Here is a 115343-nt window from a genome sequence, read left to right on the forward strand (position 1 = left end):
AATTAACCTTCTATTGTAATGTAACTACTGTTTCGTCATTTACTTCTTCTATCGACGCTTCCGTTATTCCATCTTCAGATACTGCTTCTTCTTCTGCTGCTGCCTTAGCGGCCTTCATTTTAATTCGTTCCTGTTCGATATATGCGTCATTAGCAACCTTATTTGTTTTCAAAATGATTTTGCCTACAATTAATCCAATCACGTAAAAAACAATGAGTACACACAATACAATTCCCAGTGTTGAAATCAAATTATATCGATTCACAATACAGGTAATGCTTGCGATGACTCCTGCACATAACGTAACAATCGCAGGTATGTTCTTATTCTTCATAACAACTCCCATCTGTGTGCTCTAGCACGCATAATTGATAGCTTTATAAAAATTAGATTTTTTTTTGAGGCTTCCCAACAGACTTAATTAGTAATTCACTGGATTCTGGATTAAATTCAATGGTTCTACCGTAATTTAGACCGGTATCTTGAGCAAGAATTGGAATCCTTAATGAATTTAATTTTTCTTTTGTAGCTTCTACATTGCGCTCACCAACTCGAAGCATATCATTGTTACTACTAAAAGCAAACATCTGTGCTCCGCCGGCAATTTTCGCAACCAATGAAGAACGAGTAGCTCCAAGTACTAACAGACGTCGTACTAATTCATCAATACCGGTATCTGCAAATTTTGCTATGTTCTCATTGTTTTTTATTTTGGTACTATCAGGCAACATAACATGTACCATACCAGATACTTTTTTCCCTGGATCATATAATACAATTCCAACACAAGATCCAAGACCTAACGTCGTTATACTATCTGGAGGTTTACAAACATTCATGTCTGCCATACCAACTTTTATCATTTCCCCCATATTACACCTACATTCCTAATGAAGTTAAGATTGCGTTATAGGAATCCAGTGTTGGTATTAAAACAAAATATCCGTTAACTTCTAGATCCTTATCACCAAACTCAGTTTCAATTAATAGTGCCTTATCACTTATCTTTCCAAACTCGATTGCCGGTACACTAAGAATTGCTCCTGCCATATCGATTGCTAAATATGGTATGCTAGAGGTTATGGTCATGTTCGTTAAGGTAGATAGCGAAGATAGATATGCTCCAGCAATGATATTTCCAATCTCTTGTAATGCTGATAACTCTAGCTCTGTAAATTCATCTGAAACTTCACACATTCCTTGCATTAACAAGCGTACAATTGCTCTTGCTGGCTCTTGCTCAAGAATGAACATTATCATTCCATCAATATCACCGTCTAGCGTTAGGAGGATACCAACTACTACGTTCTCCGCACCTCCTATGACATCCGATAAATCCTTAAACTCTAGAAGCTCTATCTTTGGAACTTTCATATCTACCTTCGCATTTAGCAGTTTGGATAATGCCGTTGTTGCATTACCAGCACCGATATTACCAATCTCTTTTAATACGTCAAACTGCATAGAATTTATAGTGTTAAAATCTTTATCAGACATAGGTACCTCAATTCCGGCGCATAACGCCTTTCTATAACGTGAGCAGTTTGTGCTAACGCACAAATTGCTCAACTTTTGTTATTTCACATCTGTTTCTCTTTCAATAATAACTGATGATAGATTTAATAATGAAATTAATCCATCTCCATGTTTCCCTACTCCTGCGAGATAAGACGCTTTTTCATCATTTGCACTGCTTGCAATCTTATCCACATTTTCATCATCAATGGTCACTACTTCTTTTACTTCATCAATAATAATTCCAATTGCTGACTGAGGTTCTAACTTGATGATCAAAATACGAGTAGCATTGGTTATTTCATCTGGTTCTAAGCCAAATTTTAATCGAAGGCTCATCACTGGGATAATTTCGCCTCGAATATTGATAACACCTTTAAAATACGGCTGCGCCTTTGGTACTCTCGTAATACGCTGCATTCTTACGATATTATCTACATATTGTATATTAATACCAAACTGTTCATTTCCTAGGGTAACAACAATGTATTGTTTTGAATCATTCCCTGTCACTTTGTTCGTTTCCATACTGCGTCCCCCCTATACCAAAGAATTTACATCAAGAATTAATGCGATTTCACCATCACCTAAGATGGTTGCACCACTTATCATCTTGCTGTTATTGATATATTTTCCGATTGATTTGATTACAATCTCAAGCTGCCCAATTAAGTTATCTACGACAAGTCCTGCAAGTTTGTCACCCTTCTTAACGATAACAACTGTTAAATCCTCAGTTTCCTTAAGGTTTTCTGTCACATCAAGAATCTTATTTAGACGTATTAATGGAATTACATTACCACGTAGGTGAATTACTTCTTTGGACTGTACGTACTTGATTTCCTTCGTTGCTACATTTTCAATTGTTTCAATGCTACCAAGTGGAATCGCATATTTCTCTGTTCCTAGTTCTACCATCAATGCCTGAATGATTGCAAGAGTTAGAGGTAGGCGAATAATGAAGTTACTTCCTTTCGAAAGAGTTGTCTTGGTTTCAATATTTCCACCTAACGTCTCAATCTTTGTTTTTACAACATCAAGACCTACACCTCGACCAGATACATCAGAGATAACTTCAGCAGTTGAAAAACTTGGACGGAATAACAAATCAATAATTTCTTTGTCTGTCATCGCAGCTGCTTGTTCTTCGGTTATCGTACCCTTATCGATGGCTTTATTTTTAATCTTTTCTACATTAATTCCAGAACCGTCATCCCTGACTTCTATTACAACATTATTACCTTCCTGATAAGCATCTAAGAAGATGGAACCAATCTCAGGTTTCCCAAGACTCATTCTCTCTTCATTACTTTCAAGTCCATGATCTGCTGCATTACGGAGAAGATGCATTAATGGATCACCGATTTCATCAATTACTGTACGATCTAATTCTGTATCTTCACCTGTCATGTATAATTCCATTTTCTTATCAAGTTTTTTGGATAAGTCACGGATCATACGTGGGAATCGATTCACTACACTTTCAATCGGTACCATTCGAACCTTCATTACGGATTGATGTAGATTCGTTGTAATTCTTTCTAAGTACTCAATCTGCTCATTAAAACCGCCCATTGCATCTGACTTCGTTTCCGTGCCATTCATAGAAACCAAACCATTTTTCGCAATAATAAGCTCACTCACAAGGTTCATTAAATCATCTAACTTTTCAATATCAACACGAACAGAACGGTTCACAACTGGTTTTGCAGCTTCTTTTTGTTTTGCAGTAGCTGCTGCACTCTTAGCATTATAGGAATTCTTTGATAAGGATTTTTGCTCTTGCTTTGACTCTAATTCATGTAATGTTTCCTCTTTGTGTTCACTCTTTGGAACTATAATTTCTGAGATATCAACACCATTGATTTCAGAAACATTAGAAACAACTTTCTCTACCTTACTCATAGATTCTTTTGTTAATAAGACAACAGAAAAATCTAGATCAAAGCGTTCATCTTCAATATCTTGAACTTCTGGCTTACTCTTAATGATGTCACCTAGTTCTTCTAATGCTTTGAATACTAAAAACGCTCTTGCTGCTTTTAAGATACAGGACTCTTGTATGTATATTGTTAAAGAATACGCATGTCCACCCTCTTCTAACATCTTTTCAACAGCACGTAATTCATGATCTGCAAGAGCAATATCAGCTTGTACTGATTCTTTTAAGTTTGAAACTTCAGCTGCACTTACTACTGATTTATGAGTCTCTTCTTTACTCTCAGTAGCATCTTGTGCAAAAGCTTTTACACCTTCCTCAAGAATACGATTTAAGCTTTTAATGATGTCCTCATTGTCTTCGGTACCTTCATCAGCAGAAGTAATAATACGGTCTAGATAAGATTCTAGTGCATCCAAACCTTTGAATAATACATCCACCAGTTCAGCCTTTACTTTCATTTTACCTGTACGAATTTCAGAAAATACATTTTCCATATCATGAGTAAGTCTTTGCATTCTCTTATAGCCCATTGTTCCAGCCATTCCTTTTAAGGAATGTGCAGAACGGAATATCTCATTTATCGTATCTTCATTCTCAGGTTCTTTTTCAAGAATCAACAATTGTTCATTTAAACTTTGAAGATGTTCCTTTGTTTCATCGATGAAAATCTCTAAATATTGACTTACATCCATCTCATTGCACCCCCACATTCTTCGTTATAGCATCTGCAACCATTTCCAGTGGTACAACTTCATCCACAAGTCCTGACTCGTAGATAACTTTTGGCATACCATAAACAGTACTAGTCGCTTCGTCTTGTGCTATTACGTAAATATTATTTTTCTCAGTCAGTTTCTTAATCCCCTGCGTTCCATCTCCACCCATACCGGTGAGAATTACACAAGTAATATCTTCATAATCTGTATCTACCAAGGATTCATACATGATATCTGCACATGGTTTTAAACCGTTCCGTGCTGCTTCCGTGGTTACAGACAAGGTATAGCCATCTCTTGACTTTACTATCCTTAACTGTGATCCACCTTTTGCTACATATACATATCCTTTTTGGATTAATTCACCATGTTCTGCTTCTTTTACTGTAAGAGCACATAGCTCATTCAATCGAGAAGCCAAGGAATTGGTAAATCCTTCAGGCATATGTTGTACAATAACAATCGGCGCATCTAAATTTGCCGGAAGTTTTGGGATTACTTGATGGAGCGCTTTCGGTCCACCGGTAGAACAAGCCAAAGCAACTATTTTCTTTGCGCTATTTAAAACCCTGACATGGCTTTTTCGTTCTATGAAAGCCTTTGGCTTAGTTATCCGATCATGAGTTTGCGTATTTAATGTCGTTAATACAGTTCTCGTCTTATCCGCTACTTTAAATTCAGTTGGCGGTACCAGCTCTGTTGCAAAGGTAAGGGCTGTTAGTATTTTTTCTTTAAACGCACCATCTTTTGCCTCTATGTAACTTTCTGGTTTTGTTACGAAATCAAATGCTCCAAGCTCAAGGCAACGAATAGTCTCTTTAGCTCCCTCTTTTGCTAGTGTACTAACCATTATGATTTTTAACTTTAACCGCATTTTATTTAGCTGTTCCAACAATTGAATACCATTCATCTTAGGCATATTAATGTCAAGTAGAATTGCATCGTATTTCGTCGGATTTAAAGTAATGAGGTCAAAGCCTTCCAAACCATTTGTTGCAACATCACTTATGCTGAATCTCTTGTCACTTCTAATTATATCAGATATGAGCCTTCTCATAAGTGCAGAGTCATCAATCACCAAAATATTTTTTATCATATCGTACTCCATTCTATTGATAGGCTAGTTTGCACTATAATTTTCCCTGTTCCATTGTAAATGAACTATCAAGTATATCGTCTATAAATTAACTTAAATCTAATTGACGATACACTAGTTTAACCTATTTTCTTTGTTTCGGCGTTTACGTTCTTCTTCGAAGATATAACGTACGATAGCCTCTCTCTCGTCATTCTTAATATTTAAGAAAACAATACGTTTTGCATATATATTTGGAAGATTTTTTGCTTCTGAACAACTAATGACTTTAGCAAAGATAAGAAATTTCTTAGGACCACTTTCCAATGTAAATTTTACTTGTATTATATCATCCTTATTACAAACCTCTTTGGAGTTAAATTTCAAACCACCACCGCTTAAGTCCACCATAAAACCATCTTGCCAAATTTGTGTCTTATTTGTCTGAAGCTTTTCCATGATTTCTTGTATATTTGATTTATTAATGAAGCTGTTTTGCAGCTTTTTTATTTCATCCCATTCATCTTCCGCTAAAACGCGAAAAGACATATCTTGCACTATATCAAGGCGAAAAAATTGCCTTCTTTGCTGCTTTTCTAAATCTGATATAATCTGAATCTGTGCAGCATAAGCGCTCTGAATACGAAATCTTTTTATTACTTTCGCCTTACATTGGTAAAAGCCATTCTTATTATATATGTAAATAAGATAGTATTCTCCGATTTCCAAAGGGATTAACCTACTATTTTCGATTGGGATAGCAATAGATGCATAATCAGCCTCATTTAACTCATATACCACACTTACATGGCGTTTTGATTCATTTATTATATTACCTTGATTGTTGATTTTAACTAATTCTATCTTATCACCAACTGAAGCTATATCTTTAAACATTCTCTCCCTCCCTTTATTATTTATCTTTAGGTTGACATTCCTCTACGTATTAAGCTCGCAAAGATTCGTTTTATTCCCCTAGTTTCATTCGGTATCTTTATGTCACCTTGGTGAATACGTTCTGCCAAGGTATTTATTGCTTTTGCAGCTACTGAATTTGGAAATGCCATTATTATAGGTTTTTGCTGCATAATAGCTTGAGAAACAGCTCTATCCTGTGGTATACCTCCAAGATACTCCATCTCAATATCAAGGAACTTCTTCCCCACTGAATTTAACTTATTATAAATCTCTTTCCCTTCTTCTTCGGTATAAATTCGATTGGAAATTAATTTAATTACAGTTTCCTCTTTATTAAAATTTTCCCTACGATACAGTGCTTTTAAAACAGCATAAGCGTCTGTGATCGAGGTTGGTTCAGGAGTAGTAACTAAAAGGACCTCAGAACTAACAGAAACAAATTCCATTACAAGGTCAGATATTCCTGCCCCAGTATCCACAATGATGATATCTGCCAAATCGTCCAGATAGTCCATCTTCTCAATAAGATACATTATTTGTTCTTTCGTTAATCTTGTTAGTTCTGCAATTCCTGAACCTCCTGAGATAAAACCAACGTTTTGTGGGCCCTGTGTTATAATGTCTTTTAACTCTTTCCCTTGAAACATTAAATCTGCAAGATTATATTTCGGCCTTATACCTAACATTACTTCAATATTTGCAAGGCCAAAATCAGCATCAAGAATTAATACACGATTTCCTAATCGGCTAAGAGCAATTGCTAGATTTAGTGATGTACTCGATTTACCAACGCCGCCTTTTCCACTCGTAATCGTGATAACTCTTGCAGTTCCTCTTGGACGCGTCTGCTGATTCACTAATCTCCTTAACTGTTCTGCTTGATCCATTTATTCATTGCCTCCCAATAATTGCCGTGCAATACTTTGAGCGTCAAGTTTTTCGATATCATCTGGTACGTTTTGTCCAAATGTTGCATAAGACAATGGTGCATTGGTATACATACGAATATTAAAGATATTACCGATACCTATTGTCTCATCAAGCTTGGTAAAAATCAGTCGATAATTTACAATATCGGAATATGTGTCAGCAATGCGAATTAAATCTTTATATTTTGTTGTGGCACTTAATACTAGATATACTTCTCTATCTTCTTCAGGAACAATGTGAACTAATTTATCTATATCGTCTCTTTGTTCCTTACTCTTGTGAGATCTTCCAGCTGTATCAATCAATACAAGATCATAATCCTTAAACTCATCCATTGCTTCCTTCATCTCCGTCTCAGAATAAATAACACGAAGCGGAACATCTAAAATATCTGCATAGGTTTTTAATTGTTCAACAGCAGCAATACGATAGGTATCCGAAGTCATTAACGCTATCTTTGCTTGTTTTTCAACTTTATATGAAGATGCTATTTTAGCAATTGTAGTTGTTTTACCTACACCGGTTGGACCAATAAAATAAATAAACTTCGTTTTACCCCCCGAATATTCTATTGTTTTTGGTTGACCTAATTTTAAGATGATTTTTTGATAAAAGTTTCCAAGGATATAATCAATCGTCGTATCCTTCTTTAACATTGGATCAATCTCAGCTATAACCTGATTTGCATATTTTTCATCTACATCATGCGATATCAGTTGATTGTATACTAACTGAACACAAGAAAAATTCGGGTTTAATTCCTCAACCTTTTTCTTTTCTTTTACTTCTACCTTTTCTTCATGTTTAACCGTTTTGATTAACTGTTCTTCTAACATATTTTGTAGATTATTCAGCTTCTCTTCAATTGCAGATGGTTCTTTTACCAAACCTACTTCTTCTTTCGATTGATTTACATGAAACCCTCGATTAAACGAGCTATTTAATTGAGGGTTGATTCTTATGTTATCGTTCGAAGGAATTTCACCATCATTATGTGCCTGCGTTTCATCAATAGCAGCAGTCACTTCTACAAGAGGCTTGCGAAAAAGTTTAAATATTCCCTTAGGTGATATTGTTTTTATATTCATTACAATTGCATCTTTCCCTAGTTCTTCTTTCGCTAACAGTATAGCCTCTTTTTCCGAAGTAGCCTGGAACTTTTTAATATTCATTATGCAGTCACCATCCCAACTGATTGTAATTCAACATTGGATTCAATTTCATTATACGAAATGACAATTAAATCATTAAAATATTCCTTCGTAAGCTTTTTAAAATACATACGAACGATAGGTGAAGTAATAATAATAGGGTTTTTCCCTAAATTCTCTAATTTCTCAACCTCATCTTTTACTGATTTCATTATACTTTGAGTTTTTTCAGGGTCTATTGCAAGGAAAGCTCCCTGTTCCGTCTGCTTCACACTATTCATAATTTCTTGTTCTACCTTAGGATCAAGTGTTACCACGGAAGTCATCTCATTTGGCCCAAAGTACTTATTAGAAATCGCACGTTTCAGACTTTGACGCACATATTCTGTTAATACATCGGTATCTCTGGTTGTTGGTGCATAATCCGCTAAAGTTTCAAATATTGTTACTAAATCACGAATTGAAATTCCTTCTTTTAATAAGTTCTGTAATACCTTTTGTATCTCACCAACGCCAAGCAATTTTGGAACAAGTTCAGATACTAACGTATGATTTGCTTCGGTTATGTTGGTGATAAGATTTTGAACATCCTGTCTTGTAAGCAGCTCATCCAAATGACCCCTGATAACTTCTGTTAAATGAGTCGCAATAATGGATGGCGGATCGACAACAGTATAACCAAAGGATTCCGCACGCTCTCTCTGACTTTCAGTAATCCATAGTGCTGGTAAGTGGAACGATGGTTCGAAGGTAGGGATACCTGTAATTTCTTCTTCAACATAACCAGGGTTCATCGCCATATAGTGGTCGAATAATATTTCACCTTCACTTAACGGGATTCCTTTAATCTTAATCACATATTGATTTGGATTTAGCTGTATGTTATCTCTAAGACGTATGGTAGGAACAACACAGCCTAATTCTAATGCGATCTGACGTCTGATCAAAACAACTCGATCTAAAAGGTCACCACCTTGATTTACGTCAGCAAGTGGTATAATACCATAACCAAATTCTAATTCAATTTGATCAACCTGAAGTAAGGAAACCACATTCTCTGGTCTACGAATTTCTTCCCCAGATTGTTCTTCCGTGGAGGCTTCTTCTTCAATACTAGCAATTTTAACCCTCTTATCAATCACTCTTCCACAGAATATGAACATTGCGCCATAACCTGCAAATACTATGAATGGTAATGGAGTGACGATACCTAAAAATGTTAATGCTCCACCTACCATATATAATACTTTTGGTATTGAAAAGAGCTGTTTCATTAAAAGATCGCCAATATCAGCCTCTTTACTAACCTTTGTAACAACAATACCTGTTGCTAATGATATCATTAAGGAAGGTATCTGGCTAACTAAGCCATCACCTATGGTTAGAATTGCATACTTACTAAATGCCTCTCCCGCAGGTAATCCTGCTTTCATCATTCCCATGACAGTACCACCTATCATGTTAACTACGGTTATAATTAAACCTGCAACAGCATCTCCTTTTACGTACTTTGTCGCACCGTCCATAGCTCCAAAGAAATTAGATTCTTCTTGTATCTTTTCTCTTCTCTCTCTCGCTTGAGCATCTGTAATAGCTCCCGTGTTTAAGTCCGCGTCAATCGCCATCTGCTTACCAGGCATAGCGTCAAGAGTAAAACGAGCAGTTACTTCGGATACACGTTCAGAACCTTTATTGATAACTATAAACTGAATTATAATTAAAATTATAAAAACGATTACACCGATGATAACATCGTCCTGTCCTACGAATCTACCAAATTGGGTAACAACGGCTCCTGGATTTCCACTCGATAAAATTAACTTTGTTGAGGAAACATTTAATGAAATACGAAAGACCGTTGTAAAAAGCAGAATTGTTGGGAAGGTCGACATATTCAGCACTTCCTGCGAAAAAAGTGCATTGAATAATATAATCATCGAAATCGAAATATTCAATGCTAAAAGAAAATCGAGCAGTGTGGCAGGCATTGGAACGATTAAGAATATAATAGATGAGATAATAAATAAGCCAATACCTAAATCTGTTTTTTTCATCTTTACTGCCCCCCCCTTCCTTTCTATGTTTTTAATGAATATACATAAGCCAATACTTCAGCTACCATCTGATAAAGTTCTCCCGGAATCTCAGACTCAATATCAACATTATAGTAGAGCATTCTCGCCAGTGGCTTATTTTCAACTATCGGTATCTCATTCTCCTTCGCTATTTCTTTAATTTTCGCAGCAAGTAAATCTGCGCCTTTTGCAATTAGAATTGGAGCTTCGGATACTTCTTTATCATATTTTAACGCACATGCAAAGTGTGTAGGATTCGTAATTACAACGTCTGCTTCCGGTAATCTCTGCATCATACGTCTTTGAGAAGCTTGTCTCATTTTTTGTTTGATTTTACTCTTAATCTGAGGATCTCCTTCAGATTGTTTGAATTCATCTTTAATCTCTTGTTTTGTCATTCGCATATCTTTCTTAAACTTAATCTTTTGATAAATAAAGTCTGCTAAACCTACAACAATAAACAAGACACTAATTTTAATACCTAAGTCAAGTACGATGCTACCAATGTAGGCAATAACTACTTCCAGGTTTCCCATCTCATAAAGTAAGTATAACTTGCCTAATTCATCTTTTAATGCGTTATATACAATATAGATGATGATACCAACTTTTATAATTGACTTCACTAACTCCATGATTTTATCCATGGAAAGCATCTTTTTAAAACCACTCAGTGGATTTATTTTATTGAATTTAGGTTGTAGCGGTTTTCCTGTTAATTTCCACTTTACCTGAAATATATTAACGACGAAAGCTACTACAACACCTGTTATAAAAACTGGAAGACAAATTAATAGGATATTGATTCCCATCTGATTCATAAGTTTTGAACCAATTTGATAGGTCATTTCTTCTTTCGCAAGTGTTTCAATCTCCTTATACGATTTAGAAAAAGCATCCAGAAATCCACCCGCAATGTAACCAGAAAACAACTTTATAACCATAAAAAGTGCTAATAATCCTGAGGCTGTAATTAAATCTTGACTTCTGGCAACCTGACCTTCTTTACGTGCGTCTTCCAGCTTTTTGGTCGTTGCTTCTTCTGTTTTTTCGCCACCGGGTCCTTCTTTTGCGAAGAACTGAAGACGGTAAGCAACATAAAATTTGTTATTCTCTGGAATCACCAACGCATTCCCTTACCTTTCATCATTTTAAAAAGGAGATTGCACTCTTTAACATTCCCATCATCTCTGTAAAAATAAAATCTGCAACTGACGGTATCATCAAAGTCATAAACAGTAAGACGATAAACCCGATCAATACTTTTAACTGTAAACCAATAACAAACATATTCATCTGCGGCGCCACCTTAGCTAATATAGCTAATACCACATTAACGATTAACATAGACGCAAAAATCGGTAATATGATTCGAAAAGCAATGACAAAAAAGTCAACGACAAATTGTACCATTACAGTGTAAATTAACGGGTTTAGTTTTGCTCCACCAACCGGAATTACCTGATAGGAGTCAACAAGTGCTTTTATAATATAATGATGCATATTCGTTATTAATAAGAATAGCATTACTGCATAATGATAGAAATTTGCAGTAATTGTAACCTGGGCATTTGAAATCGGATCAAATTCATTCACCATCGAAAATCCAATTTCCATATCCATCAATTGTCCTGCAAGAGAGAGAATCTGAAAACATATATTAGAAAAGAAGCCCATGATAGCTCCAGCTAATGCCTCTCCTACAATAACAATTGCAAAACCAATCACACCTTCGTAAACTAATTCCGAATAGGGTATTGTTTGATTTAATATAATGGCTAACGTTAGGGATAGCCCAATCTTAACTTTCTGCGGTACATTCTTTAAACTAAAAAATGGTCCTGTATAAATGAACGCAGATATCCTCACCAGTATCACAAAAAAGAAAACTAACTGTTCTACAGGTATTACCATACCATCACCTGTCACTGTATAAAGTAACGGAAGTTATCCGCTAAATATAGAAAATATTCCGTTATATTTTTCATAATCCAATTACCACATAACATAAGTACTAGAAATACTCCAATTAATTTTGGAACAAAAGTGAGGGTTTGTTCTTGAACAGAAGTAACAGTCTGCAAGACGCTTACCACAAGTCCAATTACAAGTGAAGTAATCAACATCGGAGAAGATACTTTGATAATTAAGAATAATGTTTGACGAAGTAGTTCCACCAATAAATTTTCATCCATACACTATCCCTCCTTTCAGTAAAAGCTTTTGATTACTGAACCAATAATTAAATTCCAACCATCTGCCATAATAAATAATAAAATTTTAAATGGCATGGAAATCGTCGTAGGTGGAAGCATCATCATACCCATGGACATCAAAGTGGATGCCACTACCATATCAATGATTAAGAATGGTATGTAAATCAAGAAACCAATAATAAATGCTGCTCTTAGTTCACTTATGATAAATGCTGGAATTAACGCTGTGGAAGGAACATCTGCTCTGTCGTTAACTTCTGTGACCCCAGCGATATCAAGAAACAGTTGCATATCTTTCTCGTTGGTCTGATCAAACATAAAATCTCTGAGTGGCTCCATACCTTGCGTAAATGCTTGCTCTTGTGTAATTTCTCCCTTTGACAAAGGCTGGACTGCATTGGTATTAATGTTAGTAATTATTGGTGACATTATAAACAACGTCAAAAACAACGCCAGTCCAATTAAAACTTGATTCGGAGGAGTTGTCTGTGTTCCTAAGGCAGAACGAACAAAGTGAAGCACTACGATAATTCTAATGAATGAGGTTAACATAATTAGTATTGATGGTGCTAACGTAATCAATGTTAAGATTAGGAGCATCTTTAGCGTTGCTGAAAGTGACCCAGTCCCATCACCAGAGTTGAAAGAAAATGAAATATCGTTATTATTTTCTCCCTTATTAGAATTTGTGGTAGCTGTAGATTCCTTTGTTGTTCCATTCACCTCGGAGGCGTATACTTTTTTTGGAGCAACACAAAAAAAGGTTAATACTAACGCCATAATGACGAAAAGCCCAGTAAGGAAAATCTTCTTATCGTTAAGATTACATTTAGACGTCATAGGATATCAACCTTTTCCATTTGTTTTATTTTTTCCTGTCAATTCTGACAAGATCTGCTTAAAGTTTATCTCTTTCTTCACCTCAGTATCTTCCTTAAACTTTAGTTCGTCTTCGGAAAGTTCAGCGATGAAGGTGATATTTTCTTTTGTAATCGATATCACAACATAGCGTGTGCCAATCTGAACTAGTTGCAAAAACTTATTTTGCGTAATTCGGTATGTATCAATCACTTTAAAATTACTATGTTTTACTTGTTTCAGTTGCTTATTTGCAACAAATTTAGTTGTCAAATAGCAACCGATTACAATAAAGCTAAACAACAGAAGCAATCCAATCAACTCTAACCAACTCTTGTTAGAATTATATCCTGATCCTGGTAGAGACGAATATGCCCCTGTTGCAAGTATTATCTGAAAAATGGAATACATTATCCTATCGCCTTCTTAACCGCCTCAAGTACACGATCCGCTTGGAAAGGTTTTACTATAAAATCTTTTGCTCCTGATTGAATGGATTCTATCACCATTGCTTGTTGTCCCATCGCAGAACACATAATCACTGTTGCATTTGGATCTACTGACTTAATCTTCTTTAATGCTTGAATACCATCCATCTCTGGCATTGTGATATCCATCATAACCAAATCAGGCTTTGTCTCATTGTACCTCTCAACAGCTTTTAATCCATTCTCTGCTTCTCCCGCTACGGAATAACCATTCTTTGTAAGAATATCTTTAATCATCATTCTCATGAAAGCTGCATCATCACAAATTAAAATACTTTTTGCCATAACTTTGTTTCTCCTATTCTTTGATCTGTAATAGCCGTATACAATTATATAGCAAGCCGTATTCCGGCGCTATATAATTGTATTACTTATTTAATAATATCTGTAACTCGAATACCAAATGCTTCTTCGATTACAACTACTTCACCCTTGGCGACATACTTTCCATTTACTAAAACGTCAATTGGTTCACCGGCTAGTCGATTTAATTCTACAATAGTTCCGGGTGCAAAATCAAGTATTTCCCGAATAGATTTACTTGTTCGACCAAGTTCTACTGTAACCTCCAAAGGTACATCCAATAACAAATCAATATTCTCTGTCTGTAACAGAGGACTACCTGTATTAACAAAAGGTTGAAATTGTGCAGGTGCGATATTCACATTTTGCACCATACCTTGAGGTACTTGTTGCATACTCATCCCAGGCATAGCCATTCCTTGAAGTGACATTCCTTGCATCTGCGCCATCTGTGGCTGCATTTGTGGTGTTTGCATATTCATATTCTTTCCTATATCTTGAGTAAATGAGTTGTTGTTAGAAGTTTCTACTGGATCAGGTGTTACTGTCTTTTCTTTTTTTGGTTTAGAATATCCATCCGCTGCATTCGTTTCCGTCTCGGTATATTTCATGAATTGTTCATATAATTCTCTTGCAAAATCAAATGGATATAATTGCATTAATTCACTATCCACTAAATCACCAATCACCATACGGAAGGATACTTTCACAAAACGACTCTTTAAAAACTCTGCGATATCTCCCCCATCAATAACCTCAGGGATATCTACTATACTTGCTACTGGAGGAGTGATGTCTACTTTTTTCTCTAACATAGAAGAAAGAGAAGTTGAAGCTGAACCCATCATCTGATTCATTGCTTCACTAATTGCACTTAGGTGCAGTTCTGTTAAATCACCCTCACTATTTAGTCCATCTCCACCCATCATTAAGTCGGTGATGATTTTTACATCCTTTTCTTTTAAGACTAAGATGTTGTTTCCATCTAAGCCATCCTTATAGTAAATCTGAATAAAAACACATGGGCGATCATACGCTGACAATAAATCCTCCCACTCAGCATAGCATACTTTAGGAGTTGTAATTGTTACTTTTTGGTTTACCAGGGAAGAAAGTGTTGTTGCAGCTGTCCCCATACTGATATTAGACATTTCTCCTAATGCATCTATTTCAGAATCCGTGAGTGATTCGAGATCAGCAGCGGTTTCTACATTTTCGGTACCCATGCCATTTAATAGAGCGTTGATCTCTTCTTGAGATAACATACCATCCATCGATCTGCTACTCCTCTCTTATTATAGTTGAAATTTTTACTGCATAAGAATCCGATGACGCGCCAGGCAAGGCTGTAAATTTTTTGATATTCCCTACATAAACACTAAGTTCATCGTCAATCTTTCGATCCAGTTTAATAATGTCACCTTTTTGCATGTTAATTAACTCATTCAACGATATACTACTTTTACCTAGTACTGCTTTTACTGGTATTCTAGCTCTTGAAATTGCAGTTTCTATGAATTCTTGATAATTAGAATCGCCTTTCTCCTGCATTGTAGAGTACCAGTATTTCGTATTTAACTTGTCAATTATAACTTCCAAGCAAGCATATGGAAGGCAAACATTCATCATACCCTCAATATTTCCAATCTTTATGTTCAATGTTACAATTGAGGCCATGTCACTTGGTGATATTATCTGCGCAAATTGTGAGTTTGTCTCGATACGAATCAATCTAGGGTTTAGTTTCACAACATTCGCCCAAGGTTCTGCCAAAATATTTGTCATTACTGTAAAGATTCTCTCGATTATTACCAACTCAATTTCAGAAAAATCTCTAGATTTTTCAAGTGGATTACCACTACCTCCAAGCATACGGTCGACTATTGCATAGCCAACATTCTCTGCTAATTCAATTATTATATTTCCCTCCAGCGGAGCGAAATCTATGATACCAAGCAAAACAGGGTTGGACAGCGCATTGGTAAATTCTTGATACACAACAGCTTCCGAGTTAATAACCTCAACTTGTACATTTTTTCTAAGATACGCTGGCAAATGTGTTGACAATAATCTGCCATAATGTTCGAATATAATATCAAGTGTTCTAAGGTGTTCCTTCGAAAACTTTGAGGGACGGTGGAAATCATAATTCTTTACTGCTTTTTCACCCGAATCCCTAAATTCATCTGCATCAAGTTCACCACTGCTAAGTGCAGCCAACAGATTGTCTATTTCGCTTTGGGATAATACATCACCCATCGTTTAGCCTCCCAACCTCAAGAAATCTGTTTTATTCACTAACAAAGTCACTAAATGATACACTAATAATGAAATCAGAGCCAAAAACATCATTTTGAAGTACTTTTAATACATCTGCTTTAATATTCTCTTTATTCTCTTGCACTTCATTAATTGTGTACTTTTCAACTTCGGTGCGAATCACTTCTTTGATTCTACCCTCATTTGCCTCCACTAATGGGTTCATCTTACTGTAATCCTTATGACTCTTATTTAACACAAGAGACCACTTAACAACGGCAAAGTGTGATTTATTGTCACCTGGCACCTTCTTAAGATTGATAGTTAAACCAGTAGTTTCGGTAGGCTTATAAGTATCGATATCACCGATTGAAACTTTATCTTCCTTCACTACTACATTTTCAAGTTCCAGATCAACTGTTTGTGCCACCTTTGTGATTAAATGGTTTGTTTGTTTTACATTCGGTAGAAATACAAACAGCATAACTATCATTAAAGTCATATTAATTAATGTAGTAGCAAGTATAATTATCGTTAAGATATTCTTTTTCATAGGAAATACCTTGCCTTTCATATTTCTTTAGTCTGCCTAGATGATTTAAGGCTATCTTAGTTTGTATTTAGAGAATTATAAATTCTAATCTCGATACGTCTGTTTTTGGATCTTCCTGCTTCACTACTATTGTCAGCGATTGGATCATATTCTCCTCGACCAATCCATTCGATATTGGATGGATCAATTCCTTTCACATCGATTAAGTACTCTGCAGCATTGATTGCTCTCGCTGAAGATAATTCTTTATTGCTGCGATATATTCCAGAAGTTACTGGTACATTGTCGGTGTGTCCAATTACCGAGATTCGATATCCTTTATATGTTTTTAAGATGTCACCAACTTTTGAGAAGATAGGAAGCGCCTCACTTTTAAGCTGTGCTTTACCAGAATCGTAAAGTAAGGAACCGCTAATATTGATTAAAACGTATTGACCGCCTGTTTTGTCTGTCTCAATATCCAAATATTTATCTAGGTTATATTGACCACTCATCTCAGTAATATTCTCATACATTTTTTCAGTTTCAGCTTTATTCGCTTCTGTTAGGAGCTGCTTTAGCTCATCAATTTTTTCTCCGTCAACACTATCTATGGTTTGTCCCATATTAGTGAAGTACTGATTAAAATCATTCAATTGTGAAACTCCCATATTGATTAATTGACCATCTCCAATAGAGGAATGCCCTCCACTAAAGATACTAAAGCTACTGGATAAGGAAGCTGCAACCTGGTCAAATTTTTCTTGATCTACATTAGAAAAAGCAAATAATAACACGAAAAAGCATAACAGAAGGTTCATCAAATCTGCGAACGTATTCATCCACAATGGTGCTCCTGCTGAAGCCTCTTCCGTTTTCTTCTTTCTAGCCAATCGCTTCACCACCTTCTTGTCCTACTAACTCACTACGTTTTGCAGGGGACAGGAAGGATTTCAATTTTTCTTCAATTACTCGAGGGTTCTCACCTGCCTGAATTGACAGTAAGCCTTCCACCATAACTTCCTTCATCATAATTTCACTTGCATTGTTTGATTTTAATTTATTTGACACTGGAAGACAAATCCAGTTCGCCAACATGGAACCATAGAATGTAGTAACTAATGCTACCGCCATATTAGGACCAACGGAAGCAACATCCTCCATTTTACCAAGCATGTTAATCAAACCGATCAAGGTACCGATCATACCCCAAGCAGGACCCATAGCACCAAGATTATCCCAAAAACCAATAACTGACTTATGACGTTCTTCAATACAACCAAGTTCAGTTTCCAGGATACTTCTTACCAATTCCGGATCTGTTCCGTCAACGATGAGAAGAACTCCCTTTTTCATAAATTCATCTTCAATACTGTTTGCTGCTTCTTCAAGTGCTAACAATCCTTCTTTTCTAGCAACATTAGATAAAGTGATGATGCTTTCAATTGTTTCCTTCTCATTGGAAGGAAGCGGCTTTAATATTAAAGCAAAACTCTTTAAACCATTGAAAAATTCAGCAAAACTAGGACTCATAGCTAAAACTGTAAAGAACGCACCACCAAAAGTAATTAAGACTGAGTCTCTATCTACGAAAGCCATAATCGCTGAGAAACCATCCCCTATTGTGATACCAAAGATAACAAGGATCATTGCTAACACTAAACCAACTACGGATGCTAAATCCAAAAAAACCACCCACCTATCGTAAAATATTCAACTTCTATTGCTTATAGAAACTTTAAAACTTTGAAATCTTTATAAAATTTTTATATCTTCAGCACTTATAGTGCTTTTTTTCAAAATTACTTTTTTAGAAATTATTCGTCATTACCCGATATTGTCTGACAGAAAACTTCTTTTTTATACAATTTTACTAAAGTTACAACATTTTGTCTACTTTCTTTTACGAATATTTTCTTCCCATTCACTAAGGTAATTACCGTATCCGGAACCTCCTCTATGATTTCTATTAACTCACAATTTAGCGTAAATGGTATATCATTTAACCTAGTCAGATTAATCATGATATCCTCCCTTCCCCATTAGAACTTCCTGCATCCAAAGCCGTTACATCAGACACAGGAAGTTAAATAAATCTTACACTGAATACATGCTTACTCAGTAGGCTGGAAGTTTGTGCCGAGGATTACGCAGGCACAAACTTTCGTGTAAAGCTTTAGAATTTCTTAGGCGGCGTCTTTTGGTGCCTTAGAAATTCTCTTTACACTTATCTCTTCAAATTAATTAACTCCTCTAGAAGGGTATCTGAGGTTGTTATTATTCTTGAATTTGCCTGGAAACCTCTTTGTGTTGTTATCATTTCTGTAAATTGCTGTGAAAGGTCAACGTTCGACATTTCAAGTACACCTGTTATGAACTTACCACCGGATGATGTGATGTCCTCACCAACACCGTTAAATTCTCCAGAGTTTGGTGTTGCAGAGAACATATTATTTCCTATCGCTTCTAATCCAGCTGGATTAGAGAATGTTGCAACAACAACTTGTCCTAGTAATTTACGGTCTCCATTGTCATAAGTACCAAAAATCATACCCTGTTGGTCAATAGAAATACCTGACATATTACCAGCTGCCTTACCTGCACCAGTTCCATCAGCTTTTGCTCCCTTAGTGGACTCTACTGTTGTTGTACCACTGTTGTTGTACATAGTAATGGAAGAGAAATCAATATTAACATCCTTAAATGGGTCAGGATCAGCATTTACCTTAAACTTAATGCTGGTAGCATTGTCTGCATCATCACCTACGCTAACGAAGTTACCATTTGCACCATTGAATTTAAGGTCGATTTCATCACAATCTACTTCTATCGTTCCATCATCATTAACTGTGACAGAACCAGTACCATTACCAAAATTAAAGTCTGTAATGTTTGAAGCCTCGTATGTAATATCACCAGTGTCTGGATCAACTACTTTCTTAGCGAAGATAGAATCACCTTTTTTATCATAGATATTTTGAATGGTCACCTTATAATCACTCTTAGAATCTTCACTTTGCTTGATCTTAACTTCTGCAGTGTAGCTATTACCTAAATTATCAAAGAAAGACATGTTCACAATACGTCCTGTCGATGATGTTAGGTTTGTATCCATACTATCGATGTTTCCGTGAAGATAGATATCAGTGGTAGCTTCTGGTGCAGAATAAAGATTCTCCGGCGACATAATACGAAGCGGTGAAACTGAACCTGGTACCGTCTTTCTTGGATCCTCTCTACTTGGCTGCCATCCCATTACGGTTGCACCAGTTGGTGTACATAAAGTACCTGCTGCATCTACGTTAAAAGAACCTGCTTTGGTAAAAAAGTTACCTACACCGTTATTTACTACAAAGAAACCATCTCCCTCAATCATCAAATCGAAAGGATTGTCTGTTCTTTGAGAACCACCGGTTTTTGTAATGCTTGCTGTAATGGATGCAAGATTTGCACCAAGTCCAATCTGCATTGCGTTTGTACCAGCTGTTCCAGTATTTGGGTTAGGACCAGAAGCACTTTTGGTTGTCTGATATAAAATATCAGAAAATGTTGCAGAACTTGCTTTAAAGCCTACTGTGTTAACGTTTGATATATTATTACCAATAACGTCCATCTTGGTCTGGTGAACTCTAAGTCCTGATACACCAGAATATAATGATCTCATCATAAGAAAAAACCTCCTACTAGGTGAATGTGATTAGTTTCTGTCAATCCACTAATATCGCTTCCCGAAGGTCCAGCGATTCATTCACATCTTTACATTATTACTGCACCGTCAATGTTAGTAAATACTCTATCATCTCCATCATTCACTGCAGTTACTACGGTATTATTTTTAATGTTTACAATAAATGCGAGATTGTCCACCATGACTAACGACTCTTTGATTCCTTTTTCACTTGCCATTTTCGCTCCTGATTGTAACCGTTCTAATTGAGAACTTGTTAAATCAATATTTCTACTTAATAGGCGCTCATTCGCATGTTTTGAGAATTTAAGTTCCTCATCCTTTGTGGTAGATTGTTGCTCCAATAAGATTTCTTCAAAGCTCTTACCACTCGGCAATATGGAGGATGTCGTTTGCTTATTACTTCTTGGCAGATACCTACTTGCTGCCTGCTCGATGGAGGTAAAGTTTTTATTTATTTGATTCATACTTTTCCTCTTTTCTGCGCTGCTGAAAAGATAATAAATATTATCAAGTTCGTGTGCGCAGCGTAGACACAAACTTACTGAGTGAAAATAATTTACTTTTCTGGTGAAAATGTTTTTCTTTCGGTGAAAATTATTTACTTTTAGTGAAAATGTTTTACTTTCAGTGAAAAAGCTTTACTTTCACTACTGTCGGCGACAAAAATAAGCTGCTTGTTCCACTTATACTAACGTATCTTCTATCTCACCATTTTCATCATTTCCAGTATTCTCGGATTCCTTATTCTCTTCTCCTGATGGCATACTTGTCACTCCAGAATTTACAACCTTAATATGAACCTGATCGGATACTGTAGTATATAAAGCATCATTAAATACAATTGCAGGTTTATATTCTCCGTTTGGTAACGCAGATAAGATATCTTTACTAATTGTAAGTTTATTACCATTCAGTGATACATGTTTTGAATCAAGAATAAGATTGTTAATGATAACAGCAACTTGATTTGCTACTGTTTCGCCTTCTCCAAGGTTAACTTCAAATGTAAGATCACTTGGCTTGTTAGCATCAAATTCAAAGTTTACCTTATCAGGAACCTTTGGTCTACCCTGTTCAATAATATAGTTCTTATCAACAACGGTATACAGCTGACTCATATCATATAATTCGCCATTTACAGAAAGCTGCACTTTTGATTTTGACATATTGATAAAATCAACGGTTCCACTGATATAAGTTGTTCTTCCATTACTGTCTGTAGCATTCAAGATAACATCTTTTCCAACCAACGAAAATGCTTGTGATTTATCAGTTGAAGCTGTTAAGTTTTGCAATTCTTCTAGTTGTGAAAATGTTGCTAACTGAGAAACAAATTCGGTATCAGTACTTGGATTTAAAGGATCTTGGTTCTGCATCTGACATACTAATAATTGTAAGAATGCGTCTTTACCAAGCTCGGAAGATCCCAGTTTCGTTTTGTTTGTTGTTGTAATGGCGGTATTCGTTTGTTCTAAAATACCTTCTTTAACACTACCGATAATTTCTGCCATATTACCCTTTCTGCAAGTTAAGCTGAGGTATCAAAGTTTGAACCAGATAAAACATTCAAATTCTCATTTTCCTCTTCTTCCACTGGAATATCTTCTAAACTATCCAATCGAAGAGCTTTATTTGTTTTTGCTTTTCCTTGCTCACTGTTTTTATTTTCTCCATTCATTTGGCTACTTTGTTGAAATGAAAAGTTAGCTATAGTAACTTCAATTTCTTCAACTTTTAACCCTTGTGCCTCAAGATTTTCTTTTAGCACTTGAATCTGGCTTTCGATTGCTTCTTTCGCAACCTGATTTTGAGTTATGAATGAAGCAGTTAAAACGCCTTCTTTGGAACTTATGTTAAGTTGCACTCTTCCAAGATGTTCTGGATTTAACATCATATCCATAGATGTTTGCGATGGTTTAATTACTACTTTTATTTGTTCGACAATCTGATTTGTTATATCACGCAGCTCCTGAACTGTAGTTAATTCATCAGAAAAATCTGTTCTTGTTGTAACTGTCTGAGTTAACTGATTTAAAAACTGTTCCCCTGATGTTATTTGCTTCTCTGGTGTTTGATCCTTCTTCTGACTATCTGTGGATTGCTTCGTAATACCTTCATCTGAGTGTTTTACCGCAGTAAACTCAAAGTTAACAGAAGTTTCTTCCTTCGAATCTACATCATCCCTTTGTTCCTGTACTTTGACATTGTTATTACTAATACCCTCTACAGGTTTCTCAGTATTCATATCATCCTCGGATTGTCCTAGAATAGTTGCAAATTCTTTCTCCATGTTTTGTAGTGCTAAAACATCCTCTTGCTTAATTCCACATTGATCCATAATTTGATCAAGTGAGTCCAATAACTGATTTAATGACTGATTTAAATTTTCATCGGTCAAAAGAATAGTGATATCTTCAGTACCAGCACTAGCAAGGGTTAATTGCTTTAAACTCTCAGGATTTAATAAATCCAGCATGGAAATCCCCAGAATACTCATAAATTCGGTTAATTCTTCTTCGGTAATGGAAAGAGTCTTAAGAATTGTTTCCTTTACTTCCTCCACAGCTTTCGTAATACTATCTGTTTGATTCGTTAAATCTTGCTTCTCTGTTTGACTAGTCACCGAATTTGTATCGGAAGTATTACTCTCTTTAGCCACAGGTACCTTCGTAGCTTCATTATTAACTACTGTTGTATTATCCTTCGGTGCTATTTTAGTATTATCCTTTGATACTTTCGTAGAAGAGCCTTTATTCTTATCTTGAAAAGTAGTTTTAACTGGTTCTGCCTTTGACTTCGCCTCAGTGCTTCCCTGTAACATCTTATCAAAAGACATCGTCTTTGGGCTATTCGTAGTCTTACCTTCAAAAGCTATAGAGCTTAGTAAACTTGCAGTATCTACTCCACCTATTGATTGCATCTGCATCGTGTTCCTCCTTTCTTACATTTTTATTTATGTTAAGCTTATTAAGCTTTAGCTCAACAAGCCGTTGCTTGTTTTGCTTTCACCATGTCTTGCATTCGCGTATCAAACTATTGCTTGTATGCTTTCGCTAGTCATGCTTTCGCGTATCAAACTATTGCTTGTCTTGCTTTTGCTTTTGCTTATTAAGCTTTTCATACCGTATAAAATACCTTAGATTTTTACGCTAATATCTTAATTTGTTAAACTTGCCTTTATACTATTTAGCTTATCTTCATCCATGTCAGCCATTTTTTTGAATATTTTCGCTGAATAGAGCTTATTCATCTTATCAAAGATAGCTGCACTTTCATCTGCTTTCATGCTAAGTAATACTTTTGCGGTCCATTCAATATCTGCTGTCATCTCCTCAATTACTTGAGCAGCTTGAGTAGGTTTCATCGTTTTGATAATTTTTGCTTTCTCTATAATGCTAGCATCATATTGCAATTGTTCTAATACCAAACGGTAAATTTCTTCTGCTGTTGATGGGTTGATTTCTTCGTAGTATTTTTTATATTCTTCAATACTCGGAGCCTTGTTATTAAAAACAACGTTTTTATCAAATGCCTTTACTCGATTCTCAAAAGCAAGAACATTATCTTCAAATACTTTTAATCTTGCAACTTCAGCTTCTAATTGTGCATTCCTATCCGTGTATGTTTTACTCGATTGTAATGCAGTATCTAACTCAACTTCTAGTTCTTTAATTCGGTTAACCGCATCTGTAATACTTTCATAAGGATAATTTTCTTCCCATATCAGCTGTTCTTCCGTAACCGGAGGCAATAACATTTTCAATATCGGAACATTCTTGAATGACGGACGCAATGAAGTACCGATGCCACCAACATCTAAGCGTAACAATACTCCTAAGAGAAGAAGCCAGATCAACATAATACCAACAACCACAAGAATCGTTGCCAGCGTACCATTTGATTTTTTCTTCTTATCCGACTCATCACGTTTCTTTCTTGCCATTATACGTTCTCCTTTACTTTCTTGCCGTATTGGAAGCTGACTAGTTCATCAATTTCCTTCATTTCTTCCCCCACATATTCTTTGATATAACCTTCAAAGGCGTTTTCTCTAAGTTTATCATGGGTTTTTCGTTCAATCATTGCATCCTTAAGTCTTTGCATCGCTAACTCTACCGCTTGCTCTGCTTTTACAACAGCCTTACTTTGCTGCTTTATAAACTGCTTCATTGACTCTATCGCATCTTCTAATCTTCGAATATTTGCAATGTTAAGTGTCGAAGACATAGCTTCCTTTATCTGAAATTCATAGGAATCTTTTCTCTCTACTAACTCCATTAACTTATGCTCTTCTTCCATTAATTTAGCTTTTGCAATACCATAATTATTTTTTTCTTGCTCTTCTAGCTTATTTTTTATGTTTAATATACTTTGCATCGGATAGACGAACTTCTTCATAACTGTCCTCATTCCTGCTCACACATTCATGCGTGTGCTTTTCTGCGTATCCTTCGTTTGTATTTTTTAGCAAACACAAAATTATTCAATTTTATCTGATTAATCTTCGAATATACTTTCTAATTTATGAATGGTATCCTCAAAATCCGCTTTATCATCAACTTGTTGGCATAAAAACTCATTAACCTGTTCAATCTTTCTCATGGAATAGTCAATATTTTTGTTTGTACCAGGTTTGTAGGCTCCGATATTTATCAAATCCTCTGCATCCTGATATGTTGCCAATACCATTTTTAACTTACCTGCAAGTTTTTTATGTTCCGAAGTTGCAATTGCACTCATAACACGAGAGATACTTGCCAATACATCGATTGCTGGATAATGATTCTTTTGCGCCATTTTTCTAGAAAGCACAATATGTCCATCTAAGATACCTCTTGCTGTATCAGTAATTGGCTCATTAAAATCATCACCATCTACTAAAACAGTATAAAGCCCTGTAATAGAACCTTTGTCACTATTACCTGCTCTTTCTAGAAGCTTTGGCATCTCAGAGTAAACACTTGGAGGATATCCTCTCGAAACAGGTGGTTCTCCACTGGCTAATCCAATTTCTCTTTGGGCCATTGAAAATCTTGTTAACGAGTCCATCATTAACAAAACATCTTTTCCTTTGTCTCTAAAATACTCTGCTATCGCTGTAGCAGTTTTCGCTGCCTTTTTTCGTATAAGAGCTGGCTTATCCGAGGTTGCAATTACTAAGACAGAACGCTTCACGCCTTCCGGTCCTAGATCCCTCTCGATAAATTCTTTTACTTCCCTACCACGCTCTCCGATTAATGCAATTACGTTGATATCAGCTTTCGTATTCCTTGCAAACATACCAAGTAATGTACTTTTTCCAACACCACTACCTGCAAAGATACCAATACGCTGCCCTTTTCCTATCGTTAACAAGCCATCAACAGCTCTAACCCCGAGTGATAATACCTCTCCTATCAATTCCCTGTCCATAGGATCTGGAGCTTTTGCATCAACAGGATAACTTTCACTTAACGAAAGAGTGCTCATATCCATGGGATTTCCTAAACCATCTAGCGTTTGACCAAGCAATTCATCACCGACTTTTACAAGCAATGGTTCTTTTTTGTTTAATACCATACTACCAACACCAATACCTGTGATGTCATCGTATGGCATAAGCAAAAGTTTATCGTCTCGAAAGCCAATTACTTCTGCCTTCACTACTATGCTTTTGTCTTGTGAAATAATTTCGCAAAGGTCATTAACACTGGCGTCAGGCCCGATAGATTCCACCGTTAGTCCAACTACCTTTGTTACCTTACCCAAACGGTTTGCATATGATTTCATTAGAAGTTCTTCATACTTGTTAAAATCTATCATTATAAACTCCATTCTGTCACAATTCTGCACACTTGAAATCATGTCTGTTTAGTAGATATATGTGCCGAAGAAGAAGCAGGCACAAGCAATGCATGAAATTCTATTCACACTTCCAAACATGCCCGCTTAGTAGGCCGGATATATGTACCGAGGATTATGCAGGAACATATATCCGTGTGAAGTTTTAGAATTTCTTAGGCGGCGTCACTTGGCGCCTTAGAAATTCTCTTCACACTTACCTGCCAGTAATTTCATGTCAGTCATTAAATTCTTTAATTGGACATCCAAACTACAATCAATGACACGACTATCTGTCTCTATTAGACACTGACCTTTGTTAAGAAGACGATCCTCCACAATTTCAAGTTCCGTATTCTCTTTCAGTTTCGAGGCAATTTCGTCTTTCTTAGAATGAACTGTTTCAAAATCATCACGAGAAACTCGAATTAGGTAGGAGTTACTGTTTTCTATCGTAAGAAACTCCCGTTCAATCAAATGATAGATGATTTCCTTTTTATTCTCTATTAAAACTCCAGTAAAATGCTTCATAAAATTAAGAAATAAATCGATAAAGGAAGGTTCTAAATCTCTTACCTTTTGTTCATATTCTTCTTTCAAACGATTCTTTTCTGCATTTAATTCGTCAATTTTTTTCTGTTGCTCCACCAAAGCCTCTTGTAAGCCTTGTTCATATCCTTCTTGCTTTGCCTTTTGCACGATTTCAATTTTTATCTTATCTGCATCAAGCTTTGCTTGATTTATCATATGAGCAACTTCAGATTTTGCCTGTTCAATAATCTGCTGTGATTGTTCCACCAGCTTACGATTATTTTCAAGCATCTGCTCTTCTGATTGTCTAATCAAATCTTCTTCGTTTGGCTCATCTTCCTCTGATATTGCCTCAACTTTTATTGCTGACAACCCTTCGACAAATCCTTCCTTACCACACGCAATCTCGCTTGTGACTTCGGTTCTGTTTATTATACTGTCTAAAAACTTCTTAATATGTTCTTCCGATAGGGAATTTGTATCAATTACCTTTTTTTCTTCTTCATACCGAATCGAATATGCCTTTATCACATTAGACAACGATCTCGTCACCCCCACCTCTGGAAATGATGATTTCAGCAGAGTCTTCCAGCTTTCTTATAATATTAACAATCTTCTGTTGAGCTTCTTCAACATCTTTAAGACGTACAGGTCCCATAAATTCCATATCTTCTCTAATCATTGCAGCAAGACGCTTACTTAAGTTATTGAAGATAATGCTCTGTACTTCTTCTGTTGTACTCTTAAGGGCAACTGCAAGCTCGTTGTTATCCACTTCACGAAGCACACGCTGTATGGATTTGTCATCAAGCGTAATAATATCTTCGAATACGAACATCTTCTTTCGAATTTCGTCTGCAAGTTCTGGTTCTTCGAGTTCCAAATTCTCCAGAATATGGCGCTCTGTACCACGGTCAACTGTATTTAAGATATCAACGATAGCATCGACACCACCTGCAATTGTGTAATCCTGATTTACCAAGGAGGATAACTTTCTCTCTAATACTCGCTCTACTTCTTTAATTACATCAGGTGACGTACGATCCATCTGAGCAATACGTTTTGCAACATCTGCCTGCTTATCAGGCGTTAACGATGAAATAATCGTTGCTGCCTGTCCTGAAGAAAGATAAGATAAAATAAGTGCTATAGTTTGTGGATGCTCGTCTTGAATAAAGTTTAATAATTGATTAGCATCTGTTTTTCTAACAAACTCGAACGGACGCACTTGTAAGGATGCAGTAAGTTTTCCAAGTACTTCTTTTGCTTTCTCTGCTCCCAAGGCTTTTTCAAGTAAGTCTTTCGCATAAGTAATACCACCCTCAGCAATATACTGCTGAGCAAGGCATACCTGATAGAATTCATCAAGAATCGCCTCCTTAGTAGAAGGAGCGATACTTCTTGTATTAGCTATCTCCAAGGTAAGTTGTTCAATTTCATCTTCTTTTAAATGCTTAAATATATTTGCTGAGCGTTCCGGTCCTAATGCAATCAGAAGGATTGCAGATTTTTGAACACCTGTAAATTCTGATGATACCTGCTTTAAAGCCATATCTTTCCTCCTTAATCAACCCCAACCGTCTGTTAACCAATTACGAAGCAAATTAGCAACTGCTTCTGGATTTTCATCCACGAATTTTTCAATCATACGTCTGGTCTCTGATTTTTCACTAAATTCAATATCATCTAAGGATTGATTTTCTTTTGTAGTAGCTAATAGCTGCTCTACTGATAATTCCGGTTCAATTTCGGTTACCTCTACCGGTGCCATACCACGGAATACCACAAAGATCAATAGACCTAAAATTAATGCTGCAAGTATAATCTCAAGTATTAACTGCCAGTTTACATCAGACTTTGGTGTTGGGATAAAGTTCGGAACTTCCCACATAATCAGAGAAATATTATTCTCATTAAGTCCAGTTGCATTTGCAAACAAAGTATAATATTCTTTGCTTACATCTAGTTGTTTTGGTTCACTGTTATTAAGTACATATTCCTCAAAGGTCGTTCCATTTAAAAGACCCAAGAGTTTTAAATCTTCTTCTTTGATATCCTTCACACGTTTTAACGCGATTGCAACCTTTGACGTATCGACATTTACAATACCCCAGCCCTTTAGCGTCTTGGTAAGTTTCTCACTAGGAAGATAAGAAATATTTAATTCATCATAACTGCTTTTACCGGATTTCTCAGTCTGTATGTAGTAATCGGTATCTGTATTTGAGTCAGTTCCTGGAATATCTCCGTTAGAACCTTGATTTTCTGACGATATTTTTTGATAAGATTGATATAACCCTTGCTCTAAACCTTCTCCTGCAAAATACTCACGAATTTCTTCTGTAGTCTTATCAAAATTTATATCAAGTGCGAAACTTGGCTCTACATAATCAAAACCGTTCATTAATCCAAAGCGCACTACTCTTTCAGTGTAATCACCTAATACCGCCTGACGAAACTCTAAGTTTTTATTTGTGTATTCACTCTCTTCATCTTCTGGTCCATTGTATAGTAAATTACCATACTGATCGATTACTTTAACCTTATTCGTAGTTTCATTTCCTAAACTATTTGCAACAGTAATTGCAATAGCCTCCGCAGAGGATTTTTTAAATTTACTATTAATTGTAAGAAAGATACTACAACTAATTTCTTTTTCTTGTTCTAGAATACTAGATCTTTTATCGGAAGGTAAATAACTGATTCTTGCATCATCTATTCCTTCCTGTTTCTTTAATAACTCTTCTAAATCACCTTGGTAATATAGATGAAGCTTTGTTTGCTTGTCATAGTTCGTGGTAGACATATCGTTGTTTAGTAATTGTTCTAAGCTTAACTTTGCTTTCGAAGCAATTTCACTATCCGCAATTAATAACTTTGCCTCTGTCTTTTTCGAATTATCTACTAAGACTGTTACACCATCGTCTTTCAATTGATAAGCGATGCCGTTCTCCTTAAGAATATCAATTGCTTGTGACGCCGTTTTGGTATCCTCAAGTTTTATGAGCTCTACATATTCCGTTCTGCCAAGTAGAAAGATAAGAAGTAATAAAGCGCAGATAACGGAACTAACTACGCTAATAATAATTATTTTTTGCTTCTTACTATATTTCTTCCATATTTCTAATAAGCGAACAGGTATCTGTTTTATTCGTTCCTGCATTATTTAACCCTCGTATGCTAAAATTGTAGTTGCATAATCTCCTTGTATGCATCCAAAACCGCGTTGCGAACTGCTACGGTATATTGCAAAGAAATACTTGCTTTGGTCTGCGCTATCTGCAAGTCATGAGTACTATTTGTTACCCCCATCGCATAATCCATTGCTGCCTGTTCTGCTTGATCTGTATACGCTTGTGTTTCTTTTACCATATCAAGTGCAGACTGAAACATCGTCTCAAATGTTTGATTACGATTTTTAATTGCACTCTCAGAACCATTTACGATTCCATTTTTAAGAGAGCCAAGTCCCTGAACAGATGAAATACTAGTGATATCCATTGTTATCCCCTTTCCCTATTTTACTTGCCTACTTCAAGACCTTTTAAAAGCATATTTTTTGTAGCGTTAAAAGCTGTAACATTCGCTTCATAAGAACGTGTTGCACTGATTAAGTTTGTCATTTCAGTCACCGTATTTACATTCGGCATGGTTACATATCCGTCTTGATCTGCATCCGGGTGGGATGGATTGTACACTCTTTTCATTGCTGTTACATGATCTTCTACAATTGCGGTAACCTTAACGCCATTCCCCTGCGTGTCAGAAGCTTTACTAGCAGCTTTTTGTGCTAATACAGTACCAAAGCTACCAGATTCTCTTTCTGAAAATACAACTGTTTTTCTGCGATACGGATTACCATTTTCATCTCTCGTAGTTTCTACGTTTGCAATATTCTGAGAGATAATATCCATTCTAAGTCGTTGAGCCGACATACCACTCGCACTAATATTCATGCCATTAAAAATAGACATTACATTACCCCCCTAATTATCTTGATAACACCATTCTAAGGCGTTGAAATTCCTCAGTCATAGTTTGTAATAATGTGTAATAACGAATTTGATTTTCTGCCACATATCCTTCTTCTACATCAACATCTACGTTATTACCATCGTATCGATAACTTAAATTTGCTCTGTCTGTGTATATTGAACCATCCAGTTTTGATAGATTGGCTTTTGCAACTCGTTTATCCAAATCCTCGTCCCCTTTTAATTCCTTTTTCAAATACGATTCAAAGTTTAAATCTTTACGTTTGTAGTTCGGCGTATCATTGTTGGCTAAATTATTAGATAACAGCTCCTGACGTATCACACTGGCATCTGCAGCTTTATTCAGCATGTTTATATAACCGAATGCGTTCGAACCAATCATTTTTTCTCCCTCTTTCTATCTAGGCACTACGGCCCTAGTAATTTTTTTACAATTTTAAAATACATTCCATAAGCTTTCGCATAGATGTTTTTCCAATATTATGATTGTCTGACATTTTATTCAATAATCTTTTACTATTATAAATAAACGCCCAAAAAAACACAAGGTATATTTAAAATAAATGAAGAATAACACTAGATTTTGTATTTTTTAGTAAATTAATGAATCTTTTTGTCGTATAAACGAATTATAATATTTCTGACAACTTTTAAAAATAAGTAATATGGACTATTAAAACTTCCTTACGATATTATTACGGAAAAAGATCAGCAAAACCTACTGTTTCATAAATTGATTAAAATTACAATAACTACTTTTTTCCTATATAATTTTCGTATATTATTTCAAACAATTTGGCTAATAAATGATTTTTTATTCAATTTTATCAATCAAATGAAATAATTCTGATAAATGAAACTAATTGTATTTCTACAAATACCTGATGTAAAGTAATTGCACTTCTACAATTACCTGATTATGTAAAGTAATACTCAAAAAAACAGACTCATAAGTTGCCTTATAAGTCTGTTATGATTTATTGCATCTGTCATGATTTATTGCATCTTTTTTAATTCATCAAAAACTACATCATTGAGAACTTTAATATAAGTTCCCTTCATACCAGAAGATCTGGATTCAATAACGCCTGCACTCTCAAATTTTCTAAGTGCATTCACAATAACAGATCTTGTAATACCTACACGGTCTGCAATCTTGCTGGCAACTAAGATACCTTCATTTCCTTCTAGTTCATCAAATATATGAGTGATCGCTTCCAATTCAGAGAAAGAAAGTGTGCTAATCGCAGATCGTACAATATGTACCTTTCTGTTTTCTTCCGCATTTTCTTCATTCACGGAACGCATCATCTCAAGCCCTACTACAGTAGTACCATACTCACTTAAAATTATGTCGTCAATTGAATATTGGTCTTTGTTCTTATATAAGAACAAGGTTCCAAGTCTCTCACCGGCGATGTCGATTGGTGTAATAATTGCCTGATAATCATTCACACCGTCAAATTCAAAACCTAAGGTTGCTAAATTTACATTTTCTTTTGTTGATAAAATGTTGAGTAGACGTTCATTCAACATACCGTCGATGTAGCCACCTACTGAATCTTTGATCAATTCACTGATTGGAGTAATATCCGTTCTGTTTTTAATTCCTAGTACTTTTCCCTTCTTGCTAATCACAAGAATATTGGACTCTAAAATGTCACTAAGTACGGAACAAATATCATTAAATACTACCTTGTGTGAGTTATTATTGTGCAATAACTTATTAATTTTTCTGGTTTTATCCAACAATTGTACGCTCATGTAAGAACCCCCGTGACCTTATTTTGGCCTAATTCATAACATACATTTCACATGTGGTATAATATACCTTTAGTCTTGTTACATTCTATCACATTCTTTTTTAAAAAACAATAGTAAATTTCTTATTTTGACACACATTTCATAATTTTGTTTCTGTTATTTTTTAAAAGTTGAGACTTTTTGAAAAAAAATGAGATTGTAGCTAATTCTCTTACAATCTCATTATAAACCATTTTGCAAGTGAAAGTTTTCTAAAAAGTCCGAAGTTATCTCTCATTTACTAATGATTTTGTATCATTCTTACTATTGCTCTTTCTTTTCAGACTTTTAGTTTTGTTCTTTATTCTCTACATGTCCGCAGCCTTCATTGACACAAACTAGTTTTTGTCCTTTTTCTACCATAATTCCATTGCAGATTGGACATAACTTACCGGATGGTTTTTGCCAAGACATGAATTCACATTCTGGATTATTCTCACAGCCATAAAATCTACGGCCTTTTTTCGTTTTCTTTATAATAATATCACTACCGCATAATGGACATGCAACACCGATTTTTTCAAAGTAAGGTTTTGTATTTCTGCAATCCGGAAATCCAGGACAAGCTAAGAATTTTCCGTGTGGACCATATTTAATAACCATATTTCTTCCACATTCAGAACAGATAACGTCAGTCTTTTCATCTTCAATAGTTATTTGCTCCAATTGCTTTTCGGCATCTTGTACTGCACTTTCTAAGTCAGGATAGAAATTACTTACTACTGTCTTCCAGTTTACAACTCCATCTTCAACACCATCTAATAAAGCTTCTAAATTTACTGTGAAATTTACATCAACGATGGTAGGAAAAGCTTGTTTCATTATTCGATTAACAGCTTCTCCAAGCTCTGTTACATAAAGGTTTTTATTTTCTTTGATCACGTAACGTCTTGCAATGATGGTGGTTATCGTCGGTGCATAAGTACTTGGTCTACCAATGCCTAACTCCTCTAGTGTCTTTACTAATGCAGCCTCTGTATAATGTGGTGGTGCTTGCGTAAAGTGTTGACTAGAGTTGAATTCTTCAAATGTTAATTGTGTCTCCTCAGACAAGGACATCATATTAGAAGTTGTGTTTTCTTCCTCTTCATCCTCACTCGCGTAAACAGCCATGAACCCATCAAATATAAGCTTAGAGGATGCAACTGTAAAACGATATCCATTTCCATCGATTTTCGCTGTTGAAGTCTCATACTTCGCTGGTTGCATACGACTTGCAATAAATCTCTTCCATATTAACTGGTACAAACGAAATTGCTCTCTGCTTAGTGACTCTTTTACAATTACCGGCGTTAAATCTACATAAGTTGGTCTTATTGCTTCATGAGCATCTTGTATCTTTTTCCCGGTTGTTTTATTAACGTCCTGGCTGTTTACATATTCTGGTTTGTACTGAGTTTTTATAAATTCTCTTGCCGCTGTATCTGCTTCTTCCGAAACTCTGATAGAGTCTGTACGTAAGTAAGAGATCAAACCAATCGTTCCATGCCCTTTTACATCTACACCTTCATATAACTGTTGAGCGATACGCATTGTTTTTTGAGTGGAAAAGTTTAATAATTTTGCAGCCTCTTGTTGTAAGGTACTTGTAGTAAAAGGTAGCGGAGACTTCTTCTGACGTTCTCCACGCTTTACTTCCGTAATTTTAAACTGAGCACCTTTTAAATCTGCTAATATTTTATCCATCTCTTCTTTGGATTCTATAGAAATCTTCTTTTTTGTATCTCCATAGAATTTAGCAACCAATGACTTTTTTTCACCTTTTACTTTAAAAGAAGCATCTAGGTTCCAATATTCCTTAGGAACAAAATCGTTAATTTCCTCTTCACGGTCACAGATGATTCGAAGTGCTACTGACTGTACTCTACCAGCACTTAATCCTCTCTTTACCTTTGCCCAAAGGAGCGGACTAATTTTATAACCAACCATTCGATCTAACATTCTTCTTGCTTGCTGGGAATCCACGAGATTCATATCAATATCGCGAGCTTCTTTAATCGAATTTTTAATTGCGTTCTTTGTGATTTCATTGAAGGTAATTCGACTTGCGCTCTTATCATCTAACTTTAACGTTTGTGATAAATGCCAAGAAATCGCTTCTCCTTCACGGTCAGGGTCAGTTGCGAGATAAACTTTATCTGCCTTTTTTACTTCCTTACGGAGTTTTGCTAGCAAATCTCCTTTTCCACGAATCGTAATGTATTTAGGTTCAAATCCATTCTCAACATCGATTCCCATTTGACTTTTTGGTAAATCCCTTACATGACCGTTTGATGCAAGAACCTCATAATTATTTCCTAAAAATTTTTTTATTGTTTTTGCCTTTGCAGGTGATTCCACAATTACTAAATATTTTGGCATTGATAAACTCCCCTCATATATATCAGTAGACTTTAATCTCCGTCGAAACAATTTACAAAGATTATTATCTAACCTTATTCTCTATTCTATAGACATTTTCATATTTTCCCATTTTTTTAGCTCTAAACTCAAATAATCATATACTATTTCTAATTGGCTTTCAAGTAAAATTTTAATAAATAAATGAATGATAGTATAACAAATTCCGATAATATACCCTATATCTCATAATATACCAACAATTCTTCAAGAGAATCTTGGCCTTTTTTCGTTACAAGTATATGAATTATCTTATTTATTTATTAATAAATTTTAAAATATTCTTTCGATATGTTTTATTTATTCCTTATTATATAAGAAGAATTTATGGTGAAGGCATGTGTCATATACCTGTAGATGCTATCATAAAGCATTTTACTCTTGTTTTCAACACATATGATATATGATAAAGCAAAAAAGGATAAAGAGAAAGGTATAATTTCTTTTCCCCACTCTTTACCCCGAACAATCTTAATACGTTGATAATGAATACTTCTATATATATCTTATTGCAATATGTAAATGTTGTAACCCCTCCCCAATGGAATTTTAGATGAACCTACATACAATTTTTTCCTCATTGTTGATAGTCATTATTAACAAATATGATTTAATTCTAATTTGAAATATCTATTTAATCTAGTAGTGGTCTTGAAATCTTTCCAATATATTGTTTGATTTGTCCGCTAGGTTAGATATTTTATACGTTTAGGCAAAAAAGGGTAAAGAGAAAGATTCAATTTCTTTTACCCCTTGGTTACATTATATTCAATTGAATATAATACGTAAAAATTCATCTCCTTATTTTTATGCTATTCATATGTTTTATACCTATTATAACACGAATTTAATAACTATTAACAACACTTAATGTTATAGAAATGCAATCCTAACTGCTCTTTGTAATATGCGCAAAACATAAGGCAAGTCCTTAACAAGAACAAAAACTCCCCTTCATTACATTGTCCTTACATACTGCTGCCCAGATATCATTCTCACATACTGTTTGCTTTCCAATTCAAACAAAACTTCTAATAACTGTCCTTGATTTAAATTTGTTTTCATTAATAACTCTTCAACATGAATTGCCTCATGAGATAAGAAAGAGTAAACTAGTTGTTCTACTTCAGTTAATCCTTCCTTCGTTGAGTTAATCTCTCTTGTAGTAACGCCTAACAGAGAAGAATACTGATTTCTAAGCTCCACTAGAATGTCCTCTGGACTTAACACTAATTTAGCTCCGCTTTGAATTAATAAGTTGCAGCCTTTGGATAACACATCGGTTAGCTTTCCGGGCAACGCAAATATGTCCTTTCCTTGCTCTAACCCACTGTCTACCGTAATCAATGTACCACTTTTTTCTCTAGCTTCCACTACTAATATTCCATCAGAAAGTGCAGCTATAATTCGATTTCTTAAAGGAAAATGATACGGTAACGCTTTAGATCCTATCGGATACTCCGAAAGAATTCCACCATGTAAATTGACCTCTTGATACAGTCCATAATTTTCTCTAGGATAGCACAAATCAAGTCCATTACCGATTACACCATAGGTTTTACCACCGCAACTTAATGCACCGCTATGAGCCATGCCATCCACACCCCTTGCAAGTCCGCTGATGATTTGTATTCCAAACAGACTTAATTCTTTTGAAAAATAATAAGCAGCGTCACTGCCATAGGCACTACAGTTTCTAGCTCCAATGACAGCGATGGAGGGAAGGTCATCTTTTGGTAACTCTCCACGATAATATAGAAACCAAGGTGCATCATAAAGTTTTTTTAATTTTTCTGGATATTCTTTATCTTCTATACAAATAAAATGAATCCCACGCTTTTTCGTATAATTATATTCATTTTCTAATTCTTCCATCGAATATTTTTTATTTAGATAAGATATTACTTCTTCTTTTAAGCCAAGCTTCAATAACTCCTCTTGTTTGGCTTGATAAACGCCCTCAATGGAATGAAATGCGTATAATAACATAACAATCGTCTTATGTCCTATCACTTCGTTTTTCGATATCCAATACCACAGTAATCGATTCCTTTTTATACAATCCATCTAAACTTCCCCCCAATACTTTCTATCTACGCCCCGATATCCGATTGCTTCTATTAAATGATGCTTTTCGATAGAATCCTTCCCCTCTAAATCCGCTATGGTACGAGCAACTTTTAAAATACGATGATATGCTCTTGCACTTAAGTTCATTGAAGTAAACGCCTGTTCTAAAATCTTTTGTTCTTTATCTCCAAGTGAACAGTACTTTTTTACTTCTGAGGGTGAAAGTTGAGAGTTGAAATACTTACCACTTTTTTGGTAGCGGAATAACTGTCGTTCTCGTGCTTCTTTAATACGTTCTCTAATTATGGAGGAAGACTCGTTACTCTTTCCATAAGTTAATTCCTTATACGCGATTGGAATCGTTTCAACACAAATATCAATTCGATCTAGTAGTGGTCTTGAAATCTTTCCAATATATTGTTTGATTTGCTGCAGGGAACATTTACACTTACTTCGGTCAGGATAATAACCGCATTTACATGGGTTAAGAGCCGCAACAAGCATAAAATTAGCTGGATATGTATAGGTAGCATGAAGCCTTGATATCGTTACTACCTTCTCTTCTAGAGGCTGTCTAAGCACTTCTAAGGTCCGATTATCAAACTCTGTTAGTTCATCTAAAAATAATACTCCATGGGCTGCTAAACTGATTTCTCCAGGTCTTGGACATCGTCCTCCACCAATGAGTGCTGTTTGAGTAATCGTGTGATGCGGGGACCGAAATGGCCTTTCTAAGATCAAAACACGATTATTATCAAGTTGTCCAGATACACTATAAATTTTAGATATATCAAGACTCTCTTCAAAGCTTAATTCAGGCATAATAGAGGGAATTCTTTTTGCTAGCATCGTCTTACCAGAACCAGGTGTCCCAATCATCATGATATTATGTTGACCAGCAACAGAAACCTCAATAGCCCTTTTTGCTGTTACCTGACCAACAATATCAGAAAAATCCAGAGTATTTCTTTCCTCTTGCTCCATAAACAATGAGGTAACATCTAAAAACTCAGGAAGTATTGTCATCATGCCAGATACCAACTCCACAGTTAGGCTAAGGTTTTCGACTCCAATCACCTCAATTCCGCTCACTACTGCACCCTCTTTTGCATTATCCTTCGGTACAATACAGCGTTTAAAACCTTGTTTTTGTGCAGTACAAATAAGTGGAAGGATTCCATTTACACGATGAATCTTTCCATCTAAACTAAGTTCTCCAATAAATAAAGTTTGTTCCAAATAATCGTTGGGAATATAACCGGAAGCGGTTAGAATTGCTATGGCGATTGCCAAATCGAAGGCAGTTCCCTCTTTTTTTACATCAGCTGGTGATAAATTGATAGTGATATGCTTTGGTGGCAATGAATAACCAGAATTTCGTATTGCCGTTTTTACCCGTTCTTTCGCTTCTTTCACTTCAGAGCCTAAAAATCCAACTAAATCAAAGCTAGGAAGTCCATCACTTACATCTGCCTCTACATTCACGATAAAGGCATCAATCCCATCAATCGCAGCACAAAATGACTTACTAAACATCCAATATCCTTTCCTCTCTCCAAGGAAAGCAAATACCTAAAAATATTATAACAGACAAGTATCTTAGTGACAACGAGTTTTTATTAACAAAGAATAAGCTTATGAGTTTTTATTACCAAAGAATAAGCTAGCTTTTATAAACAAAGAATAAGCACACTTCAGGAATTTTACTTTGTCATTAACATAAAGCATGCTTTATTTATATATCCTTATCATAAGAAAGAGCTTATATCCAATCTCTGGTCTATACCTAAAAAAACCTCCAAATGTTTCTATCCACTTGGAGGTTCTAGTCATTATTACTTTTTAAACATGTTCATGATCGAGTATCTTCTTTAGTTCGTTCATAAAGGTATTGACATCCTTAAATTCACGATAAACGGAAGCAAATCGAACATAAGCAACAGCATCTAAGCTCTTTAGCTTATCCATCACAATTTCACCGATTTTATTACTTGGAACTTCTTTTTCTTCCAAATTAAAAATAGTGTTTTCCACTTCATCAACGAGTGCGTTAATCTGATCTACGGAAATCGGGCGCTTATGGCAGGAACGAAACACACCTGCTTCAATTTTGGAACGATCGTAAGGTTCACGATTATTATCCTTCTTAATTACCACCAAAGGTATCGTTTCTACTTTTTCATAAGTAGTAAAACGTTTAGAACATTCATCACACTGTCTTCTGCGTCGTATTGAACTGCAATCATCTGCTGGCCTTGAGTCAATTACTCTTGTATTTTCTTTTCCACAAAATGGACACTTCATACGGTACCTCCCATTATTATATTAACCCGCACATGCTAACCGTAATCTCCACTTTTATTATATTGAATAAATTCCCATAGGTCAAGCATATAGTCAATCATGTTTTTATATTTTCTTCATATGATAGTAAAAAACGGGAGGATCTATCCAATGCGATTATTTGAAATGCGTAATAAAGAAGTCATAAATTGTAGAGATTGCCTACGATTAGGCTTTGTTTGCGACATTATTTTTGATGCTGTCACTGGATGCATTGAAGCTATCATCGTTCCAGGACCACCAAAAATATGGGGGCTTTTAGGAAGAGATCATGAATATATCATACCTTGGTCATGCATTTGCCAAGTGGGTCCTGACGTCATTCTAGTTGATATTGATGCCACTGAGTGCTTTAAGAAGTGCGGGGCTTAGATACTGAATCATAAATCCCTCTTTACAATCGAACCTTTGTTTCCTATAATAATTATTATGGAGTATACAGCATATTTTAAATCAGATCGATGGCGCTAGAATAGTATATGATCTGAATTTAAGATCTCGAATTACAAATTACAAATTACCATCGGGATTAGCTATATAGTTTATTAGTATCAACTCCCATATTCAATTTATAAATATAAGGAAACGAGAAATATGAGTAAAAATGAACGACTAATTTTTCATGTGGATGTGAATAGTGCCTTCTTAAGCTGGGAATCTGTACATCGTTTAGCAGCGGATCCCGAGTCGATTGACTTACGTACCATCCCTTCTGCTGTTGGTGGTGACAAACAAAGCAGGCACGGTATCGTTTTAGCAAAATCCACCCAGGCAAAATCTTTTGGCATTGTTACTGGGGAACCACTAACTCATGCACTTCAAAAGTGTCCCTCTTTGGTAGTAGTACCCCCTAATTTTGAAGTATATACAAGATATTCAGAACGATTAATGAATCTATTATCAGAATATACACCTACTTTGAACCAATTTAGTATTGATGAAGCGTTCCTTGATATGACTGATACTTATCATCTCTTTGGTGCTCCTATGGATATCGCGAATCAAATTAGAGATCGAGTATTGAAGGAATTAGGTTTTACTGTAAACATTGGAATTTCTACCAATAAACTACTTGCTAAGATGGCTTCCGACTTTAAAAAACCGAATCTTTGCCACTCCTTATTTCCATCTGAAATACCAGAAAAGATGTGGCCTCTTCCTGTTGAGGAATTGTTTTTTGTCGGAAAATCCGCGAAAGCCAAATTTGGTATCTTAGGAATTCGCAGTATTTACGATTTAGCACATACGAATGTAAATATCCTAAAAACACATCTAGGAAACAAATATAGTGCTCTAATCCATGAATACGCGAATGGTATCGATGAAGAACCAGTTGAAGTTACTGATCCTAAGGCAAAAGGTTGTGGAAACAGTATCACATTAAGTCAAGATGTCATTGATAACGCAATTGCAAAACAAGTCTTACTAGCATTAAGTGAAACCGTTGGTGCAAGGCTACGCTCCTCTAATGTTTCATGTAGCTGCATTACTGTTGAAATTAAATATACTAATTTCCAAACCTATACCCATCAAACAGTCTTACCACATCAAACGAACACGACAGCAACTATTTATGAGGCTGCTTGTCGTTTATTTGATGAATTTTGGGACAACTCACCGATCCGTTTACTAGGTATTCGAACTACCAAACTAGACGATACAGACTTTTCACAGATCAGTCTTTTTGATAACAACCAATCGGATAAGTTTAAGAAACTTGATTCTGCTATTGATTCTATCCGTAATAAATATGGTATTGATTCCGTAAAAAGAGCTAGTTTTTTAAAGAAGGGTTGAATGAAAAGTTAAATTCCAGTGTAAAGTTAAATTCCAGTATGCAGGCTAAATTCCATTTTATCTAGGTTTGAGCTATATTATAAATAAAAAAAATATAGTATAATAGGCTAACAGGAATGATCGGAATAAAAAAACTGCATGGCAAACAGACGACTGGAGAGTTTTGTGCAAGACTAAATTCCACCCGTCAGGGATAGGATATTGACGATTCTTCATCCGCAGATTGGCTAAAAGTTATGGGTTACTTTTTCAGCAGTTCGGGGGTCAGTATGATATCATTGGGTGGTATCTCCCTTAGTCCGAATGCATATACTGCATTATTATCAAGCAGCATTTGGGCCAGTTTAATGGGGGCTAGACCATTTAAGCTGGCTCTTGCTGTACTATTGATATGACTTGCAAGTTTTGTAACATCCCATTGGGTGAGGGTGTCAAATGTAGAACCTTTCGGAAGGACATAACGTATAAATTCATGGTTCTTTTCGATACCAGGTTTCTGCCATGATGCCATGGGGTCACAATAATAAATAGATGTTCGAATGACATTATCGATTCCAGTTTCAAGTTCATCAGGCTTTAAAAATTCGCCCCCCCTGTCAGTTAAGATAACAGGAAAGGTTTTGCAAAACCCAAGTGTTGAAATTTTTTCTTCAAGACGGTCAAATACTTTTTTAACAGATGTAGTTGTTTTATCCGGAAGAAGGTAGATCAACATCAGTTTACAGTTTCGGAAAAACAGGGTAAGAAATACCTTGTGACTACCTTCGCAACCAACTACGGTATCCATTTCCACAACATTTGAATCAGGATAGGCTTGTATATAGCTAAGAAAATCTTTGTAGGAGCGACCTTCAAAAATACCTTTATCATTGATTTCTGATGGATGAAGTTTACGGAGTTTGTACTTTACTTTCCGGGGGAGATCGAGATTTTTTACGGAAAGAGCACCAGAGGCTATGTAATTATAGATTGTTTTTTCAGTGCATTTAATTTCAGGATGGCTTTGAACAATCTGATAAGGGCTCTGTCCCTGTAGGATTAAAGGTGAAACTATACTATCCATAAGCTTAAGGTCTACCTCCGATATATTGATTCCGTTTCTGGATTCAACCAAAATAGTCTTATATTCCTTATTTGAGGTAACAGCTTTGTAGAAGTATTTATCAAGCCTACATTGAACCTTTTTCGGGCAACCATTACAGACATAGGGGTATTTCAAAATCGTCGAACATACCTCTACGACAAATTTAATGCAATGAGCATTACATTCGATACAGGAACTACACTGCTTCTTGCATGGGATTGAGCGATTGCAGACATTTCTGAGCTTGCAATCACGACGATCAGTACAGTGGTTGAAGTTAATGAAATCATTTCTGGGATTTAATATGCGGTGCTTCCTAACCTCTTTGGAAATGGTAGATGGATCCTTGCAAATATACTTAGCGATTTCACTAAAGGGCATGTTGTTATCCAAGGATTTTTCAATGTAAACTCTGTTATCTAATGTAAGATGTTTTTGATTCCCGGGTATTAATTTACACATAAATAAACTCCTTTCACTGCGGATTGGGAATACAATCTTATAGTAAAGGAGTACTGGAGTTTAAGAAAGAGTAAATTCCATATTTAATATTTAAAAATGGAATCTAGTTTTTCAATCAACATTTTTTAAAGAAGGACACGATTTGTAATCATAAATTAGGTAAATAAAAAAACATCTTTGAACGTTTTTTCATTCTAAGATGTTTTTTTATCTTCATGATAAGGCAAAGTTAGCAAATCGTACTTCCCCTTTTTATAGGTAATGGCGCAAAATTTACTATAGACTTAAAAAACCTATGCTTCTTCATAACATTTCTTAATATAATCCCTGGATGCAAGTGCATTCTCTGGAACAGAATCCTCCAATAGCATATGAATCATAGGTTTCTTTTCTTTTGCAAGCTTCATAATTAGTGGCAGATTTAATAAACCTTCTCCAACAGCAAGTGGTCTAGACACAATATTTCCATCCTCTACTATAAAATCTTTAATATGGAGAACATCTATTTCTTCACCGATTAATTCAAATGCTTCTTCGATAATTTCATCCTGATTCTTGTAATTGTCAATTGACATCACATTTACAGCATCGAAGATGACCCGTAAATTTGGTGAATTAATGGCATCTAACACTTTTCTCGTTCTTGTAATATCACACATAATATGTTTGTAAACAGGCTCTATTCCAACGATAACACCCATTTTTTCCGCGTATTCTACTACAGGGCGTAAATTATTAATAAAGATATCTAACGCCTCCTCTGAGTGATTTGCGGGCTCATAGGCGTATTCTTCATTTACCGCTCCAGTCTCTGTTCCAACCATTCCACAACCTAGTAAAGAAGCAAATCGAATGTGAGCCTCGTAATTTTTCTGAATTTCGCGTAGTTGTAATTTATCTGGATGACCAAGATTTAAATAACATCCTAATACTGCTACTTGTACCTGATTCTTTGCAAAAACTTCTTTCATGTATAAGGCCATACCTGAAGTCATTGCTTCTCTGTTAACGTTAAAAGCGTCAATAGCCTTTTTTAGTGCAAGCTGCGTACAGCAAAATCCTTTGTCCGCAATATTCTCTACTAAATTATCAAATGGAGCTTTTTCCATATCATGACCACGTATACCAAGTCTCAACATATTAACCTCTATTCTGGCGCTTTAGCGCCTTTTATTTAAATTATTTACTCAGTAGGCCAGATAATTGCGCCGAGGACGACGCTGGCACAAATATCCGTGTGAATTTTTAGAATTTCTTAGGCGGCGTCTTTTGGCGCCTTAGAAATTCTCTTCCCACTCTTCCCACAATCTTACTGTTTGACCGGCCTTTATTTCTACAGCTGTGGCATCATTTACAGATAACCATACAGATGTTGCGGATGGATTATATACAAGATTACCTTTTGCTGTAAATTGGAGTCTTTCTGCTGCTTCTAAATAATCTACGATCTCTATATTAGTAGCATACCAGATATCATCACGATGTCCAACTAGCTTACAAAACTCCTCTATTACCTCCCAGTTATTATGATTGGTAAATTCATAGCTATGTCCCCATACATACATCATATACAGGTACTGTTTCTTCGATAGGCTAACAAATTCTTCCCCAAGCTTTAGTAGATCATGATTATGGTGGCAAGTTGCTTTCCATTCATAAAAATCGGTTGGTAAATTAAAGTCATCACTATTTCCTACGATTCTTGAATACCTAATTCCAAGTCCAGGTAATATCTCTTTAATACGTTTATCATAAGATCCGTTGGGATAGGATAACCCTCTTACTGGATATTCCACCAAACTTTCAAGTCCCTTACGATCTTCGTATATTTGTTCAATAATCATGGTGGAAGGACATCTAGAGATCGTTGGGTGAGTAAATGTATGCGCAGCTACTTCATGACCTTGATAAATTTTATTAATTTCTTCTTTCTTAATACGTTCTGGCTGATCCATTAGTCCAAAATTTAGATGAAAAGTACCTTTAATCCCAAATTCATTAAAGATAGTTAATAATCTCCTATCCTCTTGTTTCCCATCATCATAACTCATGGTCAAAACTTTATGTTTTCCTCCCTGAAAACAGGTATATACTTTATTCATTATCAGCCCTCCTCTGTAGTTCGTATGTAATTTATCTTATCATTATCTAATTTATTATACAATAACATAGTATCTAATAAAGTAAAAAGCCGCCACCAAAGAACCTAGGAAGGAACCCTACCCAAATGGTTAGGTTCCTCGTCGCTTGATTCTTTCAGCAACAGCTTTCATGTTTCCTATCAAATGTACAAATATCATTACTCTTTAATCGCACCGATATTAACACCTTTTACGAAGTACTTCTGACAGAAAGGATAGATAATCATGAAAGGTAAAATTGCTACCATAACGGCTGCACTAAACATTGTATTCTGAGAAATATGCTCGGAAGTGTTTGGTGTATCACCATCCATAATTAAGTTACGTAATTTCTGCTGGAAGTTATATAAACTACTCTTTTGGATGTAAATCTTAAAGTTTGTATAGTCATTCCAGAAAGTTACGGAGAACATCAAACCAATTGATGCAAGCGCTGCTTTGGAAAGAGGAAGTACAATCTTAAAGAATGTGCCCATTGGGGAACATCCGTCAATGGATGCAGCTTCAAACAATCCTTTTGGAATACCCTCAAAGAAGTTACGCATCAATACAAGGTTATAAACATTGATACCAAGTGGTAAGATAACCGCAAATAATGTATCTGTTAACCCTAACTTAGACATAACTAAGAAAGAAGGAACCATACCACCCTCAAAGATCATGGTGAATAGTAAAAGGAAAGAGAATATATTTCTACCTGGCATTTCGTACTGAATTAATACATAAGCACCTAAAGTAGATAGTGTTAAACCAAGGAAAGTACCAGCAATTGTTGTAATACAGGAGATTAAGAATGGTTTATATAAGGATTCATAAGTTAAAATTACCTTATATCCAACCAAACCAAATTCCTTTGGCCATAATCTCATACCATAGCTAGTCTGTAAATCAATAGAGTCAACAAACACTTTCCATAATGGTACTATAATAAATAAACAAATCATGAAAAATAATAAACCATTAAAAATAGGAAAGAGTTTGATTTTTTTTGCTTTTTTCTTAGAATTCATCGTCTACCCCTCCTATACGATACCGCGTCCGCGGACTTTTTTACTTGCGTAATTACAAACTAATACGAGAATACAACCTACAACAGATTTCATTAAACCTACTGCTGTTGTAAAGCCATAGTTTGGTATACCGCCACCGAAGGTCTGACGATAAACAAAAGTCTGTATAACGTCGGATGTTTTATAAACTGCTGAGTTGTACATAACGAATACGGATTCAAATAGATTCATAATCTTTGCTAAATTAAGTATTAACACTACAATAATAGTATTAGCTAAGCTTGGTAACGTAATGAAAAGCATCTGATTCCATCGATTTGCACCATCGATTTGCGCTGCTTCGTATAGATCAGGGCTAATACCTGATAATGTTGCAAGATAAATGATAGTACCCCAACCAGTATCTTTCCATATATTAACTATATAATAAACTGGCCTCCACCATTTTTCTTCCGCCAGGAAGTATATCATTTGATCTTTGTTAATAACTCCAAGGTTAACTAAGAAAGAGTTAACAAGACCTTCGTTGGAAGGAGAAAGAATTAAGCGGAATACAGATGCAGTAACTACCCATGACATAAAGTGTGGTAAGTAGATAAGCGTCTGAACAGCCTTCTTTGCTTGCAAATTTTTAATTTCATTTAATAACAGCGAAATAATAACTGCCATAAATGTATTTAATAACAACTTAACGATACTTAACTCAAATGTATTAACAAATGCACGGATAAAATCTTGCTTCTTTAATAACTTTTCAAAATGCTTTAATCCAACAAACACAGGTTCCTGTGCCATCTTATAATCATAGAATGCATACTTTATAAAGTACATCGGTAAATAGTTGAATAATGCAATGAATACTAATACTGGAGCAAACATTACATAAAACCATCTATGGTTGTAAATTCTTAAACTTAATGGTGCTTTGCTACCTGGTACTTTCTGTCCTCGTTTAATGCTCATCGAAGCACTTCCTTTCACAAATTAGAATTTCCTCTCACGAGCATCTCTCGTGATAAGGAGGGGCCGAACTTTATCATTTGTTCAAACCCCTCTTTATTAACAACAACTATTTATAGCTGTTTCAACTAAGTTAAGCTATTTAAACCTTAGATTAGTTGTTTAAAGAATCTAAAATTTCCTGTACCATATCAGCAGACTGGCTTGTATATTCATTCATACCATCCTCAACGCTCATACTGCCAGTTACAACCTTAGTTACAATCTGAGTACGAAGATCAACAAGATCTGCATTATACTCATTAATAGTATCATTACTTACTACTACATTAGCTGGAACTGCCCATGAATTGAACTTTTCAGCTGCATCTTTAGCAACTGGATTAACAGCTGCAATACCAGGATCAGCATTATCAGCGAATGTTGCAAAGCTTAACATTGGATCGATGTGATTCTTAGTTAATAATGTGTCTGGCTTTTCTAAAGAAGGTAACATGTGGAATTGACCTTCTGTATAAGTAAGTTGTTTTTCCTCTGTTAACTTAACTGTCTCAGCTTTGTCATCCCAGTGAACGCCCTTAACGCCATATGTCCAAAGTGTCTGAACAGCACCGCCATCTAACATTGGCTCAAGGAAATACTTGAAGATACCAGCAGGATTTGCAGCTTTAGTTGTAATACACCAAGCTGGAGCCTGTCTCTCAAGATAGTTACCTAACTCAGCAATTGGAGGAAGAACTACTAATTCGCCATCCTTACCATTACTTTCAAGACTGCTCTTTAAGTTAGCTGCCCATGTACCAGCCCAGTATGTGAATACACCAAACTTATCATCAAAGTACTTATTACGACAGTCTTTTGTACCATTTGTAATGGATTCTTTATCAATATAACCTGCAGAGTAAGCATCCTTTAATCTCTGAAGAGCTGATTTCATAGCATCTGTAGAGAAACCATCAATCCACTTACCGCTATTATCCTTCATGAAATCTGGATAAGCATCTTGATAGAACTCTGGTAAATAGTTTGTATATGGAGCTTCATTTCCGATAAGACCAGCTGCAGAAACTGCATAAGTATTAGTTGGATCACCACTATCGTTCATATCAGACTCTGTAAATACCTTTAACATGTTAAGGTACTCATCATAGTTTGTAGGAACTGATAAGCCAGCTTTATCTAACCAAGCTTTTTTAACGTAAGTAACACATCCGTTACCTCTTGCTGGAGTAAAGCCGTATAGCTTTCCATCAATCTTAATTGATTCCATTGCATCAATATTAGTAATTCTTCCAGAAGCTTTTAATTCAGAATTATCCCAGTACTCTGTGATGTCTGCTAAAAGACCTGCACTTGCATAGTTAGTATAGTAAGAGCCACCTAAAAGAACAACATCTGGCCAGTTACTTCCTGCAAATGTAAGACCTACAGCATCATAGTAACCAGAGTGATCTGGCTGTGTAAACTGAATATCAAGACCAAGTTCAGCCTCAAGAGCTGCTTCGAACTGATCACGTCCGTTAGGCTCTGTAAATACAGTACCATCCATCATTACTGTGATTACAGATGGCTTCTCAACTTCAGAAACTGGAGCTTCTGGAGTAGTTGTTGCGCCACCATTGTTTTCAGCACCCTTTGTTGGAGCTGTTGTTGGTTCTGTCTTTGGTCCATCGTTCTTGCTTCCACAAGCTGTTAAGCTAAATACAAGCGCAAGACTTAAACCAAGTGATAAGAATTTCTGTGTAGACTTTCTCATCGAAATACCCTCCTTTATTGGTTCAATTATAATATTGTAGAAAGTATTAAAAATTTGTAGTTTTCATTCTCATTATGTAACTTTGCCACAAATCTTTATACTTTATGTCAATCTAAGAAAACTAATGTTAGGTTTTAAAAACCAATTTAATTTTTAAGACCAGTTGTTTAGTTTTGTTCGATTTGACTTCTACATACTAACATGCTTTGTACTTTTTTAACAAGAAGCAATATTTATTATCACTGTGCAATTTTTAAGCTAGCTCTCAAAGCCTTGATTTCACTGGGTTTCTTAAGGTATGCATCCATTCTTTTTGTGCTTGTATGCGCTTTCAATTTTTACCAAACTAAAAATATGAGCACATAGCTTGCAAATAATGCACCACTTTGATATAATTTTTACACAATGTTTTGTTTGCTTTTACTAAATAATAGAGGGAATATCAAATGAAAATAAAGTTGACTAAAAACAATACAAATAAAAATACAAGGTTTTTGATACGATTTGTAACCTCTTACAGCATATTGCTGATAATTGTTCTTATTATGGGCATGTTTTTGTATCAATACGGAATAACAGATGCAACTAATAATCTTCATAAACAGAACAAAGCGGTTTTAGACAATTCCGTATCAGATATGGATAATTCCTTAAAGCTTATGCAGGCGCTTTCTACCCAGATTGCGAATGATCCTAATATAAGGAAGGTTCTTCAATATGATTCCAGATCTATGGATTTTTACCACGATGCGAAAGAAGCAATGAATTTTTTAACTGACTTTATTCCATTAGGGAAAACACTCCCTCTAGATGAGTATTACATTTATCTGCCTAAATTAGACTATTTAATGTCATCTAGTATGTTAACGGATACCTGGTATTACTATAAACATTACAAAGCCTATAAAGAAGCTAGCTACGATGATTGGAAGACAATGCTTTCCTCTTATAATAATGTTTTTCAATTTTTGCCGAATGAAAACTATATAGAAAATGACATTACTCCTTATATTTATAAGACACCAGTACAAACAGCTTTATCAATAAATAAACCACTTGGTATTGTGTGTTTTGAGATAAATCGTAATAAATTGAATGGTTTATTCTCAAATCTTGATTTCTTTCGAAGTGGATTTTTATACGTAACAGATACTGATAATAATGAAGTTTTTCATATCACTTCAGATCATAGTCCAGAATTAACCGAGGATTTACTTAACAATATCATCACCTCCATGGATGAAAATCCGAATCAAGAGTACAAGGAGTTAACATTAGGAAAAGATTCTGTTGTTGTTACAACTTCTATCTCACATGAGAATCAATGGAGATATTATTTGGTACAACCTGCTGATCTAGTTTTTCATGATTTAGGGACCTATCAGAATACGTATGTCTTCATTATTATATTAACCTTACTTTTCTGCTTAATTATGATTTTTATCTTATCAAAAAGAAATGTGAAACCTATCATTGCTATCAATTCAGAATTACAAGATTCCTTGAATGAGAAAAGTAATCTTAAGCAAGAATTAGAAGAGCAAAGACCTATCATTTACAACTCTTATATGGCAAGAATTATGAAAGGTCTTATCTCAAATCAAGAAGAATATGATAAAATTTCCGAATTCTTAGATTTAAAAATAGGGGATTATCGTTATAGTGTTCTCTATGCTTGTCTCTATCAAGATCAATTAGAGGTTTATGTTGAGGAACAAACGAATAATACTGATGCAGGGTGGAATCAAAAATTATATAAAGATTTGATACGAAAATATTTCTATCAATACTTTGGAGATGATATACTCATCTATGAATCAGAGGTAAATGCTTTTGCCATCATGCTTCCTTCTCCTATGGATCAGCCTATTGAAGAGAGTATTGCGGATGTTGAAAGTACCTTTTTGGAACTACACAATAGCTTAATGGAAGACCACTCCATTTGGATTTATGGTGGATTAGGAAATCGTAACAGTTATGCTCCATATCTATGGAAATCATACCAACAAGCAATACAAGCTGCCTCTTATGTTCGTGAAGGCAATGTATTCCAAAGTTATCGTGATATCAAACGAGATAAAACATCATATTACTATCCTTTCGAAATGGCTCAGCAGTTATTAAACTTTATTACTTCCGGAAATACAAAGCAAGTTCAAGAAATATTCCATCTCATTCGTTGGGAAAACTTTGAATGTAGATCGCTACCTATTACGGTTGTAAAGTGGCTACTTTCTGATATAAGGAATACCTTATTAAAGGTACGTTTTCAAATCAGCGTCTCCGATACGAATCACGATGCGATTGAATCTATCGACTTATCTTTACAGGAAAATAAATCAATTTCTATTTTGGAGGATATTGCTTTAAACTTATGTAGCTTATTTGAACCAAAAGCGGATGGAAATAAGCTAATTCATACAATAAAAGAGTATATCAAGGAAAATTACAAAGACTCTTCCTTAAGTCTTAAGAAAATTTCAGATGAGTTTAACATATCGGAAAGCTACTTCTCCTATTTATTTAAGGCAGAAACCAAACAAAATTTTTCAGAGTATTTGGAATTGATTCGTATGACACAAGCAATGAACTTATTAAAAACAACAGATATCAATGTCAGCGACTTATACTTAGAGACTGGTTATAATAATGCAAACTCCTTCCGAAGAGCATTTAAAAAAGTACATGGAGTTGCACCTAAAACAATTCGAGATACTATGTCAAGTCATAATGACGAGTAGGGATGTAAAATTTCTTACCATAACTATAAAAGAATTAAATCAAGCTTGGTTTAATTCTTTTTTATAAATAAGAACAAAGGAGAATGAATATGAAACAAACGATATTCTGGGCCGGTGACTCCACCGTAAAACAAAATGATTTTACTAGTTTCCCTCAGACTGGAATTGGCCAAGGACTATCCCTTTACCTTAAAAAAGGAGTACAAATTAAAAACTATGCTCAAAATGGGCGCAGTACCAGAAGTTTCATTGCGGAAGGCCGCTTACAAGCTGTCGAAAAAAACATAAAAGAAGATGATTTTTTATTGATACAATTTGGACATAACGATGAAAAGCCTGACGAGGAACGTCATACTGAGCCATTCACTACTTTTCAGGAAAACTTAAAACAATATATTAAAGTAGCAATTGACCATAAAGCACATCCAGTCCTTATTACTCCACTCTATCGACGTCTCTTTAAAGAAGATGGTCAGTTGGTAGATGATACGCATCTTGATTATCCGGACGCTATGATTGCACTTGGAAAAGAACTGAAAGTTCCTGTGATTGACCTATGTTCGATTAGTAAAGATTTGATACAAAAGACTGGCGATGAGAAATCAAGAAAATGGTTTATGCACTTAGAACCAACGGAGTACCCAAATTACCCTGAGGGAAAAATCGATAATACCCATCTTAGATACGATGGTGCCGTAGCTTTTGCAGGAATTATCGCAAAAGAATTACGAAAACTTGGCGGAAGATATGCTGATCTATTACTTCCTATTGATGGGGAAAAAGAGGACTCTTCGTTTTTAATCGATTAGTTTATATATGAAAACAGACCGATTTCGATTACAATATGAAAATAAAACGATTAATAACATAGTTACCAAACATGGATTCTCCACTTTAGGTTAAATATCACAATTTTCTATAAACAAGAGATGTACACTTCACGAACTTTTCCTTTTTAAAATTAAAAAGCTTTTTGTTACTCTATCCTATTTAAACGAATAGGACGAATGACAAAAAGCTTTTTATGCATATAGATAGTTGATTCAACTTAATTTCAATAACTACTCTTCTATCAGGTTATCAATATTACTTAATAAGAATTTCTCACCTTCATAACCTTCTATCTTCACATTCTTTAATTCTAATGTTTTTAAATTATTAGCAAATAACCCAAGCAAACTTGTTTCATCTGCACCATCCATCATTGCCGGTACTGATTTTATAGGATTTTCAGCAAATGATATATTAACATTCTCAAAGGTTATCTTCTCTATTTTTTGTTCTGGTAATCCATACATATAAGAAGCTGCTGCATGACAATTAGTACAATCCAAATTACGGAAAGTTAACTCACCAATATGAGGTGTTCTATCATCTACCTCATAAGGATTTTTACTTTGAACATATTCAGAATGACCATCCGGATCACAGAAATAAAAACAATTAATTACTACAGGAGTCATTACATGATCCATGCGAATATTTTCAAATAATACACCATCAATAATTGCATCCTTACCGCGGCCACGTCTCGTCTTTATACGAAGACCTCTGTCTGTATGGATAAAGAGACATTCGCGAACAGTTAGATTCTTAACTCCTCCTGCCATCTCGCTTCCTATTGTAATAGAACCATGTCCATCTCGCATACAACACTGACGAATTTCTAGATTTTCAGATGGACGCTTATGCTTCGCACCCATATATATCTTTCCCGATTTAATCGCAATACAGTCATCTCCTAAGGAAAAATACACTCCAACAATTAAGACATTCTTGCAGGACTCTGGATCAAGACCATCGGTGTTTGGAGAATCTTTTGGATTCAGTATGGTAAGATCAACAAACTTAAGATCATCTGAAAAATAAGGATGGATATTCCAACAAGGACTATTCTTAACTGTAATACCCTGTACTGTAATATTGTTGCAATGATTTAAGAAAATAAGTCTTGGTCTCCAAGCGATATTTCTAACTTTCGGATTATTCCACCAATTAGTTTCATCAGCGCATCCATCGATTGTTCCCTCACCAGTAATCTCAACATTAGATACATTGATACCAGTTATGATACCAGCGAAAGAATCTAGCGGATTGCCTTCCCAACTTCCTAAATTATACTCCTCTGTCTCATCGAAGCTTTCGATTCTACCTGGAAGGATTGGGAATTTGGAGCGATCTGTGAAGGCAGATAACACTGCGCCCCTGCCTAATTCAAGGCGTAAGTCACTCTTTAAAAATAACGTCGAGATCTTATAACAACCTTCAGGAATTAACACCCTTCCGTTCTTAGGACAAGAATTAATAGCACACTGTATCATTGTGGTGTCGTCATGAACACCATCTCCTTTGGCGCCAAACTCTTTTACATTGAGTGTTACAAATTCATAATCAGTCTTTATAACTACTAATTCAGAAGTTTCAGAATCATTTTTTACATAAATACTGTACTCCGTATCTGGTTTTAAATTATGAATAGATTGTACCACTTTATTGCTTTTTGCATATAATGTATTGTCTACATAGATTTCATACTCTTCATTGGTATAATATAATCCTTGATCTATTAATTCAATCACTGCTGTTCTAGCAGTTTTTAGTATCACATGAAACTTCATTTTAACTCCCATCTGCGTACTTTAGCACACATGTAAATCATGAGGTTGAAATATAGTTTTTATTTTTCAACCTAACCTTGGTTCCGACATTAGCGTATTTCCAAAAGAAAAGAATACGCCATCATAAAGATACCCATCATTTTGATCTTGTCCATGAATCCTTGTCCTGATTTCATTACAGTCTGTTTTTGATGAGAAACAAATTGCTCCATTGCAGCATGAAAAAGATTAGCTCCTACTGTTTCATATTTTTCTGCTAACAATATCTTATAGTGACATGCTTTTAATACAGCATAGGAAGTAAAGATAGTATTTTCTACAGCTTCACTACTCTCTACTTCGTTATCACCAAGTAATAATTTTTGTTCCTTAGCATGGGCTAGTATCTCTTTTATCGTTGTTTTAGTTAGATTTAATAATGTAAAATAATGTTCATAAATCTCTTCCGACATTCCAGAAAAACAATCTACTAATAAAGTAGCTTTTTTGCTATCATTCAGGAATTGATTGATGACATGAAATTGTTCCATAATTTCAAGGTAATGTTCTTTCTTATTATATATGGTATCGTAGAGGGTATAAAAAGGTTGAACCATATAAATTTCTGATAAATTTTTATCTTCCTTACCAAACATAGGATTGCCTTGATAATTTGAAGAAAATGTACTGCCAAGCTCCTTTAGTGCTTTTTCATAACAAGTTTCTCCTGTTTGATTCCATAAGAAGAAAAGAAGTATTCCTAGATTATAATTTTCACAATTCCAGTCATTCTTAAAATCTTCTTTAAGAATACCTTCTTCTGTAATTCGCAGTTTTGCATATGTTTTCAAGATTTCGATATAGCACTCTTCCTTCGTCTTTTGATACATACCCATACAACCTTGTAGGAATAGGCTTACTTCATAGCCCTTAAGACCACAAATCTCGCTTTGAAACTCTACTAAATAATCTTGAAAGAATTGATCCAAATTCATATGTGTTACCGGTACCTTTCTCTTTTTATCGACAAACTGATTCGTTCACATAAACTTTTCTAAAAAAGTGCCTGCGATTATAGACAACTGCCTAAAACCGCAGGCGTTACAAAGAATATTGTATTCGTCTTATCTTAAGTCTTTCAAATCACAAGCATCCATGTCATCGAAATCTTGATTTTCACCAACCATACCCCAGATAAAGGTATAGGCTTTTGTACCACAACCAGAATGGATAGACCAGCTTGGAGAAATAACAGCTTGCTCGTTTCTCATAATGATATGTCTTGTTTCTGTTGGCTCACCCATGTAATGGAATACCATATCATTTTCTTGCATATCAAAATATAAATAAACTTCCATTCTACGATCATGAGTGTGGCAAGGCATTGTATTCCATACACTACCCGGCTTTAACTGTGTCATACCCATTACAAGCTGACAACTCTCTACCTGACCTGGAAGAATGTACTTACAGATAACACGGTGATTGGAGCCTTCTAAGGATCCAAGTTCCACATTAACACAATTTTCTGGTTTAATTAATACGGTTGGATAAGAAGTATGAGCTGGTGCGCTGTTGATATAGAATTTTGCAGGATTTGTTGCATCCACACTTGCAAAAGAAATATCTTTTGCTCCCATACCAATGTACATACCATCTTTATACTCTAACTCATATACGGTACCATCGATTGTAATAGTACCTTTTCCACCGATATTAATGATTCCCATCTCTCTTCTTTGAAGGAAATATTCTGCACGTAATTCATCACCAGCGGTTAATTTTAACTCCTGATTAACTGGTACAGCGGAACCTGTAATAATACGGTCAATGTGACTGTAAACAAGTTTAATTTCATTTACTTTAAATAAATCATCAATTAAAAATTCTTCGCGAAGACGATCTGTTGTGTAATGTTTTACATCCTTTGGAGATGCTGCTGTTCTAAGTTCCATAGTTTACCTTCTTTCTGCGCTGTCTCTCTAAAATATTTGAGCGAATAATCGCTTTCCTATGCAGGTTTATAACTACAGCGCTAGATTAAACTTGCATATTTATCATTTTTTCAAAATGCAAATCAGTATGTAATAGATTTGCCATAGAATGGTTGAATAATTTCATCGTTCCTTTGTAAAAGAAGAATCCTAATTACCCAGTTTTATAGTAAAAAAACATTTTTTTCTGAATATCACATATGGGTATTGTTCTTATTGACACAATACCCATAGCTATTAGATTATTTTAATTATCTCTGAACACGACCTGAACCATCTCCGCCTACTAAAGCGTCAACTTCTGGACGAGTTACAAGGTTGAAATCTCCAGGAATTGTGTGCTTTAATGCAGAAGCTGCAACACCAAATTCAAGAGCAGACTTAAAGTCTTTACCATCAACAAGACCACAGATTACACCAGCTGCGAAAGAGTCACCACCACCTACACGATCAACAATTGGAGTTACTCTATATTTTCTTGAATGATAGAACTCACTTGTCTCACCATTGTAAATACAAGCAGACCAACCATTATCGGATGCAGAGTAGCTTTCTCTTAAGGAAGATACTACATACTTAAAGTTAAACTTAGCAACCATCTGCTTGAAGATATCTTCGTATCCAGCTAACTCTAAGTCACCGCTAGTAACGTCTGTGTTACCTGGTTTGAATCCAAGAACCTTTTCAGCATCTTCTTCATTACCGATACATACATCTACATATTGCATTAAGTTTGTCATAACCTTCTGAGCCTTCTCAGAGGACCATAACTTTTTACGGAAGTTCAAGTCAACGGAAACTGTGATTCCCTTAGCTTTTGCTGCCTTAAGAGCTGCCTCAGTTACCTCAGCTGCCTTATCGGATACCGCTGGAGTAATACCTGTAAAGTGGAACCAGTCAGCGCCTTCGAAAATTTTATCAAAATCGAAATCAGAAATTTCAGCTTCTGCAATTGCAGAGTGTGCACGATCATAAACTACCTTGGATGCTCTCATAGCGGCACCTGTCTCAAGGAAATAGATACCAAGTCTGTCTCCACCGTGTGCTACGTTCTTTGTATCTACACCCATTTTATTTAAAGCTGCTACTGCACAATCACCGATCTCGTTCTTTGGAACCTTAGTTACGAAAGAAGCATCATGTCCGTAATTTGCTAAAGAAACTGCAACGTTAGCTTCTCCACCACCGTAGCAAACATCAAAATTGTCTGCCTGAATAAATTTCTCAAATCCTGGAGTGGATAATCTTAACATAATTTCGCCCATTGTTACTACTTTTGCCATTGTTTTATATCTCCTTTATCTTCAATAGTTTCTCTATCTGCGCAAACACCGCGCATTGCTACTTACGCTATCTATTGTAACCTCAACAGAAGGTAAGTGCAACCTCTCTAGGAAAAGTTTCTTTTCATTTTAATAACTTTCCTAGAGTTCTCAAACAATTAACCAATAAGTTAATTGTAAATTGAGCCATTAATACTTTATAATTTTACCACATCTTTAGTAGTAAAACCACGTGTAAATATATACTATTTTCTAAAAAAACTACGTGTAAATATATACTATTTTCTAAAGTGTTACACCTGACTTGAAAATAGCCATATCATGAAATCCTGCTTCTTCGGACTTCACTTTCTTACCAGAAGCAACTGCAAGAACGTATTGGAACAACTCTTCTCCTAAGATGTCAAGTGTTTTACCTTCTACTAAAGTACCGCAGTTAAAGTCAATCCAATTATTTTTCTTCATTGCTAATGGTGTATTGGTAGATATCTTCATGGTTGGTACTGGAGAAGCAAATGGTGTTCCTCTACCAGTTGTAAAGAGTACCATATGTGCACCAGATGCTGCTAGTGCAGTAGAAGCAACTAAGTCATTACCAGGAGCACTTAATAAGTTTAATCCCTTTGTCTTAACAATTTCACCATATTTTAAGACATCCTTAACAGGAGCAGAACCAGACTTTTGAGTACATCCTAAGGACTTATCTTCTAATGTTGAGATACCACCTTTTTTGTTACCAGGACTAGGATTTTCGTAAATTGTTTGATTATGACTCTTGAAATAGTTTTTAAAATCATTGATCATATCAACTGTTTTATCAAACAATTCTTCGTTCTCACAACGAGCCATTAGAAGGGTTTCTGCACCAAACATCTCTGGAACTTCGGTTAATACTGTTGTTCCACCCTGAGATATTAAGAGATCAGAGAAAACACCTACGGTTGGATTTGCAGTAATACCAGACATACCATCGGAACCACCGCACTTCATACCAATCACTAATTCATCTGCACTGATTGGCTCACGTTCAAACTTTGCTGCATAAGATATTAACTGTTCGATAAGCTCTTCTGCAACTTCCATCTCGTCCTCTACATCTTGACATTGTAGGAATTTAATTCTGTCTTCATCGTATTCCCCAATGTACTTCTTTAGTTCAGCGATATTAGTATTCTCACATCCAAGACCAAGCACTAACACTGCAGCTGCATTCGGATGGTTGATTAAATCAGATAAGATGATTCTTGTATTTTCCTGATCATCACCCATCTGTGAACAACCATATGGATGTGGGAATGCAATAATATCTTCAACACTACCAGTAAGTTTTTCTTTAAACTGTTTTTCCATCGCTTCTGCAATTTTATTTACACAGCCTACGGTTGGAATAATCCATACTTCATTACGAATACCAACTTTACCGTTATCTCTTCTGTATCCCATAAAAGTAGCTTTTTCATGAGGCTTTAACTGGTTAACATTTGGTTCATAGCTATAAGTTAATAATTCACCTAAATTAGTCTTTATATTCTGAGTATGAACCCATGATCCCATTTCTGCTGCTTTTGTTAAATGACCTATTGGGAAACCGTATTTTAAAACATTCTCACCTTCGTTTAAGTTAGCTAAAGTGAATTTATGTCCGCGAGGAATGTCTTCGACTAACGTAACAGCTACTCCATCAACTTCTATGGTCATTCCCTTGGTTAAGTCATTAAGGGCAACTGCTACATTATCTTTGCTATTTATTTTTACGAATTCTTGCATAAAAATCCTCCTTCCGCCACCACCCTGAGAATTTGGGCGATAACACAAATTAGGAAAGTGAATTGTTTTGCAATTCACTTGTCCTTAGATTATAGATTTTCCATTGCCTTTCTCATACCATTTGTACGAATATCCTCTACATAGGAAGCAACAGCATCTACAAGACCTTCGATCTTAGTTAAGTCTTGTCCAAAGAATTTTTCATTGCTTAAGTAAGCATTCGCATATTCCTTAGAAGATTTTCCGCTATTTGCAGCAAAGAATTCAAGAGCAAATGCATCATCTAAAATTGTATACTCTTCTTCTCCTCTATGTCCGATTAAAGCATTATCTTTCATCTCAGAACCTGTATAGAAACTCATTAATGCAGCTAGAGAGAAACATAAGTGCTTTGGAAGAGTATTAAACTTCTCAACATATCCCTTTAAGCTTGGCATACAACGTGACTTCCACTTAGATACAGAATTTAAAGAAATTGATAATAATGCATGCTTAATGAAAGGATTTTCAAAACGTTCAATTACTGCATTTGCGAATTCTTCACACTCAGCCTTTGGTAAAGAAAGAGTTGGAATAATTTCATCAAATACTGTACTCATCATAAATTTACGAACTGTATCATCTTCCATAGACTCTTTTACAAAATCATTTCCAGCAAGGAAGGATGCAAGTACGAAAGAAGTATGAGCACCATTTAAGATACGAACTTTTCTCTCTCTATATGGTTTCTGATTATTAGTAAATATAACTGGAAGACCAGCTTTATCAAGTGGTAACTCCTTAGAAATATCTTTGTCACTCTCGATTACCCAAAGAGCGAATAATTCACCTGTGCAGATTAAGTTGTCTTTGTAACCAAACTCATTGCACATAGTTTCTGCTTCTTCTCTTGGGTAACCAGTTACAATACGGTCAACAAGTGTAGAACAGAAGATACAAGCATTCTCAATCCATGCAACAAACTCATCAGAAAGATTCCAAAGCTTTGCAAACTGAAGTACGCACTTCTTTAACTCAGGACCATTATTTTCGATTAATTCACAAGGAATGATGATAAGGCCCTTGCTCTCGTCACCATTAAAATAAGTAAAACGATCAAACATAAACTTAGTAAGTTTACCTGGGTATGTCTTAGGAGGGAGTGCGTTAAAATCATCTGTCTCATCATATACAATACCAGCTTCCGTTGTGTTAGAAACGATAAAACGTAAGGTATCGCACTTTGCAAATGACTCATATTTCTCAAATTCATTAATTGCATCTACTGCATCAGAAATACATGTAACGATACGACTTTCAACTTTAGTCTGTCCATCTTCCTTACCACGAAGGGATAGTGTGTACTGACACTCTTGCTCGTGGAACATGTCAAGATTACCAAAAGCGATTGGTTTTACAACAACTACACTACCGTCAAAAACCTCCTTTTCATTTGCAACATCGATCATGTAATCCACAAACCCACGAAGGAAATTACCTTCTCCAAACTGAAGAACCTTAACTGGTCTATCTTTTGCTTTAGAAATTGATTTGTTAAGAATGTTCATTTCTGATTCTCCTTTATTGTCATTTTATATGTTTATCGTAAGAGTTTTCCCCAACCGATAAAAGACGATATACTTCTAGACTTACATTTCTTACATAGTATTTTCCAAAAATATTTTATTATTTAGAAAAATTTTCGTTCATTAATGTAAGCGTTTACATCTCCAATTCTACCTGTATTTATGTCGTCTGTCAATGCTTTTTCATCGAATTTTTTTATCTATGTAAATTCACTAAAAATATAAGAAAAACTTTTAACAATTTACTCTTGTCAGTATTTTAGGGGTATAGTATAATAGGAGTTGAATTTTAACATATAATATGATTAAACTGTAAGCGCTTACAATTGAAAATATAAAAGCGCTTACATAACTTCTCTAATAAAAGCACTTACATTGCCTCTAGTATCCACCAAAAGTTAACAATAAGTTTAAAGTGTACTTATTTGGCGGAAAATTTTGATGCATGTGAAATTCTATGAGGGAAGGATAAAAAACCCGAGGAGGAGTCAAATCGCATATGAATATCTATGATGTTTCACAAAAAGCTGGCGTCTCCATTGCCACGGTTTCCCGTGTAATCAATGGAAACCCGAATGTAAGTGAGAAAACAAAGCAAAAAGTTCTTGATGTTATGAAAGAGATTGGTTATACTCCGAATGTTTTTGCCCGAGGCCTTGGTTTAAATACGATGAAGACAATTGGGATTATGTGTTCCGATTCCTCTGACACATTTCTCGCTAATGCAGTTTATCATTTAGAACAAAACCTACGGAAAAATGGTTACGATTCATTCCTATGCTGTACTGGTTACGAACTACATACAAAGCAGAAATATCTTAAACTCTTACTTTCTAAGCGTGTCGATGCTATTGTTATGGTAGGTTCTAGCTTTCTGGAAGCGAACAAAAAAGATAATGCTTATATTATGGAGGCAGCTGACGAAGTACCTATTATGTTAATTAACGGCTATCTTAGTCATCCAAGAATATATTGTACTTTGTGTGATGACCATCAAGCAGTGTATGATGCAGTTAGTAAGCTTATTACTCAGGGAAGAAAAGAGATTCTGTATTTGTATAATTCAAAATCATATAGCGGTTTACAAAAATTAAGTGGTTATAAAGCTGCTCTTGCTGCGCATGAGCTACCACTCGATGAAAATTTAATGCAGATGTGTCCTAATAATTTAGCAGACACGAAAAATTTATTAAATTCCTTGGTAAAACAAGGCTTAAATTACGATGCTGTTGTAACTGCTGAAGATTTACTTGCTATTGGGACAATTAAGTTTATAAAAGATTCTGGAAGACAGATACCACAGGATGTGAGCATTATCGGTTATAACAATTCCTTATTAACGACCTGCTGTGATCCTGAATTAACCTCCATTGATAATCACGTCGAAACTCTGTGTATCAGTACAATATCAACCTTAATGCGTGTATTAAATGGAAATGATGTACCAAATAAAACGACGATATCAAACGATTTGATCGTACGCAAAACAACGAATTTTTAAAACTAATAGTTTGTTATTACATCGATCAATGGTTTTTTTATCATAAAACAACAAACTCAAGGAGGACTACTATGAAACCATTTATGGACAAGGATTTCTTATTATCAACAGAAACTGCCAAAACTTTATATCATGATTATGCTGCGCAGGTGCCAATCATTGATTACCATTGTCACATTAATCCAGAAGAAATTGCGAAAGATCGCAGTTTTGATACAATTACACAGGTTTGGTTAGGTGGCGACCACTACAAATGGCGTCAAATGAGATCTAATGGAATCGATGAAAAATATATCACAGGTGATGCTAGTGATATCGAAAAATTTGAAAAATGGGCCGAGACTCTTCAAAAGGCAATTGGTAACCCACTTTATCACTGGAGTCACCTTGAATTACAAAGATACTTTGATTACTACGGTACATTAAGTGCAAAGACATCAGAAGAAGTATTTAAGCTTTGTAATGAAAAGTTAAGCCAGCCAGAGATGAGTGTACGTGGATTAATTAAAGAATCTAATGTAGATACCATCTGTACTACAGATGATCCTATTGATTCCCTTGAGTGGCATAAAGCAATTGCGAAAGATTCTACTTTTGATGTTAAGGTTTTACCAGCTTGGAGACCAGATAAGGCTATGAATTTAGAGAAGCCAGATTATCTTGATTACTTAGCGAAATTAGAATCCGTAAGCGGTGTAAAAATTGCAAGCTTTGCTGGTTTAATGGAGGCTCTTAAGGTACGTCTTGAGTTCTTTAACTCTATGGGATGTAAAGTTTCTGACCACGCTCTTAGCTATGTAATGTATAAGCCAGCAACAGAAGAAGAAATCGAAGCAATCTTTGCTAAGAGATTAGCTGGTGGTACTATCTCAGAAATGGAAGAATTACAATTTAAGACTGCATTCATGGTATCCGTAGGAAGAGAATATAACCGTCTTGGTTGGGTTATGCAGTTACATTATGGTACAAAACGTGATAATAACGTATTCCGTTTTAATCAGTTAGGTGCAGATACTGGTTTTGATTGTATTAACACAGAAGGTTCCTCTGCGGAATTAGCAAACTTCTTAAATGCATTAAATTCTTCTGATGAATTACCAAAGACAATCATTTACTCCTTAAATCCTACAGATAATGCAGCGATCGGTACCGTACTTGGTTGTTTCCAGGACTCTACTGCTGTAGGTAAGATTCAGCAGGGTTCTGCTTGGTGGTTTAATGATAATAAGACTGGTATGATTGATCAGATGACATCATTAGCTAACTTAGGTCTACTCGCAAACTTTGTAGGTATGTTAACTGACTCCAGAAGCTTCTTATCTTATACTCGTCATGAGTACTTTAGAAGAATTCTCTGTGAATTAATCGGAAACTGGGTTGAAAATGGTGAGTATCCTAACGATATCGAGTTCCTTGGCCAGATGGTTCAAGATATCTCCTACTATAATACAAAGAGATACTTTGGTTTCTAATTAAAACATTGATAGATAACAAATGAGTATTATTCTATACAGATAAAAAATACATCTGCTTTCCGTTACTAATGGAAGCAGATGTATTTTCTTTGTTTTCTATCGTTTCTACAACTCGCACTGTAGTAAAGGTTCCGATGAATTTCCCCATGGTAACCACCTCATGGAGATCCTTAAAAGTCCTATATCTTATAATTTACTAAACTGCTTCCACTCCATATACTTCTAATTGAGTTAAAGCAGGGAATGGGGACGGATCGTCAGCCTTAATTAATTTGCTAAGCTCTACCCATCTGATTACCTTTTTGTCAAAATTAAGAACATGGGCACTATCGCTTTTTTCTAAATCCCAAACAATTTGACTTTCATCAGAAAATGTCACCGTAACTTGAACCCACCAATTGTCATGAGGGAAATCCGCTCTCGTATACATAACTAATTTATCTGCTAGTACATCCCTTCCAAAATCCACCTTTATCTTAGCGTTATCATCACGGTTGATTCCCCATGACTCAAAAGGCCATGCTCCGTGGGAAGCGTTGGCACGATTTCCGTTAATCGCATTTTTTGCTGCAAATACAGATTCTCCTCTGGTTTCTACATTGGCATTGGCATGAGGATAACAAGTAGATTCTATGTAGTTAATATCGTACTTGTTAAGGCATAAATTTCTGTACTGTGCAATTTCCTCTGTGGTTGCATATCTCACAAAAAGAACATGGCAATTACCATAAAAACTCTTTGGAGAATGACAAATTTTCTTTTCTCCAAAAGGTACTTCATAAGTAAATGTATTGTCTGTTAAATAAACTAAGTTTTCTCTTATTGCATCATCTAATTGAATCATATAAAAACCATTAGGCTTGTCTACCGTAATTCTTATGGCATCACCTTCCGTATATTCGGTATTATATACTAAATGAACCTCATTTACTTTTTCTTCACTCTGTTTTATGGCTTCTCCATTTATTATCTCAATTTTTAGCATAATAGCCTCCTTATAGTTCAGTATATATTTATTATATACACAATGAGCAAATCTTCAAGCCTCTGTTTTCAGCATTCCATTCTCTATAATACCATTACAAACAGAGTGGGCGCCTTTAAACCCCAAAAAATGTTCTGATCTTGCTTTAAGCAAAGGCTCCAAGACCATTTCATATCGCCCATCTAAAGAAACAATATGTCACTTAAAGTCTGTATCGATGCCCTACTAATACCTGATTTGTATAAAAAGACATCTAACAGAGACATTCTATATGTTTCTATCGTTTCTTAAACTTTCTATCATATTTAAATACTTTCTTTTGTAACAATCTTTCACATGAAAAAAATATGACAAAAATTATATAATTTCTGTTTCTATATATTTACCCTATACGTTTACTCTAGAATTAATCATGTTATCATTGATATTCTTTGGTAAATAATGTATGTTAAATTTAAAATAATACAATCTGTAAATTTTTTACTATTCTTAATGCAATACAATTTTAATCGTGTTAATTATAAAATAAATATGATAAAGAAAATTGCAGTTATTACAATGGTAATAGCAATGTTATTGCCAACTACGGTATCAGCAACTACAGTATCAGAAGCAATGGCATCTTGTCCACCGCATGAATTCGTAAAAGTTTTTGATAGAACTATCGGCTCTAATGGAATAGTTAGTTCACATGAATATGTTTATGGTTATGTATATGACAATAAAGGGAACATAATTGATGTACGTAAAGGAACATGCAATATAATTGAATATGTAGCACTTTATTTATATAAGTGCCGCATCTGTGGAATCCAAGTGGTAGTACGACAGGAACGTATACTGCACATGATACTATTCATGCTCAATAATGTTAATTTAGTTACTTAGTTACTTTGGAATGATGATTCGTCATTCCGAAGTAACTAAATTAAAAGAAAAGGTAGGTTCTTATTATGAAATATAAAATACTGATCAGTGTTTTACATATCTTCATTGTTCTTAACCTACTAAGTGGATGCTCAGTAAAATACGATAATAAACCCGTTCACTTTTTAGGGATCAATGCAGATGCAAAAGACTTAACCTATGGTAATTTACCAATCAATGCAAAAACTATTGTAACAAGCTGCGATTTTTTCTGTTACAGTGAAGAAACCGGCGATATTTATTACACTAATTTTGAGGATAATGGATATTTATACAAACTTTCCAACGGCGTAAAAACCATACTGGTTGAAAAAAAATGTACAAATATCAACTTTTACAATAATAATTTATATTTTATTTCACCTAATGTTTCCTTGGATGAACTAACAGGTTTGGAGGTGGGCGGACCAATCTACGAATTTGACTTAGAATCAAAAGATTTAGAATTGTTTCTTGATGTTAATGCTATATTAATGCGTGTCATAAATGATATATTTATTATTTCGAAAGAGTATTACAAGAAACCAACAGTTCGGAGATTAATAAAAATACATCAAGTGTAATTTCCTCTTTTGTAACAAATATAGAAGAGAAAAAGACTCAAAAAAATGAAGGTACTATGCTATATTATAAAGATTATGAAGTAACAGCAACAGGATTAATCAATATAAATACCTCTCATAAAACAGATTTTGAATTAAGTGAATTCGGGTTAGCTACTGCTTGTGTTTATAATAATGTTCTCTACAGAAATTTTAAAACTTTTGAGGCACTAGATTTAAAGGATGGATCCCATATTACTTTCAATACTTCAACTTTGGATGAGGCGAACGAACAAATTTCCAAGAATGCATTTTCTTCCCTATTTGCTGTCAGCACAGCCAAACCACAAATTCTTGATTATACCATCCTAGATGATGAAATATATTTCTGCTTTTACTCACCTGTTATTAGTAGATATGAGGATAAAAACGAGAAACTTATTACGTATATACCAAGTAATCAGAAAACCTATGACTTTTTGCGACTATATACCGATACTAAAAATCTTTACGCCTTAAGGAAGGAATACACTAATCGGAAAACAGAAATTAAAATTGTCAAAATCATTTTTCATGAAGATGAACTTACCTTTGATATGGAGGAGATCTAGATGAAGAAGATAGTCTTATATATTATCCTTCTTCTCCTTTTACTTTCTGGGTGCGAACATAAAAACAGAGATACTCATTCTGATAGCACTTCAGAGTTAATTCCGGAAATGAATGCAGTTGTAAATTCAAAGACCGATATTAATTCTTTCGATGTAGATGATAACGGGAATATTTATTACTGCGTTACAGCCGAAACAGGCGAATATGAAGTGGAACAACTGGAAGAGGGAAATTATATCGTTACCAAGGATAATGAGTACATAAAAACTTTAAGCAAACCTATTAAAAAAACAACCCTTTATATTCTTGATTCGGATGGGAATACATCAGCCTCCTATTTATTTAATGAAGAACTTATACCAAATAATATAATTTACAGTGATAATTCAATATTGTATACTGCACGCAAATTTAATCCGGATAATAAAGAAGCTATAACACTTTGTAGATATAATTTCGGAGAAGAGAATACCGAGATAATTTTTGAGTTTGATAATCTCTCAAATATTATTTCAATGGAGAAGATTGATAATTATCTCTATATCATCGGTACAAATCTTCAAAAAAAAGAGAGTGATAGATTTCAGTCAAACGATTATTATGAACCATGTGGCGAAGAATTAATGTCATTAAATCTTGATACGATGTCATATGAATTGATTTTGTTTGAACGTCCAACCATACTATCAAAAACACCCGATAATAAACTATTAATTTACGGATACGAAGAAGGTAGGGGATTTTATTTTACCACCTATGATCCAGTGAATAAATCGGAATCTAGCAGAATATATAAGGAATATCCTTTAATGTGTCTAACAGCATGTGATAAAGATGCCTATATCTTTACTTCCTCTGTTAACCCTACACAAAGTATTACGATTGGCTCGCTGAAGACAAACGGGGTTATTGAATTACCAACGAATGATTTTATATTAAAAAAATCAAAATATAAAAACGGTGTATTTTATTATATCGATCAAAATAAAATAACAAAAGTTGATATTTCGGGCAACTTGGATTTTAGTAACATAAATCCTATCCATATAATATCCTCAGAATTTGTTACATCAATGTCACCCTCTTATGGATATCAATTAGATTTTAAGCAACTGAAGTATGATGAATTTGCACTCACAGTTTTATCACTTGATAAAAGCTATGATATTTCCTATGCCTACACTAATCAAGATTTTGCTGCAAATCTACGGGATAAGGGCTCTTTTTACCCATTAAATAACATCGAAGGAGTACAGGAATATATTAATGCATGTTTTCCTGCTCTAAAGGAAGTAGCGATAAATAAAAATGGTGAGATCTGGATGCTTCCGATTTATATGCAAGTACCCTGTGTTGTATTTAATAAGGATTTATGTAGAGATTTAAATATTAAACGAATATTTTCAGTTAGCACTAAAAAACAGTATGCTGATGATTCTTCTTTGCGTACCTATTTTAACAATACTGTCAATTGCCATATCGCTTGTGCTTTCCTATGGGATAAGACTTGTAAAATCTACAAGAACTGCGTTTATTCTACCAATGTTAATCCCAACAGCAAGTATTGTTTTGATCTGGCGAACAGTTTTTACAAATACTGCAACTCCGTTTCCGATATATCTACTTTTCATATGGAAAAACATAGGAATTTGCATTATACTTCTGACTGCTGCTTTTACTTCTATTGGCAGTTCTATTTATGAAGCAGCTAGACTTGACGGTACAAATACCCTCAAGCTTCACATAAAGATAACCATCCCCATGATTGCACCGACAATTTTTTTTACTATACTTTTATCCATTGTGAACAGCTTTAAGGTTTTCAAAGAAAGCTATCTGTTTTTTAGCACAAATTACCCTCCAAACCACAGTTACACGCTCCAATATTATATGAACAATAATTTCTTAAAGCTCGACTACCAAAGCCTAGCAACGAGTGCTGTACTTACTTCTGTTCTTGTCTTTGTAATTGTAGTCAATTTTTATAATACCAATTTTAATACTGTACACATTTTTTAAGGACAGTCTTGAAAAAGGACTGAAATTGGGTGATTTGTATGAGTGAAAAGAGAATTTTCCCTATAATATTTAGCTGCTTATTTTTTATCGCGATGACAATATTAACCGTTTTCACACCGGCTGTTCATGAAAAGATGATTCCGCATGTTCGGGTAGAAAAGCTAACAAGAGAGACTTTCCCATTTGATTATGTGAATGGAGAAACACGCTCTTCTATGCAACAAAAGATCGCATTAAATGAGAAATATGCTAACAAACAAATTTTCTTATTGTACGAGGCAGAAAAGAACGGGACACAAAGATATTTTGTTCGTGAGGTTTCTATTGAATTAGGCGATTTTTACAATGGATATTATGAAGTTAAATCAGGCTTGATTACCAGTGATAGAATCGTTATTGAAACAAATAAAGAACTTTTTGATGGTGCAGAAGTTTTTATTGAATGAAGGAATAAAATGTTGCTACACCCATGAATTCTATAACTTAACCCATGAATTCTAAAATATAATTGCACTGATAAATTCTAAAAACTTCTTGTATTTAAGAAGTGAATATAGTACAATGTGTAGTTGAAAAAACATTGGAGGTGCCTATGAAACATATTATCAGTCCATTAGATTTATCGCTTTCGGAGTTATCGGATGTTCTTAATTTAGCTGAAAAAATCATCGTTGATCCGAAACAGTATTCCGAATGTTGCCAAGGGAAAAAACTTGCTACTCTCTTCTATGAACCAAGTACAAGAACAAGACTTAGCTTTGAGGCTGCGATGCTTAACCTTGGAGGTAGTGTCTTAGGATTTTCTTCCGCTGATTCCTCCTCCGCTGCGAAAGGCGAAAGTGTTGCTGATACAATTCGTGTTATTTCTAGTTATGCTGATATCTGTGCGATGCGTCATCCAAAAGAGGGTGCTCCGTTAGTCGCTTCTACTTATTCTTCTATTCCGGTAATCAATGCCGGTGACGGTGGTCATAATCATCCGACCCAAACACTCACTGATTTATTAACAATTAAAAATTTAAAAGGCCGCTTAGATAATTTAACCATCGGTTTTTGTGGTGACTTAAAATTCGGTCGTACTGTGCATTCCTTGATTAATGCAATGGTTCGTTATGAGGGGATAAAATTTGTGTTGATTTCACCAGAAGAATTAAAGATTCCTGCTTATTTGAGAGAAGAAGTTCTCGATCGTGGAAATATACCATATGAAGAAGTGAAAAATCTTGAAGCTGTGATGCCAGAACTTGATATTCTCTACATGACAAGAGTACAGAAAGAACGTTTCTTCAATGAAGAAGATTACATTCGTTTAAAAGACAGCTTTATCTTAGATGCAAAGAAAATGGAAGGTGCAAAAGAAGATATGCTAGTACTTCATCCACTACCACGTGTCAATGAAATTGCTACTGAGATCGATAACGATCCACGCGCAGTTTACTTTAAACAAGCTGAATTTGGAGTTTACGCTCGTATGGCATTAATTATGCTCTTACTTAATGTAGTACCGCAAGAATAGAATTGTAATGCTTATATTAGAAATAAATAAGTTAACATATCATTAAAGTTCATATCGGAAGGGAGAACCTATGTTAAACATTAGTGGACTGAATCAAGGAGTTGTAATCGATCATATTCAAGCTGGATGTGCTATGAAAATATATGAATATCTGCATCTTGAAAAATTGGATTGCAGTGTTGCTATCATAAAAAATGCAAAAAGTAATAAGATGGGTAAAAAAGATATTATTAAGATCGATGGGCCTCTAGTGGTTGATCTTGATATGTTGGGTGTTTTAGATCCAACTCTTACTGTAAACATTATTGAAGATGGTAATATTACAGAAAAACGCCATCTACATCTTCCGGAATTAGTAACCGGAATCATTCGTTGTAAAAACCCTAGATGCATCACCTCCATCGAACAAGAGCTTCCTCATCGTTTTAAATTAACAGATCCAAGCAAAGGTGTATATCGCTGCATTTATTGTGAGCAAGCATTTAGAAATAATGAATCTTAGGTTTAAATCATTGCATGCTTTCACCACTATTAGTAGTTCAGGATTTTCGGATAAGTGTAAGTATCTGGATAAAAGCGATATCCCTTTCTAACGTTCTATTAAAAATAGAAGAGCTTCCATTAGCTCTTCTATTTTTGTATCGTTTTTAAGTTCTTTTTAATTCAAAAGGATACTCGTAATTCGCATGATAACTACGCTACAAAACACTACTTCCTTAATAAGTTAAAATAGTCCTGTAATAACTCCTTCTTCATTCACATCAATATGCTCCGCTGCTGGAACCTTAGGTAATCCAGGCATTGTCATAACAGTTCCTGTAATTGCAACAACAAATCCAGCACCCGCAGAAACATATACTTCTCGAATATTTACGGTAAAGTTCGTCGGTCTTCCTAGCTTGCTTGGATCGTCTGATAAACTATATTGATTTTTAGCCATACAAACTGGCAGATTTCCAAATCCTAATTCGGTCAAACGTTCTACTTCCTTTAACGCACCTGAATCAAAAGTTACTCCATCCGCACCGTATATCTCTTTCGCGATAGTCCCCATCTTCTCTTTTAGTGACATCTCATTTGGATATAAGACATGATAGTTACTCTCTTTGGTTTCAATGGTTTTTATTACTTTATTAGCTAGATCAATACCACCTTCGCCACCTTTTTCCCAAACTTCAGATAAGGAGAATTCGCAACCTCTTTGCTCACAAAACTGTTTTACATAGGATAGTTCACGCTCGGTGTCAGTTGAAAACTTATTTAACGTAACAACTACCGGAACCCCAAATTTTTGAATATTTTCTATATGCTTCTCTAGGTTTACTATGCCTTTTTCTAAGGCCTCTAAATTCTCTGAAGATAAATCAGTCTTAGCAACTCCACCATTATACTTGAGTGCTCGAATAGTAGCCACCAACACTACTGCTGCTGGTTTTAAATCTGCGATACGGCATTTAATATCTAAGAATTTTTCTGCTCCTAAATCCGCACCGAAACCTGCTTCTGTTATAACATAATCTGCTAGCTTAAGTGCTGTTTTCGTTGCTCTGACTGAGTTACATCCATGAGCGATATTTGCAAATGGTCCACCATGAATAATGGCAGGTGTATTTTCTAAGGTTTGAATTAAATTCGGTCTGATGGCATCTTTTAATAACGCTGCCATTGATCCTACCGCATGCAAATCTTTCGCAGTGATTGGCTTACCCTCGTAAGAATATGCAACGATAATCCTGCTTAACCTTTCCTTTAGATCATTCATATCACTTGCCAAGCAAAGAATTGCCATAATCTCGGAAGCCACGGTAATTATAAAATGGTCTTCTCGTACCACTCCATCTGCTTTTCTTCCAAGTCCAACAACAATATTACGAAGCACTCTATCATTCATATCAACACAGCGTTTCCAGACAATTTGATTTGTATCAATGCCTAATGTATTTCCTTGTTGGATATGATTATCAAGCATAGCTGCTAATAGATTATTTGCCGAAGTAATCGCGTGAAAATCACCTGTAAAATGAAGGTTTAAATCCTCCATAGGAACAACCTGAGCATAACCACCGCCAGCTGCGCCACCCTTAATTCCAAAGCAAGGACCTAAAGATGGTTCTCTAAGTGCTATAACAGCATTCTTTTCTAGTTTACCAAAAGCTTGTCCAAGACCAACCGTAGTCGTTGTCTTACCCTCACCGGCAGGGGTTGGATTAATTGCTGTAACAAGGATTAGCTTTCCATCCTCTCTGTCCTTAATTTCATCCCATAGCTCATCCGTGAACTTCGCTTTGTATTTGCCGTAAAAATCTAAATCATCCTCTGTGATGCCTAGAGATTTTGCAACCTCGCGGATGTGTATCATTTTTGCTTCCTGAGCAATTTCTATATCAGTCTTCATGTAACTCCTCCTACCTTCTATCTTCCTTGCTTCCATTATAACAAATAATTTGAAGAAAAAAAGGGATATCATTATTATTTATTTCAATCTTTCTTATTATAATAACTAATATTCCTGTTTTCTTAGTACTATAAACCTTCCTAAAAAGACTAAGCAGACAGAGGGAAAGAACAGTTTAATTTTATATTCAGTCAGGTGTTCGTGCATATTCAAAACGCCAAAAAACTGTGTTAAGCCTTTTTTTGTTTTCACAAAAAACAGCCTAGCACAGTTCCTTCTTCCTTTGCAGTTTAAAGTTTTGCATGCTATTAACTTTTTTACCTTCATTTCATGTAAATTAATATTTACAGTACCAACACGTTATTATGCCAGTAATAATGTGTCGATTCCGGTATCTTTCTTAACTTCTCTTTCGTATCAGACGAACCTTGCCGGTGTGCGTGCAAATTTCGTCATCATTATTGGAACATATTTAATTATAGCATACTATAAATATATTTCATCGTACAATTGTTGGTAATACTTCCATAAGTGCAGTATCATGCTCCATCCTTTTAAAACGAAAGCTCATTCTTAATATAGTCTAAATATTCTTCTACTAAGTTTATCGTCGTACATTGATATAACATCCGAGCTCCAACCACATCCTCAATTTCATTAAAGATTAGATTTCCTTTCTCATCCACTAAAAAGTCTACTCCAACTAGATCAAATGCATATGCATCGATAATTTTTTGAACAAGCTCATATTCTTCTGATTTTAAGTGATACTCGCAGACCGCTCCTCCCAAAGAAAAATTGGATTTAAAACCGTGGTTCGCTGTTCTAAGAATACATCCAAGAATCTTCTTTCCAAAAACATATACACGTAAATCTTGTTTCTTTCCTTCTATATATGGTTGAATAACAAAGTCATTCGACTTTAGGCTTAAAATCTTTGATAAATCATCTTGATAATCTTCCGTTTCTATAAGGAATACTTCACTCCCACCATGGCCGTCTACTGATTTAACAATACAAGGCTTTGTTTCCATGGCTACTTTTCTAGATAAATTTTCTTTCTTTACAAACTCTGTTGGTATCACCTGGATATTTAATTTGGAGATTTCACGATAGGTTCTTGCTTTGTCATTGCACATAGATGAAATGAAAGCAGAATTAAAAACTCTTGTACCCATGGCTTCCAAATGTTCACTTAACAGAGGCCATATTGTACGAATGATTGCCGCTTTGGGCGGTTCTACTATTTTCTTATGTTCCGATAAAACTAGTTTTCCATCACTTACGCCGATTTCTAGATTCTCCACAAGTTTTAATTCAATCTCTAATCCCATCGATTTTCCTATTTTTTGATGCTCCTTAATATACCATTCATTTTTCTTGGCATCCGCTTCCTGATAGATCATCCAAATTAACATCTATGGTTCCTCTCTTCTAAAAGTATATAATCAATTATCTTCTTTGCAGTATCTACACCAGTACAATCAAAGATATTTTTAAAGTGAGCATTGGAATTTACTTCGCAAACGATTGGTTCCTCATGTTCATCAAATAATAAATCAACACCTGCAAAAGTTAATCCGAGCCTCTTTGTACACTCAAGAGCAAGAGCTATTTGCTTATCTGTCGGTTGATAAGCTTTCATCTTACCACCACTTGAAATATTGGCTCTGAAATCTATCTCAGAGTAACGATACATCGAAGCTACCACCTGGTCTCCTACAACTTGTAGCCGAATATCTCTACCTTCACTACTTTTGATAAATTCTTGAAATAACATTGGCTTAGTACCAATTCGCTTCACTTTTACTAATAACTCATTTTCATCCTTTGCAAGATAAACCTGTGCCCCAAATGAGCCAAAACATTCTTTTATTACCAATGGATAGCGAAGTTCGTGTCCAACCATAGAAAGAAAATCATAATCTGTATAACCGATATTCTCAAAGGTCATTGGCGCTAAAATCGTCTTTGGCATTGGTATCCCGTACTGTTCTAGAGTAAGATGTGTCATTGATTTATCATCACAGAGTGCGATTGATTTCGAAGAATTGTAAACTGGTATTCCAAGGGTTTCAAGATAAGCGGCGAGCCTTACATCCTTATCCCAAAAAAGAACAAATTCAGGAAGAGTTTTTTGAGACTGCTTAAATGCTTCCACTCCTCCTCTTCCTAAAATAGCAAGACAACCTGCATTTGTCTTAAGCTCCATCTCTATACCAGCTGCTTTTGCTGCTTGAAACAACCAATTGGTCAGTTCACTAAATTTATTACCGTTTAGAAAATGATTGGCAATTAACCATGCTTTCATAATAACCTCCATTTTTGCATTCGTAATCTAACATCTTAAATTTATTCCAAATATAACGAAGATACAAACACCCCTTATACGAACTCTCTTTTTATAAAGTTATACACTATTTATAATTGTGAACAGACTTCCATTTAAGTTATAACACATAATTATAAGAAAGCAATAGTATTTTCTTTTGTTGGCTTTATATGGTATTTTATCTTCAAGTCGTTTATAATAATATTAACTAAAAGATTGTAAGTAATTAGGGGAAAGTTTAATAATAGAATACTATTTTTTTATATTCTATATTGTATATGCTCTCGCTATGAATTTCGCAGTGCAATATCTTGTGAATTTATAAATGATTTGTACGAGCAATAACAAAAGTGATAATCCATGATTATTATTGTATAATAAAGGTAATCGACATAGGGGGTATATTATTGAAAAAAAGAAAACTATTAGTTATATTTCTGTTTTGTTTACTTGCACTACCTTTTCCTTTTTCACTGATATCTTGGATTGGCAGGTCGCATCTTGAAACAACATACCAAAGCGATATGCCCATGTTAACAATAAGTGAATATGATATTTATGTTGACACACGAACCGCAACCTCGGCAGAGTTAGCTCGGAGTGGTGTAAGTTATGAAGCGGTAGCCGCAATTAAATCAAACGATATTGAGGACGAATTGACACGCCTTTCCGCTTTACCCGATGAAGAACTTTCGAATCGAGGGTACAATACAGGACAAATTGAGATTTTACACGATTATACTGGAGAGCGTATTGAAACAAACCCAAAATTACGAGGCATTTTTGCTGATGTGAAGTGTAATTTTTATCAATATACTGCAAACAATATTTCCCTTTCCCTTAAGATTGTTTGGGAATGGACAAACAAGCCTATGCTTTCTGGAATATCCATAACAGATATTGTTGTTATCAGATGGCAGGGAACAAACACAGCTGGACTGCCCATGAATCTAGCTCTCAATAGTTCCGGCTCATCTTGCATGATAAACTATTACAATCCTTATGAGTCTTACCAAAGCCAAAGCTCTGTAAGTATATCAACCACTGACCCGTACGGGCACGCTTACGCTAAATTCCCAATGAGCAATGGAATTGCTAACGGATCATCTTACGCAAAAACAGGTACATTGATAACAAAGATAGACCGCACGGGTACAGACGCCATTAAGGAAGCCGCTTTTGTTTTTGCATATGGACATACCACTGTCGCCTTGACTAATCCGTCTCTTTCCCTACCTGATCCTTTTGGTATATACTTCTCGTTCGGTGTAACTACCATGTGTAAGGAAGTTATCCGCATGAATAGTAGTGGAATTATCACAAGATATTAAATAATACCAATATGATTAAGTCAGATTTTCAGATTATGTTGAACTAAAAAGGAGGATTAAAATATGAGCAAATTTGTTAAAGGAATCATCGCAATGATTTTCTTTTATATTTTCAATATGTTTATGACAATAATAGGACAAGTTATCTTTTTTGGAGATAGTTTTACATTATCATACCATTTATTTACCTACACCGGTCTGATGACTCTTTGCGGAGTTATTGTTGTATGTACTTGTATTATAATTGAAAAATTAAATGAAATTAAAAATTTGTACAATAGAGTAGACATAGAAAATAATACAAAAATTAATGAATGAGGTGACTACTATTATCCAATATAGAGTAATTAGTAAAAGCGATGTAGAAATTAATGAGTACCATAGGATGCGTTTTTCACTATGGCCACACCATAATGAGAACGAATTATATAATGAAATGTTGCAAATCTTAGAAGGTAAAACATTTTATAAGAATGAACTATCATGGACTGTTTTTGTAGCAGTTAGAGAAAATGGAAGCTTAGGAGGGTTTATTGAAATAACGATATATCCTCAATTAGATCTTTGTGATTCAAAACCAATTGGATATATTGAAGGTTGGTATGTTGATGAAGATTTAAGAAATAGTGGAGTAGGAAAAAGGTTGGTAGATATTGCGCAAAAGTGGGCTGTAGAAAATGAATGTACCGAAATAGCAAGCGATGTAGAAGTAGATAACAAAGTAAGCCAGTTAGCACACCAAGCTTTAGGATTTAATAAATATCACGAAGCAAATGAGTGCATCTTTTACAAAAAAAGTTTGATTTGAAACCGAAACACAATTTTTCATACTAGAATCGGAATTTGTTAGAAGCACTATTCTATGCTCAGAAACAACGATATTATCTAGTCGAGCTAAAAAAAACATTAGTAATTATTGAATAATTAAGGATCAATTTTAGTTTTTCTTACTCAAAACAGAAAGTAAGCAGTATGCATGCATACTGCTTACTTTCTACCCATTACTACTTACTACTTACTATTCACTTTGATCTACTTACTTCTTTACTTTTGACGCTTAATCACCCTTAAACATATTCATCCACGTACTGTTCAAACTCTTCCATAGACATCAATATCTTTCTTGGCTTCGTACCCTCTTCTGGGCCAACAACACCAGCATCGGATAACTGCTCCATGATTCTTGCTGCACGATTGAATCCAATCTTGTACACACGCTGTAGCATACCAATAGAGGCTTTATCTTTTTCAATAATAAATTTGCCTGCTTCTATAAAATATTCATCTCTGTCATTTCCACCACTTGCTCCACCCGCAGCGGAAGAAACTTGAGCATTCTTTATTTTATCATTAATTTCTTCATTGTAAGTGATCTGATGATTTTGACTTTTTAGGAAATCAACAACAGCGCTTACTTCCTTATCCGATACAAAGGCACCTTGAACACGTACTGGTTTTGGATAACCAGATGGGAAGAATAACATATCACCTTTACCAAGAAGTTTCTCTGCTCCAGAGCCGTCCAAAATCGTTCTGGAATCGATGGCAGAAGATACTGAGAATGCAATTCTTGACGGAACATTTGCCTTGATTAAACCAGTGATAACATTTACGGAAGGACGTTGCGTCGCAATAATAAGATGAAGGCCTGCTGCTCTTGCCATCTGAGCTAAACGGCAGATTGCATCTTCTACCTCACCAGGAGCTACCATCATAAGATCCGCAAGCTCGTCTACGATAATAACAATTTGAGGAAGTTTCGTAAATGCTGGATCGTTTAGATGTGCAATCTCAGCTACTTTTTCATTATATCCCTTCAAATCTCTCACACCATATTCCGCAAACTTCTTATATCGGTCTGTCATCTCCATAACAGCCCAGTTTAGTGCCGCGGAAGCCTTCTTTGGATCTGTTACAACAGGAATTAATAAATGTGGAATTCCGTTATACACACTAAGCTCAACCACCTTAGGATCTACCATAATGAGTCTAACATCCGCTGGATTCGCTTTATATAATATATTCATAATTAATGTATTAATACAAACCGATTTACCAGAACCCGTTGCACCGGCAATCAAAAGGTGAGGCATCTTAGCAATATCTGTGACAACTGCTTGTCCACCAATGTCCTTTCCAACAGCAAATGCAATGTCTGACGGGTGACTATTAAATTCTTTCGATTCAAGAAGTTCTCTTAACATTACAGCGGAGTTTTCTTTGTTAGGTACTTCAATACCAACTGCTGCCTTTCCTGGAATCGGAGCCTCAATACGCACATCAGCTGCTGCTAAATTGAGCTTAATATCATCTGATAACCCAGTAATCTTACTAACCTTAACACCTTGCTCTGGTTGTAATTCATATCTTGTAACAGCAGGGCCACAGCTTATATTTGTAATTGTTACTCGAACACCAAAGCTCTCTAAAGTTTTTTGTAACTTTATTGCAGTTTCTTTTAAATCTTTGTCCGACATACCTCGTTGATTTGCTTTCGGTTTTCCTAGCAATTCAATTGGAGGAAATTCATATTTCTTCAGAGGTTCTAGCTTTTGATCTACGGTTAATATATCTTCTGAACCACTCTCTGCCTTTACTTCCTTAGGTTTTGCCTTATTATCATTATTTCCTTCCGGCATATGAGAAGATGAATCAACGGAAGCTTCTGCCGAGACATCTTTTAAATTCGAATCTACATTCACATTCTGATCTTTTGTTTCTTTGACGGCATCATCCTTGTAAAACTCTGTATTTGCGTTAAGTGGCTTAATATTTTTTACTTCATAAGAAGTGTTAATTTCCACCTCATTATTATCTTCATTCTGACCAAACTTACGATTTAACTCATCCTCATAAATTGAGTTAACTTCTTGAAGCATATCCTCGGATGGAGAGAAGTTAGTTTCTGAGTTTAACCCATCATTTTGTTCTGACTTGATTTCAGTCATCTCAAACACGGAAATCGGTTCTTCCACTACTTCCTTCTTCTGATTTTGCTTCTTATCCTTACCCCTACGCTTAAGTTCCTCTAAAAAGTTAACTGGACCATCTTCCATCTCATCGTACTTAAGATCATCCTCGTCGTCTTCATCTTGATCAAAAAAAGATTTCACTTTCTCATTCGCCTGTTTTTGTAAATTAACAATTCTAGGTTTTCTACGCTCTTCTCCGTAAGTTTCATCCTCCATATCAAGCTGCTTAAACTCTTTGGCATAATTTTCTCTCAGCTGGCGATGATCATTTAATTTTTGCTCTCCCTTTTCTCTCATTAACGTTAACAGTGCTTTCCCTGTAATAAAAATGAAACACAAGAGAAGCATTACTATCAGAATGATAACAGATGCTATCGTGCCAAACAGTGGGCATAAGATAGATACTAGTGTTCCCCCTATAAGACCTCCACCGTTAGAGTTCTTTGCACTTTGCAAATAATAATCAAAGTACTTCATTTCTCCATTGTAACCCTCTAACAATTGTATCAACGAGGTTAATGTAAAGATTAGTACAATGCTTCCGATTATTTTCCTTCTAGCAATTACACTACCTCGATTCGAGACCGCAAAAGCAATAAAGAAGAATAGAGCAAATGGGAACAAATATGTAAAATGCCCTAGCAATCCAAAGAAAAAGGTCTTAATCTGTTTACCAACTGGGCCACATAAATCAAAATTACTTAACAGAAGCAGAAATGATGTTAATGCCGTAACAATTAGAATAACTTCATCACGGATCGATTCATTTTCTGCTAGGTATTCTTGCACCTGCTTATTTCTTTGAGTTTTAGAGGATCGGCTAGCTGTTGGCTTTCCCTTCGTCTGATTCGTTCGTTTGGAATTACTCGTCTTTGGTTTTGACGAAGTTTGCCTTTGCGACTGTTTCGAACGAGTTCCTGTTTGTTTTGAAGCCATGTTAATCCTCCTTTTTTTTATTTTCTATATATGAATTATTTTTTAGTTTATTTTGATAGAAACAATGATGCTAAATAATATCCTAATACCAAAAAACAATAGACCGCACGAATACGAGCGCCCTATTGCTTTTCCTAGGATTGTTAATACACTCCTAAAAATATTATAACTTTAAATACTTTATCTTGCAAGTAAGAAATACCCTGCCACAATGGCACCAAGGACAATTCGATACCAACCAAATACCTTGAAGTTGTTCTTTTTGATATAGCCCATTAAGAACTTAATTACAATAATAGATACTATAAATGCAGTTAACATACCGGTGATTAAAGCAACAATCTCAGCACCAGTAAACGTAAATCCAAATTTTAATAATTTAAGTAAGCTAGCACCAAACATTGTTGGAATCGCTAAGAAAAAAGTAAATTCTGCAGCCACATAACGAGAAGCTCCAAATAACATTGCACCAATAATTGTTGCACCAGATCTTGATGTACCAGGAATCATTGCGAGAATTTGGAATAAACCAATCATAAACGCCATCTGGTATGTAATGTCAGATAACTTTGCAACCTTAGGCTGTTTTCCAGCATTGCGATTTTCAATGATAATAAATAAAATACCATATAGGATTAACGTTGTAGCGATTGTTTGAGGATTAAAGAATAAATCTTCTATCTTCGAGTCAAATGGTATCATCACGATTCCAGGAATACAAGCCACAACTATTTTAAACCATAATGTAAATGTATCTTTTTTAATAAAGTTTTTCTCTTCCTTTGAGAATGGCCATAGTTTCTTAAAAAACAACACTACGACTGCAAGAATTGCGCCTAACTGTATTACTACATTAAACATAGACATAAAATCTTTACTTAAATTTACTTTTAGAAATTCATCTACTAAAAGTAAATGACCGGTACTACTAATTGGCAGCCATTCTGTGATTCCTTCGACAATACCAAGAAATATGACCTTTAATAATTCAATAAAATCCATTGTTCTTCTCCATTCTAATTACTTAATCTATGATATTTTATCATATTGGGTAATGTAAAACAAGAAAGATTATCTATTTTAAGAAAAAGCTGTAGCATGGCTTTCCTATATTTTGACATGATAGATATGAAACCATTAAAAACTGACAATAAGATTTCCCTATTGTCAGTCCATTTCATCTATCTATTACTATTTTTTTCTTCTATCATTTGATGTAGTTTTTCAATCGCTTGTTTAATGCCACCAACCTCATTAATAATGCCTTCCGCTACTGCTTCATCACCTACAAGAATCGTACCAAGGTCTTTGGATAGCATACCAGTATTTAGCATCAATTGCTCCAGCTTTTCTTTTTTAATCTTTGAATGGCTGGAAACAAAACCTACAATTCTATCTTGAATTAACTTAAAGTAATCATAGGTCTGTGGTGCACCTATTACCATCCCTGACATTCGAACTGGATGTACAATCATCGTACCGGTTGGAACAATAAAGGAATAATTAGTTGCAACTGCAAGCGGGACGCCAATCGAATGGCTATCCCCAATCACAAGAGAAACCGTTGGCTTGCTTAGAGAAGCTATCATCTCCGCTAGTGCTAATCCACAGGATACATCCCCGCCAACTGTATTAATTAAAATTAGCAGTCCATCTGTCTCTGTATCATCTTCAATTGTTGCAAGCTGAGGTAGTACGTGCTCGTATTTAGTTGTTTTTGCATTTTGAGACAAACATTCATGTCCCTCGATTTCTCCAATTATAGATAATAGATGAATCTTATGGTTCTTCCCATTATCCTCTAAAGTGGCTTGCCCATAATCCTGAATCTTTTGACCTTTTAATTTTTCATTCTCATTCTTTAAATTTTCCTCTTCTAGTTTTTCCTTCTTAATATTACCCTTCACCTGCTTATCCCCTGTAGGTGATTTTTTCTGCGTATTGTTAGCATCGTCCTTTAATGGTGTTTCTTTTACTAATTCTTTATTTGTTACTTCCTGATTCTCTGCACTCAACATCTCTATCGAACTTTCTTTTACTGAATTCATATTAACTGTATCTTTTACGGATTCATTATTTTCTGCTTGGATCTTTTGCTCACTATCATATAAGATAAAATTCACATCACTCATTTAAGTACACCTCTTTCAAAATGCATTTCTCAAATATTGTTTGGTGATTTGAATTTTTCTATGCACTGTTAATTCGAATAAACCAACATATAAAAACTAACTACCTTGTAGACTGGATAATACATCTAATGCTTTCTATATATCTATTCTATACAACGATTCTAAATTTCTATCCTATACAACGATTCTAAATTACTATTTTATACAACGATTCTAAATTTCTAATCTATACAACGATTCTAAATTTCTAATCTACATATTGTTTCTAAATAACTATTCTAAATTAAATCTCAAAAAATAAAAATAGCTCTACACCTAGTATGAGCAAAAAAATTTCACTTCACACTTGATATAGAGCTAAACTTTTAAATAAATCTTTCGAATAAGATTACATTTTTTTATATCTTTTCTACATTCTTAAATCATGAAAAGCAATAAGATATGTAACCATTAAAATGCTTAGAAACAGGAGTGTTCTTCTTTATTTTAGAAAAACAAATCCTTTACCATGTTATACGATTTATAAAACGTTAGATTTTCCCTTACTCCACGCTATCAAGGGCTTGATTTATATCCGCGATAATATCTGCAACATCTTCAATTCCGATACTCATACGAATCAAATCTGCACTAACACCTGCAGAAATTAACTGTTCATCAGATAATTGGCGGTGTGTAGTACTTGCAGGATGTAGGACAGATGTTCTTGCGTCCGCAACATGAACTACGATAGCAGCTAATTTAAGCTGATCCATAAACTTCATTGCTGCTTCTCTTCCACCACGAACTCCAAAAGAAATTACACCACTAGTACCATTAGGCATATACTCTTTTGCAAGAGCATAATACTTATTTCCTTCTAAGGAAGGATAGTTAACCCATGTTATCTTATCATTCTCTGATAACCATTTTGCTACGATAAGAGCATTCTCGCAATGACGTTTTACTCGAAGATGTAATGTTTCTAGTCCAAGGTTTAATAAGAATGCATTATTTGGTGAAGGCATTACCCCCATATCTCTCATTAACTGAGTTCTTGCTTTTGTGATAAATGCAGCTTTACCCGCAAATTCTGTATAGATTACCCCATGATAGGACTCATCCGGTGTTGTTAACCCTAAGAATTTACCGTTATTCCAGTCAAAGTTACCACCATCAACGATAACTCCACCCAAAGCTGACGCATGTCCATCCATATACTTAGAAGTAGAATGAATAACAATGTTAGCACCAAATTCCAATGGACGGCAATTGATTGGCGTTGCAAATGTATTATCAATAAATAATGGCACACCGTTTTGGCGTGCTACTTCAGCCCACAACTTGATGTCAATTACAACTAAGGACGGATTCGCTAAGGTCTCTGCAAAATAAAGTTTTGTATTTTCCTTCACAGCAACCTCTAACTCTTCCTTGGTAGCATCTGGATTTACAAAAGTTACTTCTATTCCTAATTTCTTTAATGTAACTGCAAGAAGATTCGTAGTACCACCATAGATAGCACTCGAGGATATGATATGATCTCCAGCATTACAAATATTAAGTATTGCAAGTAACGTAGCGGATTGGCCTGAAGAAGTGCACATTGCTCCAATACCGCCTTCTAATGCTGCGATTTTCTTTTCTACACAATCAACGGTTGGATTCGCAAGTCTAGTATAGAAAAACCCTTCCTCTTGTAAATCAAAAAGTTTTCCTACCGTATCGGCAGAATCGTACTTAAATGTTGTGCTTTGGTAGATTGGAAGCACTCTTGGTTCACCATTCTTTGGTGTGTATCCTGCTTGTACACATATTGTAGATAACTTATTATACTCCATATCATAATCCTCCTTTATGTAAGACGGGTATTTAAAATAGTAACTATTGAATGTATTGATATGCGTCAATACATCACTATTCTAAAGACCCGTTCCTTTCTAATACTGGTGTTACGTACATTTACTCTATGATCGTTATTTATTATTTATAAAACTATCAATAAGCTATGCTTTTGTATTAGGATTAATGAAAAATAAATTCTGATACTCTTTTTTTAACGCTCGGAAACTAACTCCGCTTTCTGCACCAATTACGCACAAACTCGCTGAGCTTTCTCCCCATACTTTATTCGCGAAACGAATAATATCCTCAGCAGATAGCCGATTTAATTCCTCGATAATCTCATCTAAAGTTTTCACATAACCACGAACTAAAACACTTTTTGCATTGGAATTCATACGTGCTTTTGCACTTTCACTGCCTAAAATAAACTCTGTCTTTACTTGAGCTTTGTGAGTATCAAGTTCTTCTTTCGTAATTGGTGTTGTTAAAAACTCATCCATTACCAGTTTCGTTTCACGTAGCACACGGAAAGCCTGCTGTGGATTTACTGTAATATCCAAATGATACAAACCTGCTTTTTCAAACGCGCTTCCATAGGTATAGATGGAATATACTAAGGATAATTCTTCACGTATTCGTTGAAATAACCTAGAGTTATTACTTCCACCAAGCATTGAATTTACAACCGCAAATACAACAGACTCATCCGAACCAAGAGGTATGGATGGGTACGCAAGATTGATATGTAATTGCTCATTGTCTTTGTGTCTTTGACAAAAACAGGTATGATAGCTTGGAATATCATCATGTTTCTTTTGAAATTTTTCTTCATATGGAGCTAATAATAGCTCGTCCTTCTTTTTCTTTAGTAAAGTAAGAGAGTTCAAAGCTTTCGGATTCGTTCCACGAATTCCTCCGAAACACCTTTCTAACTGATCCATTAGCTCTTTTTCTGAAAAATTGCCTGCTACCGATATTACTATGTTTTCTGCTACATAATGTTTTGCCATAAAATCAATTAGTTGCATTCTTTTAAATGAGCGTACATTTTTCTTAGCGCCCGAGATGATATAACCAAGGGGTTGATCTTTAAATACATTCTGCTGTAAAATCTCATGTACCATATCATCTGCTGAGTCTTCATACATATCAATCTCTTCATAGATCACTCTTTTTTCTTTTCTTAAATCCTCTTCTGATAGCAATGAATTGCATAACATATCTGCAATTAACTCAACTAAAATCGATAAACTCTCTGTAATCGTCGTACCATAATAGCAAGTTTGTTCCTTGCTAGTAAAAGCATTCACATCATCACCGATGGATGCAATAATATCTGCGATCTCTTTTGCTGTTTTTGTTTTCGTTCCTTTAAACAGCATATGTTCAATCATATGTGCGATTCCGTTGTTTTCCTTATTCTCTTTTGCGGAACCAACTCGAATCCATACACCAAAGGAGACAGTCCTAAGATAGGAAAGCTCCTCTGTGACTACCTTTATACCATTTTTTAATACATTTACTTTAACCATAATTAACCCCATTCCTGTGCATCTTAAGTCTGTGTTTAGGATTACGCAAGCACAAACTTCCTGAGCGAATGATTTATCCTTCACTCTTGATTCTCAGGATGGCTGCAATCTGTTGCACACATAAATGTAGTGTAACAAATCCATTTGGAAATGACAAGATAAATCCTAATGATCTTAAGCAGTTTCTACTGCATTGCGTTCCGTTTTCAGGGTTATTATTTTATCTCCATGTGAGATATAACTAAATCGCTTCACTAATAAGAGCTGTCCCTCCTGATAAGATGAAAGTTCCATTTTCATCTTATAAATACGGTTTCCCTTACGTATTAAGCCTTGCGTAAATTGACATAACTGCTCTCCCATACCGATGTAAGCACCTTGCGCAGTCTTCATTGTGAATACCTCGGTTTGTAAAACTTCATCCTCTTTTAACACCGATAAAAGAACTTCTACACCAGTGTCAGATTGAATGGATACCATGTTAGGATTTTCGGATTTCCATGAGATTCGTCCATTAATAGGAGCATAAACTTTATCATCTGAAGGTGCGATAATAACTCCCGGATAATCTAAGCCACATTCCTTGGCGTCCGTAACATTTTCTACAGCATCCCCCATCTCCCCATTACAAGGACTATATATCATAAATACTTTATTCTTTCGCTCATTTTCCATTTTCTTTAGTATCTCATCCTCTTCTTGTTCTTTTTTCTCTTTCCACATTGATTCTTCTGCTACCCGGTCTGGATGATTACGTCGATGTGATATTCTTGCTCCATCTAAACGCTGGTTTCCTGATGTATTGTTACCTGAATCTAAAGTAACAACAGGAGTTATTTTTTTCGTCTGGGAATCATTTCCCTGGACGTTCTTAACCATCTTTTTCTTTGCTGGTAGGTCCTTCATTTTTCTGCTCTTTTGTTCCTTCATACTATGATGATTGACATGTCTCTTCCTGTAAATAAGAAAAGCAATTATCATTATAACTAAAACTGCAAGAGCGATACCGCCGACCCATATCGCTATATAATCATATTGTGCCATAATTACCCTCATTTCTTTTCTGTTTTATATTTCTCAAGCTTGTAGTTTTAAGAGCGCATGGCAATAGTATTCCAATTTAATGGTATTTCATACAAAAATATGTATCTTGTCTTTTTATTACTATAATTTCTTAAGGATTCTATTTGGGAAGGACGATGAATAAAGCAGAAGATAGAAAAGAGGAATCAGCAAGCTGATTCCTCTTTTCTATTCTCTATGCATAATGCAATTTAATTCTCTTCTTTATAATCCTTAATACTAAAGCTAATACGGCCCATCTTATCCTTACCAAGGCATACTACTTTAACAACATCTCCTAAGGTTAACACATCTTCAACGTGATTGATTCTTTCTTTGCTAATCTTAGAGATATGAACCATACCTTCTTTGCCAGGAGCAAATTCAAGGAATGCACCGAATTCTTTGATACTGATGACTTTACCTTCAAATACCTGACCTTCTTCAAACTCAGTTACGATAGTACGAATCATATTGATTGCTTTATCCATCATATCCTTGTCTGTTCCACAAACGGATACTGCACCTTCATCATTAATGTCAATCTTTACACCAGTCTGCTCGATGATTGCATTGATTGTCTTACCTCTCTGACCAACAACGTCACCAATCTTCTGAGGATCGATTTGAATCTGAATAATCTTAGGCGCATACTTACCAACTTCTGTTCTTGGCTCAGCAATAGCTGGAGTCATAACTTCATTGATAATATACTCTCTTGCTTCCTTTGTTCTTCTAATTGCTTCTTCGATAATTGCTCTTGTTAAACCATGAATCTTAATATCCATCTGAATTGCAGTGATACCATCATGAGTACCAGCAACCTTAAAGTCCATATCGCCGAAGAAATCTTCAAGACCCTGAATATCTGTTAATACTAAATAATCATCATCTGTATCACCAGTCACCAAACCACAAGAAATACCAGCAACCTGTTTCTTAATTGGAACACCAGCTGCCATTAAGGATAAGGTAGAAGCACAAACACTCGCCTGAGAAGTAGAACCGTTAGATTCCATAGTCTCAGATACCGTACGAATTGCATATGGGAACTCTGCCTCACTTGGAAGAACAGGTATTAATGCTCTTTCTGCTAATGCACCATGACCGATTTCACGACGTCCTGGTCCTCTACTTGGCTTTGTCTCACCAACAGAATAGGATGGGAAGTTGTAGTGATGCATATATCTCTTACTTTTCTCAGCTTCATCAAGACCATCTAACTTCTGTGCCTCTGATAAAGGTGCTAACGTAGTTACTGTTAATATCTGAGTTTGACCACGGGTAAACATACCGCTACCATGTACTCTTGGAAGCATATCTACTTCTGCAGCAAGACGACGAATCTGGTGGATTTCTCTACCATCTGGACGCTTGTGATCTTTTAAAATCATCTTACGAACTGTCTTCTTCTGATATTTATAAACTGCTTCATCAATTAAATGAAGCCACTCTGGATTGCTTTCTTCAAAAACTTCAGCTAATTTATTCTTAATTTCACGGATATTTTCTTCTCTAACCTGTTTCACATCAGTAAATACTGCTTCTTCCATCTGTTCTGGAGTAACAACCTCTTTGATTGCTGCAAACATCTCTTCTGGAATTTCGCAACTAATATAGCCGTGTTTTTCTTTACCAAATTCAGCTACGATTTTATCGATAAACTGAATTACTTCTTGATTTACCTCATGAGCAGCAAAGATAGCTTCTAACATCTTATCTTCTGGTACTTCATTTGCACCTGCTTCAATCATGATAACTTTATCTCTTGTTGAAGCTACTGTTAATGCAAGATCAGATACTGCTTTCTGAGCAGCTGTTGGATTAAATACAAGCTCTCCATCAACAAGACCAACTTGAGTTGTTGCACATGGTCCATCAAATGGGATATCAGAAATTGCTACAGAAATAGCAGAGCCAAGCATTGCAGTTAACTCTGGGCTACAATCTGGATCAACAGACATTACTAGATTATTTAATGTAACGTCATTACGATAATCTTTTGGGAACAAAGGTCTCATTGGACGGTCAATAACACGAGAAGTTAAAATAGCATTTTCACTTGCTTTACCTTCTCTCTTATTAAATCCACCTGGTACCTTACCAACTGCATATAACTTTTCTTCATATTCTACACTTAATGGGAAGAAATCAATTCCTTCTCTTGGCTTATCAGATGCTGTAGCTGTAGATAATACTACAGTATCGCCATAATGCATAAATGCAGCACCATTTGCTTGCGCTGCAACTCTACCAACATCAACACTTAATGTTCTGCCGGCAAGTTCCATGGAAAAACTTTTGTACATATTGTAATCTCCTTTTATTAATATATAAGAACTAATGTCCTCTTGTGGAGATTCCGAAACAACTGAAAACCTCACTACCCTCCATTCTGGCGCTTTAACACCTTCTGATAAAAGGGCAACTTTGTGTGCTAACACAAATTGCCGTGTGAAATTTTTTTCACACTACCCTTTAAGAAACATGAAGTAATGGTTTTTTCAGAAGTCTCGGGAAATATCTCCACGTTACTCTATCAATGGGTTAGGTATTAGTCCATATTTATCCATAGGATAACCCACTTCTCCTAATTATAACACTCCCCCCATTAAATTGCTACTAAATTTTCACATCTCATAATAACAATATCACTTTTATCGCTATAAAATATAATAATTATTGTAAGTTATATCCCAAGTAAAATAACTATCATATTTTATGTAGATTTGCTCTATTTATTAATTTATTAACATATTTACTGGAATGAATACGTAATAATTCATAATTTCATTACATGACCGCTGTAACACATCCAGCCTAATATACAATTCTATTATAAGCACGGTAATGAATCCACCCTAATTCATAATTTCATTACATAACTACAGTAACGAATCCAGTCTTAATATCTTACCCTATTCACCAATAAAACAATCCCTGATTTCTGCTGCCATATATAGTGAACCAATAACACAGATAATGTCATCTTCTCTTGCATCTCTTAAAGCTGCCATAATACCTTCGACTGGTGTTGCATTGTGCGAAACCAAAGGATGGTGCTTTGATAACTCTTCAGCTAGTTGTTCTGAAGGTAACGCTCTAGTGTTTTTCGGAGTTACGGCAATAAATCTTTTTGTAAAAGGAACAAGATATGGGATCATTCCTTTATAATCTTTATCAGCCAAGACACCAAGAATTACAATTGCTTTTTTCCCTGGAATGAATTGCTTTAAAACTTCAGAGAATGCTTCTACACACTGAACATTATGTCCACCATCTAAAATTACCAATGGTTGTTTACACAAAACCTCGAATCTTCCTGGCCAAGTAACATAATTCATTCCCTCTGAAATAGCATTTTCAGAAATTTTATAACCCAAAGTTTGTAGCTGAGCAATTACTTCAAGGGCTACTGCCGCATTTTTTCTTTGATGCTCTCCTATCAAAGATAAGGATAGGTTAGTATTTTGTTTATAAGAAAATTTTTGCCTGGATAAATTCTCCTGGTGAAGTTTTAATTCAGAAAATTCTGCGAACACAAGTTTATTATGTCTTTCTTCACAAGTTAATTTTATCACTTCTTCTACTTCTTTCTCCTGCTCATAACTTACAACAATACCATTCTCTTTTATGATACCCGCTTTCTTACAAGCAATTTCTTTTAGTGTTGTTCCTAAGTAGTCGACATGATCTATACCTATATTCGTTAACACCGAAACCAAAGGCGTCTCAATCACATTTGTCGCATCCAGCTCACCACCGAGCCCTACCTCTAATACAACCAAGTCACATTTGGTATCGTAAAAATACTGAAATGCCATTGCGGTAGTCAATTCAAATTCTGTTGGTATCTCATCAAGCATGAGGTAAGTTGTAAAATCTTTTACCTTCTTACAGACTTTAGCAAAATCTTCATTGCTTATCACTTCTCCATTGATTTGAATCTGTTCATTTTCAGTTTCTAAAAAAGGTGATGTAAATAATCCTACTTTTAACCCAGCACAACGTAAAATGGAGGATAGCATCTTACATGTAGAACCCTTGCCATTGGTACCAGCAACATGAATAAATTTTAACTTCTTTTCAGGATGATCCATGTAATCTAATAGCTTATTTAAGTTCTTCAGTGATAATTCTCCAGTATTTCTCTTGTAACTTCTCAGATATTTAATTGCTTCTTGATAATTCATATCCGTTCCTCGCTCCCTTCGCTGTCCTTATCCCTATAAGGAAATCACCTGTTGTTTACCCATTCAGACAAATATGCCTGAAAAATCTCTTTCGTAACAGAAAACATTAGAATATCATTTATGGGCTTTTTTGCTGTACTCAACAAAAAAGCTGTGGCCGTCTTTTGAGATATCCTACTTTGCTAGCAGTTGATTTTCAAAAGACTGCGCCACAGCCTATGACATCCATAACAACAATTACATTATAACTATTGCTTTTTTAATAATTGGAACAATTGTTTTACTTATAACATAAGTTACACTGATAATAACGATCGACATCACTGCAGATTGTATGGAGCGAATAGGAATTAATCCCCAGAAGGTAGACTTACCCGATATAATCGAAAGCCAATAAGAATTAATCACTAATCCACAGAAAAACTGATTTACAACTGCCGCACCGACGATATTCGGTAAACTTTGTTTTTTATGAAGAAATAATCCATAGACGATACCACTTATAAATGCAGTGATTGTAAATCCAGGAAAATATGCTCCCATAGGAAATAGGATTGCTCCTAAAAAATCAGAACATGCAGCAACTGTTGCACTTGCTATTGGTCCGTATAAAATTGCTGCAATTACCACTGGAATAAAACCAAAGGAAAATCGTATATTCCATTCCTTTAGTGATAAAAACCTAGTTAAAATCACCTCAATAGCTACGAGCAATGCTAATACTATAAAAGTCTCTAATGTAAATACCTTTTTTCCTTTTTTTAAATCTTTGTTTTTAACATTTTTCTCTTGATTTAGCATAAAATACCTCCTTTCCAAGCTATTCCATAGCTATGCTATCAGAAAGCTATATTTGTCTCGCAACCTATTGTCCGCACAAAGCGGCCAACCATGCATTCTAAATAGAATTCATGTTTTGCTACAACAATATTTGCTCATCGACAAAGTAATTCTAACATAGGTTTTTCTAGAATACTATAAGAAAATTATACAATTTTTACGAAGATTATACGAAAACTTTGTATTAAATATGTCTCTAAGCTACGATATTCCTCAACCATTTTTTCTTACGATATCTAGGAATTCCAAGTATCATCTTATAAATTTCTTCTGATAAAACCATTGCATATACTGCTTCTATTGGAAAATGAAACACTAAACCACCAAGAAAAGCCATCGGTATTCCTATCAACCAAACACCAGTGACATCAAGAAATAACGCGGCTTTGGTATCTCCGCCACTTCGGAGGATACCAACGATATTAACCGTATTAAATACTTTAAAAAATAAATAAGCAAGGAACACCAATAAGCACTTTCGAATAGATGCAGAAACAACTGGTTCCATATGAAAAACTGCAATCATTGGATTCATAAAAACTATCCCAAGTGCAATAATTACTACCGTTACCATTGCTTGCAGAATTAATATAAATTTTGCATGAAGCTCTGCATCCTTTAATTTTCCTGCACCAAGTTCATTACCAAGAATAACTGCCGTTGCATTACTGATTCCCATAAAAACAACCTGTAATATCTGTTCAATATTTTGAGTTATTGTGATAGCAGCCATCGCATTATCACCCATTCTACCATAGGCAAGGGAATACATCGTAATTCCAAGTCCCCACATAAACTCATTCATAATAACCGGAGATGCAGTTTTAAAGTAGATGGAGTATAAATCTTTATCGTAAAAGAAAAGATGTGACACGCTAATTGAAACTGGACTTTTCTTATAATATACGAGTAAAATCATTGCTACAACCTCTACAATTCTTGCAATTAATGTGGCTATAGCTGCACCTTCTACTCCTAGCTCTGGAAATCCAAACTTACCAAAAATCAAGACATAATTTAAAATAACATTCGTCACTATCGCAACAAGGCTAATTACAACTGGTAGTTTTACCTGATTCACACTTCGAAGTGCAGACATGAAAATTTGGGTGACTGCTGTTATTACATAACTAATACATACAATCTTTAAATATTTCGCACCAATTATTATTGTTGGTTCACTGTTTGTAAAGATACTCATTACTAATTGAGGCTTTAGAAATGAGACTAAAGTAAATAAAAAAGCACTCGTAACACCAAGCAGCATGGATAGCCCGACAACACGCTTAATGTTTTTAATATCCCTCATCCCCCAATATTGAGAGGTCAGAATACAAGAGCCACTGCAAATTCCAAATAACAGAAGACTCACTACAAAAAAAATCTTATTTGCAATTCCTACTGCGGCCACTGTTGTAGTATCAAGACGGCTAATCATTAGGGTATCAACAAAATTTAAAACATTGTTTAAAAGCCCTTGTAAAGCTATAGGAATAGCTATCATTGCGGCCTTTTTCAGAAAGGCTTTATCTTGCTTCATTTCGTGAATTAAATTCATACTTGTCTCCATTAAACAACAAAAATCACTTTGTGTTTTATTTATGATATTGAAAAGTTCGCGAAGGATTTTATTATAACAAGGAAACACTCGCGAAGTATTTTTTTGACAAGGAAAAGCTTTCTATGTATTTATATGACAGATAAGTTCGCGTACTTTTTCTTGTCATAACAAGTGAAGCAGCTTGCTGACTACTTTGCTTTCCCTATAGAAAAAAAGAGACTGTACTAAAGTACAGTCTCCACATTACAAGCTCTTACTTTCTTAAGCCTAAGCGAGCGATTAACTCACGATATCCCTCAAGATTAGTTTTCTTAAGGTACTCAAGTAAACCTTTTCTCTGACCTACCATTTTAAGAAGACCTCTTCTGGAATGATGATCTTTTTTGTTGATCTTTAAATGCTCTGTTAACTCAGCAATTCTTTCAGTTAAAAGTGCAATCTGAACCTCAGGTGAACCTGTGTCGTTCGCATTTCTACCATATGCGTTAATAATCTCTTGCTTTTTCTCTTTGCTAATCATGGATTAGTCCTCCTTATAATTATAATCGCCTTATACTAAGAGACTGGTCGGAGTGTCCAAATTCTGAGTATAGGCTGTTTTACACATCAAAAATAATACCATAGCATTTCCCTCTTGTAAAGGGGCAACTTACAAATTTAATTAGTTTACCCCCTTAAAACCCCTAAAACTCTTAAAATCCCTCTTAAATATCCTCCGGATCTTCATCCAAGATAGAAAATGCAATATTTGTTCCATGGTCAGCGACACGTTCTAAATTAGATAATAAGTCAGAAAAAATCATTCCTGTTTCCGCACTACATGCGTTTTTAGTAAGACGAACTACGTGATTTTTCTGGAAACGTCGCTCCATATCATCAATTGAATTTTCAAATTTTAATATTTCTTCTAAGTACTCTCTGTTTTTATTCTCAAACATTTCAATCGAGTAGCTTAGTAACTTCTGTACTGCAGTTGCCATTTTATTAATTTCTTCTACTGCTTCTGAGCTAAAATGCAGATTACCTTCTATAGCTTGTTTTGCAAAATCTGCGACGTTTTCTGCATGGTCACCGATTCGCTCAATATCATTTACAACATGAAATAGACTAGCTAAAACCTTACGGTCATCAATAGGTAAAGAATACTGGTTTGCATTTACTAAATAATTCGTAATCTCTCGACTTAAATAGTTGATCGAACTCTCCGTTTCATAAACCTCTGAGATTTGTTTCTCATCACTGTTTAATAACGATGAAAGAGCTATTGATAAATTATGAAAGGTGATTTGTGCCATACGAACAATTTCGTTGATTGCATTCGGTACCGCTGCAGTTGTTTGAAAACTGGTGAAATCAGTAATAAATTCCAAATGCATATTATCTACTTTCTTATCTTCTCCTGGTACAATTAAAGTAGCAGCCTTAGCAATATATTTTGTGATTGGGAAACAAATTGCTACCTCGAATACTTTAAAAATTAAGTGTGTATTCGCTACTTGTCTAGCTATCGTTTGGCTAACACCATCTACGACCTCGTTAGTGTTTCCACCGGATATAGCAATAATAAAGTCTTTAATCTGGTTTTCAAAGAATAATAAGATTACAAAAATTGCAAAAGAACCAATTATATTTACTAACAGGTGGATCCAGGCAGCTCTTTTCGCTGTTTTTTTACTACCGATACTAGCAAGTAAGGCAGAAACACAAGATCCCATGTTACAACCAAGGATAATATAAAAACATATATTTAATGGAATTAACCCTTGGGAGGCCATTACTAAAACAATACCTACGGTTGCGGAGGAACTTTGAACAATTGCAGTAATTACAAAACCGACTAAAACACCAAGGAATGGATTATCCATAGAAGCAATTAAATTCATTACTTGCTCGGAAGAACGAAGGGAGTCCATGCTTCCAGACATGATACTCATGCCAAAGAAAAGCATTCCAAATCCTAAGACTACTTCACCGATTCTTTTTACCATCGGTTTCTTAACAAACATTACCATACATACACCCACCATTAAAAATACTGGTGCAACAGCTGATAAATTGAAAGCGATTAATTGTGCTGTGACTGTTGTTCCGATATTCGCTCCAAGAATTACTCCTGTTGCTTGCATTAGGTTTAACAAGCCAGCATTAACAAAACTGACAACTAATACAGTAGTAGCACTAGAGGACTGTACAACTGCGGTAAATAAAATACCGACTATCATCCCTATAAACTGATTTTTAGTACACATCTCCAGTATACTTCGAAGTCTGGCACCAGCAGCCTTTTCAAGGCCATCACTCATAAGTTTCATGCCGTATAAAAATAGGCCAAGACCAGCAAGTAGCGCTAGTAAACTCTCCATTTTCATGTGACGTATTCTCCTTTGAAATAAATATGTCTTTTAACTCTTACCTTTAAACTTTAATATAACCTCTAATAAGTTACAAGATAAAATTGAAAGTTCGTCAATTTACATGTAATTTACACATATTATATCTATATTTTACATATAATCACGATTTTTTGATTGTTAGAATATACATATCTTCCATAATTAACCTTGCTATTCCTAATTAAAATAATCAAACAAGTTAAGGTACACTCTGTGATCTTTATCTTGTTTGAACAAATTGAACAATAAAACAATGATTATCAACCCTTATATTTATTGTTCATCAAATTTAAATCTCTCTATAATCATCGATGTGAATTAACTGCTCCAATCGTTATTGTTCATTAACTCCAATCATTGTTTATCGAATACATCGATACTTTTATAACTCTCGCTCAAAAAAAATAGACTGTTATATAGTAACAACAGTCTACAAATTTTATTATAAGAATCTACTAATCTTATTTCTTGGGTATTAGAAAAGTTCCTTCATCAACAAGTTTACTCCCTCTATGATTAATTCTTCTGAAAGATTGGCAAAACCCATCAAAAATGTTGGATAGGTAGGTTTATAATCCGTTATATAATGTTTGCTTAATGGATATAACTCGATTTCTTTCTTGCGTACTTTTTTTAGAATCTCTTCTTCCGTTAATGAAGTATGAAAACTTACCACGATATGAAGGCCAGCGTTCTCACCGGTGATAGTTATGTTATCTTCATATGATTTTAACTCGTGAAGCAACAAATCATGCTTCATTTTGTAGCGTTTTCTCATCTTATTAACGTGTCGTTCAAAATATCCACCATTTAAGAATTCACATACAATCGCTTGATCTATTCGTGATACTGTGGAAGCATAAAAAGAATACTTATCTTTATAGACCTGATATAGCCTCTGTGGCAGAACCATAAAGCCCATACGAATGGCAGGTGCTATTGCACGAGAAAAGGTTCCAAGATAAATCACTCGATCGTTTTCATCGATTCCTTGAAGGGAAGGAATTGGTTTTCCCTTATATCGAAACTCCGAATCATGGTCATCTTCAATAATATATCGATTATCCCCCTTTGCTGCCCATTGTAAAAGCTCAAGTCTTCGCTTAATTGGCATAACAGCTCCTAGGGGATATTGATGAGATGGCGTTACATAAACAACCGTAGCATCCGTATTCATTAATTCTTCAATACTAATGCCATCTGTATTCACGGTAATTGGTTGAATCGGGTAAGGTACTCCCTGAAATATACGATAAGCTCTTTTATAAACTGGATTCTCCATTGCAATGATTTGATCATTGCCAAAAATCTGAGATAATAAAACAAGTAGATAGTCTGCACCTGCTCCAACAATAACTTGGGATGCCTCCACTTTCACACCACGAGAACTATGAAGATATGCTACAATAGCCTCTCTAAGTGAATGATCACCTTGGTTCTCTCCAAGAAGAAATAAGGATTGGTTCATATCGTTCATACACTGGTTACTAAGCTTTCTCCAAGTATGAAATGGAAATTCTGAGAGGTCTACTGCAAATGGAGAAAAATCATATCGTAATCGTTTTACTTTCTCGACTTTTTCTTTACCAAGAGCTTTTTTTCTTTCAGTAATCTGAATTAAATCTGCGATTCCTTGAACATAATATCCGCTCTTTGGTATCGATTCAATATACCCTTCGGAGATTAACTGCTGATAGGCAAGCTCCACTGTGCTTCTACTTATTTGCAGACTTTGCGCTAAATTACGCGAAGACGGCAATTTCGTAGCCACAGGTAGCTTGCCTGTTTTTATTTCTTTCTTTATAAATTCATAAATCTGTTCATATAAGGGTACTTTATTCCCTAGATTGAGTGGTATTATCAGCATAACAACCTCGAGCAAAAAATTCTTTTACATTCTGAATATCCAACTGTACTCTTTGCTTAAGCTCCTCTATTGAGGTAAATTTCGTTTCCGGTCGTTCATAACGGTAAAGTTCCACTTCGATTATCTTACCATAGAGGTCTCCAGTAAAACCAAAGATATGTGTTTCGACGCCAAGCTTTTGCCCTGCACCGACGGTCGGTTTATATCCTATATTGGTCACACCGTAATAAGTATTCTCTTGGAATTTTATAATAGATGCATAAACACCATTTGGTGGAAGTAACTTATGCTCCGCTGGCAGTAAATTTACTGTTGGAACGCCAATAGTTCTACCAATTTTGTTTCCTGTAACTACAGTTCCCATAATGGTATATGGGTGACCCAACATTTCATTCACTGATTCCATCTGCCCATTTTTTAGCTCTTCTCGTATTCTGGTACTACTAATCACATTATCATGATAAGTTAATTTTTCACAGATCACAAGTTCGTATCCATACATAATAGAATACTTCTTAAGTAATGCTGCATCGCCTTTTCGTTTTCTACCAAATCGATAATCCGCACCAATTACAATCGCTTTTGCATCTAGTTTACCAATCAGAACTTCTTTAATAAAATCCTCTGGTTCCATGGAAGCAGTTTCTTCTGTAAATGGATAAGAAATTAATACTTTCGGTCCCAACCTTGAGAGCAGTTCTTTTTTTTCTTCTTCTGTATAGATTAAATCAATCTCTTTTTCAGAAAATAGATTACCTGGGTGATAATCGAATGTAAACATCACAGAGGTTAATCCTTGCTGCTCAAATTTCGCTAGTTCAGAAAGCAATAATTGATGTCCACGATGCAAACCATCAAATTTGCCAAGCGTGACACACGTATTATGATATTTAAAATCTGTACTTCCATAGATGTATTCCATGTTATTTTGCTCCCAACTATATATATTGAACTTTAGTTTTCTGCTATTTTAAAGTGTAGAATGTTTGCGTATATGGCATTTTCACACTTGAAATAGTATAGAAAACTTAGTTCAACTTATATAACAACTATAAAAACATTTTTACCGGTTGATAGCAATTCTTCTTTTCATCGTATTCATAAATACCGGTAAAGACATCTTCGCTGTCATAAACCCGAATTTTATCTATATTAATTTGATCACTAACTTTTTCCCAAGTAAAATTATCTTCCACTAGCTGATTTCCATTGTATAAAAATTTACAAGATTCCTTTTTTACTACAACTTTTGGCATAGATAAAAATAACTTATCAACTGGCATAAGTACCTGTTCTAGTGTTTGGTTTTTTACACATTCTTCAATTTCAGCAAGTCTTAAAGTATTTTCAAGCGTAAAAATACTTACCTGGGTTCGAATTAGTGATTTCATGCATCCACCACATTGAAGTGCTTCTCCAATATCTCTACATAAAGATCGAATATAGGTTCCTTTAGAACAAGAAACTCTCATTCTTACTTCATGTACGATTTCTGGTTGTTCTTCTAATGGAGTTACTCCAAGGATGTCAATTGCATGTATTGTAACAGTTCTTGGCTTTCTCTCAATTACCTTACCCTGACGAGCAAGCTCATATAATTTCTGACCATTGACCTTTATTGCAGAATACATTGGTGGTATCTGGTCATACGTTCTGGTGAACTGCTCTACCACTTCTAAAACCCTGTCATACGTTGCTGTAACTAGACGCCTCTCAAGAACTTCACCAGTCATATCTTCCGTATCTGTTATAATTCCTAGGGTTAAAACCGCTTCATAAACTTTATCCTTGTCTGTTAACAAATCACAAAGTTTTGTTGCGTTTCCTACGCATACAGGAAGTACCCCTTCTGCATCCGGATCCAGTGTACCAGTATGGCCAATTTTCTTTTGTTTTAATATACCTCTAAGTTTTGCACAAACATCAAAGGAAGTAAAACCTTTTTCCTTATATACATTTATGATACCGTTCATACTATCCCCATTCTAACTTCATACTGCTAAGGTTTTCGTAGTACATCCGTGTTAAAGAAAATTTATAATTTTCTTTAACACTTTTCTGCATTTTTCAACTGATGTTCTATTCCTATCGTAAGATTATTTATTACATCATGTAACGATCCCTTCATACTGCAACCAGCAGCCAAAATATGACCACCGCCGCCGAAGAAAACAGCAATCTTACTTACATCAACGATTCCATTGGAACGCATACTAACTTTATATTCCTGTACATCGTCTTCACGAAGGAATATCGCCACCTCAACTCCTTTTGTAATACGAAGCTGGTCAATGACACCATCAAGATCCGATGGTACAACATTGTAAAAATTCTGAGCACGCTTACTGATACTAGAGACAATAATTTTTCCATCCAATAATAAGATACTTTCTAATAAACAGCGTCCTAATACTTGATTTTGAACAAATGTCTTTTGATAAAAAGTTTCATCTATTATTTTATTCGGAGTTGCCCCCAATGTAATTAACTTTCCAGCTATCGCCATCGTTTTTTCTGTTGTGTTAGAATGCTTAAATACGCCTGTATCGTGAACAATGCCAAGATATAAAGCTTCTGCTGTCGCCTTACTAATCTTATCTACATCGAATAAGTCATACAAAACTTCACAAGTAGAGCTAGAATCTGAAACCATCAATGTAACACTAGCAAAACCGGTGTTACTAATATGGTGGTCAATATTTACAGTTTTTTTCGCCTGCATTGCATAATATTGGGCTGCTCCTAAACGGTCTAAGCTGCCACAATCCAATGCAAAAAACAAATCGTAAGGTTCCTCGTCCTTGTAATCTGATTGTATGCAATTCGAGGAAGTTAAGAAACGGAAGGGCTCTGCAATTGGCTCTAAGTGAAGATCAATGGTCTTAGTTCTATCGGCATTATAGTTTTCTTGTAAATAATTATACAAAGCCAAACAAGAACTTGTGCAATCCCCATCCGGGCGAACATGACCTGTAATTCCAATTCTATTTGCTTTTCGAATGTCTTCCTCAAAACGTTTCATGAAAAGCCTCCTTACTGCTCATCCTCATGCCCTTTATCATCTGATTCCTCTTCGTCTGACGCTTTGTGATTACCAGCATTTACTTCATTAATTAATTTTGACATGGAAACGCCATACTCAATGGATTGATCCACAACAAAGAGAAGTTCAGGTGTATTTCTTAAATTAATACCACGAGCAAGCTGTCCGCGTAAAAACGGAGCAGCGCTTTTTAGCCCTGCAAGTGTATTCTTTTGAGATAGTTCATCTCCTAAGACACTGATATACACCTTTGCAGTTTTTAAGTCTGGTGCAACTTCCACTGCAACGATACTTGTCATCGGATTAATTCTAGGGTCCTTAAGTTCTCTTGATATAAGCATACTAAGTTCCTTTTGAACTTCTTGATTTATTCTGGTATTCTTAATACTGTTTTTTCTCATAAAACACCCTCATTCTTTCACCAACCCGTAAATTTGGGCAGTAACACAATATTTACAAATTTTCACACTAGTTATTTTAAAGTCAGGTTACTTCCTGATTTAAAATGCAAGCTAGTGTGAAAATTTGAAAGTTGTTTTCTTTTAATCTATTATCTTGGTACCTCTACCATCATATATAACTCAACTAAGTCATACTCCTGAATGTCATTGAATTTTTCAAATACAAGACCACATTCGTATCCTGTATTTACTTCCTTCACGTCATCCTTGAATCTCTTTAAGGAAGCCAATGCACCCTCAAAGATTTGAGTTCCTTCTCTTGTGATACGTGCAGAACAACCTCTGACAATCTTACCATCTAATACATAAGAACCTGCAATTGTACCAAGTCCAGAAGCCTTGAATACCTGACGAACTTCTGCATGACCCATTACCTTTTCTTCAAATGTTGGGTCTAACATACCCTTCATTGCTGCTTCTACATCTTCTATCGCGCTGTAAATAACACGATATAATCTTAAGTCAACCTTTTCACGCTCTGCTATTTCACGAGCCATATTATCAGGACGAACATTAAATCCAATAATAATTGCATTAGAAGTACTTGCTAACATAACGTCTGATTCATTAATAGCACCAACGCCACCATGAATAATACGAACTGCAACTTCTTCATTACTAAGCTTAACCAAACTCTGTTTTACAGCTTCTACAGAACCTTGAACATCTGCTTTTACGATTAAGTTTAATTCTTTAATGTTACCAGCCTGAATCTGTGAGAAGAGACCGTCTAATGATAACTTTGCCTTAGTATCTGCAAGAAGACGTTCTTTACCCTGTGAAATAAAGGCATCTGCAATATTACGTGCTTCTTTTTCATTTTCTGTAGCCATAAAGATTTCACCGGCATTTGGAACTGCGTTAAGACCAAGGATTTCAACAGGAGTAGATGGAGTAGCTTCCTTTACTCTTCTTCCCTTATCATCCATCATCGCACGTACTTTACCATAAGTAGAACCAATAACAATATTATCTCCTACATGAAGTGTTCCCTTTTGTACTAGAATAGTAGCAACGGTACCTCTTCCCTTATCTAGCTCAGCTTCTATTACGATACCTCTAGCCATACGGTCTGGATTCGCTTTTAGCTCTCCCATTTCAGCAGTTAAGATAATCATCTCTAGTAATTGATCAATACCTTCTTTGGTATGTGCAGAAACTGGAACAAAGATGGTATCACCACCCCAATCTTCCGCTATTAACTCATGCTCAGTAAGCTCTTGTTTTACTCTTTCAATATTTGCACTTGGCTTATCAATCTTGTTGATAGCAACAATGATTTGAACACCTGCTGCCTTTGCATGGCTGATAGCCTCAACTGTCTGTGGCATAACACCGTCGTCTGCTGCAACTACTAAAATAGCGATATCTGTGGATTTTGCACCACGCATTCTCATAGAAGTAAATGCTTCATGTCCTGGTGTATCAAGGAACGTAATCTTCTCTCCATTTACCTCAACGGTATATGCACCGATATGCTGTGTAATTCCACCTGCCTCACGAGAAGTTACATTAGCCTCACGGATAGCATCAAGAAGAGAGGTTTTACCATGGTCAACGTGACCCATAACGCAGACTACAGGAGGGCGTTTTACCATGAGGTTTTCATCTTCATCGTCTTCTTTTAATAACTCTTCTACCTTATTTACAAGAACTTCTTTTTCTGCAATAATTTCATAGCCTAAAGCAATTTCTTCCGCTTCTTCAAAGGTAATTTCTGAATTAATAGAAACCATCTTACCAGCAAGGAATAACTTCTTAACTACCACAGATGGCACAACTTTCATCTTATCTGCCAATTCTTTGATTGTTAGAACTTCTGGAATTATAACTGTCTTAATTTCGTCTTGTTTTTCTAGAGATTGCTGTGGTTTAGGCATAATAAAGGCACCCTTACGATTTGGGTCTTTTTTACCTTTTGCTGACTTAATATTACCATCCTCAACATTATTACGCCCACGATCACGGTTACGATCACGATCACGACTCTTGTCGTTAAATGCTGCTGCTCTTTGTTCTTTCGTTAATTCATTAGCAAGGTCGGATTTGATACTTGACTTCTCACCACTTTTTGGGTCGGTACGTTTTTTATCAAAGGATCTTGTGTATCCTGAATCCTTATCCTTGTCAAAATCCTTATTGAATCCGCCAAAAGATCCCTGTCCTTGGCTTCTACCAGCATATCCACCTTGACCTTGCGGTCTTCCGCCGTAGCTTCCTTGGCCTTGCGGTCTTCCGCCGTAGCCACCCTGGCCCTGTGGTCTTCTGTCTCCAAAGTTTCCTTGACCCTGTGGTCTATCGCCGTAGCTTCCCTGACCTTGTGGTCTTCTATCTCCATAGCTTCCTTGGCCCCCAGGTCTTCTATCGCCGTAGTTTCCTTGACCCTGTGGTCTATCGCCATAGCTACCCTGACCTTGTGGTCTTCTGTCACCGTAGCTTCCTTGACCCTGTGGTCTATCGCCATAGCTTCCCTGACCTTGTGGTCTTCTATCTCCGTAGCTTCCTTGACCCTGTGGTCTTCTGTCACCGTAGCTTCCTTGACCCTGTGGTCTATCGCCATAGCTTCCTTGACCCTGTGGTCTATCGCCATAGCTTCCCTGACCTTGTGGTCTTCTATCTCCGTAGCTTCCTTGACCCTGTGGTCTTCTGTCACCGTAGTTTCCTTGACCTTGTGGTCTATCACCACTATTTGGTCTTCTATCTCCGTAGCTACCTTGGCCCTGTGGTCTTCTATCTCCGTAGTTTCCTTGACCTTGTGGTCTGTCACCATTGTATGGTCTTCTATCTCCTGAATTTTGACCTTGTGGTCTTCTATCTCCGTAGTTTCCTTGACCTTGTGGTCTGTCACCATTGTACGGTCTTCTATCTCCTGAATTTTGACCTTGTGGTCTATCACCATTGTATGGTCTTCTATCTCCTGAATTCTGACCTTGTGGTCTGTCACCATTGTATGGTCTTCTATCTCCTGAATTCTGACCTTGTGGTCTTCTATCTCCATAGCTTCCCTGACCCTGTGGTCTTCTATCTCCAGAATTTGTTGAAGTCTGTGGTCCTTCTCCGTTGTTTCCTTGTGGTCTTCTATCTGTATGTTGGTACTTTCTATCACCAACGGATTGTATGTTATCTTCACTCTCGGTGCTTCCAGTTGTTACATTTTGTTCACTCATATTTTTTCTCTCTCCCTGCGCTGTCATTGGTCGTTGTTTGTGCACCACTGGCTCTGAAGGAGTCTGATCTGCCTTTGCCGTAACGCTGTTATTTTTTTCTGGTTTTTCCACTCTTGATGCCTTTCCATTATCTATAGATTTTGGCTCATTGCTACTTACTGAACCTTTAAATTTTCCTCGGACCAAATCAATTTCTTTTTCTTCAATGTTATTGCGATAACTTTTTACCTCAGATCCTTTTGACTGTAAAAAGTTAACAATCACATTGTTGTCTACTCCTAACTCTTTGGCTAATTCATGGATTTTCATTTTTGCCATATATTACTACCTCCGCTTATAGGTTCTCAACAATACCGCTTCATCATTTCGAACTCTCCTGATTCAAACATTTTTCTATGCTTCTTGCCATTCCTTGGTCATTAATACTTAAGGATGCGCGAAATTCTTTTCCTATCGCGTGTCCAAGATCAGTCTTTTCACCGAAGATATAGATCGGTACATCGTAGAAGGTACACATATTGCGAAACATTTTTTTCGTATTCTCAGAAGCATCTTCCGCCACTATGACCACGCACGCCTTCCCCTCTTTTACCGACTTTTCGGTAGAAAACTCTCCACTTGCCACATATCCTGCTTTGGTTGCCAATCCTAGTAACGACATAACTCGTTTCTTCGTGGCTGCTGCCTTAAGCAACATTTCATCATTCATCTGCAATCTCACTCAACTCACTTTCCAATTGTTCATATACCTCTTTTGGAATCGCAGTTTTTAAGGATCTCTCAAGCCCTTTGCTTTTGATGGCTTTTCTAAGACATTCCAATGAGTTGCATATGTATGCGCCTCTACCGTTTTTCTTTCCAGTTGTATCAAGTACAATCGTATCTTCTGGTGTCTTTAACACCCGAATCATCTCTTTTTTACTTTTCATCTCTCCACAACCGGTACACTTACGTAATGGAATTTTTCTTGTATTCATATCGTCATCTACCTCTCAGGGACATTCTATTCCTCGTAGTAACTACCATATACCTGTGATTCGCTTTTGATATCAATTTTGTATCCGGTTAATCTTGCAGCGAGTCTAGCATTTTGTCCCTGTCTTCCAATTGCTAAAGATAACTGATAATCTGGTACAATAACCTTCGCACTCATTTCGCCTTCACTAACATCCACTGAAACAACCTTTGCTGGACTTAATGCATTCTCAATTAATTCTGCAGGATCATCACTCCAGTTAACAATGTCAATTTTTTCACCGCCAAGTTCATTCACAATGGCATTTACTCTAGCACCATTTAAACCTACGCAAGCTCCAACTGGATCCACGTTAGGGTCGTTACTGGATACTGCCATTTTTGTTCTATCTCCAGCTTCACGTGAAATGCTCTTGATTTCTACAATTCCTTCTTTTACCTCAGTAACTTCGGCTTCAAATAATCTCTTTACAAGTTCAGGATGAGTTCTAGAAACTGTAATCTTAGGTCCTTTGGTAGTATCTTTTACTTCTAGTACATAAAGTTTTATACGGTCTGTAGGACGAAAATGCTCACCCTTGATCTGTTCATTCTCCATAAGTACAGCATCTACTTTACCAAGGTTAATGCTTACGTTGTTTCCAACATAGCGCTGAACGATACCTGTTACAATATCTTTTTCTCTTCCATAGTATTGATTGAATAAAACTTTACGCTCTTCTTCACGAATTTTTTGAACCACTACCTGCTTCGCTTTTTGAGCTGCAATTCGTCCAAAGTTCTTTGGAGTAACTTCCACCTGAACGATATCACCTAATTCATACTTTCCTTTTGGGAATTTCATTGTAGCTTCGGCCAAACTGATTTCGAGTACAGGATCTTGCACCTGTTCTACTACAACGCGCTCCGCAAATACGCTGACAGCTCCTGTCGTACGATCAATATAAACTTTAATATTGTCTGCCTTCCCAAAATGATTTTTGCACGCTGCTACTAAAGAATTTTCCATCGCATCTAATAAGACTTCTTTGCTGATGTCCTTTTCTTTCTCAATCTGATTCAACGCTTCTATTAGTTCCTTGTTCCCTTCCATGTTCTACAATTCCTCCTTAAGATTAAAAGTCAAGCGCTAATCTTACCATAGCGATGTCTGCTCGTGCAAACTCCATGGTTGTTCCATCTGCCTGCTCTATTATCAGCTTTTCCTGATCAAAATCCGTCAAAATTCCCTCAAAATCCTTTTGCTTGTTAATTGCCTTATATAGCTTTATTTCAACTTCTTCACCAAGGCTGCGTTTAAAATCCTTGTCTTTTTTAAGTTGTCTACCAAGTCCTGGAGAACTTACCTCAAGAATATAGGCATCCGGAATAAAATCCTTCTCATCAAGCAAATCACTGAATCGTCTGCTGACTACCTCGCAATCATCTACCGTAATACCGCCTTCCTTATCAATGTAAGCACGTAAATACCAATTACCAACCTCTTTTACATACTCCACATCAACCAATTCGAAATTATTTTCTTCCATAATCGGTGTAAGAAGTTGTTCCGCCTTTAACTCATATTCCTCTCTCTTTGTCATAAAGACACCTCCTTTTTTATTATTACCATATTGATACTTCTTCATGACAAATGATGTGTTGACTTGGCGCTATGTGGGTCAAAATGTGGGTCAAAATGTGGTCCAGATTCGCTGGGGCCCACAGCAAAAAGTAAGAGTGGACTTTCGTCCACTCCCGTCATTATCATATCATTGCATCGGATTTATTATATCATTCATTCCAAATTATTGCAAGGACTATTTCAGAACTGTTAGATTAGGCGGATACTGACTTCTCCAGTATGAATGGTTTCCCTTTTCTTATCTTCGTATTCTACGATCAACCCTCCATTGTCTTCAATCCCAATCGCAGTTGCCTTCTTTGGTTCACTGTAGCCTAAGATGTTGATTTCCTTCCCAAGTATCATCGAGTTCTCCCGATAGTCTTTTAAGAATTCTCTGTTATCAGAATCCATACAAATTTGTAACACCTGACATAGGATCTCTGCTATTAGCTGATTTCTACTTACTTCATCGGTATCTCCATGATAAAGTGCTCCAGCTACCTCTTTTAACTCAGAAGGAATCTGTTCCATCTGTATATTGAAATTAATGCCAATTCCAAGAATAATGCTGTCAATAAGTCCTGTTTCACAATCTGTGACTGCTTCTGTCAAAATACCACAGACCTTTTTCCCTTCATAATACAAATCATTGACCCACTTAATCTGCGTTTCTTTCTTCGTCACCTTTTTAATGGCGCGGTAAACCGCAACTGAAGCGGCTGTTGTTATATAAATTGCATCCGTGGCAGTAAGCTGCGGCTTTAATATTATACTCATGTAGATACTGCTACCTTCCAAAGAAATAAAGTTTCTACCACGTCTTCCACGCCCATTCGTCTGAACATTTGCAACGAAGACACTTCCATGAGGTGCTCCATTTGCAGAGGCCATTTTTGCATCTTGATTCGTAGAACCAGTCACTTCTCTGACCTCAATGCTAAGACTTTCCATTTCTTCATTAAGAAAGGTCTTTATCCCTTCTACAGATAATACATCGCTGGCTGTAGCCAAACAATATCCCCTGTTAGGCACTGCTTTAATCTTATATCCCATGGTTTCTAGTGCTTTGATTGCTTTCCACACTGCTGCTCTTGACACTTGTAATCTACCCGCAAGCTCTTCACCTGAAAAAAATTCTCCACGATTTTCTTCTAAAGTTTTAAGTACCTCTTGTTTTACTGACATCCAATCCCTCGTTTCCTATCGGTAGTAAGAGTTCTCCTCTTTTTCTAACCTTAATTATAGCGAATCTAAGTAATGGATTCAACCATCAGATATCAGATATTAGATATATATCCTTTAAGTTACTATAGGATAAATTCCATTAAGTTATTATAAGATATATCCTATTTAGTTATTATAAAATATATCCTATTTAGTTATTATAAAATATATCCTATTTAGTTATTATAAAATATATCCTATTTAGTTATTATAAAATATATCCTATTTAGTTATTATAAAATATATCTTATTTAGTTATTATAAAATATATCCTATTTAGTTATTATAAAATATATCCTATTTAGTTATTATAAAATATATCTTATTAAGTTCTATAAGATATATAACTGTAAGTTACCATAAACATGAGAATACTTTACTTCTTACCTTAAGACACTTTTTACTTATCATCGCTTGCTTTTGTATACGGAGCCAATGTAAGACGTACAAAAAATCCTTGACCATGATGACAGTTTGGACATTCCTTTGGTGCTTCTGTTCCTTCATGAACATATCCGCAATAGTCTTCCTGCAAATCTACTGGATAACCTCCATCCACTGTGATTGTCTCACCCATAAAAGGTCTTAAGTGCTCATAAAATAATTTTGCATGAGCGTATTCCTGATCCGCTGTAAAATTAAATATTTGTTCAATTACGTAATATTCTTGCTTTCTGGCTTGTTTCCCAGAAAAGGTATATCGATTTCTAGCTTGACTCTCTCCGGCAAATGCTCTCATTAAATTACCTTTGGTTTCACTATTCTTAAATTCAACAGACATAAAAAAACCTCCTGTATTCCATACTCTTTTGAAAGTATTACCGAAAATACAGAAGGTTATGTTTAAGTTTCAAAACTTGTAACATTATAACATGTTTTTACTAATGACAAGGAATCGTTTGTGCAGCATATTTTTTACTTAGTTTTAATCGTATTTTTCACTTGGTTTTAATCGTATATTTCACTTGGTTTTAATCGTATATTTCACCTGGCTTTATATGAAGTAAAAAGTACAAGCAAATAAATATTTTAATTAAAACAAAATTCCTGTGTCCGTAGCTGCTTTATAATAAGAAACTAACGGTAGAAAACTTTGTGCAAAGTTCTTGGTCCCTGGTCCAGGCCCAATGACACTGTCCCCTACAATCTTTTTACTGCCACCTAAGGTAGCACTTTGGTTGTCCGTAGCTGATTCAAATGTCATTAAGCCATAGGTAAGATATTTCTCATTTCCTGTTAATTCATAACATATTGTTAATGCTTCTAAGATAATAGTGTTATTACCAAGTCGTTTTAGACTAGGTAACTCTTTGTAATAGAACAAACCATTGTCCATATAGCAGTTCTCTATTAAATCATCTACTGCTCGAATTATCATACCTTTGATATTTTCACTCGGTCTAATGCGATAATATCTCATTAAACTTCCAACAGCGATAGAGATCATAAAGACAACTCGAATTGCAGTATTATCTGTATATGGAGAGAGCCAATGTCCATATTCCTTCTCCCAATCTTCAAAATGTCCTACAATCCAGTCACACTTCAAAAGCCAGCGTTCTTCATGAGTTTCCTTATATAGAGCCACAAGGCTTCGCATCGCCCATCCTGTTTCTCTCGCATTTATCTCACCCTTTTTATGAAACATTGGTGTTTCTAATAAACGCAAGATATTCTCTCCGATTCCGATTGCCGTTTTATACGCTTCTTCATCCCCGGTAAAATGATAATAATCGATTAATCCTTCGACCCATTGATGACTGCATACAATTGTACTGTTTAATACATGGTTGTTCGTATGTTCCCATTGACCTCCATAATATAACGGATTGTCGCTATAGTGGCATACATCCACATCCATCCAATGTCTACCTGCCACTAATAAATAGTCTAGGAAACGTCTCGTACCAGTCCTTACATACATAAGTGCACAAGCATGAGGAAAATCATATTCATTGTTCGTCCATACCGGTAAACCGCCCCCGCGTCCTTGCGTAGTATAACCCGGATCCGGAGAATCCCCCCAATTTAACATTCCATAGCATCTAGCATGACTATCCGCTTTTGCAATTAAGGAGAGTTCTACCTTTGATATCTTTTTATCAACAAAGACGTCATGAAATGTTCCTGACTCTCTGTAAACATTGCTGTCTAATTGCGGACGATCTGGCATCTGATAAATTAAACTACGATTATTTAATTCCTTTAAATCTTCTTCGTTCGAGTGAAAATGAAGTAGGAATTTCTGCTCTCTAGCCATTCCAGATTGCATAATAACCTTCGTCGCATTCTCAGGAACCAAACTAAGTTTAATTCCCTGCTTCGATGCCTCTACTGCTTTCGGATAGTTTTGCTGTGCCTGATAGATCGTAGCACAAACACCACCCTCTGATGTGTTATAATCCGCAAACATGGTTCCGTAGAACACCTCCGCAATGTGCTCATTTGCTTCATATAGCAAATCTTCAGCATCTACTTTTTTAGATACAGTTTCTCCTTCTTCACTTACCAAATAACTGGTTCGGTAATTTGAGGTTGCTACACAAGTACGATTTACCTCTAATTTATTTTTCTCTTTGCCATTTGCAAAGATTTCATATTGTAGCGATTCAATTGGCAAAGCATCATTTGAAGTGTTAAATAAACGATAAGAAACTTCAAACCATGGTTTTCCTGCATAGGCAGTCAATTGAACTGTTACTCTGTAAGACTTCTCTTTCCATATATGTTCTCCTTCACCCTCTAAGGTAACACATACAGGCCCTTCCTCCACTACATGAAACTCATGAAGTTTAAAATCACATGCTCCTTCATGTTCTATATAAAGTTGTGGCATTCCAAACTGGCTTTCTTCATAAACGGTTCCACCACACTTTAATTCCTTTAGAAAACTGCCCTGTCCTGTTTTAGTCGTAAAGGTAAGTTCGCCGGTATCTATGGTATAGTTTAAAGAATCCTTATCCTTTGTCAGGCACAAAACATTCGGTTTCTTCTCATAGGTTAGAACTGAATTTTCTATCTTATTTCCATTTTTACTTTCTTCGAATTCTGTTCTATCTAGATATAATTCATAGGATGTTCCTTGATTACCTGGCAGATTTGCTAAGAAACGAACAAATAAGAAACGGATGGAACCATCCTCCCAATAACTTGTTACTTTTGTTTGTGATAAGGTTTCTATTCCGTCTTTCGCAACAACGATACCCTCAATATTTCTTAACTTATCCTTAGCAATTGGTACCGCAATACTGCATGGCTCCCCTAAGCGTTCTTTTAAGTAAATCTTTTCAAAGGTTAGTGTAATCATACGTGTGTCCTTCTCCCTTCCAAACAAACAGCATCTTATGTAGTTTTCAGCTCACTTTGATACTGAATTGATACTTTGATTGCTTGTATTATATCACAATAATTCTTTAATGTATGGCAATATTCTTGCTCTATAACGTTGTTTTTACTGTTTTTTTGCACACCGACACAAGTTAAAACAAAAATAGCCTTATGTCAAGTAATAGAATTTCATGAATTCTACAACTTTCCATAAAGCTATTAACTAATTCCTCTAATTAAACTCTCTTATTATTCCTTATCTGAAGACATAGATGCCTCTTTCCTATTCTTATTGATACGAATAGATTTACCAACAAATAAACCACCTGTTGCAAGTACTGCAAGGAATATAACCTTAAATGCGGTTCGTAGAAATTCGACTATAAAATTTTCCATCGCTCTACCTCCTTCAATTTAATCTTACGTTAACCAAAACTGATTTTATTATACAATAAACCGTAAAAAGATGCAAATTGAAAAAGCGAAGAACTTATGAGTAAACACTAGTTATTATCTACTATATACTTATTAATAATATCATATCATCGAATTATCTTCGATGAGAAAGCTCTCCGATAATATCGTCCCAGTCAACACCACGTTCTGCCATTAACACCATCATATGATAAAGAAAATCTGAAATTTCATATTTTAATTCTTCCGGATTTGGATTTTTAGCTGCAATCACGATTTCTGTAGCCTCTTCTCCGCATTTTTTAAGAATTTTATCAATTCCCTTTTCAAACAGATAATTTGTATAAGATCCTTCTTTTGGATTCTTTTTACGGTCTAATATTACTTGAAACACATCCTGTAAAACTAATAAAGGGTTTGACTCTTCGTACTCCTTTTTCACTAATTCTTGAAAGAAACAAGTTGTATTTCCGGTATGGCATGCTGGGCCTTGTGGTTGTACCATTGCTAAAATTGTATCCTTATCACAATCGAGGGTTAAGGCTCTTACATACTGGTAATTCCCTGAAGTCTCACCCTTAATCCATAGGCTTTGCCTGCTTCTAGAATAATATGTCATACGTCCAGTTTCTAAAGTCTTTTCATATGCTTCTTCATTCATATAAGCAACCATAAGAACATCCTTGGTTTTATAATCCTGTGTTACGACAGGGATTAACCCTTGTTCATTTAATTTAAATTCAGAAAATGGAAGATTACTTCGAAACGAATTCATTTCTATTCCCGTATCTTTTAATAATCTCTTAATTTTATAGATGTCCTTATTTTCATAATAATCAGTTGCAACACCTAGCACATTCTTTGTTTTAATCAAGGTTTCCATATCATTCCGTAACAAACTGTCTCTGATATAGACTGGGAACGGCGCTGTCTCTATTTTTTCTAAGATGCTCTCTGTCATGTAGACATGTTTGATAAGTACCGCATCGATGCCTAACGGAAGGATATCCTTCCTTAATTCTTCACGCTGTAAGATACCGTCATTTTTTTCAGCACTCGCATCAAACTCTAAGATGATTTTATCTTTACCAAAACGATCAGAGCCTTCTTTTAAGATTGAGATATCTGTCAGTTTACAATACGGCAGTACCACCTTGGAAGCTCCAGTATAGAATGCTTTTTTAATATCCTCAAAACGCTTTGCGAGGTATCCAATCATGACTGGTATCTCTACCTTCTTCACAATGGCTTTCACAGTTAATAGAAATTCTTCTCGTTCTTTCTCTAAGATAGAATAGTTATAGATAAATATTTCATCTGCACCGTTTTGTTCATAAGCTAAAGCTCGTTTTATTACACTATCCTCTAGCTCATTTTCTGCATTAATGTTAGCAATAATTTTTTTATACATAAAATTCTCTCTTTCTTCTAAGTACACTTTGTACACTTTGTGAACTTTGTACGCTTCGTTTCCTTGTCATGTATAAGCAAAAGCATGCTCCGCTAATTTTACTTGTCAAGACTAAGCTACTGCTCGAACAGTCTGGTCGCATTCTCGAGTTCAATTCTTCGTTCGTATAACGCTTTCCCAATAATTACTCCAGATACTTTTATTTTATCCAGCTCCTCTAAATCTTTCATTGAGGATACTCCGCCCGAAGCAATAATGTTAAGACCAGTTAAATCGACCATCTCTTTCGTGTGTTCTATGTTAGGTCCTTGCAGCATACCATCCTTGGAAATGTCCGTATAAACTATCGTAGATACCCCAAGCTCCTTCATCTCAAGGGCAAGAGAAACTGCATTATAATTACTAACTTTCTCCCATCCTTCTATCGCTACCATTCCATTTTTTGCATCGATTCCGATTACTATTTTATCTGCTCCAAAGGTAGAAATAATCTCTTTCACAAACTGCGGGTTTTCCACGGCTTTCGTGCCAATAATAACACGGTTTACTCCGAGATTTAACTTATGTTCTATATCCTGTATGGTACGGATACCACCTCCAACCTGAATCGGTACTGAAACAGTCTGAACGATTTCTTTTATCACCTCATCATTCACGCTATGACCAGCTAAGGCACCATCCAAATCTACAATATGAATGTAACTTGCTCCTTGACCTTCCCACTGCATCGCTATGTTAGCAGGAACATGAGAATACACTTCTACATCATGAAATTGTCCTTGCCTCAATCTAACACACTGTCCATTCCGAATATCAATTGCTGGATATAATCTCATAGTTGTCTCCTATCTGCCGTCTTTTGGCTAACTATTTTATTCTACAGTTCCTTTAGTGGATAATACACCTTGTATCCTAGGGTCAATACCACTCGCTTCATCTAGTGCCTTTGCGAATGCTTTAAACATAGCTTCTACAATGTGATGATTGTTATTACCATCCATTTGTTTTATGTGAAGATTCATGCCAGCACTATAAGAGATAGCATAAAAGAATTCTTTTACAAGCTCTGTATCCATATAACCTAACTTTTCACAGGTTAATTGCGCCTGATAATTTAAATACGGACGTCCAGATAAATCGATTGCACATAAGACCAAAGTTTCATCCATAGGAAGCAAAAAAGAACCATATCGACGAATACCTATTTTTTCATCTAGTGCCTGTTTGATTGCCTGCCCCAGAACAATACCAGTATCCTCTACGGTATGATGAGAATCCACATAAAGGTCTCCCTTTACTTTAATCGTTAAGTCAAAAAATCCATGTTTTGCAAAGCTTTGTACCATATGATCTAAGAATCCAATCCCTGTTTCTATCTCAGCTATCCCTGTCCCATCCAGATTTAACTCTAATGTAATATCCGTTTCTTTCGTTTTTCTAGAAATTTTCGCTGTGCGGTTCATAAATAACCTCATTTCTGCACTGCTATCTAATCTATCACTTGTTGTCGCAGTGCAGACACAAGAGTATGCCGCCAAAGGCGGAAATTCACTTCACACTTCGTCGTTTTCAAATCTCACTGATATTGAATTAGCATGAGCTGTAAGTCCTTCTGCCTTTGCAAACGTGACAATATCCTCGTAAACAGGAAAAAGGGCTTCTCTTGAGTAAGAAATGATACTGGACTTTTTAATAAAATCATCTACACTCAGTGGTGAGAAGAATTTTGCGGTCCCATTCGTTGGTAGTACATGGTTAGGTCCTGCAAAATAATCTCCAAGTGGCTCAGAAGAATATTCTCCAATAAAGATGGCACCAGCATTCTTAATCTTTGTCATTACCTCAAACGCATTCTTGGTCATAATCTCAAGATGCTCAGAAGCTATCTCATTTGCTGTATCAATAGCTTCACTTAAGTTTTTCGCAACCAAAATATATCCATAGTTATCTAAAGAAGCACGAATGATTTCACTACGATTT

102 protein-coding genes (1 of these 102 running past the window's edge) are annotated in these 115343 nt (G+C 35.4%); 16 read left to right on the top strand and 86 right to left on the bottom strand.

Annotated features, from left to right (window positions below):
• Nucleotides 1-10: 10 nt before the first annotated feature.
• The 40 genes from CPHY_RS13865 to nrdR all read right to left on the bottom strand — a co-directional run bounded on the left by CPHY_RS13865 (nt 11) and on the right by nrdR (nt 39592).
• Entirely contained in the window at nt 11-334 is a 324-nt protein-coding gene (locus CPHY_RS13865) for a hypothetical protein (RefSeq protein WP_012200699.1), read from the bottom strand.
• A gap of 52 nt (nt 335-386) precedes the next feature.
• On the bottom strand, nt 387-872 hold the full coding sequence (locus CPHY_RS13870) for a chemotaxis protein CheD (RefSeq protein WP_012200700.1): 486 nt from the start codon (nt 870-872) through the stop codon (nt 387-389).
• 7 nt (nt 873-879) lie between these two features.
• Nucleotides 880-1497 (bottom strand): chemotaxis protein CheC, encoded by a 618-nt coding sequence (locus tag CPHY_RS13875; RefSeq protein WP_012200701.1) that lies wholly within the window; start codon nt 1495-1497, stop codon nt 880-882.
• A gap of 78 nt (nt 1498-1575) precedes the next feature.
• Nucleotides 1576-2043, bottom strand: a complete 468-nt coding sequence (locus CPHY_RS13880; RefSeq protein ID WP_012200702.1) for a chemotaxis protein CheW — start codon at nt 2041-2043, stop codon at nt 1576-1578.
• Nucleotides 2044-2055: 12 nt separating this feature from the next.
• Nucleotides 2056-4149 carry a chemotaxis protein CheA gene (locus CPHY_RS13885; RefSeq protein ID WP_012200703.1) on the bottom strand — a complete coding sequence of 698 codons (2094 nt, stop codon included), beginning with the start codon at nt 4147-4149 and terminating at the stop codon, nt 2056-2058.
• A 1-nt stretch (nt 4150) separates the two neighbouring features.
• Complete coding sequence (gene cheB, locus CPHY_RS13890) at nt 4151-5269, bottom strand: chemotaxis-specific protein-glutamate methyltransferase CheB (RefSeq protein ID WP_012200704.1); 1119 nt, start codon at nt 5267-5269, stop codon at nt 4151-4153.
• 114 nt (nt 5270-5383) lie between these two features.
• Nucleotides 5384-6145 (bottom strand): flagellar brake protein, encoded by a 762-nt coding sequence (locus CPHY_RS13895; protein ID WP_012200705.1) that lies wholly within the window; start codon nt 6143-6145, stop codon nt 5384-5386.
• Between the two features lie 26 nt (nt 6146-6171).
• Nucleotides 6172-7053 carry a MinD/ParA family protein gene (locus tag CPHY_RS13900; protein WP_012200706.1) on the bottom strand — a complete coding sequence of 294 codons (882 nt, stop codon included), beginning with the start codon at nt 7051-7053 and terminating at the stop codon, nt 6172-6174.
• Nucleotides 7054-8268 (bottom strand): flagellar biosynthesis protein FlhF, encoded by a 1215-nt coding sequence (flhF, locus tag CPHY_RS13905; protein ID WP_012200707.1) that lies wholly within the window; start codon nt 8266-8268, stop codon nt 7054-7056.
• The gene (gene flhA, locus CPHY_RS13910; RefSeq protein WP_012200708.1) at nt 8268-10301 is read right to left on the bottom strand and encodes a flagellar biosynthesis protein FlhA; all 2034 of its coding nucleotides are present in this window, start codon (nt 10299-10301) and stop codon (nt 8268-8270) included. Before flhA ends, flhF begins: the two co-directional genes overlap by 1 nt.
• Nucleotides 10302-10324: 23 nt before the next feature.
• Nucleotides 10325-11446 (bottom strand): flagellar biosynthesis protein FlhB, encoded by a 1122-nt coding sequence (flhB, locus tag CPHY_RS13915; RefSeq protein ID WP_012200709.1) that lies wholly within the window; start codon nt 11444-11446, stop codon nt 10325-10327.
• A gap of 22 nt (nt 11447-11468) precedes the next feature.
• The gene (fliR, locus tag CPHY_RS13920; protein WP_012200710.1) at nt 11469-12236 is read right to left on the bottom strand and encodes a flagellar biosynthetic protein FliR; all 768 of its coding nucleotides are present in this window, start codon (nt 12234-12236) and stop codon (nt 11469-11471) included.
• Between the two features lie 11 nt (nt 12237-12247).
• The gene (fliQ, locus tag CPHY_RS13925) at nt 12248-12517 is read right to left on the bottom strand and encodes a flagellar biosynthesis protein FliQ (protein ID WP_012200711.1); all 270 of its coding nucleotides are present in this window, start codon (nt 12515-12517) and stop codon (nt 12248-12250) included.
• 15 nt (nt 12518-12532) lie between these two features.
• On the bottom strand, nt 12533-13378 hold the full coding sequence (fliP, locus tag CPHY_RS13930; RefSeq protein WP_012200712.1) for a flagellar type III secretion system pore protein FliP: 846 nt from the start codon (nt 13376-13378) through the stop codon (nt 12533-12535).
• 6 nt (nt 13379-13384) lie between these two features.
• The gene (locus tag CPHY_RS13935; protein ID WP_012200713.1) at nt 13385-13807 is read right to left on the bottom strand and encodes a flagellar biosynthetic protein FliO; all 423 of its coding nucleotides are present in this window, start codon (nt 13805-13807) and stop codon (nt 13385-13387) included.
• Nucleotides 13807-14169 (bottom strand): response regulator, encoded by a 363-nt coding sequence (locus CPHY_RS13940; RefSeq protein ID WP_012200714.1) that lies wholly within the window; start codon nt 14167-14169, stop codon nt 13807-13809. Before CPHY_RS13940 ends, CPHY_RS13935 begins: the two co-directional genes overlap by 1 nt.
• Before the next feature lie 86 nt (nt 14170-14255).
• The gene (fliY, locus tag CPHY_RS13945) at nt 14256-15461 is read right to left on the bottom strand and encodes a flagellar motor switch phosphatase FliY (RefSeq protein ID WP_012200715.1); all 1206 of its coding nucleotides are present in this window, start codon (nt 15459-15461) and stop codon (nt 14256-14258) included.
• Nucleotides 15462-15468: 7 nt separating this feature from the next.
• Nucleotides 15469-16446 carry a flagellar motor switch protein FliM gene (gene fliM / locus CPHY_RS13950; RefSeq protein WP_012200716.1) on the bottom strand — a complete coding sequence of 326 codons (978 nt, stop codon included), beginning with the start codon at nt 16444-16446 and terminating at the stop codon, nt 15469-15471.
• Between the two features lie 31 nt (nt 16447-16477).
• The gene (locus CPHY_RS13955) at nt 16478-16999 is read right to left on the bottom strand and encodes a flagellar basal body-associated FliL family protein (RefSeq protein WP_012200717.1); all 522 of its coding nucleotides are present in this window, start codon (nt 16997-16999) and stop codon (nt 16478-16480) included.
• 56 nt (nt 17000-17055) lie between these two features.
• On the bottom strand, nt 17056-17880 hold the full coding sequence (locus CPHY_RS13960) for an OmpA/MotB family protein (protein ID WP_408611175.1): 825 nt from the start codon (nt 17878-17880) through the stop codon (nt 17056-17058).
• Nucleotides 17864-18664 (bottom strand): motility protein A, encoded by an 801-nt coding sequence (locus CPHY_RS13965; RefSeq protein ID WP_012200719.1) that lies wholly within the window; start codon nt 18662-18664, stop codon nt 17864-17866. The genes CPHY_RS13960 and CPHY_RS13965 overlap by 17 nt, the downstream gene beginning before the upstream one ends.
• A 131-nt stretch (nt 18665-18795) precedes the next feature.
• On the bottom strand, nt 18796-19002 hold the full coding sequence (locus tag CPHY_RS13970) for a flagellar FlbD family protein (protein ID WP_012200720.1): 207 nt from the start codon (nt 19000-19002) through the stop codon (nt 18796-18798).
• 203 nt (nt 19003-19205) lie between these two features.
• Complete coding sequence (locus CPHY_RS13975) at nt 19206-20645, bottom strand: flagellar hook protein FlgE (protein ID WP_012200721.1); 1440 nt, start codon at nt 20643-20645, stop codon at nt 19206-19208.
• Nucleotides 20646-20734: 89 nt separating this feature from the next.
• Nucleotides 20735-21133, bottom strand: coding sequence for a TIGR02530 family flagellar biosynthesis protein (locus CPHY_RS13980; protein ID WP_012200722.1), 399 nt, complete (start codon nt 21131-21133; stop codon nt 20735-20737).
• 219 nt (nt 21134-21352) lie between these two features.
• Nucleotides 21353-22180 carry a flagellar hook capping FlgD N-terminal domain-containing protein gene (locus CPHY_RS20895; protein WP_012200723.1) on the bottom strand — a complete coding sequence of 276 codons (828 nt, stop codon included), beginning with the start codon at nt 22178-22180 and terminating at the stop codon, nt 21353-21355.
• Nucleotides 22181-22197: 17 nt separating this feature from the next.
• The gene (locus CPHY_RS13990) at nt 22198-23595 is read right to left on the bottom strand and encodes a flagellar hook-length control protein FliK (RefSeq protein ID WP_012200724.1); all 1398 of its coding nucleotides are present in this window, start codon (nt 23593-23595) and stop codon (nt 22198-22200) included.
• A 231-nt stretch (nt 23596-23826) separates the two neighbouring features.
• The gene (locus CPHY_RS13995; RefSeq protein ID WP_012200725.1) at nt 23827-24612 is read right to left on the bottom strand and encodes a MotE family protein; all 786 of its coding nucleotides are present in this window, start codon (nt 24610-24612) and stop codon (nt 23827-23829) included.
• Nucleotides 24612-25067: a flagellar export protein FliJ gene (gene fliJ, locus CPHY_RS14000; protein WP_012200726.1), complete on the bottom strand. Its 456-nt coding sequence runs from the start codon at nt 25065-25067 to the stop codon at nt 24612-24614. The genes CPHY_RS13995 and fliJ overlap by 1 nt, the downstream gene beginning before the upstream one ends.
• Before the next feature lie 99 nt (nt 25068-25166).
• Entirely contained in the window at nt 25167-26471 is a 1305-nt protein-coding gene (fliI, locus tag CPHY_RS14005) for a flagellar protein export ATPase FliI (RefSeq protein ID WP_012200727.1), read from the bottom strand.
• 216 nt (nt 26472-26687) lie between these two features.
• Entirely contained in the window at nt 26688-27551 is an 864-nt protein-coding gene (locus CPHY_RS20900; RefSeq protein WP_242658006.1) for a FliH/SctL family protein, read from the bottom strand.
• Nucleotide 27552: 1 nt separating this feature from the next.
• On the bottom strand, nt 27553-28572 hold the full coding sequence (fliG, locus tag CPHY_RS14015) for a flagellar motor switch protein FliG (RefSeq protein ID WP_012200729.1): 1020 nt from the start codon (nt 28570-28572) through the stop codon (nt 27553-27555).
• Between the two features lie 15 nt (nt 28573-28587).
• Entirely contained in the window at nt 28588-30183 is a 1596-nt protein-coding gene (locus CPHY_RS20905; protein ID WP_012200730.1) for a flagellar M-ring protein FliF C-terminal domain-containing protein, read from the bottom strand.
• Between the two features lie 17 nt (nt 30184-30200).
• The gene (gene fliE / locus CPHY_RS14025; RefSeq protein WP_012200731.1) at nt 30201-30521 is read right to left on the bottom strand and encodes a flagellar hook-basal body complex protein FliE; all 321 of its coding nucleotides are present in this window, start codon (nt 30519-30521) and stop codon (nt 30201-30203) included.
• 20 nt (nt 30522-30541) lie between these two features.
• Nucleotides 30542-30994 carry a flagellar basal body rod protein FlgC gene (gene flgC, locus CPHY_RS14030; RefSeq protein ID WP_012200732.1) on the bottom strand — a complete coding sequence of 151 codons (453 nt, stop codon included), beginning with the start codon at nt 30992-30994 and terminating at the stop codon, nt 30542-30544.
• A gap of 16 nt (nt 30995-31010) precedes the next feature.
• Nucleotides 31011-31397: a flagellar basal body rod protein FlgB gene (gene flgB, locus CPHY_RS14035; RefSeq protein WP_012200733.1), complete on the bottom strand. Its 387-nt coding sequence runs from the start codon at nt 31395-31397 to the stop codon at nt 31011-31013.
• Nucleotides 31398-32011: 614 nt separating this feature from the next.
• Nucleotides 32012-32779 (bottom strand): GTP-sensing pleiotropic transcriptional regulator CodY, encoded by a 768-nt coding sequence (gene codY, locus CPHY_RS14040; protein ID WP_012200734.1) that lies wholly within the window; start codon nt 32777-32779, stop codon nt 32012-32014.
• Between the two features lie 327 nt (nt 32780-33106).
• Entirely contained in the window at nt 33107-35179 is a 2073-nt protein-coding gene (topA, locus tag CPHY_RS14045; RefSeq protein ID WP_012200735.1) for a type I DNA topoisomerase, read from the bottom strand.
• 996 nt (nt 35180-36175) lie between these two features.
• Complete coding sequence (gene dprA, locus CPHY_RS14050) at nt 36176-37285, bottom strand: DNA-processing protein DprA (RefSeq protein ID WP_012200736.1); 1110 nt, start codon at nt 37283-37285, stop codon at nt 36176-36178.
• Entirely contained in the window at nt 37286-38824 is a 1539-nt protein-coding gene (locus CPHY_RS14055) for a YifB family Mg chelatase-like AAA ATPase (protein WP_012200737.1), read from the bottom strand. It abuts the gene before it with no gap.
• Nucleotides 38825-39130: 306 nt separating this feature from the next.
• Entirely contained in the window at nt 39131-39592 is a 462-nt protein-coding gene (gene nrdR, locus CPHY_RS14060; RefSeq protein WP_012200738.1) for a transcriptional regulator NrdR, read from the bottom strand.
• 150 nt (nt 39593-39742) lie between these two features.
• On the opposite strand from nrdR, the gene CPHY_RS14065 reads away from it, so the two are divergent.
• Together CPHY_RS14065 and CPHY_RS14070 are read left to right on the top strand one after the other, a co-directional pair.
• Complete coding sequence (locus CPHY_RS14065; RefSeq protein WP_012200739.1) at nt 39743-40003, top strand: PRC-barrel domain-containing protein; 261 nt, start codon at nt 39743-39745, stop codon at nt 40001-40003.
• A 222-nt stretch (nt 40004-40225) separates the two neighbouring features.
• Complete coding sequence (locus CPHY_RS14070) at nt 40226-41428, top strand: DNA polymerase Y family protein (RefSeq protein ID WP_012200740.1); 1203 nt, start codon at nt 40226-40228, stop codon at nt 41426-41428.
• A 241-nt stretch (nt 41429-41669) separates the two neighbouring features.
• Here the strand turns inward: CPHY_RS14070 and CPHY_RS14075 are convergent, their stop codons facing one another.
• The 6 genes from CPHY_RS14075 to CPHY_RS14100 form a co-directional block, all read right to left on the bottom strand.
• A complete protein-coding gene (locus CPHY_RS14075) occupies nt 41670-42974 on the bottom strand; it encodes an IS30 family transposase (RefSeq protein WP_012199826.1) in 1305 nt (434 codons plus the stop codon).
• 293 nt (nt 42975-43267) lie between these two features.
• Entirely contained in the window at nt 43268-44113 is an 846-nt protein-coding gene (locus tag CPHY_RS14080; RefSeq protein ID WP_012200741.1) for a sugar phosphate isomerase/epimerase family protein, read from the bottom strand.
• A gap of 138 nt (nt 44114-44251) precedes the next feature.
• Nucleotides 44252-45076 (bottom strand): polysaccharide deacetylase family protein, encoded by an 825-nt coding sequence (locus CPHY_RS14085; RefSeq protein ID WP_012200742.1) that lies wholly within the window; start codon nt 45074-45076, stop codon nt 44252-44254.
• Nucleotides 45077-45273: 197 nt separating this feature from the next.
• A complete protein-coding gene (locus CPHY_RS14090; protein WP_012200743.1) occupies nt 45274-46125 on the bottom strand; it encodes a carbohydrate ABC transporter permease in 852 nt (283 codons plus the stop codon).
• 12 nt (nt 46126-46137) lie between these two features.
• Nucleotides 46138-47088 carry an ABC transporter permease gene (locus tag CPHY_RS14095; RefSeq protein ID WP_012200744.1) on the bottom strand — a complete coding sequence of 317 codons (951 nt, stop codon included), beginning with the start codon at nt 47086-47088 and terminating at the stop codon, nt 46138-46140.
• 151 nt (nt 47089-47239) lie between these two features.
• Nucleotides 47240-48841: an extracellular solute-binding protein gene (locus CPHY_RS14100; protein WP_012200745.1), complete on the bottom strand. Its 1602-nt coding sequence runs from the start codon at nt 48839-48841 to the stop codon at nt 47240-47242.
• 446 nt (nt 48842-49287) lie between these two features.
• Here CPHY_RS14100 and CPHY_RS14105 point away from each other — a divergent pair, with 446 nt between their 5' ends.
• On the top strand, nt 49288-51582 hold the full coding sequence (locus CPHY_RS14105) for an AraC family transcriptional regulator (protein ID WP_012200746.1): 2295 nt from the start codon (nt 49288-49290) through the stop codon (nt 51580-51582).
• 89 nt (nt 51583-51671) lie between these two features.
• The gene (locus tag CPHY_RS14110; protein WP_012200747.1) at nt 51672-52391 is read left to right on the top strand and encodes a rhamnogalacturonan acetylesterase; all 720 of its coding nucleotides are present in this window, start codon (nt 51672-51674) and stop codon (nt 52389-52391) included.
• Between the two features lie 252 nt (nt 52392-52643).
• On the opposite strand, the gene CPHY_RS14115 is transcribed toward CPHY_RS14110, so the two are convergent.
• The 6 genes from CPHY_RS14115 to CPHY_RS14140 all read right to left on the bottom strand — a co-directional run bounded on the left by CPHY_RS14115 (nt 52644) and on the right by CPHY_RS14140 (nt 60770).
• A complete protein-coding gene (locus tag CPHY_RS14115) occupies nt 52644-54200 on the bottom strand; it encodes a glycoside hydrolase family 28 protein (RefSeq protein WP_012200748.1) in 1557 nt (518 codons plus the stop codon).
• A gap of 89 nt (nt 54201-54289) precedes the next feature.
• Complete coding sequence (locus CPHY_RS14120; protein WP_012200749.1) at nt 54290-55174, bottom strand: glycoside hydrolase family 88 protein; 885 nt, start codon at nt 55172-55174, stop codon at nt 54290-54292.
• A gap of 129 nt (nt 55175-55303) precedes the next feature.
• Complete coding sequence (kduI, locus tag CPHY_RS14125; RefSeq protein WP_012200750.1) at nt 55304-56134, bottom strand: 5-dehydro-4-deoxy-D-glucuronate isomerase; 831 nt, start codon at nt 56132-56134, stop codon at nt 55304-55306.
• Between the two features lie 290 nt (nt 56135-56424).
• Complete coding sequence (locus CPHY_RS14130; RefSeq protein ID WP_012200751.1) at nt 56425-57456, bottom strand: sugar kinase; 1032 nt, start codon at nt 57454-57456, stop codon at nt 56425-56427.
• A gap of 285 nt (nt 57457-57741) precedes the next feature.
• Nucleotides 57742-59223 carry a UxaA family hydrolase gene (locus CPHY_RS14135; protein WP_012200752.1) on the bottom strand — a complete coding sequence of 494 codons (1482 nt, stop codon included), beginning with the start codon at nt 59221-59223 and terminating at the stop codon, nt 57742-57744.
• 89 nt (nt 59224-59312) lie between these two features.
• The gene (locus tag CPHY_RS14140) at nt 59313-60770 is read right to left on the bottom strand and encodes a tagaturonate reductase (RefSeq protein WP_012200753.1); all 1458 of its coding nucleotides are present in this window, start codon (nt 60768-60770) and stop codon (nt 59313-59315) included.
• Nucleotides 60771-61287: 517 nt separating this feature from the next.
• Here CPHY_RS14140 and CPHY_RS14145 point away from each other — a divergent pair.
• Complete coding sequence (locus tag CPHY_RS14145; RefSeq protein ID WP_012200754.1) at nt 61288-62289, top strand: LacI family DNA-binding transcriptional regulator; 1002 nt, start codon at nt 61288-61290, stop codon at nt 62287-62289.
• A gap of 71 nt (nt 62290-62360) precedes the next feature.
• On the top strand, nt 62361-63761 hold the full coding sequence (gene uxaC, locus CPHY_RS14150; RefSeq protein ID WP_012200755.1) for a glucuronate isomerase: 1401 nt from the start codon (nt 62361-62363) through the stop codon (nt 63759-63761).
• Between the two features lie 199 nt (nt 63762-63960).
• Here the strand turns inward: uxaC and CPHY_RS14155 are convergent, their stop codons facing one another.
• Nucleotides 63961-64749 carry a hypothetical protein gene (locus tag CPHY_RS14155; RefSeq protein WP_012200756.1) on the bottom strand — a complete coding sequence of 263 codons (789 nt, stop codon included), beginning with the start codon at nt 64747-64749 and terminating at the stop codon, nt 63961-63963.
• A gap of 531 nt (nt 64750-65280) precedes the next feature.
• Between CPHY_RS14155 and CPHY_RS14160 the strand changes: the two genes are divergently transcribed.
• The 7 genes from CPHY_RS14160 to CPHY_RS14190 all read left to right on the top strand — a co-directional run bounded on the left by CPHY_RS14160 (nt 65281) and on the right by CPHY_RS14190 (nt 70867).
• Nucleotides 65281-65637 (top strand): hypothetical protein, encoded by a 357-nt coding sequence (locus CPHY_RS14160; protein ID WP_012200757.1) that lies wholly within the window; start codon nt 65281-65283, stop codon nt 65635-65637.
• 65 nt (nt 65638-65702) lie between these two features.
• The gene (locus CPHY_RS14165; RefSeq protein ID WP_012200758.1) at nt 65703-66239 is read left to right on the top strand and encodes a DUF5050 domain-containing protein; all 537 of its coding nucleotides are present in this window, start codon (nt 65703-65705) and stop codon (nt 66237-66239) included.
• A 56-nt stretch (nt 66240-66295) separates the two neighbouring features.
• Complete coding sequence (locus CPHY_RS14170; RefSeq protein ID WP_012200759.1) at nt 66296-66829, top strand: hypothetical protein; 534 nt, start codon at nt 66296-66298, stop codon at nt 66827-66829.
• 1432 nt (nt 66830-68261) lie between these two features.
• Nucleotides 68262-68849 (top strand): carbohydrate ABC transporter permease, encoded by a 588-nt coding sequence (locus CPHY_RS22685; protein ID WP_408611089.1) that lies wholly within the window; start codon nt 68262-68264, stop codon nt 68847-68849.
• A gap of 38 nt (nt 68850-68887) precedes the next feature.
• Entirely contained in the window at nt 68888-69295 is a 408-nt protein-coding gene (locus CPHY_RS14180; RefSeq protein WP_012200760.1) for a hypothetical protein, read from the top strand.
• Nucleotides 69296-69441: 146 nt separating this feature from the next.
• Entirely contained in the window at nt 69442-70365 is a 924-nt protein-coding gene (gene pyrB / locus CPHY_RS14185; protein ID WP_012200761.1) for an aspartate carbamoyltransferase, read from the top strand.
• A gap of 70 nt (nt 70366-70435) precedes the next feature.
• The gene (locus CPHY_RS14190; protein WP_012200762.1) at nt 70436-70867 is read left to right on the top strand and encodes an aspartate carbamoyltransferase regulatory subunit; all 432 of its coding nucleotides are present in this window, start codon (nt 70436-70438) and stop codon (nt 70865-70867) included.
• 222 nt (nt 70868-71089) lie between these two features.
• Here CPHY_RS14190 and CPHY_RS14195 read toward each other — a convergent pair whose 3' ends face one another.
• From CPHY_RS14195 to CPHY_RS14205, 3 genes are all read right to left on the bottom strand, one after another.
• Nucleotides 71090-72760, bottom strand: a complete 1671-nt coding sequence (locus CPHY_RS14195) for a formate--tetrahydrofolate ligase (protein ID WP_012200763.1) — start codon at nt 72758-72760, stop codon at nt 71090-71092.
• 554 nt (nt 72761-73314) lie between these two features.
• On the bottom strand, nt 73315-74178 hold the full coding sequence (locus CPHY_RS14200; RefSeq protein WP_012200764.1) for an ATP-grasp domain-containing protein: 864 nt from the start codon (nt 74176-74178) through the stop codon (nt 73315-73317).
• Nucleotides 74172-75071 carry an ATP-grasp domain-containing protein gene (locus tag CPHY_RS14205; RefSeq protein ID WP_012200765.1) on the bottom strand — a complete coding sequence of 300 codons (900 nt, stop codon included), beginning with the start codon at nt 75069-75071 and terminating at the stop codon, nt 74172-74174. Before CPHY_RS14205 ends, CPHY_RS14200 begins: the two co-directional genes overlap by 7 nt.
• A 428-nt stretch (nt 75072-75499) precedes the next feature.
• Here CPHY_RS14205 and CPHY_RS14210 point away from each other — a divergent pair, with 428 nt between their 5' ends.
• From CPHY_RS14210 to CPHY_RS14220, 3 genes are all read left to right on the top strand, one after another.
• The gene (locus CPHY_RS14210) at nt 75500-76423 is read left to right on the top strand and encodes a hypothetical protein (protein WP_012200766.1); all 924 of its coding nucleotides are present in this window, start codon (nt 75500-75502) and stop codon (nt 76421-76423) included.
• 63 nt (nt 76424-76486) lie between these two features.
• Nucleotides 76487-76741, top strand: coding sequence for a hypothetical protein (locus tag CPHY_RS14215; protein ID WP_041703701.1), 255 nt, complete (start codon nt 76487-76489; stop codon nt 76739-76741).
• Nucleotides 76742-76808: 67 nt separating this feature from the next.
• Nucleotides 76809-77231, top strand: coding sequence for a GNAT family N-acetyltransferase (locus CPHY_RS14220; protein WP_041703702.1), 423 nt, complete (start codon nt 76809-76811; stop codon nt 77229-77231).
• A 259-nt stretch (nt 77232-77490) separates the two neighbouring features.
• On the opposite strand, the gene CPHY_RS14225 is transcribed toward CPHY_RS14220, so the two are convergent.
• From CPHY_RS14225 to hisD, 30 genes are all read right to left on the bottom strand, one after another.
• Nucleotides 77491-80331, bottom strand: coding sequence for an FtsK/SpoIIIE family DNA translocase (locus tag CPHY_RS14225; RefSeq protein WP_012200768.1), 2841 nt, complete (start codon nt 80329-80331; stop codon nt 77491-77493).
• Nucleotides 80332-80511: 180 nt separating this feature from the next.
• Nucleotides 80512-81333, bottom strand: a complete 822-nt coding sequence (locus CPHY_RS14230) for an undecaprenyl-diphosphate phosphatase (RefSeq protein ID WP_012200769.1) — start codon at nt 81331-81333, stop codon at nt 80512-80514.
• Between the two features lie 179 nt (nt 81334-81512).
• Nucleotides 81513-82463, bottom strand: a complete 951-nt coding sequence (locus CPHY_RS14235) for a ClpP family protease (protein WP_012200770.1) — start codon at nt 82461-82463, stop codon at nt 81513-81515.
• A gap of 542 nt (nt 82464-83005) precedes the next feature.
• A complete protein-coding gene (locus tag CPHY_RS14240; RefSeq protein WP_012200771.1) occupies nt 83006-84283 on the bottom strand; it encodes an O-acetylhomoserine aminocarboxypropyltransferase/cysteine synthase family protein in 1278 nt (425 codons plus the stop codon).
• 165 nt (nt 84284-84448) lie between these two features.
• On the bottom strand, nt 84449-85819 hold the full coding sequence (locus CPHY_RS14245) for a M16 family metallopeptidase (RefSeq protein WP_012200772.1): 1371 nt from the start codon (nt 85817-85819) through the stop codon (nt 84449-84451).
• Nucleotides 85820-85993: 174 nt separating this feature from the next.
• Nucleotides 85994-86863, bottom strand: a complete 870-nt coding sequence (locus tag CPHY_RS14250) for a PTS glucose transporter subunit IIA (RefSeq protein WP_012200773.1) — start codon at nt 86861-86863, stop codon at nt 85994-85996.
• 230 nt (nt 86864-87093) lie between these two features.
• Entirely contained in the window at nt 87094-89190 is a 2097-nt protein-coding gene (locus tag CPHY_RS14255; RefSeq protein ID WP_012200774.1) for a polyribonucleotide nucleotidyltransferase, read from the bottom strand.
• A gap of 609 nt (nt 89191-89799) precedes the next feature.
• The gene (locus CPHY_RS14260; RefSeq protein WP_012200775.1) at nt 89800-91074 is read right to left on the bottom strand and encodes a bifunctional folylpolyglutamate synthase/dihydrofolate synthase; all 1275 of its coding nucleotides are present in this window, start codon (nt 91072-91074) and stop codon (nt 89800-89802) included.
• A gap of 237 nt (nt 91075-91311) precedes the next feature.
• Nucleotides 91312-91875 carry a folate family ECF transporter S component gene (locus CPHY_RS14265; RefSeq protein WP_012200776.1) on the bottom strand — a complete coding sequence of 188 codons (564 nt, stop codon included), beginning with the start codon at nt 91873-91875 and terminating at the stop codon, nt 91312-91314.
• Between the two features lie 235 nt (nt 91876-92110).
• Nucleotides 92111-93472: an MATE family efflux transporter gene (locus tag CPHY_RS14270; RefSeq protein WP_012200777.1), complete on the bottom strand. Its 1362-nt coding sequence runs from the start codon at nt 93470-93472 to the stop codon at nt 92111-92113.
• A gap of 256 nt (nt 93473-93728) precedes the next feature.
• Complete coding sequence (rpsO, locus tag CPHY_RS14275; RefSeq protein ID WP_012200778.1) at nt 93729-93995, bottom strand: 30S ribosomal protein S15; 267 nt, start codon at nt 93993-93995, stop codon at nt 93729-93731.
• 184 nt (nt 93996-94179) lie between these two features.
• On the bottom strand, nt 94180-95844 hold the full coding sequence (locus tag CPHY_RS14280; RefSeq protein ID WP_012200779.1) for a Na/Pi cotransporter family protein: 1665 nt from the start codon (nt 95842-95844) through the stop codon (nt 94180-94182).
• Nucleotides 95845-96343: 499 nt separating this feature from the next.
• Complete coding sequence (pdxR, locus tag CPHY_RS14285; protein WP_012200780.1) at nt 96344-97735, bottom strand: MocR-like pyridoxine biosynthesis transcription factor PdxR; 1392 nt, start codon at nt 97733-97735, stop codon at nt 96344-96346.
• Complete coding sequence (locus CPHY_RS14290) at nt 97704-98657, bottom strand: bifunctional riboflavin kinase/FAD synthetase (RefSeq protein WP_012200781.1); 954 nt, start codon at nt 98655-98657, stop codon at nt 97704-97706. The genes pdxR and CPHY_RS14290 overlap by 32 nt, the downstream gene beginning before the upstream one ends.
• Nucleotides 98658-98784: 127 nt before the next feature.
• Entirely contained in the window at nt 98785-99708 is a 924-nt protein-coding gene (gene truB / locus CPHY_RS14295) for a tRNA pseudouridine(55) synthase TruB (RefSeq protein WP_012200782.1), read from the bottom strand.
• A 74-nt stretch (nt 99709-99782) separates the two neighbouring features.
• The gene (locus tag CPHY_RS14300) at nt 99783-100757 is read right to left on the bottom strand and encodes a DHH family phosphoesterase (RefSeq protein ID WP_012200783.1); all 975 of its coding nucleotides are present in this window, start codon (nt 100755-100757) and stop codon (nt 99783-99785) included.
• 11 nt (nt 100758-100768) lie between these two features.
• Nucleotides 100769-101179: a 30S ribosome-binding factor RbfA gene (rbfA, locus tag CPHY_RS14305; RefSeq protein WP_012200784.1), complete on the bottom strand. Its 411-nt coding sequence runs from the start codon at nt 101177-101179 to the stop codon at nt 100769-100771.
• Between the two features lie 149 nt (nt 101180-101328).
• A complete protein-coding gene (infB, locus tag CPHY_RS14310) occupies nt 101329-104724 on the bottom strand; it encodes a translation initiation factor IF-2 (RefSeq protein WP_012200785.1) in 3396 nt (1131 codons plus the stop codon).
• Between the two features lie 43 nt (nt 104725-104767).
• On the bottom strand, nt 104768-105115 hold the full coding sequence (locus CPHY_RS14315) for a L7Ae/L30e/S12e/Gadd45 family ribosomal protein (RefSeq protein ID WP_012200786.1): 348 nt from the start codon (nt 105113-105115) through the stop codon (nt 104768-104770).
• Nucleotides 105108-105383, bottom strand: coding sequence for an RNase P modulator RnpM (gene rnpM / locus CPHY_RS14320; RefSeq protein ID WP_012200787.1), 276 nt, complete (start codon nt 105381-105383; stop codon nt 105108-105110). The genes CPHY_RS14315 and rnpM overlap by 8 nt, the downstream gene beginning before the upstream one ends.
• A gap of 26 nt (nt 105384-105409) precedes the next feature.
• Nucleotides 105410-106474 carry a transcription termination factor NusA gene (gene nusA, locus CPHY_RS14325; RefSeq protein WP_012200788.1) on the bottom strand — a complete coding sequence of 355 codons (1065 nt, stop codon included), beginning with the start codon at nt 106472-106474 and terminating at the stop codon, nt 105410-105412.
• Nucleotides 106475-106496: 22 nt separating this feature from the next.
• Complete coding sequence (gene rimP / locus CPHY_RS14330; RefSeq protein ID WP_012200789.1) at nt 106497-106964, bottom strand: ribosome maturation factor RimP; 468 nt, start codon at nt 106962-106964, stop codon at nt 106497-106499.
• A gap of 230 nt (nt 106965-107194) precedes the next feature.
• Entirely contained in the window at nt 107195-108172 is a 978-nt protein-coding gene (locus CPHY_RS14335) for a biotin--[acetyl-CoA-carboxylase] ligase (RefSeq protein WP_012200790.1), read from the bottom strand.
• A gap of 439 nt (nt 108173-108611) precedes the next feature.
• A complete protein-coding gene (locus CPHY_RS14340; RefSeq protein ID WP_012200791.1) occupies nt 108612-108992 on the bottom strand; it encodes a rubrerythrin family protein in 381 nt (126 codons plus the stop codon).
• Nucleotides 108993-109244: 252 nt separating this feature from the next.
• A complete protein-coding gene (locus tag CPHY_RS14345) occupies nt 109245-111518 on the bottom strand; it encodes a glycoside hydrolase family protein (RefSeq protein ID WP_012200792.1) in 2274 nt (757 codons plus the stop codon).
• 269 nt (nt 111519-111787) lie between these two features.
• Nucleotides 111788-111934, bottom strand: a complete 147-nt coding sequence (locus CPHY_RS21775) for a hypothetical protein (RefSeq protein WP_157668728.1) — start codon at nt 111932-111934, stop codon at nt 111788-111790.
• Between the two features lie 154 nt (nt 111935-112088).
• Nucleotides 112089-113363, bottom strand: a complete 1275-nt coding sequence (gene hisIE / locus CPHY_RS21315; RefSeq protein WP_157668729.1) for a bifunctional phosphoribosyl-AMP cyclohydrolase/phosphoribosyl-ATP diphosphatase HisIE — start codon at nt 113361-113363, stop codon at nt 112089-112091.
• Nucleotides 113364-113479: 116 nt separating this feature from the next.
• On the bottom strand, nt 113480-114199 hold the full coding sequence (hisA, locus tag CPHY_RS14355; RefSeq protein WP_012200794.1) for a 1-(5-phosphoribosyl)-5-[(5-phosphoribosylamino)methylideneamino]imidazole-4-carboxamide isomerase: 720 nt from the start codon (nt 114197-114199) through the stop codon (nt 113480-113482).
• Between the two features lie 36 nt (nt 114200-114235).
• Complete coding sequence (hisB, locus tag CPHY_RS14360; protein WP_012200795.1) at nt 114236-114826, bottom strand: imidazoleglycerol-phosphate dehydratase HisB; 591 nt, start codon at nt 114824-114826, stop codon at nt 114236-114238.
• A gap of 90 nt (nt 114827-114916) precedes the next feature.
• Nucleotides 114917-115343, bottom strand: the 3' portion of a protein-coding gene (gene hisD / locus CPHY_RS14365) for a histidinol dehydrogenase (protein WP_041703704.1). 875 nt of this gene lie beyond the right edge of the window; the window shows 427 of its 1302 coding nt (coding positions 876-1302); its start codon lies off the right edge, out of view; it ends in the stop codon at nt 114917-114919.

It is taken from the genome of Lachnoclostridium phytofermentans ISDg, assembly GCF_000018685.1.
Taxonomy (GTDB): Bacteria; Bacillota; Clostridia; order Lachnospirales; family Lachnospiraceae; genus Lachnoclostridium; species Lachnoclostridium phytofermentans.

What these genes read in the sequence shown, in the direction of transcription:
- CPHY_RS13865 (WP_012200699.1), bottom strand. Translation starts at nt 334, where the DNA reads ATGAAGAATAAGAACATACCTGCGATTGTTACGTTATGTGCAGGAGTC.
- CPHY_RS13870 (WP_012200700.1), bottom strand. Translation starts at nt 872, where the DNA reads ATGGGGGAAATGATAAAAGTTGGTATGGCAGACATGAATGTTTGTAAA.
- CPHY_RS13875 (WP_012200701.1), bottom strand. Translation starts at nt 1,497, where the DNA reads ATGTCTGATAAAGATTTTAACACTATAAATTCTATGCAGTTTGACGTA.
- CPHY_RS13880 (WP_012200702.1), bottom strand. Translation starts at nt 2,043, where the DNA reads ATGGAAACGAACAAAGTGACAGGGAATGATTCAAAACAATACATTGTT.
- CPHY_RS13885 (WP_012200703.1), bottom strand. Translation starts at nt 4,149, where the DNA reads ATGGATGTAAGTCAATATTTAGAGATTTTCATCGATGAAACAAAGGAA.
- cheB (WP_012200704.1), bottom strand. Translation starts at nt 5,269, where the DNA reads ATGATAAAAAATATTTTGGTGATTGATGACTCTGCACTTATGAGAAGG.
- CPHY_RS13895 (WP_012200705.1), bottom strand. Translation starts at nt 6,145, where the DNA reads ATGTTTAAAGATATAGCTTCAGTTGGTGATAAGATAGAATTAGTTAAA.
- CPHY_RS13900 (WP_012200706.1), bottom strand. Translation starts at nt 7,053, where the DNA reads ATGGATCAAGCAGAACAGTTAAGGAGATTAGTGAATCAGCAGACGCGT.
- flhF (WP_012200707.1), bottom strand. Translation starts at nt 8,268, where the DNA reads ATGAATATTAAAAAGTTCCAGGCTACTTCGGAAAAAGAGGCTATACTG.
- flhA (WP_012200708.1), bottom strand. Translation starts at nt 10,301, where the DNA reads ATGAAAAAAACAGATTTAGGTATTGGCTTATTTATTATCTCATCTATT.
- fliR (WP_012200710.1), bottom strand. Translation starts at nt 12,236, where the DNA reads ATGGTAATACCTGTAGAACAGTTAGTTTTCTTTTTTGTGATACTGGTG.
- fliQ (WP_012200711.1), bottom strand. Translation starts at nt 12,517, where the DNA reads ATGGATGAAAATTTATTGGTGGAACTACTTCGTCAAACATTATTCTTA.
- fliP (WP_012200712.1), bottom strand. Translation starts at nt 13,378, where the DNA reads ATGACGTCTAAATGTAATCTTAACGATAAGAAGATTTTCCTTACTGGG.
- CPHY_RS13935 (WP_012200713.1), bottom strand. Translation starts at nt 13,807, where the DNA reads ATGTATTCCATTTTTCAGATAATACTTGCAACAGGGGCATATTCGTCT.
- CPHY_RS13940 (WP_012200714.1), bottom strand. Translation starts at nt 14,169, where the DNA reads ATGGCAAAAAGTATTTTAATTTGTGATGATGCAGCTTTCATGAGAATG.
- fliY (WP_012200715.1), bottom strand. Translation starts at nt 15,461, where the DNA reads ATGGATGGTATGTTATCTCAAGAAGAGATCAACGCTCTATTAAATGGC.
- fliM (WP_012200716.1), bottom strand. Translation starts at nt 16,446, where the DNA reads ATGGGTGATGTATTATCCCAAAGCGAAATAGACAATCTGTTGGCTGCA.
- CPHY_RS13955 (WP_012200717.1), bottom strand. Translation starts at nt 16,999, where the DNA reads ATGAAAAAGAATATCTTAACGATAATTATACTTGCTACTACATTAATT.
- CPHY_RS13970 (WP_012200720.1), bottom strand. Translation starts at nt 19,002, where the DNA reads ATGATTAATCTGACTAGGTTAAATGATATACCATTTACGCTAAATTGT.
- CPHY_RS13975 (WP_012200721.1), bottom strand. Translation starts at nt 20,645, where the DNA reads ATGATGAGATCATTATATTCTGGTGTATCAGGACTTAGAGTTCACCAG.
- CPHY_RS13980 (WP_012200722.1), bottom strand. Translation starts at nt 21,133, where the DNA reads ATGAATCAAATAAATAAAAACTTTACCTCCATCGAGCAGGCAGCAAGT.
- CPHY_RS20895 (WP_012200723.1), bottom strand. Translation starts at nt 22,180, where the DNA reads ATGGCAGAAATTATCGGTAGTGTTAAAGAAGGTATTTTAGAACAAACG.
- CPHY_RS13990 (WP_012200724.1), bottom strand. Translation starts at nt 23,595, where the DNA reads ATGCAGATGCAATCAATAGGTGGAGTAGATACTGCAAGTTTACTAAGC.
- CPHY_RS13995 (WP_012200725.1), bottom strand. Translation starts at nt 24,612, where the DNA reads ATGGCAAGAAAGAAACGTGATGAGTCGGATAAGAAGAAAAAATCAAAT.
- fliJ (WP_012200726.1), bottom strand. Translation starts at nt 25,067, where the DNA reads ATGAAGAAGTTCGTCTATCCGATGCAAAGTATATTAAACATAAAAAAT.
- fliI (WP_012200727.1), bottom strand. Translation starts at nt 26,471, where the DNA reads ATGATAGATTTTAACAAGTATGAAGAACTTCTAATGAAATCATATGCA.
- fliG (WP_012200729.1), bottom strand. Translation starts at nt 28,572, where the DNA reads ATGGCTTTAAAGCAGGTATCATCAGAATTTACAGGTGTTCAAAAATCT.
- CPHY_RS20905 (WP_012200730.1), bottom strand. Translation starts at nt 30,183, where the DNA reads ATGCAGGAACGAATAAAACAGATACCTGTTCGCTTATTAGAAATATGG.
- fliE (WP_012200731.1), bottom strand. Translation starts at nt 30,521, where the DNA reads ATGGATATCACTAGTATTTCATCTGTTCAGGGACTTGGCTCTCTTAAA.
- flgC (WP_012200732.1), bottom strand. Translation starts at nt 30,994, where the DNA reads ATGTCTATTTTTAATGGCATGAATATTAGTGCGAGTGGTATGTCGGCT.
- flgB (WP_012200733.1), bottom strand. Translation starts at nt 31,397, where the DNA reads ATGATTGGTTCGAACGCATTCGGTTATATAAACATGCTGAATAAAGCT.
- codY (WP_012200734.1), bottom strand. Translation starts at nt 32,779, where the DNA reads ATGAGCGTACAATTGTTGGATAAAACCAGAAAAATTAATAAGTTATTG.
- topA (WP_012200735.1), bottom strand. Translation starts at nt 35,179, where the DNA reads ATGCCAAAATATTTAGTAATTGTGGAATCACCTGCAAAGGCAAAAACA.
- dprA (WP_012200736.1), bottom strand. Translation starts at nt 37,285, where the DNA reads ATGGATTGTATAAAAAGGAATCGATTACTGTGGTATTGGATATCGAAA.
- CPHY_RS14055 (WP_012200737.1), bottom strand. Translation starts at nt 38,824, where the DNA reads ATGTTTAGTAAGTCATTTTGTGCTGCGATTGATGGGATTGATGCCTTT.
- nrdR (WP_012200738.1), bottom strand. Translation starts at nt 39,592, where the DNA reads ATGAAGTGTCCATTTTGTGGAAAAGAAAATACAAGAGTAATTGACTCA.
- CPHY_RS14065 (WP_012200739.1), top strand. Translation starts at nt 39,743, where the DNA reads ATGCGATTATTTGAAATGCGTAATAAAGAAGTCATAAATTGTAGAGAT.
- CPHY_RS14070 (WP_012200740.1), top strand. Translation starts at nt 40,226, where the DNA reads ATGAGTAAAAATGAACGACTAATTTTTCATGTGGATGTGAATAGTGCC.
- CPHY_RS14075 (WP_012199826.1), bottom strand. Translation starts at nt 42,974, where the DNA reads ATGTGTAAATTAATACCCGGGAATCAAAAACATCTTACATTAGATAAC.
- CPHY_RS14080 (WP_012200741.1), bottom strand. Translation starts at nt 44,113, where the DNA reads ATGTTGAGACTTGGTATACGTGGTCATGATATGGAAAAAGCTCCATTT.
- CPHY_RS14085 (WP_012200742.1), bottom strand. Translation starts at nt 45,076, where the DNA reads ATGAATAAAGTATATACCTGTTTTCAGGGAGGAAAACATAAAGTTTTG.
- CPHY_RS14090 (WP_012200743.1), bottom strand. Translation starts at nt 46,125, where the DNA reads ATGAATTCTAAGAAAAAAGCAAAAAAAATCAAACTCTTTCCTATTTTT.
- CPHY_RS14095 (WP_012200744.1), bottom strand. Translation starts at nt 47,088, where the DNA reads ATGAGCATTAAACGAGGACAGAAAGTACCAGGTAGCAAAGCACCATTA.
- CPHY_RS14100 (WP_012200745.1), bottom strand. Translation starts at nt 48,841, where the DNA reads ATGAGAAAGTCTACACAGAAATTCTTATCACTTGGTTTAAGTCTTGCG.
- CPHY_RS14105 (WP_012200746.1), top strand. Translation starts at nt 49,288, where the DNA reads ATGAAAATAAAGTTGACTAAAAACAATACAAATAAAAATACAAGGTTT.
- CPHY_RS14110 (WP_012200747.1), top strand. Translation starts at nt 51,672, where the DNA reads ATGAAACAAACGATATTCTGGGCCGGTGACTCCACCGTAAAACAAAAT.
- CPHY_RS14115 (WP_012200748.1), bottom strand. Translation starts at nt 54,200, where the DNA reads ATGAAGTTTCATGTGATACTAAAAACTGCTAGAACAGCAGTGATTGAA.
- CPHY_RS14120 (WP_012200749.1), bottom strand. Translation starts at nt 55,174, where the DNA reads ATGAATTTGGATCAATTCTTTCAAGATTATTTAGTAGAGTTTCAAAGC.
- kduI (WP_012200750.1), bottom strand. Translation starts at nt 56,134, where the DNA reads ATGGAACTTAGAACAGCAGCATCTCCAAAGGATGTAAAACATTACACA.
- CPHY_RS14130 (WP_012200751.1), bottom strand. Translation starts at nt 57,456, where the DNA reads ATGGCAAAAGTAGTAACAATGGGCGAAATTATGTTAAGATTATCCACT.
- CPHY_RS14135 (WP_012200752.1), bottom strand. Translation starts at nt 59,223, where the DNA reads ATGCAAGAATTCGTAAAAATAAATAGCAAAGATAATGTAGCAGTTGCC.
- CPHY_RS14140 (WP_012200753.1), bottom strand. Translation starts at nt 60,770, where the DNA reads ATGAACATTCTTAACAAATCAATTTCTAAAGCAAAAGATAGACCAGTT.
- CPHY_RS14145 (WP_012200754.1), top strand. Translation starts at nt 61,288, where the DNA reads ATGAATATCTATGATGTTTCACAAAAAGCTGGCGTCTCCATTGCCACG.
- uxaC (WP_012200755.1), top strand. Translation starts at nt 62,361, where the DNA reads ATGAAACCATTTATGGACAAGGATTTCTTATTATCAACAGAAACTGCC.
- CPHY_RS14155 (WP_012200756.1), bottom strand. Translation starts at nt 64,749, where the DNA reads ATGCTAAAAATTGAGATAATAAATGGAGAAGCCATAAAACAGAGTGAA.
- CPHY_RS14160 (WP_012200757.1), top strand. Translation starts at nt 65,281, where the DNA reads ATGATAAAGAAAATTGCAGTTATTACAATGGTAATAGCAATGTTATTG.
- CPHY_RS14165 (WP_012200758.1), top strand. Translation starts at nt 65,703, where the DNA reads ATGAAATATAAAATACTGATCAGTGTTTTACATATCTTCATTGTTCTT.
- CPHY_RS14170 (WP_012200759.1), top strand. Translation starts at nt 66,296, where the DNA reads ATGCTATATTATAAAGATTATGAAGTAACAGCAACAGGATTAATCAAT.
- CPHY_RS22685 (WP_408611089.1), top strand. Translation starts at nt 68,262, where the DNA reads ATGATTCTTCTTTGCGTACCTATTTTAACAATACTGTCAATTGCCATA.
- CPHY_RS14180 (WP_012200760.1), top strand. Translation starts at nt 68,888, where the DNA reads ATGAGTGAAAAGAGAATTTTCCCTATAATATTTAGCTGCTTATTTTTT.
- pyrB (WP_012200761.1), top strand. Translation starts at nt 69,442, where the DNA reads ATGAAACATATTATCAGTCCATTAGATTTATCGCTTTCGGAGTTATCG.
- CPHY_RS14190 (WP_012200762.1), top strand. Translation starts at nt 70,436, where the DNA reads ATGTTAAACATTAGTGGACTGAATCAAGGAGTTGTAATCGATCATATT.
- CPHY_RS14195 (WP_012200763.1), bottom strand. Translation starts at nt 72,760, where the DNA reads ATGAAGACTGATATAGAAATTGCTCAGGAAGCAAAAATGATACACATC.
- CPHY_RS14200 (WP_012200764.1), bottom strand. Translation starts at nt 74,178, where the DNA reads ATGTTAATTTGGATGATCTATCAGGAAGCGGATGCCAAGAAAAATGAA.
- CPHY_RS14205 (WP_012200765.1), bottom strand. Translation starts at nt 75,071, where the DNA reads ATGAAAGCATGGTTAATTGCCAATCATTTTCTAAACGGTAATAAATTT.
- CPHY_RS14215 (WP_041703701.1), top strand. Translation starts at nt 76,487, where the DNA reads ATGAGCAAATTTGTTAAAGGAATCATCGCAATGATTTTCTTTTATATT.
- CPHY_RS14220 (WP_041703702.1), top strand. Translation starts at nt 76,809, where the DNA reads ATGCGTTTTTCACTATGGCCACACCATAATGAGAACGAATTATATAAT.
- CPHY_RS14225 (WP_012200768.1), bottom strand. Translation starts at nt 80,331, where the DNA reads ATGGCTTCAAAACAAACAGGAACTCGTTCGAAACAGTCGCAAAGGCAA.
- CPHY_RS14230 (WP_012200769.1), bottom strand. Translation starts at nt 81,333, where the DNA reads ATGGATTTTATTGAATTATTAAAGGTCATATTTCTTGGTATTGTCGAA.
- CPHY_RS14235 (WP_012200770.1), bottom strand. Translation starts at nt 82,463, where the DNA reads ATGAGTGATGTGAATTTTATCTTATATGATAGTGAGCAAAAGATCCAA.
- CPHY_RS14240 (WP_012200771.1), bottom strand. Translation starts at nt 84,283, where the DNA reads ATGGAGTATAATAAGTTATCTACAATATGTGTACAAGCAGGATACACA.
- CPHY_RS14245 (WP_012200772.1), bottom strand. Translation starts at nt 85,819, where the DNA reads ATGGTTAAAGTAAATGTATTAAAAAATGGTATAAAGGTAGTCACAGAG.
- CPHY_RS14250 (WP_012200773.1), bottom strand. Translation starts at nt 86,863, where the DNA reads ATGGCACAATATGATTATATAGCGATATGGGTCGGCGGTATCGCTCTT.
- CPHY_RS14255 (WP_012200774.1), bottom strand. Translation starts at nt 89,190, where the DNA reads ATGTACAAAAGTTTTTCCATGGAACTTGCCGGCAGAACATTAAGTGTT.
- CPHY_RS14260 (WP_012200775.1), bottom strand. Translation starts at nt 91,074, where the DNA reads ATGAATTATCAAGAAGCAATTAAATATCTGAGAAGTTACAAGAGAAAT.
- CPHY_RS14265 (WP_012200776.1), bottom strand. Translation starts at nt 91,875, where the DNA reads ATGCTAAATCAAGAGAAAAATGTTAAAAACAAAGATTTAAAAAAAGGA.
- CPHY_RS14270 (WP_012200777.1), bottom strand. Translation starts at nt 93,472, where the DNA reads ATGAATTTAATTCACGAAATGAAGCAAGATAAAGCCTTTCTGAAAAAG.
- rpsO (WP_012200778.1), bottom strand. Translation starts at nt 93,995, where the DNA reads ATGATTAGCAAAGAGAAAAAGCAAGAGATTATTAACGCATATGGTAGA.
- CPHY_RS14280 (WP_012200779.1), bottom strand. Translation starts at nt 95,844, where the DNA reads ATGAAAATGGAGAGTTTACTAGCGCTACTTGCTGGTCTTGGCCTATTT.
- pdxR (WP_012200780.1), bottom strand. Translation starts at nt 97,735, where the DNA reads ATGCTGATAATACCACTCAATCTAGGGAATAAAGTACCCTTATATGAA.
- CPHY_RS14290 (WP_012200781.1), bottom strand. Translation starts at nt 98,657, where the DNA reads ATGGAATACATCTATGGAAGTACAGATTTTAAATATCATAATACGTGT.
- truB (WP_012200782.1), bottom strand. Translation starts at nt 99,708, where the DNA reads ATGAACGGTATCATAAATGTATATAAGGAAAAAGGTTTTACTTCCTTT.
- CPHY_RS14300 (WP_012200783.1), bottom strand. Translation starts at nt 100,757, where the DNA reads ATGAAACGTTTTGAGGAAGACATTCGAAAAGCAAATAGAATTGGAATT.
- rbfA (WP_012200784.1), bottom strand. Translation starts at nt 101,179, where the DNA reads ATGAGAAAAAACAGTATTAAGAATACCAGAATAAATCAAGAAGTTCAA.
- infB (WP_012200785.1), bottom strand. Translation starts at nt 104,724, where the DNA reads ATGGCAAAAATGAAAATCCATGAATTAGCCAAAGAGTTAGGAGTAGAC.
- CPHY_RS14315 (WP_012200786.1), bottom strand. Translation starts at nt 105,115, where the DNA reads ATGAATGATGAAATGTTGCTTAAGGCAGCAGCCACGAAGAAACGAGTT.
- rnpM (WP_012200787.1), bottom strand. Translation starts at nt 105,383, where the DNA reads ATGAATACAAGAAAAATTCCATTACGTAAGTGTACCGGTTGTGGAGAG.
- nusA (WP_012200788.1), bottom strand. Translation starts at nt 106,474, where the DNA reads ATGGAAGGGAACAAGGAACTAATAGAAGCGTTGAATCAGATTGAGAAA.
- rimP (WP_012200789.1), bottom strand. Translation starts at nt 106,964, where the DNA reads ATGACAAAGAGAGAGGAATATGAGTTAAAGGCGGAACAACTTCTTACA.
- CPHY_RS14335 (WP_012200790.1), bottom strand. Translation starts at nt 108,172, where the DNA reads ATGTCAGTAAAACAAGAGGTACTTAAAACTTTAGAAGAAAATCGTGGA.
- CPHY_RS14340 (WP_012200791.1), bottom strand. Translation starts at nt 108,992, where the DNA reads ATGTCTGTTGAATTTAAGAATAGTGAAACCAAAGGTAATTTAATGAGA.
- CPHY_RS14345 (WP_012200792.1), bottom strand. Translation starts at nt 111,518, where the DNA reads ATGATTACACTAACCTTTGAAAAGATTTACTTAAAAGAACGCTTAGGG.
- CPHY_RS21775 (WP_157668728.1), bottom strand. Translation starts at nt 111,934, where the DNA reads ATGGAAAATTTTATAGTCGAATTTCTACGAACCGCATTTAAGGTTATA.
- hisIE (WP_157668729.1), bottom strand. Translation starts at nt 113,363, where the DNA reads ATGTATAAAAAAATTATTGCTAACATTAATGCAGAAAATGAGCTAGAG.
- hisA (WP_012200794.1), bottom strand. Translation starts at nt 114,199, where the DNA reads ATGAGATTATATCCAGCAATTGATATTCGGAATGGACAGTGTGTTAGA.
- hisB (WP_012200795.1), bottom strand. Translation starts at nt 114,826, where the DNA reads ATGAACCGCACAGCGAAAATTTCTAGAAAAACGAAAGAAACGGATATT.